The sequence below is a fragment of the Actinomadura sp. 9N215 genome, assembly GCF_044326345.1.
In the GTDB taxonomy this organism is placed as follows: Bacteria; Actinomycetota; Actinomycetes; order Streptosporangiales; family Streptosporangiaceae; genus Spirillospora.
The window spans coordinates 1-97,395 of sequence record NZ_JBIRBA010000039.1 but is presented as its reverse complement, the minus strand read 5'-3'; the positions used below and the strand labels follow the sequence as shown (position 1 = coordinate 97,395).

The following is a 97,395-nucleotide window of genomic DNA, read 5'->3' as shown; positions in this document are numbered from 1 at the left end:
CCGAACCCGGAAGTTAAGCCCTCCAGCGCCGATGGTACTGCACGGGAGACTGTGTGGGAGAGTAGGACACCGCCGGACACACACTATGGGGAAGGCCCCGCCGACAACGGCGGGGCCTTACTCATTTCTCCCGTAGGTCAGCCTTCCATCAGCGCTTTTGCGTAGTTGGAAAGCGACCGGTTGTATTGCGGAAGGTGACGTGACAGTGCGCCGAGCGCGAGCGATGCCGCCTCTCGGTTTCGTCCGAGGTCGGTGAGAGCGAGGGCCAGGAACGCGGTGACGGCGTCGTCGAGTTCATCGGAGGCCGCGTCGCGTTCCGCGGTGAGCATTGCGACGCTCTCTTCCGCCTGGCCGAGGTTGCGGAGGGTGCTGGCGAACTGGATCGTCGCCTGGCGCCGTCGTGATCCGGTGAGACCGGCGGCGAACGCCTTCCGGTAATGGGTGGCGGCTTCGGCTTCGTTGCCGATCGAGTCGTGCGCCGATGCCAGTTCGTAGTGGGCGATGGCGTCGCCGGGCGGGCGCTCGCCGGCCAGTTCCTCGACCTTCGTGAGGAAGGTCTCGGGCTCGTGGTCGTCGAAGGTGGCCCAGAGATCGGCGATCCGCCGTTCCCAGTCCGGCCCGGTGTTGATCATTGATCCAGGATAGGGCGGAGATGACGGCGTCCGGCCGTCCTCCGATCAGGCGTGGACGGGCGCTAGGTCGAGCCACAGTTCGGCCGGTCGGCGGATGATGGTGATGTCGTTCCACACGACCTCGTCCCGCGAATGGCTGAGCCGTGCTTCGGGGATTCGGCGCGTCAGCTGTTCCAGGACCACGCACAGTTCGAGGCGGGCGAGAGGTGCGCCGAGGCACACGTGGGGGCCTGTTCCGAAGGACAGGTGGGCGTTGCGCGGTCGCTGGAAGTCGAGCTGGTCGGGTGCGCCGAACTTGCCGGGGTCGCGGTTGGCGCGGTCGATGGCGGGGATCAGCAGGTCGCCTTCCCGGACGCGGACGCCGCCGAGGTCGGTGGCGCTGACCGCCCGGCGCGGCTGCGCGGAGTCGAAGATGGTGCCTGGAGTGGTGCGCAGCAGTTCTTCGACGGCACCGGGAATGCTGTCCGGATGACGGCCCAATAGCGTGTAAAGGGTCTCGCCGTCCTTGCCGGTCGTGGTCAGGAGGCGGAAGAGGAAACTGGAGATGGCCGCGGCGGTCGTCTCCCATCCGGCGATGACGAGGCCCGCGGCCAGCACCGCCGTGTCCTCCAGGCCGACCTGGCTCCGGACGGCATTCGCCGCGATCACGTCGAGCAGATTCCCGTCCGCAGAGTCCGTGTTCGGGTCGGCCATGAGCCGGGCTAGACGCGTCCCCATGTAGGCGCCCATTTCCCGGACCGCGCGCTCGTGGTCGGCGTCACGGTCGGGGCCGGTGGACAGGAACAGGTCTCCCCACGTCCTGAATTGCGGCAGGTCGTCCTCTGGAATTCCGAGAACGCCTCCTCCCATGACGCTGAGCGTGAGCGGCATGGCGAGACGGTCGTTGATCTCGACCGGTTCGCGGGCCGCGAGAAGTGCGTCGACGAGCCTGGTCGTGAGTTTCTCGACGGCCGGACGGTACCGTCCGATCCGCGCCGGGGCGAATGCGTTGCCGACCAGGTCGCGTTGGAGGCGGTGGTCATCGCCGTCCCGCGCGAGCATGCTGGGGGCGGTGCGCGGAAAGGGCGGAATGGCGTCGGCGTCGGCGCGTTGGAAAGTGCCCTGTTCTCGGAGTACGCGTGAGCATTCCGCATATCCGGTGACGAGGAATGCTTCCTGCCCCTCGGGGAGCACCACACGGGTCACGGGTGGCAGGCCCTCGTAGTGGGATGACAGGCTCAGCGGTTCATCGGGTGCGCGTCCGTCGGGCGGGACGTCCTGACGCGGGAACGGGAAACGCGGGCAGTCGGCAGGCTTCACGGCCGTCCTCGTGGGTCTCGATGGATCTCACCGCTCTGTTACCAAGGTCGATGGGCTCCGCGGGCCTGTCAACCGCGCCGATGCCGCCTACCTGCAAGATCGTTGTTAGGTGGGGGGCGCGATGATCGTGCACTGTGTGATGGGAGAGAATTGGACCGTTCGACTGTGGTCGAACCCGTGGCCGCGTCGGTGCCAACCCACACATCTTGCACCGGCGCGGCCGCGGTATTTTGGAACGTTCAGATGGTCGTCCTGCGGGTCTCGGGTTCTCGTGTGCCGGTGGTCTGCGGGGGCGGCGGCGCGGTGCGTCCGGCCAGGGCGAACAGCGCCAGCGCGGCGACGGCGCAGGCGGCGGCCGCGATCGGGAGCGTCCCGGAGCCGAGCGAGCCGAGCAGCCAGCCGCCGAGCCCCGCGCCCAGTGACGCGCCGAGGTAGACGGAGCTGCTGACGAGCGCCAGCGCCTGGGGACCGGCCTCGGGTCCGGCGAACGTCAGGGCGCGTGTCTGGACCGGCGGCGGAACCGCCCAGGCCGCCGCCGACCACAGGACCAGGGGAAGCACGAGCAGCGCCACGGGCGCCGGGCGCAGCGACCAGGCCAGCGCCAGCCCCGCCATGGCCGCGGTGAAGACGGCGACGGCCAGCGCGAACGTCCGTGCCGGGCCGATGCGGTCGACCAGGGTGCCGCTGAAGCGCGCCCCCGCGATGCCCGCGACACCGGCCAGCAGGAGCAGCAGGCCGAGGCCGGTCGGTTCCACGCCCGCGACGTCCGCCAGGAACGGGCCCAGGTACGTCTGGAACAGCAGGTTGCCCAGGACCGCGACGACGGCCGCGAGCAGCACGAACATCAGGGCGGGGCGCGCGAGTGGGCGGAGCCGTTCCGCCATCCCGGCGGCGGGCGGAGGAGCGACGTCCGGCAGCGCGGTGAGCAGGAAGGCCAGGGCCGCGACGCCGAGGAGGCCGTTCGCCACGAACGTCGCGTGCCAGCCGAACGCCGCGCCGATCCACGTTCCGGCCGGGACGCCGGCGACGACCGCGCCGGTCAGTCCCGCCATCACGGTGGCCAGGTCGCGGCCCTGCCGTCCGGGCGGGGCGAGCGCGGCCGTGACCGCGAACACCGTCGGGAGGACGACGGCGGCGGCGAGCGCGGCCAGCACCCGCAGCGCCATCAGCGCCGGGTAGGACGCGGCGAGCGGGACGGCGAGGTTCGCCGCGCAGAAGAGCAGCATCCCGCCGGCGAGCAGGCGGCGCCGCGGCCAGGACGCGGTGGCCACCGCCGCGACGGGCGCGACCACGGCGCAGATGACGGAGAAGACGGTCACGAGCTGTCCGGCCGCGGCCTCGGTGACCGAGAGGCCGCGCGCGATCGACGGGAGCACGCCCACGATCACGAAGTCGTCGGTCTGCAGGGTGAAGGCGGTCAGGGCGAGCGCGGCGAGCCGGAGCCCGCCCGAGGGGCGTCGGAGGATCGGCATGCCATTAAGGTAACACTCGTTTCCCTATAGGATGGACGTCCCCGGGACGAAGGAGACCCAGCCGTGGCCAGGCCGCGCGATCCGCACCGCCGCACCGAGATCCTCGACGCGGTCCTCGACCACCTCGCCGAGAACGGGATGTCAGGGCTGTCGATGCGTCCCATCGCGCAGGCGCTCGGGCAGAGCACGCGCGTCCTCACCCACCACTTCGCCGACAAGGACGACCTCCTCGCCGCGCTGCTGCAGCGCCTGGACGACGTCCAGCACGAGCAACTGCACGCCACCGAGGGCTGGGACGACACGGGGCGGGGGATCGGCGCCGTCGTCCGCGACTCCTGGCGCCGCCACCTCGCGCCCGAGAACATCGCGCACACCCGGCTCGTCCGCGAGATCGAGGGGCTCGCGGCGGCCGGGCGGCTCGGCGACCGGGTGCCGAAGTTCCTGACGCAGCGGGCCGAGTTCGTCGCCCGCGCGCTGGTCGCCCGCGGACTCGACCCCGCGCGGGCCCGCGTCAAGGCGACCTACCTCAACAGCGCCTACGCCGGGCTGCAGACCGACATCCTCACCACGGGCGACCGGGACCGGGTGGAGGCCGCGCTCGACGAACTGTGCACCCTCGCCGATTCCTGGACGGAGAACGCCGCCCATCCGGCCTGACGCCTCCCGGCACTGACCCTGAGGCGCCGCAGCGCTATGGACGCGCTCGACGAATGGATGGAGCTCGCTCGCCACCGATGATCATGGACGTCGTCGACTCCGAGCATCGCGAGCCGCCCGGTCGAGCCGGGCCGCCGTAGCGTCCACCTGCACGTGACCGACACGCGCGCGGAGTGCCCAGCCGTCCTGACCGGCGATGTCATCACCTGGCGGCGCGCCCACGGGAAGGCCGCCGTCGCCGTGCGCGGACCGGTGCCCGGCAGGTGACCGAGTCACCGCCCGTCCGCGGAAGACCTGCGCGAACGCCACACTGCCTGGATATGCCTCGCGTCCCCTGCCCCTAGGGGGCCGGTGTCTCGTAGACGAGGTCGCGGCCACGCTCGGCCACCTGCGCGAAGCCCAGGCTGCCGGCGGTGGCGAGCGACGCGGCGTTGCCGCGGTCGATGACCGCCCGCACCCGCGCGACGTCCGGCGCGGCGGCGGCGCGGCGCAGCAGCTCGCGGAGGATCGCCTTGCCATGCCCGCGCCGCCGGTAGGCGGGATCCACGGAGTAGCCGACCTCCACGGTGCCGGTGCCGTCCGGCGGCCCGTGGAAGCCCCCGTGGCCGACGGCCACGCCGCCGTCGACGGCCACGTGGATGCTCCAGGGCGCGCTGGCGGGGTCGGACGTCAGCTGGTCCAGGCGCAGCCGCCAGATGTGCCGCAGTTCGGGGCCGACGAAGTATCCGGGCAGGTCACGTCCAAGGAGGGACCCGGCGCCTTGCAGGTCGCCCCTCGCCAACGCCGCCAGGACGGGCGGCGGTAACGCAACGAGATCCACGACCACAGCATCCCGCATGGGCGCCGACGGAGATGCGGCGGCGGAGGCTCACGGTCTGCGGCGGCTGCGGAATTGCCAGGCTGTTGAATGTCGTGCGTAAGGCCCGCTGGCCGGAAGGGAGGAGGGTGGAGTGGGGCGGGGGGTGGTTTCGTCTGGGTTTGTTCTGAGTTTGCTGGGCGTCCGCTCCGGACGCCGTAGGCTGCTCGGATGGCTGAGAAGTTGTGGCAGATCGAGCCGTCCGGGCCGCTGCGCGGGGACGTCACCGTGCGGGGCGCCAAGAACGCGGTCAGCAAGCACATGGTCGCGGCGATGCTGGCGGACGGGCCGAGCACGATCGGCAACGCGCCGGACGTCGGCGAGGTCGGGATCACGGCGGGGATGCTGGAGCACGTCGGGACGGCGGTGGAGCGGTCCGACGGCGGCGTCACCGTCGTGCCGGGGCCGGTGTCGGACCCGAGCGTCGGGAAGGCGTTCACCGGGCTGAACCGCATCCCGATCCTGATGCTGGGGCCGCTGTTGCATCGGGCGGGCGAGGCGTTCGTGCCCCTGGTCGGGGGCGACCCGATCGGGCGGCGGCCGGTCGACTTCCACGTGGACGCGCTGCGGGCGTTCGGGGCCGAGGTGACGATCGAGTCCGACGGGATTCACGCGCGGGCATCCAGGCTGGTGGGGACGCGGGTCGAGCTGCCGTACCCGAGCGTCGGCGCCACCGAGACGGTGCTTCTGGCGGCCGTCCGGGCCGAGGGGAAGACCGTCATCCGGAACGCGGCGACCGAACCGGAGATCATCGAGCTGGCGCTGTTCCTGCAGCGGATGGGGGCCAGGATCTCGTTCGCGCCCGACCGGCGGATCGTGGTCGAGGGCGTCGAGCGGCTGACCGGGGCGCAGACGCGGCTCGCGGGCGACCGGATCGAGGCGTTCTCCTACCTGGTGGCGGGCCTGGTCACCCGGGGCGAGGTGCGGGTGCACGGCTGCCCGCAGGACCGGCTCGTCACGGCGATCACGACGCTGACCAGGATGGGCGCCGAGTTCGAGATCACCGACGAGTGGATCATGGCGTCGGCGCCGGACGGGCTCAGCCCCGCCGCCGTGCAGACCGACACGCACCCGGGCTTCGCGACGGACTGGCAGACGCCCCTGATGGTGCTGTTCACCCAGGCGGACGGAATGTCGGTGCTGCATGAGACCGTCTACGAGAACAGGCTGGCGTACGTTCCCGCGCTGCAGAGCATGGGCGCCGAAATCGAGGTCTATGACACGTGCCTGGGCGGTCCCGCCTGCCGGTATCACGACACGGCGGCGCTGCATTCGGCCGTGGTCCGCGGGGTCACCAAGCTGCGGGGCGGGGACGTGACCATGCCCGACATCCGGGCCGGGTTCTCGGCGGTGCTGGCGGCGGCGGTCGCGGAAGGCCCGTCGACGCTCCGGGGCGTCCACCACATCGAACGCGGCTACCACCGGCCGGTGGAGCAGTTCCGGGCCCTGGGCCTCGCGCTGCGCGCGGGTTAGCCGCCGGCCGGGGCCTTGACGGTCGCGGTGGTGTGCGGCCAGGTGAAGGTGAGGGCGGCGCCGATCGGGAGGTCGTGCCAGAGCGGGGCCAGTTCGTCGAGGCGGTTCACGATCCGGTCGACCGTGGGGGCGTCCTCGGGCGGGAGGGTCCTGCCGTCCGCCCAGTGGGGTGTGGCGGCGCCGGCGCGGCGGCGCCAGACGATGTCGCATATGCCCGCGTAGTACTCGGACGTGGCCATGTCGCCGCGGTCCGCCTTGCTGAGCGACGCTTCGCGCTTCTTCAGCCTGCGCTGCGCCCGGGCCCGTCGGCGCCGGTCGCCCGGGGTCTCGGTCGTCTCGGTGAACCCGCCGCCGCCCGCGGCGGCCCGTCCGAAGACGCCGGACGACAGCCCCAGCTCGGCCTCGGTCAGGTAGTGGACGAGGTCGTGCGGGATGTTCTCGTCGTATCCGGGCGCGGGCTCCATCCGGCGCGGGTGCCGGCCCGGCAGCGTGATCACGGTCGCGTACCGGCGCTGACCTGTGCGTTCGAAGGCGACCTCCATGCCGTCAGGCTAGGCCGGGCGATCCGTCCGGCGCATTCCCTTTTCCGGCGACTTTCCGGCGGCTTTCCGGCGGCGCCGCGCCGGGCGATGGCCGAAAGGTACAAGACGGCCGCGGAGGCGGCGGGCCACGCTGGAGACATGAACCTGAACAAGGCATCCGAATTCATGGCCATGCATGCGCGCACGCTCGACCGCCGGCGGTTCGAGCTGCTGACGGGCGAGGGCGACCGCGACGCGCTGCTGGCCGCCCTGAACGCCTACCGGAACCCCGACGGCGGCTACGGCCACGGCCTCGAACCCGACCTGCGGTCGCGGACGAGCCAGCCCGGCCCGGCGCTGCACGCGTTCGAGGTCTTCGCGGAACTCGCCCCGGACACGGCGCCGGAGGCGGTCGCGCTCTGCGACTGGCTGGAGTCGGTGACGCTGCCGGACGGCGGCCTGCCGTTCGGGCTGCACGTCCCCGATCCCGCCGGGTGCGCGCCGTTCTGGGCGGGCGCGGACCCGGAGACGTCCTCGCTGCAGATCACGGCGGTCGTCGCGGCGGTGGCGCAGCGCGTCGCCGGGCACGACAAGGCGGTCGCGGCGCATCCGTGGCTCGACCGCGCGACCCGCTTCTGCCTCGAAACCGTCCGGAGGAAGGACGAGGCGAAGACCGAACTGCATGCGCTGGAGCTCGCGTTCACGATGTGGCTGGCCGACGCCGTCGGCGACACCGAGGTCGTCGACCTGCTCGGCAGGCACATTCCGGAGGACGGGCTCGTCCACGTCCAGGGCGGCCTGGAGGACGAGATGATGCGGCCGCTCGACTTCGCGCCGTTCCCCGACCGCCGCGCCCGCGCGCTGTTCGACCCGGACGTCGTGGCCGCCGAGCTGCGGCGGCTCGACGGGCGGCAGCAGGACGACGGCGGATGGCGGGTCGACTTCGCCAGCTACTCGCCCGCCGCGGAGCTGGAATGGCGCGGGTACGCGACCGTCGGCGCCGTCGCGATCCTGACGCGCGCAACCGAGCCGCGATCGGATATGCATGAAGGGTGATCGATCCCTCCGCGCCCTTGCCGAAGTACGTGCAGCTCCGCACCATCCTGCTCGACATGATCGAAAGGGAGCGGCTGCCGGTGGACGCGCCCGTCCCGTCCGAACGCGAGCTGTGCCAGCGGTTCGGGGTGTCGCGGATGACCGTCCGGCAGGCCGTCGACCAGCTCGTCGCCGAGGACCGGCTCCGCCGCATCCACGGCAAGGGGACGTTCGTGACGCGTCCCAAGGTGCAGATGCCGAAGGAGCTGGTGTCCTTCACCGAGGACATGCGCGCCCGCGGGATGACGCCCGCGTGCCTCGACCTGGACGCCCGGACGATCATCGCGGACGCCCGCCTGGCCGGGCACCTCGGCGTCGCCCCCGGCACCGCCGTGCACGTGCTGGAGAGGCTGCGGCTGGCCGACGGCGAGCCGATGGCGGTGGAGCGCTCCCACATCCCGGCGGCGCTCGCGCCCGACCTGTTCGAGCGCCGCGCGCCCGAGGGCTCGCTGTTCGCCGTGCTGGAGCATGAGTTCGGGATCGTCATGGACGCGGGGGAGCAGATGATCGAGGCCGGTCCCGTCGAAGCCCGCCAGGCCGAGCTGCTGGAAATCGAGCCGGGTGCGACCGTGTTCCTCATGTGGCAGCGGACGTTCAGCCGCGGGGTGTGCGCCGAGGTCGCCTTCGCCACGTACCGCGCCGACCGGTACCGCATCCACCTCGGCCTGGAGACCCCGCGCCCCGCCGATCGGTCTGGAGACCCGCGCTCTGCCAACTCGTAGCCGTCGCGCCGCGCGCATCGGCCTGAAGACCCCGCCCCCCGGCCAACCCGAGGCCGCTGCGCCGCGCCGATCGGCCCTGAAGACCCGCGCCTTGCTAGCCCATAGCCGCCGCGCCGCGCCGATCGGTCTGGACACCGTGCCCCGCCAGCCCGTAGCCGCCGCGCCGATCGGCTTGAGGACCCGCGTCCTGCCAACCTGTGGCCGATCGTCGCGCCGGATCGGGCCGTGCCTTTCGCGGTGGGCGGGTGGTCGCGTGCGATCCTTGAGGCGCAGGCCACATCCACGCCGGGGGCGCCGGTGCGCGCCGGTCCCGGCCGACGGCAGCGGAGGGTCCCGATGGACAACGGTCCGGGCCACACGGCGCTCACCCCGCTCGCGTTCCTCAACCGGTCCGCGGAGGTGTTCCCCGGCAAGACGGCGTACGCGCACGGGGACCGCCGCGTCACGTACGCGGAGTTCGCCGCCGAGGCGACCCGGCTCGCGAACGCGCTGCGCGCCTCGGGGATCGGGCCGGGGGACAGGGTGGCGTACCTGGCGCCGAACGTCCCGGAGCTGCTGATCGCGCATTTCGGGGTGCCGCTCGCCGGGGCGGTGCTCGTCGCGATCAACACGCGGCTGGCGCCGGACGAGATCCGCTACATCCTCGGCCATTCGGGGGCGAAGGCGCTGGTCGTGGACGCGGGGCTGCATCCGTCGGTCGCGCCGCTCGCGGGCGGGCTGCCGGAGGTCGTCACGGTCCCGGCGGCCGGCGCGGAACCGGACCCGGCGGTCGGCGGCGTCGCGTACGCGGAGTTCCTGGCGCGCGGCTCGGACGACCCCCTGCCCTGGGACGTCGACGACGAGAACGCCGCCATCTCGATCAACTACACGTCCGGGACGACGGGACGTCCGAAGGGCGTCGTCTACACGCATCGCGGCGCGTATCTGAACGCGCTCGGCGAGGTGGTCCACTCGCGGCACACGTCCGGCAGCGTGTACCTGTGGACGTTGCCGATGTTCCACTGCAACGGCTGGTGCACGCCGTGGGCGCTCGCCGCGATCGGCGGAACGCAGGTGTGCCTGCGCGCCGTCGCCGCCGCGGAGGTGTGGCGGCTCATCGACGCCGAGGGCGTCACGCATCTCAACGGCGCGCCGACCGTCCTGGTGACGATCGCGAACGCGCCGGAGGCGCACCCGCTGGACCGTCCGCTGACCGTGACGACGGCGGGCGCCCCGCCCAGCCCGACGATCATCGCGCAGATGGAGGGGCTCGGCGCGGACATCGTGCACGTGTACGGCCTGACCGAGACCTACGGGCCGTACTCGGTGTGCGAGCCGCAGCCCGGCTGGCCGGGGCTGGCCGCGTCCGACCGGGCCCGGCTGCTGGCCCGGCAGGGCGTCGGCATGATCCAGACGGACGGTCTCCGCGTCGTCGACGACGACATGAACGACGTCCCGGCGGACGGCGAGACGCTCGGCGAGATCGTCATGCGCGGCAACAACGTCATGAAGGGCTACCACCGGGACGAGGAGGCCACCGCGAACGCGTTCCGCGGCGGCTGGTTCCACTCCGGCGACCTCGGCGTCCGCCACCCGGACGGCTACGTCGAGCTGCGTGACCGGTCCAAGGACATCATCGTCTCCGGCGGCGAGAACATCTCCACGGTGGAGGTGGAGCGCGCGATCGACTCGCATCCCGCGGTGCTGGAGGTCGCCGTCGTCGCGGTCCCGGACGAGAAGTGGGGCGAGCGCCCCAAGGCGTTCGTGGTGCTCCGCGACGGGCACGCCGCGACGGAGGCCGAGCTGGTCGGGCACGTCCGCGCGAGCCTCGCCCGGTTCAAGGCGCCCGACAGGGTGGAGTTCGTGGCCGGGCTGCCGAAGACGTCCACGGGGAAGATCCAGAAGTTCCAGCTCCGGGAGAAGGAGTGGGTGAGACGCGAGCGCCGGATCCTGTGAGGAGCGGCGGTTCCTGGGAAGTGTTCCCACGCGGTGTTTCCGGCGCGGAGCCGCGCCGGCCGTCGAGCCGAGAGGGGAGCGGGATGTCGCCCACCGGCGATCCGACAGGGGACGTGCTGATCGTGGGGGCGGGCCCGACCGGGCTCCTGCTGGCGGGCGACCTGGCCGCGGCCGGGATCGGCTGCACCGTGCTGGAACGGCGCGACGCGGAGACGAGCAACCTGACGCGGGCGTTCGCCGTCCACGCGCGGACGCTGGAGATGCTGGACGCGCGCGGTGTCGCAGACGACCTGGTCGCCACCGGCGAGCGCGTCGGCGCGGTGCGGGTGCTGGGGGCGACACGCCTCGACCTGTCACGGCTGCCGGGCCGGTTCCCGTACGTGCTGGTCACGCCGCAGTACGAGACGGAACGCGTGCTGCGGGAACGGGCCCTCGCCGCGGGCGCCGAGATCGTGCACGGGGCCGAGGCCGTCGGGCTCCGGCAGGACGCGGCGGGCGTCGACGTCGACGTGCGGACCTCCGACGGCGAGACGGGGACGCGCCGCGCGTCCTACGTCGTCGGGACGGACGGGGCCCGCAGCACCGTCCGGCGCGCGATCGGGCTGCCGTTCCCCGGGCACGCGGCCGTCCGGTCGGTGATGCTCGCCGACGTCCGGCTCAGGGACGCGCCCGGCGACGCCCTGACCGTCGACTCGTCCGGCGACGCGTTCGCGTTTCTGGCGCCGTTCGGGGACGGCTGGTACCGGGTGATCGCGTGGAACCGCCGCCACCAGGCGCCCGACTCCGAGCCCGTCGACATGGACGAGCTGCGCGAGGTCACGCGCCGCGTCCTCGGCACCGACCACGGCATGCACGACGCGCGCTGGACGTCCCGGTTCCACAGCGACGAGCGGCAGGTTCCGAAGTACCGGGTGGGCCGGGTGTTCCTCGCGGGCGACGCGGCGCACGTCCATTCCCCGGCGGGCGGGCAGGGCATGAACACCGGAATGCAGGACGCCGCGAACCTCGGCTGGAAGCTCGCCGCGGAACTGTGGGGCTGGGCGCCGTCGTGGCTGCTCGACAGCTACCACGAGGAGCGGCATCCCGTCGGGCGGCTCGTCGTGCGGGGCAGCGGCGCGGTGCTGCGGTCCGCGCTCGCCGAACCGCTGTGGCTGCGCAGGGCGCGCGGCGCGGGCGTGTGGGCGGCGACCCACGTCCGGCCGGTCGCGCGGCGGCTCGCGGGCGCCGTGTCCGGCATCGACGTCGCCTACCCGGCGCCGCGCGGCTCGCACCGCCTCGCCGGACGGCGCGCACCGGACGTCCCGCTGGCGGCCGACCCGGGCCGCCTGTACGGGCTGCTCGGCGACGGGTTGTTCGTGCTGGTCGTCGCGACGAACGACCCGGCGGTCACCTACCTGGCGACCAAGCGGTGGGCGGGCCGCGTGCACTACGTCCTGGCGGGACGGGCGACGCACACGACGGCGCTGGTCCGCCCGGACGGCTACATCGCGTGGGCGACGGACGAGACCGCACCCGACCGTCGCGTCGCCGCGATCAGCGACGCCCTGAACCAGTGGTGCGGGCAGCCCGCCGACCCGCACACGGCGGGGGCCGCTCATGTGGGTGACGGGCCCATCCACGAAGCGCAGCACCTCCCCGGCGACGAACAGACCCGGCCCGAGCGGGGGACTCGACCATGAACACTGAGACGGTGCCGAGCGGAGAAGATCGTGGCGGCGCTGGTCGTGGCGGCGCCCGCCAGAATGTCGCCCGCCAGAATGTCGCCCGCCAGAATGTCGCGCGCAAGCTGATCGCGTCGCATCTGGTGAGCGGTGAGATGACGCCCGGCGGCGAGATCGGGATCCGCGTCGACCAGACCCTCACCCAGGACGCGACCGGCACGATGGTCATGCTGGAGCTGGAGGCCCTCGACCTCGACCGCGTCCGGACGGACGTGTCCGTCCAGTACGTCGACCACAACCTGCTGCAGGCCGACGAGCGCAACATGGCCGACCACATCTTCCTGCGGTCCGCGTGCCGCCGGTACGGGCTGTGGTACTCCAGGCCGGGCAACGGCGTGTCGCATCCGACGCACATGCAGCGGTTCGGCGTGCCCGGCGCCAGCATGGTCGGCTCCGACTCCCACACCTGCGCGGCCGGGTCGCTCGGCATGCTCGCGATCGGCGTCGGCGGGCTCGAGGTCGCGATGGCGATGGCCGGGGAGCCGCTGTACGTGACGATGCCGGAGATCTGGGGCGTCCGGCTGACGGGCGAGCTGCCGCCGTGGCTGAGCGCCAAGGACGTGATCCTGGAGATGCTGCGGCGGCACGGCGTCCGCGGCGGCGTCAACCGGATCATCGAGTACCACGGCCCCGGCCTCGCGTCGCTGACCGCGATGGACCGGCACGTCATCGCGAACATGGGCGCCGAGCTGGGCGCGACGACGACGGTGTTCCCGTCCGACGAGCGCGTCCTTGAGTTCCTGCGCGGCGAGGACCGCGAGGACGACTTCACCGAGATCGTCGCCGACCCGGACGCGTCCTACGACGTCACCGGCGAGATCGACCTGGCGTCGCTGGAGCCGCTGATCGCCCGTCCGGGCTCGCCTGGCGACGTCGTCCCGGTGCGGGACGCGGCGGGCGAGGAAGTCCACCAGGTCGTCGTCGGGTCGTCGGCGAACCCGGGGCTGCGGGACTTCGCGTCCGTCGCGGCGATCGTCAGGGGCCGCCAGGTGCATCCGGCGGTGTCGCTGGACGTCAACCCGACGTCCCGGCAAATCCTCCTCGACCTGACCCGGATGGGCGCGGCGGCCGACCTCCTCCAGGCGGGCGCCCGCATCCACCAGGCGGGCTGCCTCGGCTGCATCGGCATGGGCCAGGCCCCGGCCGCCGGACGCAACAGCCTGCGGACGTTCCCGCGCAACTTCCCCGGACGGTCCGGCACCGCGGACGACCTCGTCTGGCTCTGCTCGCCGGAGACCGCCGCGGCCGCCGCGCTCACCGGCCGCATCACCGACCCGCGCGACCTCGACATGGAGCCGCCCGCCGTCCGGCTGCCGGGCAGGTCGAGCGTCAACCGGCGGATGCTCGAACCCCCGCCGCCGCGGGACGAGGCGCGCGGCGTCGCGCTCGACAAGGCGCCCAGCATCGGCGTCCTGCCCGACCTGGACCCGCTCCCGGACGAGCTGGAGATCCCCGTCGTCATCAAGGTCGGCGACGACGTGTCGACCGACGAGATCCTCCAGGCGGGCGCGCGGGCCCTGCCGTTCCGCAGCGACATCGCGCGGCTCGCCGACTTCGCGTTCACCCGGCTCGACGAGGGCTATCCCGGGCGGGCGCGGGAGGCCGGGCCGCACGCCGTCGTCGGCGGCCGCAACTACGGCCAGGGGTCCTCGCGCGAGCACGCCGCGATCGCGCCCCGCCACCTCGGGCTCCGGCTCGTCCTCGCCCGCGGGTACGCGCGCATCCACTGGCAGAACCTCGTCAACTTCGGGATACTGCCGCTCGAATTCGCCGACGAGGCCGACTACGACCGCGTCGAGCGGGGGGACGTGCTGCGCGTCGAGAACGTCCGGGACGCGCTGAAGTCCGGGACCGGGATCGACGTCCGCAACACGACCAGGGACGAGACGTACCGGACGCGGCACCGCCTGTCGCCGCGCCAGCGGGACCTCGTCGCCGCCGGCGGCCAGATCCCGCTGCTCCGCGAACGCTCGACCGGCCGGTAGCGGCGCCGGTCAGCGGCAGCGATCAGTAGCCGCATCGGCCCGGTAGCCGCATCGGCCGGTAGCGGCGGCGGTCAGTAGCGGCGTTCCTCGCGGCCGTAGCCGAGCTCCTCGGCCACGTCGGCGACGTTCTCGTACTCGCGCCTGGGCAGGGTCCGCAGCTCCTCGACCGCCGCGTCGGGCGCGCCGCCCTCGGCCGCGTGCCGGACAAGCTCGTTCGGGCGCGCCGGGTAGCGGACGCCGCTCAGCATCCGGGCGAGCGCGCTGCGGTCCTCGACGTCCCGCGCGCTCATCCCGGGCGGGGAGCCCTCGCGCTCGCCGGCGGACGGCGCGGTCGGGTCGGCCGGGTACTCGTCGGTGAACGGCTCGGTCTCCTTGAACTCCTCGGCGTGGGTGGGATGGCCGCCGCTGACCATGCCGTGGGTCTCGCGGCCGATCTCCTCGTCCAGCTTGGGGCCGTGCTTGTCGCTCTTGTCCGGCATCGTTCGTCCTCCCTGCGCGGCGCCGCGTCCGGTGTGGCCGGTTCCGGTGGACCGCGTCCGATGCGTGGGCGGGCCCGCGGCCACCGGACGGAACGTTCCCGGGCGGGCGTGCCCAAACATGCGGCCGCGCCCCGGGCGGGCGCCGCCCCTCAGGACTGCGACAGGCGCATCATCCGCAGCACGCGCCGGACCAGCGAGTCCGGCTCGTCCGCGGGCGCCGCGTCCGGCTCCGGCTCCGGCGCCTCGTCCGCGGCGGCGGGACGCGCGGCCTGCTCCGCCGGGTCGGCGGCCAGCTCGTAGGTGACCGGCAGCGACCGCAGCCCCCGCATGAGCGGGGACGAGCGCCACGGAAGCTGATCGGCGGGCAGCGCGAGCCGCAGCGCGGAGAGCCGCTCGAACAGCCGCTCCACCGCGATCGTGGTGATCGTGGTGGCGAGGTCGCGGCCGAGGCAGGCGTGCGGGCCCGCGCCCCACGCCAGGTGCGCGCGGGAGCTGTAGATCGAGTCGGGCGCGGACGTCCGGGTGAACGCCGGGTCCAGATGGGCGGCGGCGGGGGACACGATGACCGGGTCGCCGGCCGCGATCTGGAACCGGCCGACGCGCACGTCCGCCTTCGCCCACCGGAACGCCAGGTTGGCCATCGGCGGGTTGGCGGCCGACGCCCGGTTGATCGCCTCCTGGATCATCCCCGCGGACAGGCTGTCGCGGGCGCCGGTCTCGCCGATGAGGACCTCGGTGATCGTGTTGCAGATCAGCGTGCCGGTCACGTCGCCGACCAGTCCGGTCATCATCGCCATCTCGCGGGTCAGCTCGTCGGCGGTCAGGTCCGGCACGGCGGCCAGCATGTACGAGGGAAGGTCGGTGCCCGGGGACTTCACCCGCTCCGCGCACACGCCCGCGACCCGGGCGATCAGCCGGTCGGACGCCTCGTGCGCGTCCGGGCCCGCGTCCATCACCCGCCACAGGTCGATGATCAGCTCGTCGTCGCCGTCAGCGCCCTCGCCCAGCAGCCGCCCGATCACCATCAGCGGCAGCGGCCTGGCGTACTGCGCCGACAGGTCGGCCCAGCCGGTGCGGCCGCCGCTCTCCGCCAGCACGGTGATCAGCTCGTCGGCGTACCGGCGGACGGCGTTCTCCAGGATCTTCGCCTCCGTCCGTGAGCGGTCCTGGAACGGCCGCAGGCCCTCGCTCCAGGCGCCGCGGAGCCGGGTGGAGTCGGCGCCGTCGTGGAACCCCGAGTTGCCGGACTCGACGACGGGCAGCATCGGCCAGTCCGCCGGGACCGCGCCCTCCCGGTACGCGCGCCACGCGTCGAGGCGGCGGCTCCAGATCCCGCGGGCGTCGCGCAGGATGTCGAGGGTCTGCGAGTAGCCGATGACGAGCCACGCCGGCACGCCGAGCACGTCCACCGGGGCGACCGGCCCGTACTCCCCGCGGAGCCGCTCGTAGAAGACCGCGGGACGGGACTCGTAGTCGCGGTTCAGCAGCGGCTGGACGGCGAGCGCCTCCAGCGGCGGATGGCCGGGCTCTGCCTGCGGTTTCTGCGGATCCACGGGCACAAACCTTAGGAGAGATCATCTACCGCTGGTCGGTTTATGGCGGAATCTACCGAGATGATCTTCTCGGCGTGTACGGATGGCCACGTTCCGCTGGGTATGTGAGGCTAGGAGTGCCCCTAGAGAGCTGGAGGTCCGCATGACCGACTCGTCGGGAGAACCCGAGGACGGAGAGGACGACGTGAAGCGCAGGTTCCGGGAGGCCCTGGAACGCAAGCGCGGAGCGGCGGGCAAGAACGCCGGCGCCGCCGGCAGGGGCGGCTCGAAGGTGCGCGGCAAGCACGACCGTGCCGACCACCAGCGGCAGTTCCGCCGCAAGAGCGGCTGACCGGGAACCCGGAAGGCCGCCCGACCCAGATGGCCCCCGCGCGGCCGGCGCGGGGGTCGACCCATCTCCGGCCGGCGTGGGGGCGACCCGTCGCCGGCCGGCGTGGGCGCGACCCGTCTCCGGCCGGCGCGCCGTCCGGACGTGGGTTTCAGGTGCCGTACAGCTTCTTCGTGTAGTTCGCCTCGGAGTAGTAGCGCTCAAGCTCCTCGACGGTCTCGTCGGTGCGCTGGACGTCCTTGACGATGCGGGCGTGGGACGGCAGCGCGTCCGGCTCCCAGGTCTCCGGCCTCCACAGCTTCGAGCGCATGAGCGCCTTCGCGCAGTGGAAGAAGATCTGCTCGATCTCCACGACCAGGGCGAGCGCCGGACGATGCCCCTTGACGATCATCTCGTCGAAGAACGGCGCGTCCCGGACGAGCACGGCCCGGCCGTTGATCCGCAGCGTCTCGCCGCGTCCCGGGATCAGGAAGATCAGCCCGACGTGCGGGTTGCTCAGGACGTTCAGGAAGCCGTCCGCGCGGCGGTTGCCGGGACGGTCCGGCACGGCGATCGTCGTGTCGTCGACGACGTGGACGAACCCGGGCGGGTCGCCCTTGGGCGAGACGTCGCAGTTCCCGTCCGCGTCGCTGGTCGCGATGAGGCAGAACGGGGACCGGGCGAGCCAGTCCAGGTCCCGGGCGTGCAGCGCGCGGCGCTCCTTCTCGACCGCCCGCCGCATCGGCGCGCCGAGCAGCCCGCGCAGCTCCGCCGCGGACGTGATCGCAGTGAACCCGGAGGCGACCGTCATCGCCGCTCCTTCCGCCGAGGAAATCGGAAGATCAGCCTAACTCGGTAGCTTCCGGACGCCCGGTGCCGGGGACCGTCCAGGCAGGGGATCGATGGATCTTGACAGCTTTCTCGCCCTTTCCATCTAATGCAGAGGGCCCGCGGTCGCGGCGGCGCCGGGCGCGAGCCGTGCGGGCCCGGGGGCGGCCTCCGCCGGCTCGGCGATCTGGGCGATCTGGGCGATCTCGGCGGAACGAGGGCATCGATGAGCGGACGCACACCGGGCCGGCCGATGGTCATGGTCGCCGCCGCGATCGCGGGCGTCCTGCTGCTGACCGGCGTCGGCGCGTACGCGTTCGCCGAGATCGCCGGCTGCGCGTCCCAGGACCGCATCACCCTGGACGTCGCGGCGGCCCCGGAGATCGTGCCCGCGCTGGCCGCCGCCATCCGGCGGTTCGACGGCTCAACCGGCACGTGCGCGGGCGCCCGCCTGCGGGCCGCCGACCCGGCCGCCGTGAGCACCATGCTGTCCGGCCGCGGCGGCGGCGACCGGCCGGACGTCTGGATCCCCGACTCCACCCTCTGGACGGCCTTCTCCCGCCCCGCGGGGGCGCGCCCCTCGATCGCCGGCAGCCCGGTCGTCCTCGCGACGGCGGCCCCGGCGGAACCCACCTGGAACCTGCTGCTCGGACCGTCCGCCGCCACCGCCGGCGGACGGCCGGAGACGGGAGCCACCGGCCCGCGCCCCCAGGTCCCCGACCCCGCGCGCAACGCCGTCGGGCTGGCGGCGCTGCTCATGGCCGACCGCCTGCTCGCCGAGGACCCCGACGCCCCCGACGCCCCCGACGCCCCCGACGACCCCGACGACCCCGACGGCCAAGCGGTCTTCACCGGCCTCGTCCGCGCCATCAGGGAGACCACCACGCCGACCGTGGAAGAGGCGTTCGCCACCACCGGATCCGCCAGGGACGGGGCGGTCGTCGTCGCGTCCGAGCAGACGGTCCTCCTGCACAACCGCAAGGAGCCCGGCGTGCGCGCCTACGGCGCTGTCCCGAAGGAGGGCACGCTCGTCCTCGACTACCCGTTCATGACCGTCACCGGTGACGGCGGCCGCGCGGCCGCCGCGAAGCAGCTCGAACGCGAGTTCCGTGGCGAGCGGACCCGCACCGACCTAGGCAGGCAAGGGTTCCGCGTCGGCCGCCCGGCGCCGTCCTGGACGCCCGCCGCGGCCGACGTGCGCCGCATCGCCCAGTCCTACGCCAGGCTGTCGCTGCCGACCCGCCTGCTCGTGCTGTTCGACGTCTCCGGCTCGATGGGGACGGAGGTCTCGCCCGGCCTCGACCGGCTCCAGGCCACCGCGCACGTCGGGCAGACCGGGCTGCAGCTCCTCGCCGACGACAGCGAACTCGGCGTCTGGGAGTTCGCCGCCGACCTCCGCGGCTCCCAGGACTGGGCGGAACGCGTGCCGATCGCGCCGCTCGGCGCCCGCGTCGGGTCCGTCACGCAGCGGCAGCGCGTCCTGAGCGACCTCGGCGGCCTCCGGGTGACGGAGAGCGGCGACACCGCGCTGTTCGAGACGCTGCTCGCGGCGTTCCGGACGGTGAAGCTCACCTTCAGACCCGAGATGGTCAACACCGTCCTGGTCTTCACCGACGGCCGCAACGACCACCCGGGCGGGCCGAGCTTCGAGCGGACCCTCGCCGACCTCCGCGCCGAGTACGACGCGACACAGCCCGTCCAGGTCGTCCTGCAGGGCTTCGGCGACGACGTGGACGTGACGGAGCTGACGCGGCTCGCCGAGGCCACGCACGGGATCGTCCAGGTCGCGCGGACGCCGGCGGAGAGCAAGCGGCTGCTGCTGGAGGCCATGTCCAGGCGCGTCTGCACGCCGAACTGCTGACGGGCCGCTCCGCCGCAGGGCGCGCCGGTGACCGCGCCGTGGCGTCCCCTGTGAGCGCCAGGACACGGCCACCGGCCCGCCGCGCGGGCCTCCCGCCGAGGCGGGGCCCTGGGGAAGAACGCGGCGGTGCGATGGTGCTGACTCGCGTGCCTGCGAAAACTCATCGCCAGAGTGGTCGGCGGTGTGGCCGTGTGGCCGTGTGGCCGTGTGGCGGTGCGGCGGTGCGCGCGGTGGGTCAGGTGTGGTGCGCGTCGCGGTCGGCGGCCCGGCGCGCCTCCCGGGCGGCCTCGCGGGCCTCGCGCGCCGCCTCCTCCGCGCGGGCGCGGTTCTGCTCGGCGCGCTCCGCCCGGCGGGACGCCGCGTCCCGCTCGGCGACGGCCCGCTCCAGCTCGTGGCGGAGCCGTCCGACCGTCGCGGACGCGTCCTCGGCCTCGCGTTTCGCGGCGCCGGCCCGCTCCTCGCGCTCGGCCAGCCTCCGGTCGGCCTCCTCGGCCCGCTTGCGCAGCGTCTCCGCCCTGCGCGCCCGCGCGGCGCTCGTCCGCGTGACGTTCGACTTCGGCCGCTCGGGCCTCGCCTTCTCCTGTTCCTCTTTCTCTTTCTTCGGTGCCTTTTCTTCGGGTTCGGGCCTTGCCGGTTGCTCTCCGTCCCCCGGCGCCATGGGGAAGCCCGCCGGGACGAAGCCGCTGTGGCTGCGCGGCTGCGTCAGCCGTCCCTCGCGCACCTCGTCGGCGATGCCGGGGTCGACGGTGGCGGCCTGAAGCGTGTCCTCGACCTCGCGGCCCGCCTGCTCGCGGAGCGGGTTGCCCGCGTCCGACGCCAGCTCGCCCGCGGTGCGCACGAGCGACCCGACGAGCCGGGCCCGGCGCTGCTCCAGGTCGCCGAGCCCGCCGCCCTTGCCCCACGCCGCGCGCATCTCGGCGCCGACGTCCAGCAGCCGCTCCAGGTCGTCGGCGGCCCGGCGGGGGAGGAGGTTCACCGCCCAGGCCGACAGCGTCGGGCGCCGCAGCGCCCCGATCCGCTTGGCGAGCGGTCCGTCGCCCGCGGACTTCGCGTCCTGGGCCAGCCGCTTGCGCGTCGCGACGAAGTCGGCGGGCCGGACGCCGTAGAGCTCATCGGCCGCACTGGAGAAGTCCACGTCTGATCTCTACCCGCCTGGAGCCGGGATCGGCTATACTCGGCGACGAGTATTCGCGGACGAGGAGGGCGTGGTGGCCAAGCGGCGGAAGGTGGGCAACCTGCTCGGGCTCGCCGTGCTGTCGACGGTCTCGGTCAAGCCGATGCATCCGTACGAGATGGCGTCACTGATGCGCGCCCGCGGCAAAGACCGCGACATGGACATCAAGTGGGGCTCGCTCTACACCGTCGTGGGCAACCTTGAGAAGCACGGCTTCCTCGCCGTGGAGGGAAGCGCCCGCGAAGGGGCCCGCCCGGAGCGGACCGTCTACCGCATCACCGACGAGGGCCGCGACGAGCTCTCCGACTGGGTCAGGGAGCTGATCGCGGTGCCCGAGCGGGAGCGTCCCAGGTTCGAGGCCGGGCTCTCCGTCCTCGGGGCCCTCGGGCCCGACGAGACGGCCCGCCTGCTGGCCGAGCGGCTCGCCGCGCTGGAACGCGAGATCGCCGGCGTCCGCGCCGCGCTCGCGGCGGAGACCGAGGTCCCGCGCCTCTTCCTCATCGAGACCGAGTACGACCTCGCGATCCGGAGCGCGGAGGCCGACTGGGTGCGCGGATTCCTCGCCGAGATCGAGGACGGCTCGCTGCCCGGCCTCGACCTGTGGCGGACGTTCCACGAGACCGGGCGCGTCCCGCCGGAGATCGCCGAGCTGGCGGAGAGAGGAGCCCCGCAGAGGTAGCGACGGAGACAGCGACGAAGAAGCCCGGCAGCGGTGCGGCAACACCCCCGCCGGGCCCGAGAACCCACCACCGAGAAACCCGCGCGGAGCGGGTCCTGGCGGCGAGCACGCGACCCCAGCCTATCCAGGGACCCTCCGCGCAGCATGCCCGCGTTACGGAGGAGACCCATGGCGCATGCCGCCGACACAGCGCAGGCCGTCCACGCGGACGGCCTCGTCAAGACCTACCCCGGCGACGTCCGGGCCCTGGACGGGCTGTCCATCACCGTCGGCCGGGGCGAGATCCTCGGCCTGCTCGGGCCCAACGGGGCCGGCAAGTCCACCACCGTCAAGATCCTCACCACGCTGATCCGCCCGGACGCGGGCGCCGCGTCCGTGGCCGGGCACGACGTGCTGCGCCGCCCCGACCGGGTGCGGCGCGTCATCGGCGTCGTGTCGCAGAAGTCCGGCGCCGACCCCGAGGCGAACGGGCGCGACAACCTCGTCCTGCAAGGCCGCCTCTACGGGCTCGGGGGAGCGCGGGCGCGGCGGCGCGCCGCCGAGCTGCTCGCCCGGTTCGGATTGGAGGACGCGGCGTCCAGGCCGGTGAAGACCTACTCCGGCGGGATGCGGCGGCGGCTCGACGTCGCGCTCGGCCTCGTCCACCGGCCCCAGGTCCTGTTCCTGGACGAGCCCACCACCGGCCTCGACCCCGAGGCCCGCGCGTCGATGTGGGCCGAGATCGCCCGGCTCGCCGGGGACGACGCCCTCGCGATCCTGCTCACCACCCACTACCTGGACGAGGCCGACCGGCTCGCCCGGCGGCTGGCGATCGTCGACAGGGGCCGCGTCGTCGTCGAGGGGACGCCCGACGCGCTCAAGGGCGAGCTGCGCGGCGACGCCGTCCACGTGGAGTGGGCCGATCCGCCGCCGGGGCCGCTGGTCCGGGAGTCGCTCGGCCGGCTGCCCGGCGTGCGGGAGATCGTCCTCGACGGGCCGCGGCTCAGCGCCCGCGCCGACGACGGCGCCGCCGCAGTGCCGGCCGTCCTCGCCGCCCTCGACCAGGCCGGCGTCCCCGCGGCCGCGGCGACCGTCGCGCGGCCGTCCCTGGACGACGTCTACCTCCGCTACGCCGGACGCCGCTTCGCCCAAGCCGACATCGGGGCCGGCGCCGTCGATGACGCCGGGCCCGTCACCGCCGGAGGCGCCCGATGACCGCGCTGGTGACCGGAACCTGGTGGATGACGCACCGGCGGCTGTCCGCCCTGCTGCGCAACCCCGCCGTCCTCGTGATGACGCTGGTCCAGCCGATGATCTGGCTGTTCCTGTTCGGGGAGCTGTTCAAGAAGGTCGTCGAGCTGCCCGGGTTCGGAGCCGCCTCCTACCTGGACTACATCGTGCCCGGCGTCGTCGTCATGAACGCGGTGTCGCTGAACTCGTTCGCCGGGATGGCGACCATGGACGAGATCGAACGCGGCACGCTGAACCGCTTCCTCGTCACGCCCGTCCGGCGCAGCGCGATCGCGAACGCGGGCGTCATCGAGCAGGCGCTCGGCACCGCGTTCCAGTCGATCGTGATCGTCCTGCTGGGCTGGGCGACCGGGGCGCGCTACCCGGGCGGGCCAGCGGGCCTGGCCGTGCTCGTCGCCGCGTCCGTGCTGATCGGCGTCGTCCTCGCCGCGCTGTCGAACACGCTCGCGCTGCTCGTCCGCGACCGCAACACGATCATCGGCCTGAACGTGATGCTGCTGCTGCCGCTGACGTTCCTGTCGTCGGCGTTCATGGCCGAGGGCCTCATGCCGTCCTGGATCCGGCATGTGGCCGCCGGGAACCCGGTGAGCTGGGCGCTGGACACCGGACGCGCCGCCCTGTCCGACGACCCCGACTGGGGTTCGGCCGCCGTCCACGGCACCGCCCTCCTCGCCCTGACCGCCGCCACCGTCGCCCTGGCGATCTTCTCGTTCCGCAGCTACCAGAGATCCCAGTAACCGCCTGTTGATGCTTTGCCCGGGGGCGACCCGCAGCCCCCGATCAAGGCGGCTGATCCGTCTCCTTCGCCTGGCGGTCGGCCGGCGGGGTCAGCGGGAGTCGAGAAAGCGGTCCAGGACGCGGGTGCCGAAGGCCAGGGCGTCCAGGGGGACGCGTTCGTCCACGCCGTGGAACATGCTCAGGTAGTCGAGGCCCGGGTCGAGGAGGAGGGGGGCGAAGCCGAAGCTCTTGATGCCGATGCGGTTGAACGACTTGGCGTCGGTGCCGCCCGCCATCACGTAGGGGACGGGACGGGCGAGCGGGTCCTCGGCGCGGAGCGCGCCCGCGAGGGCGGCGAAGGTGGGGCCCGCCGGGTCCGCGGCCGGGGCCTCCTCGTGGTTGATGAACTCGCGGGTGACCTTCGGGCCGAGGAGCCGGTCGATCGTGGCCAGGAACTCCTCGCCCGTGCCGGGCAGGTAGCGCCCGTCGACCTGCGCGGACGCCGTGCCCGGCACGACGTTGATCTTGTAGCCGGCGTCCAGCCGGGTCGGGTTGGCGGAGTTGCGGATCGTCCCGGCGAACAGGCGGCCGACGCCGCCGAGGCGCGCGGCCTCGGTGTCGAGGCGGTCGTGGTCGATGCTCGTGCCGAGCGCGTCCGCGAGGCCGTCCAGCAGTGCGTGGACGCCCGGGGTCAGGCGGACGGGCCATTCGTGCGCGGCGATCCGGGACACCGCGTGCGCGATCTCGGCCACCGCGTTGTCGGGCGCCGGTTTGGACCCGTGCCCGGCGGTGCCGCGCGCCGTCAGCCGCATCCACATCGTCCCGCGCTCACCCGTCGCAATGGGATAAATCCGAATCCCCGCAGCCCCCCCGCCGAGCCCGGCGCCCTCGCCGAGCCCGCCGTCCCCGCCGAGCCCGCCGAGCTCGGCGTTCCCGGCGTTCCCGGCGTTCCCGCCGAGCCCGGCGTCCCCGGCGAGCCTGGCGTTCCCGCCGAGCCCGGCGTTCCCGCCGAGCCCGGTGCCCTCGCCGAGCCCGGCGCCCTCGCCGAGCCCGCCGAGCTCGGCGTTCCTGCCGTCCCCGCCGAACCCGGCGTCCCTGGCGTCCCCGCCGAGCTCGGCGTTCCTGGCGTTCCCGCCGAGCCCGGCGTTCCCGCCGGGCGCGGGTGCGCTCTCGCCGAGTCTCGCCGCCGCCTCGCCGCCTGCTGTCGTGGCCCTGCCGGACTCGCTTGGTGCGCCGCTCGATCTGGCCGCGGTGCTGCCGGATCCGCTTGCGGCGGCGGCGAGATCGGTGAAGGTGACGCTGTAGCCGCCGGACTCGCTGATCGCCTCGGCGCAGCCGTCGAAGAACGCGCGGTGCTCGCGCGCCACGTACCGGGAGCCGTAGTCGCCGGTGCACTCCTCGTCGGCCAGGAACGCCAGCACCAGGTCGCCGCGGGTGCGCCGCCCCTCGCGGAGCCGCCGCCGGACGGTCGCGAGCGTCATCGCGAGGCTGCCCTTCATGTCGACCGCGCCGCGTCCCCACACGCATCCGTCGCGCACCTCGCCCGAGAACGGCGGGACGGTCCACTCGGACGCGTCGGCCGGCACCACGTCGAGGTGCCCGTGGATCAGGAACGCGGGATGGGACGGGTCGGTGCCGGGGATGCGCGCCAGCACGCTCGCCCGGCCCGGCACGGACTCGACGATCACCGGGTCCGCGCCGACCTCGTCCAGCAGGGCGGCGACGTACTCGGCGGCGGGCCGCTCCGGATGGGCCACGCCCTCGCCCCGGTTCGTGGTGTCGAAGCGAATGAGATCGGCACAGATCACCGCCGCCTCAGCCCCCGCCTGAGCCGCCGCCTCGGCCCTCGCCTCGCCCCCCGCCTCGGCCGCCGCGCCGGCCCCCGCATCGGCCGCCGCCTCGCCCCTCGCTTCGGCTGCGGCGGACCTCGCTTCGGTCGCTGCTTCAGCCCTCGCTCCGGCTGCTGCCTCGGCCCTCGCTCCGGCTGCTGCGTCGGTTGCTGCGTCGGCCCCCGCATCGGCCCCCGCATCGGCTGTCGCCTTAGCCCCTGGAATGGCCTCTGCTCCAGTCGCCGCGTTGGTCAGGGGGGTGGGGTTTGGTGGGGTGGGGTTCGGGGTTGTCGCCGTCGGGTTGGCGGGCCGCGTTTCGGCGGTCGGATCCTTGTGCACCTTTGCCCCCAGAGTTCTCTTTCGTAACAAGGCTTCATTTTCTTTCGCCGCTGACCAGTGTCAATGAATGATCAAGAACGTCTCGATCCGGTTTCGACTCGGTCAGCGGCGTACCCAAACGGTCACCGCGAGTACGACGCTGCCAGCAATCTAGGTGCGGCGGGGCGGTCGAGCACCTGCCGCGCGCCGGGAGCGACAGGGCCGAGGAGGAGCATGACCAGTCAGAGGGGTGCCGGCCGGGGTGTCCGACTGAGGGTCGCGGGGCTCGCCGCGGTGGCGCTCGCCGCGTCGCTCGGCCTGTCCGCCTGCGGCGGCGACGACGCGGGGGCGAGCGACGGCACGTTCACCGCGGGCCACTCCGAGCCCGACCACCTGGTGCCCGCCAACACCACGAGCAGCTACGCCTTCGACGTGATCAGCGAGCTGTTCGACAACCTGATGACGCTCGACAGGGCCGGCAAGGCCGTCCCGCTGGCGGCCGAGTCCGTGACGTCCGACGACCAGAAGGTCTGGACGATCAAGGTGAAGCCGGGCCAGAAGTTCCACAACGGCGAGCCGCTGACCGCGCAGAGCTTCGCCGACGCGTGGAACAACGCCTCGTACGGGCCCAACGCCATGGCCGCCAACGAGTACTTCTCGTACATCAAGGGCCACAAGGAGCTGAACCCCGAGGACGAGAACGCCAAGCCGGAGACCGACACTCTGTCCGGCGTCGAGGTCGCCGACCAGAGCACGCTGAAGGTCACGCTGACCGACCCGTTCAGCCAGTTCCCGCAGCTGCTCACCTACCCGGCGTACGCGCCGATGCCGAAGGCCGGGCTGAAGGACCTCAAGGCGTTCGACGATCATCCGATAGGCAACGGCCCGTACAAGATGGACGGCACCTGGGAACGCAACAAGCAGATCAAGCTGGTCGCGTTCGCCGGCTACACGGGGCCGCGCAAGCCGCAGAACAAGGGCGTGACCTGGAAGAGCTACTCCAGCGCCGACACGGCGTACACCGACCTGCGGGCGGGGCGGATCGACGTGCTGCAGACGATCCCGTCCGCGAAGGTGCCGGAGGCGAAGCGGCTGCTCCGCGACCGGTTCCTGCCCCGCAAGATGGGCACGATCGACTACCTCGGCTTCCCGCTGTGGGACAAGCGGTTCGCGAGCGCCGACCTGCGCCGGGCCATCTCGATGTCCATCGACCGGCAGGGCATCAACAAGGCCGTCTACAACGGCGACTACATTCCCGCCGACTCGCTGCTCCCGGCCATCATCGAGGGGCACCGGCCGAACGCGTGCGGCGAATTGTGCACCTACAACCCGTCCAAGGCCAGGGACCTGTTCGGCAAGGCAGGCGGGTTCAAGGGGACGCTCGAACTGTACTTCTCCAACGCGCAGCCGACGTACGCGCAGTGGATGCGGATCGTGGCGAACTCCCTGCGCGAGAACCTCGGCATCCAGGACATCCAGTTCCGGCAGGTGCCCGCGTCCGACTACTTCTCCATGCTGCGCGAGCGCAAGGAGAAGGGCCCGTACCGGCAGAACTGGGAGGCCGACTATCCGAGCGCCCAGAACTACCTGGAGAACATGTGGACGTCCGCCAACAACCGCATGGGCTGGACGAACAAGGAGTTCGACGACCTCATCGCCAAGGCGAACCGGACGGCCGACCCGCGGGAGGGGATCGGGTTCTACAACCGGGCGGAGGACATCGCCATCCGCGAGATGCCGATGATCCCGCTGTGGACGTGGGCGGGCCAGGGCGGACGCTCCCAGAACGTCGACGACGTGACGATCACCCCGTACTCGACGGGCCTGGTCGCGCACGAAGTGACGGTGAAGTAGCCGACGATGTGGCAGTACGCCGTCCGGCGGCTCCTGCAGGCGGTCCCGGTCTTCATCGGCACCACGCTGCTGATCTACGCGATGGTGTTCGCGCTGCCCGGAGACCCGATCCAGGCGCTCGCCGGGGACAAGCCCGTCCCGGAGAACGTCCTGCAGACGCTCCGGGACAGGTACAACCTGAACGACCCGCTGCTGGTGCAGTACGCGAAGTACATGTGGGGGCTCGTCCAGGGCGACCTCGGCGAGAACTACACGGGCCAGAGCGTGTCGGAGATGCTCAGCGGCCGCTGGACGGTGACCGCGCAGCTCGCGATCACCGCCTGGGTCTTCGAGCTGCTGATGGGGATCGTGCTCGGGGTGTGGGCGGGCCTGCGGCGCGGGAAGCTCGCCGACACGCTCGTCCTCGGCGGGACGACGCTGGTGATCGCGGTTCCGGTGTTCGTCATCGGCTACGTCGCGCAGCTCCTGTTCGGCCTGCACTGGCAGATCTTCCCGACCGCGGGGACGGACGACGGCTGGCCGACGAGCTACCTGCTGCCCGGCATCGTCCTCGGGTCGCTGGGCCTGTCGTACGTGGCGCGGCTGACGCGGACGAGCCTGGCGGAGAACCTGCGGGCCGACTACGTCCGCACCGCCCACGCCAAGGGGCTGTCGCGGGCGCGGGTCGTCGGGCGGCACGCGCTGCGCAACTCGCTGATCCCGGTGGTGACGTATCTCGGCGTCGACTTCGGGAACCTGATGGGCGGCGCGATCGTGACGGAGGGGATCTTCAACCTGCCGGGCATCGGGCAGCAGGTGTTCCAGTCGATCCAGCTCAAGGAGGGGCCCGTCGTGGTCGGCGCCGTCACCGTGCTGGTGCTGATCTTCCTGCTGGTCAACGTGGTCGTGGACCTGCTGTACGGGGTCCTCGACCCGCGGATCCGGTATGAGTGAGCATTTTTCGTCCGGACTGTCCGCGCGGCGCGTCCCGTGCGGGCCCGCCGAGGACGAAAAGTGTTCAGTGGAGGCGGCATGACGATCAAGGAGGCGGACGCCGGGGCCGGGGCGGCGGCGGTCGCCACCGCGGGCGGCGAGATCGGCCGGGCGTCGCTGTGGGACGACGCGTGGCGCGACCTGCGGCGGCGCTGGATCTTCTGGGGCTCGGCCGCCGTCCTCGCGGTGGTCGCGGTGATGGCCGCGCTGCCGAGGCTGTTCACCGCCACGGACGCCAACGAGGGCTGCGACCCGAACCGGGCCAAGCTCGGCCCGTCCGGCAGGCACTGGTTCGGCACCGACCTCGCGGGCTGCGACTACTACGCGCACGTCGTGCACGGCGCCCGCCCGACGCTGCTGATCGGCGTCGCCGTGACGCTGTTCGCGCTGCTGATCGCGGTGCTGTTCGGGATGCTCGCCGGCTACTACGGCGGCCTCGTCGACGCCCTCATCGCGCGGCTCACCGACGTGTTCTTCGGGCTGCCGTTCGTGCTCGGCGCCACGGTCATCCTCGTCGCGTTCCCCGGGCACGGGGTGTGGGCGATGACGCTGGTGCTGGTGCTGCTCGGCTGGACGACGATGATCCGCATCATGCGGGGGCAGGTCATCTCCGTCCGCGACGCCGACTACGTGCAGGCGGCGCGGCTGCTCGGCGCGTCCGACCGGCGGATCATGGCCAGGCACATCCTGCCGAACGCGATCGCCCCGGTGATCGTGGTCGCCACCCTCAACGTCGGGCACGTGATCGTCGGGGAGGCGACGCTGGACTTCCTCGGCGTCGGCCTGCAGTACCCGGAGGTGTCGTGGGGGCTGCAGCTCGGCCAGGCGAAGGACTCCTTCCTCGACCACCCGCACCTGCTGATCTTCCCCGCGGCGTTCCTGTCGGCGACGGTGCTGAGCTTCCTGCTGCTCGGCGACGCCGTCCGCGACGCCCTCGACCCGAAGCTGCGGTGACGCCCATGGATGACGCCCCTGAACGGGATGACGCTGAGACGGGAGGACGCATGACGGCCGAGCCGAAGAAGGGCGACCTCGTCCCGGCGCCGCGCCCGGACGCGCCGCTCCTCCAGGTGGACGACCTGCACGTGAGTTTCCGCGTGCGGGGCCAGGACGTCCGCGCCGTGAACGGCCTGTCGTACACGCTCGCGGAGGGGGAGACCGTCGCGATCCTCGGCGAGTCCGGGTCGGGCAAGAGCGTCGCGGCGCAGGCCGTGATGGGCATCCTCGACATGCCGCCCGCGCGCATCGACCGCGGCTCGGTGCGGCTGCGCGGCACGGAGCTGCTCGGCCTGCCGGACCGGCGCCGCCGCGAGTACCGCGCCGAGCGCATCTCGATGATCTTCCAGGACGCGCTGACGGCGCTGAACCCGGTGTTCACCGTCGGCGACCAGCTCCGCGAGATGTTCCGGGTGCACCGCGGCCTCGGCCGGAAGGCGTCCAGGGACCGGGCGGTCGAGCTGATGGAGCGGGTGCGGATCCCGCTCGCCGCGCGCCGGCTCGGCGACTACCCGCACCAGTTCTCCGGCGGCATGCGCCAGCGCATCATGATCGCGATGGCGCTGGCGCTGGCGCCGGACGTGCTGATCGCCGACGAGCCGACCACCGCGCTCGACGTGACCGTCCAGGCGCAGATCATGCGGCTGCTCGCCGGGCTCCAGGACGAGCTGAACATGGGCATGGTGCTGATCACCCACGATCTCGGCGTGGTCGCGGGCGTCGCGGACCGGATCGTCGTCATGTACGCGGGGGCGGTCGCCGAGCAGGCGCCCGCCCGCGACCTGTACGCGCGGCCCGCGCACCCGTACACGCGCGGGCTGCTGGCGTCGGTGCCGCGGCTCGACCGGCGCGGGGACGCGCTCGTCCCGATCAAGGGGGCGCCGCCGGATCCGGCCGCGCTGCCGTCCGGCTGCCCGTTCCATCCGCGCTGCCCGCGCGCCGAGGCGGTCTGCGCGGCGGAGCGGCCGCCGCTCGTCGCCGTCGCGCCGGGCCACGACGCCGCCTGCCACTTCGCCGAGGAGGTCCACGGTGCCGGACAAGCCGACCAGGGCTGACACCGCCGATCCCGAGGCGCCGATCCTTCAGGTGCAGGGCCTCGTCAAGCACTACCCGCTGACCCGCGGCGTCGTGATCAAGCGGATGGTCGGGCGGATCAAGGCCGTGGACGGCGTCGACCTGGAGCTGCGCCGCGGCGAGACGCTCGGCGTCGTCGGCGAGTCCGGCTGCGGGAAGTCGACCCTCGCCAAGCTGCTGCTCGCCGCCGAGCGTCCCACGGCCGGGACGGTCCGCTTCGAGGGGCGCGACATCTTCGCGATGCCGAGGCCCGAGCTGCGGGCGCTGCGCCGCCGCGTCCAGATGGTGCTGCAGGACCCGTACTCGTCCCTGAACCCCCGCATGACCGTCGGCGACATCGTCGGCGAGCCGTTCGCCGTCCACCCGGAGGTCGCGCCGAAGGGGGAGCGGCGGGCGCGCGTCCAGGAGCTGCTGGAGCTGGTCGGGCTCGACCCCGGCCACGTCAACCGGTACCCGCACCAGTTCTCCGGCGGGCAGCGGCAGCGCGTCGGGATCGCCCGCGCGCTCGCGCTGCGGCCCGACGTCGTCGTGTGCGACGAGCCGGTGTCGGCTTTGGACGTGTCGGTGCAGGCGCAGGTGATGAACCTGCTCGCCGAGCTGCAGCGGGAGCTGGGCCTGGCGTACGTGTTCATCGCGCACGACCTGGCCGCCGTCCGGCACATCTCCGACCGCGTCGCCGTCATGTACCTCGGCAAGATCGTCGAGACCGGCGACGGGACGCAGATCTACGAGCACCCCACCCACCCGTACACGCAGGCGCTGCTGTCGGCCGTCCCCGTCCCGGACCCGGACGCGCCCGGCTGGGCGGACCGTCCTCCAGCCCCCGCCCGCCGCCATTCAACGGACGAGCTCCGCTCGACAGACCGGATCCGGCTGGAGGGGGAGCCGCCGTCGCCGCTGGACCCGCCGTCCGGCTGCCGGTTCCGGACGCGCTGCTGGAAGGCGCAGGACAGGTGCGCGCACGAGGAACCGGCCCTGGAGGAGCGGGCGGACTCCGGCCACCCCAGCGCCTGCCACTTCGCCGCGGAAGAGGCCCTCACGGAGCAAACCTGACGTTTCGGCGGCCCCCGGAAACGGCTTCCGTAGGGTGGAGGCCATGGCACGCAAGGGCAGGCACGGTCCCCGCGCGAACCTGTACGCCATCGACGGCGGCGAGGCCGAACTGCTGCGCGACGCCGACCGCGACGGCGGCTGGATGCTGCTCGTCGGCGGCGTGCCCCAGTCCTACGTGGACCTGTCCGACCCCACCTACCTCGACTTCGAGTACATGCGGCTGATGGGCGACGTCGTCGACTCCCTCGGCGTGGACGGGCAGGCGTTCGACGCCGTCCACATCGGCGGCGCGGGCTGCACGCTGCCGCGCTACATCGCCGCGACGCGTCCCGGGTCCCGGCAGGTCGTGCTGGAGCCGGACGCGGGGCTCGTGGGGCTCGTCCGCGAGCAGCTGCCCGTGAAGGGCGTCCCGGGCCTGCGGATCCGGATCACCGACGGCCGCACCGGCGTCGCCGCGCTCGCCGACGAGGCCGACGACCTCGTCGTGATGGACGCGTTCGCCGAGGCGTCGATGCCGCCGGAGCTCGCGACCCGCGAGTTCGTGCTGGACGCGGCGCGGGTGCTGCGGCCCGGCGGCGTCTACATGGCCAACGTCGCGGACGGGTTCCGGCTGCCGTTCGTCCGCCGGGTCGCCGCCACCGTCCGGTCGGTGTTCCGGCACACGCTGCTGATGGGCGACCCGGGCGTGCTGCGCGGCCGCCGCTTCGGCAACCTCATCGTGGCCGGGTCGCGGGAGCCGCTCCCGGTGGCGGAGCTGACGCGCCGCGCGGCGGGCGGCGTCGTCCGGGCGCGGCTGCTGGACGGCGGCGACCTCGCCGCGTTCTGCGCCGGGGCCGCGCCGCTGCGCGACGGCGAGGAGATCGTCGCGCCCGTCCCGCCGCCGCAGGTCTTCGGGAAGCCCTGAACCGCGGTCCGAGCGCCCGAGAAAGGACGATCCGAGCGCCTGAAAGGACGAGCGCTTGAAATGGACGAGCGCTTGAAAGGACGATCCGGGCGCCCGGGAGGGAGATGGGACGGGCCTGGGCGGGAAGGGAGCCGGGGAGGGAAGGGAGCGAGCCATGATCCTCGTGACCGGCGCGAGCGGGACGCTCGGCCGCCCGCTGACCAGGCTGCTCGCCGAGGCGGGCGCGGACGTGCACGGGCTGAGCCGCCGCACCAGGGCGCCGGAGGACGGCGTGACCTGGCACAAGGGCGACCTGCGGACAGGTGAGGGCCTCGACGCGGCGCTCGCCGGCGCCGAGACGGTCGTGCACTGCGCCAGCGAGCCGCTGCGCATGAAGCGGGACCTGCCCGCCGCGCGGCTGCTCATCGACGCGGCCCGCCGGCAGGGCGCGCCGCATCTGATCTACATCTCGATCGTCGGGGTCGACAAGATCCCCTACCGGTACTACATGACCAAGTACGCCGTGGAGAGGCTCATCGAGGGGTCCGGGCTGCCGTACACGATCCTGCGGACCACGCAGTTCCACACGCTTCCGTACATGGCCCTGGACGCCGTCACCAAGGTGCCCGGCGTCATCGCGCTGCCGAAGGGCCTGCGCGACCAGCCGATCGACGTCGGGGAGGTCGCGGAGCGGCTCGCCGAGCTGGCGCTGGCCGGCGGCCCCGCGCGGCGCGTCGACGACATGGGCGGCCCGGAGGTGCTCACGGCGGAGGAGATGGCGCGGGCCTACCTGAAGGCCCGCGGGCTGCGGCGGCCCGTCCGCGTGCCGCTGCCGCTGCCCGGACGGGCCGGACGCGGATTCCGGGAGGGGCACCACCTGGCGCCCGGCCACGCGGTCGGGCGCCGGACCTGGCAGGAGTTCCTGGACGAGCGCCACCCCCGCCCCTGACGCGGCGCACGCCACCGGCGCCACGATCACCTACCGTCCCGTATGGGCCGCACGCACCCCCGCCATGTCCCATAATCGAGCGATGGAGTCGTCCACCCGAATTCTTATTCTCGGCATGGATTCGTCGGGTCGAATACTCCAGTTCGACCGCAACGCCGCGGCCGTCCTGTCCCCGAACGGGGCGCCCCCCGATGGGAACAGCCTGCTCGGCGCCCATCTGGACGAGGTGATCGCCGGCGCGCGCAAGCCGCTGATCGAGGCGCTGAAGGCCGGCCGGGAGCGCACCGCCATGCTCGCCATGGACACGCCGGGCGGCGGGACGCTCGACGCGGTCGTGACCGTCCACCCCATGAACGGCGGCACGCCCGACCGCGCCGCCCCAGACGGGGACGACGGCGAAGGGGACGGTGAAGCGGGCGGCCGCGTCGTGCCCCACATCGCCGCGCTCGCCGTCATCAAGGTGCCGGTGCCGCTCGCCGACCGGTTCGTCGACCCCGCCGTCATCCGCCGGGCCCTGCTGGACGACGCGCTCCCGCGGATCGGCTCCACGCTCGACCTGGAAATGCTCGCGCGCGGCCTGATGGACGTGCTCGTCCCGCATTTCTGCAATTCCGGCGGCCTGCTCCTGCTGGAGAGCCACCTGGACGCCGACGAGCCGCCGGACGGCCCCGACGGCCCGCAGATGCGCCGGATGGCCATCGGCTTCGACGACGACGACCCTGCATGGGACGCGACGTTCCCCACCGGCGAGTCCCTCGTCTTCCCGTCCGGCACCCCGTACACGCAGTGCATCGCGTCGGGGGAGCCCGTGCTGCGCTCCCTCGGCGGCGAGGGAGCGGCCGAGATCGCCGCGGCCTGGCGCCGCCCGCCGGTCGGTGAGCTGCTCAAGGGCGCGTCGATGCTGCTGCTGCCGATCGCGTCGGCGGCGGGCGTCCTCGGGTTCTTCGTCTGCACCCGGACGGTCGCGCACCGCCCGTTCGACGCCTACGACGTCGAGATCGGGATGGAGTTCGCCAACCGGGCGTCCATCTTCATCGAGAGCGCCCGGCAGTACTCGCGGGAACGCGCCACCGCGCTGACGCTCCAGCGCAGCCTGCTGCCGACCGGGCTGTCGGCGCCGTCGCCGGTCGAGGTGCACCACCGGTACCTGCCGGGCAGCCGCCTCATCGAGGTCGGCGGCGACTGGTACGAGTCGATCGCGCTGCCCGGCGCACGGGTCGCGCTGGTCGTCGGGGACGTGGCCGGGCACGGCGTGAAGGCCGCCGTCACCATGGGACGGCTCCGCACCGCCATCCACACGCTCGCCGGGCTCGAACTGCCGCCCGCCGAGGCCCTGGAGCGCCTCGACTCGCTGATGCGGACGCTCGGCGAGCGCGAACCCCACTTCGCCACCTGCGCCTACGTCGTCTACGACGCGGTCAGCGGGCGCTGCGAGGTCGCCAGCGCCGGGCACCTGCCGCCGCTGCTCGTCCCGCCCGGCGCCGATCCCGAGTACCTGCCGGTGCCGCCCGCGCCGCCGCTCGGCGTCGGCGGCGACGGCCCGATCGTGAGCCGCGAGTTCACCGTCGAGGACGGGACGCTCCTGTTCCTCTACACCGACGGCCTGGTCGAGAACCGGGCCCGCGACATCGACGACGGCCTCGCCCGCCTGCGCGCCACGTTCTCGGGCGGCGCCGCCGCCCGCCCCCTGGACGACCTCTGCCAGGCCGCCCTCGACGGCATCTACGACGACCAGCACCGCGACGACATCGCCATGCTCATCGCCCGCCTCGCGCGCATCCCGGACGACCGGCACGCCACCTGGGAGCTGCCCGCCGAGCCCGCCGCCGTCCGCCGGGCGCGCGGCCTCATCCGCGACCGGCTCGCCCGCTGGGACCTGGACGACCTCGCCCACTCCACGATGCTGCTGGCGTCCGAGCTGGTCACGAACGCGATCCGGCACGCGGGCGGGCGGATCAGGCTGCGGCTGGTGCGGGAGGGCGGCCTGGTCGTCGAGGTCTTCGACTCCGCCGACGGCCGGCCCCGCATCCGGCACCGCGACGACGACAGCGACATGATCGAGTCGGGCCGGGGCCTGCACGTCGTCGGGCGGCTCGCGCAGCGCTGGGGCGTCCGCCGCACCGCCGACGGCAAGGTCGTCTGGTGCGAGCAGGACCTCCCCTGAACCCCGAGCGGGACCTCCCCTGACCGCCCGCCGGGCGGGCCGGAGATCAGCGCAGGACTGAGATGTGCACGTGGTCGTGGTGGTTCTGCGTGATGGAGCCGCGGTCCGCCATGGGGCGCCAGCCGCCGCCGCGCACGTTCCAGATCCGCTGCCGCCAGATCACGTAGGAGATCCCGAGCCGCCGCGCGTGGGCGACGGCGTACGCGGCGACCTGGTCGCCGTGCCGCAGCGCGCCCTGGCTCGGCATGCGGCCGCCGGTGCTCTCCATGAAGTCGCAGGCCCGCCCGACGGCGTGGTCCTGCGGGTCGCCGGTGGAGCGGTGGCACCCGATCGCGGGGAACGGCCCGAACATCCCCGCGATCTCCAGCAGCACGGTGCGCATCGTGGGCGTCATCATGTTGCCGGTGATCGGGGACACGCCGCCCGTGACGCCGTCCGGCCGCCCGGTGACCCGCGGGCCGTCGTCGCCCTTCGCGGGCGGGCGGGTCCGCTGCGGCGCCAGCGTCGCCACCTTCGTCCCGCGCGGGAGGATCTTCTTCAGCCGCGCAGCCAGCTTCGCGGTGTCGGCCTTCGGCGCGCTGATGATCAGGGCGTTGCCGTCCGGCATGCCGAGCGCGCGGGCCTGCGCGCGGGACACGACCGCGTCGATGTCGCCGATGCCCATCGACGCGTACGCGCCAACGCGGACCCGTCCGGGCTCGGTGCTGCGGCCCGCCTCGACGACCGAGCCCAGCGGCAGCGACCCGCCGCGGCCCTCCTCGAACGAGACCGCCAGGCCGCCGGACGCGATCGTCTGCCACAGCTGGTCGGACTCGGCGGTCGGCCGGGGCGCGAACGCCCGGAACCGCGACGGGTCCACGCCGAGCAGGCCCATGCGGCGCCCGCCGACCTTGGCCCGGGCCGCGTCCACGACCGTGATCCCCGCGACGCCCTTGAGGGCCTTCGCGCGCTCGACCGCCTCCGGCGGCAGCGACGACGCCCCGGCGACCAGCAGGTGCGGCGTGTAGCGGCGGGTCAGCGGCGCGACGACCGGGGCCTGCGGGGCGGCGCCCCGGTCCACGGACACCAGGTCGTCGGCGCGGGCCGCCGGCCGATCGCCCAGCTGGCCGGACGCGACCAGGACGACGTCCGCGGCCAGCGTGCACACGATGCCCACGCTGATGGCCACGGCGACGCCCGCGGACAGCGCCCTTCCGCTCCGTCGCATCCCGCCCTCGATCCTCGATCCCGTTCGCGGTCCCGTTCGCGGTCTCCCGCCGCATCGTAGGCGAGCCCGGACGGTCCCGGCGTCAGGGCCCGTCGCGGCGGACGACGACCAGCGCGACGTCGTCCTCCCGGTGGCCGAACTCGGCGATGACGCGGTCGCCGAACCGTTCGAGCTGGTCGTCCACGTCGGCGGCGATGAGCCGCAGCCGCTCCAGGTTGTCGGCCAGCGGGATGCCGCGGTCCTCGATCAGCCCGTCGGTGACGAGGACGACGGCGCCGCCGGGCGGCACCTCCGTCGTCTCGACCGCCACCCCGCTCAGGTCGCGCGCCCCGCGCGGGAAGCCGAGGAGCACGCCGCCGCCGTCGCAGTAGCGGGCGCCGCCGCCGGAGATGTGCAGCGGCGGGATGTGACCGGCGCACGCGACCTGCGCGGCGCCGCTCAGCGGGTCGAGCGTCATCAGGCACATGGTGGCCGTCTGGTCGTCGTGGTAGCGCTCCATCACGTCGTTCAGCAGCCGCAGGATCGTGACGGAGTCGTGGCCCTCGGCGGCGAAGGCCCGCAGCGCGTGCCGGATCTCCGCCATGACCGTCGCGGCGTGCAGCGAATGGCCCTGCACGTCGCCGATGGCGACCAGCACCCGGTCGCCGCGGTCGAGGACCTCGTAGAAGTCGCCGCCGACCTCCGCCTGGTCGCTGGCCGGCTCGTACCGGACGGCCAGCGACCAGCCAGGCACGGACGGCAGCGACGCCGGGAGCAGGCTGTGCTGGAGGGTGAGCGACGTCGTGTGCTCCTCGGTGTAGGACCGCAGCGCCTCCATCGCGAGCGCCACCGCCTGCCCGAGCTGGCGCAGCAGGTTGACGTCGTCCTCCGACCTGGCCCCGCTGCCGGCGAGCGCGATGCCGATGGGCGGGCGGCCGTACTTGAACCGCGACACCGCCAGCGTGACGTCGTTCCCCGCGACGCTGTCCGGCAGCAGTTCGAGCCACTCGGCCAGCGGCACCAGCGTGACCTCGGTGCCGGTGTCGCCGCCCAGCCTGGCCATCTCGGCCATCCGCGCGGGCGCGTCCGGCGGGCAGTCGCGGCGCCACGGCCCGATGCCGAGCTCGACGGTCCGCCGGACGCGGCCGTCCGGCGGCAGGACGAACACCGAGGCCGGCGTTCCGAAGATCGTGAAGGCGCCGCGGGCGGCGACCGCCGCCAGGTCGTCGAACGAGGCGGCCGCGTTGATCGCCAGGGACGTGCGGGTCAGCTCGGCCATCCGGGCGGCCATCCGCTCGGCGCGGCGGCGGGCCTGGTAGTAGCGCAGCACCGCCTCCACCGTGGCGAGGAACTCGCCCGGGTCGATCGGGTCGATCATGTACGCGTCGGCGCCGCGGCGCAGGCCCTGGGTGCGGTCGGCGACGTTCACGGCCTGCGCCGAGATGTGGATGACCGGCAGCGACCTGGTGTCCGGCGCGGCCTTGATCCGCTCGCAGACCTCGATGCCGCTCATGTCCGGGAGCCTGACGTCCAGCACCACCAGGTCGACGGTCTGCTCGGTGAGCCGGACCCAGGTCTCCGCCGCCGACGCGGCCTCCACCACCGTGTGGCCGGCGCGCCGCAGCCAGCTGCCGATGATGTACCGCTTGGTGTCGTTGTCGTCGACCACCAGCGTCGTGGTCACGGCCGTCGCCCCCCGCCGCCCTCGGTGTCGCCCGGCTCGTCCGCTCTGCCGTTCGGGGTGCGCGCGGCGTCGCGTGCCAGGCGCACCGCCTCGGCGAGCGTCTCCGGGGCGATCCGGTCCTTGCCGAGCACCGCGCCGGCGCGCCGCAGCCGCGGGTCGGCGTGCCCGCCCTGTCCCCGGGCGGTCACGTCCGACGAGGTGACCAGCACCACCGGCACCCCGCGCGGCAGCCGGGCGAGGACGTCGTACCCGTCCATGCCCGGCATCCGCAGGTCGAGCAGGACGACGTCGGGCGGGTCGGCCGCGGCGGCGTCCAGGGCGGCGCGGCCGCCGGAGACCTCGGTGACCCGCCCGGCGGCCTCCTCCACCAGGCCCCGCAGGACGCGCCGGGTCGCGGCGTCGTCGTCCGCGATCAGCACGTGGCCGAGGCCGAGCGCCGTCAGGCTCTCGTACGGCGGCAGCCGCAGCGTCACCGTCGTGCCCTCGCCGACGGCGCTGTCCAGGAAAAGGTCGCCGCCGAGCGCCCGGGCGAGGCGCAGCGCGTAGGGCAGGCCGAGGCCCGTCCCGCCCGCCTCGCTGCCGGGCACGCGGTAGAACTCCTCGAAGAGCCGCGGCTGGTCGGCGGGCGCGATGCCCGGGCCGGTGTCGGACACGGCGAACTCGACGCGCCCGGGCGCCGTCCGGGCCGAGACCCGGACCCCGCCCTCCGCGGTGAACTTCAGCCCGTTGCTCACCAGGTTCCGCAGGATGCGGGTGAGCATCTCCGCGTCGGTGACGACGACGGGCGGCGCGCCGGCCGCGTCCACGGTGAGCGTCAGCCCGGCCTGCTCCGCCATCGGGCTCATCAGCTCGGACAACTCGTCCAGCAGCGCCGGGACGCGCACCGGATTGCGGAGGGGCTCCAGCCTGCCGCGCTCGGCCTTGGCCATGTCCAGCAGCTCGTTCACCAGCGCGAGCATGGTGCCGCCGGTGTCGCCGATCAGGGTGATCTGCTGGCGCTGCTCGGCGGTGAGGGGATCGGCGGCGGGGTCGAGCAGCAGCCGGACGAGCCCGATGACGCCGTTCACCGGGGTGCGCAGCTCGTGGCTGACCGTGGCCCAGAACCGGTTCTTGACCTCGCCCGCCTCCTGCAGCTGGTCGGACTTCTCCTCCAGCTCCGCGTACAGCGCCACGACGCCGCGGTTGGTCTCCTCCAGCTCCTCGGAGATCTCGTTGTAGAGGGCCATCACGCCCTCGTTCGTCGCCTCCAGCTCGGCGTTGAGGGCCCGCAGCTCCTCCTGCTGCCGCTGGAGGTCCGCCAGCGCCGCGATCAGCTCGGCGTTCTGCGTCCGCAGCTCCTCCAGCGCCGGGACGGGCCTGAGCCGCGCGAGCCGGTCGCGCAGGCGGCGCAGCTCCGCGTCGCCCAGCGGCTCGGCGCCAGGCGGCAGGTCCTTGCGGAGCCGGACGCGGACGCCCTCCTCGGTGGCCTCCCGCTCGACCAGGGACAGCAGCCGCGAGATCGCGGCCTCGCACTCGGCCGCGCCGTCCATGCCGTCCCGGGGGACCAGGTCCAGCTCGATCAGCAGGCCGGGGCGCTCTTCTGCAGGGGGACGACCCCCCGCACCCCCCGGAACCGATCGGTGCCCGCGGTCGAGGCCGAACGCCACCGACACCCGGTCCGAGCACGCGTACAGCGTCCGCCCGGCCTCGCTGAGCGCGGTGGCGACGCGGACCTGGTCCTGGTAGGGCAGGCCGACCTCGGCGGCGACCCGCCGGCCCACCTGCCGGACGGCGAAGACGCCCTCCTCGTCGGTGATCTCGATCGTGAGCAGCGCGGCGACCGCGTCCCCGGTCATGCGGGCGCCCCCCAGCCGGAGGTCGTCACCGCGAGCACGGACCGGTCGTCGTGGCGCAGCCCCGCGTCGCGCAGCACGGTCGCCGCGATCAGCAGCGCGTCGCGGCCGAGCAGCCCCGGCTGGCCGGCGAGCCGCCAGCGGCCGGTCAGGCCGTCCGAGTGGAGCACCACCACCGCGCCCCGCGGCAGGTCGTAGGCCTGCTCCCGGATCCGCTCCGCGTGCGCGCCGACGATCCCCGGGACGGACACCATGCCGTGCCTGCGGTCCGGCCCGACGATCCACGCCGCCACGTTCCCGATCCCGGCGAACCGCACCCGCCCGGCCGCCGGCTCGACGGCGGCGACCGCGACCGCGCCGCCCCGGGTGGACTCCAACCCCCGGTGGACGCGCCGCAGCACGTCCGCGGGACGCGACGGCGACGGCGCCTCGTGCACGGCCCTGACCGCGGCCCACGCCGCCCGCGCGGCCAGCGGGCCGTGCCCGAGGCCGTCGCAGAGCATCGCGTAGACGGCGCCGTCCACCAGCCGGGCCGTGTAGGCGTCGCCGCACTCGTCCTCGCCGTCGATCGGCACGGTGAGCCCCGCGATCGGCGGCGGCGCCCCGGCGTCCGTGCCCGGGGCCGATATGCCCGAGGCGGACGAGCCCGGCGGCTGGAACCGCGCGTACGACACGGTGCCGATCCGCGGCCGCGAATACAGGCCGCTGCGGTCGGCCAGCCGCTCGATCGAGCCGAGCCCGAGGCCGAGCGTGCCGCTGGTCGAGTAGCCGTCCGTCCGGGACACCGGCACGTCGGCGATGCCGGGCCCGCGGTCGAGGCAGACGAACTCCAGCGCGGCGCCGCCGCCGTCCCGGACGATGCGCAGCAGCATCTCGCCCTGCAGCGCGTGCGCGGCGAGGTTCGTGGCCGCCTCGGTCGCCGCGAGCTGGACCTGGCCGAGCCGCTCCCCGCCGAACCCGAGCCGCTCGGCGAGCGCGGTGATCCGCCGCCGCACGCCCGCCGCGGCGCTGCGCTCCTCCACCCGCACCCGCAGCGACTCACCCGCGAGCGGGCTCGTGGTCCAGCCGCCGTTCAGCGGGTCCATTTGGCCACCGTCACCGTGGTGCCCCTGCCCACCTCGCTCCGCAGGCCGAACTCGTCGCTGAGCCGGCGCGCCCCGGAAAGGCCGAGGCCGAGGCCCGCTCCGCTCGTCCAGCCCTCGCTGAGCGCCCGCTCCACGTCCGCGATGCCCGGGCCCTCGTCGGTGAACACGATCCGCACGCCCCGCCGGCCCCGGTCGCCGGTGGCCTGCTCCACGCGCATCGTGCCGCCACCGCCGTGCGCGTAGGTGTTGCGCGCCAGCTCGCTCGCCGCGGTGACGATCTTGGTCTGGTCGACCAGCGACAGCCCGGCCGCCGCCGCGGCCGCCCGCACCAGCTGCCGGACGCGGACCACGTCGTCGTTCGACGCGATGGGCACCTCCTCCCCGGGCGGCGGCTCGTCACCGGGCGGCTCCGCGCCGGGCGTGTCGTCGCCGGGCGCCGGGCCGCCGGGCGGGGTCGTCATGGGGCGTCCGCCACGGCGGCGCCGGCGCCGTCCCGGCCCGGGGTCGCGGGCACGGCCGTCGGCAGCGCCGCGGTCGGCGGTTCGGCGCCGAGCAGCCGCATGCCCTCCTCCAGGTCCAGCGCGGTGCGCACGCCGCCCAGCGACAGCCCGAGCTCGACCAGCGTGATCGCCACCGCCGGGCGCATCCCGACGACCACCGTCTCGGCGTCCATGAGCCGCGACATGGCGGCGATGGTGGCGAACATGCGGCCGATGAAGGAGTCGACGATGTCCACCGCGGTGATGTCGATGATCACGCCGTGCGCGCCGGTGGCGACGATCCGCTCCGCGAGGTCCTCCTGCAGCGCCAGCACGGTCTGGTCCTGGAGGTCGACCTGGATCGACACGAGCAGGACGTCCCCGATCTTGAGAATCGGCACCCGTTCCATCAGACCTCCAGGCCCGTGTGGGGAGTCGTCCCCCCACGAGAAGCGGCGCCGTTCCAGGCGGCGTCGGGGGGCGTCCCCGCGGGGGAGGCCGGGCCGCCGACCACGCGCAGGCCGCTGCGTTCGAGCACGTAGGCCAGCGCGTCGGCCAGGCTCGCCTTGGTGACGATGTCGCCGAACTCGATGCCGAGCGTCACGATCGTCTGCGCGATCTGCGGCCGGATCCCCGAGATGACGCACTGCGTGCCCATCAGCCGGGCCGCCATCACGGCCTTCATCAGATGCTGCGCGACCTCGGTGTCCACGGCGGGCACCCCGGTGATGTCGATCACCGCGAACCGGGAGCCGGTGTCCACGAGCGTCCGCAGCAGGGTCTCCATGACGACCTGCGTGCGGGCCGAGTCCAGCGTGCCGACGAGCGGGACCCCGAGGACCCCGTCCCACACCTTCACCACGGGCGTCGACAGTTCGAGGAGCTGCTCGGCCTGGTCCGCGATGACCTGCTCGCGGGCGGACGCGTACGTCTCGAACGTCGCCAGCCCGAGCTCGTCCACGAAGGACGAGAAGTCGATCAGCTCGCTGTAGGCCCGCTGGCCCCGGGTCCTGCGGACCTGCTCGTAGAGCGACTGCTTCAGCGCGAAGACGCCGATGGCCGTCTCGGTCGGGCTGAACCCGTGCCTGGCCCGGCCGCGGGAGATCTCCGCCAGCGCCGCCCGCAGCTCGCCCCCGGCGGTGTCGTCGTCGCCGAAGGCGCGTTCGACCAGCCCGTACACCTCGGTCAGCTCGGACCTGATCTCGCCCTCGGTGAGCCGGCCGCGGACACGCTCGCCCACCAGCTCGATCCACCGGTTCAGCACCGGTTCCCGCCAGGAGCGCAGGAGCTCCGCGATGCTCTTCTCGTCCGAGCCGTCGGTCATGGCGCGCTCCCATCCCTGCCCCGGGTCCCGGACGGCGGTCGCGCGGGTCACTCAGGGCGTCGGTCCCGGTCGCGCCACCCGGTGCTCACCCGCCCCACCGTAACCGCCGAATCGGCGCGGGCCACCGCGGATGACCTGGACGTTTACGGAGGATGACCGCTTTTTGGCATTGCTGCCCCGCCGGGTTTTCGGCGTCAATCCCACCAGAAGGACCAGTTGGTCTTGCCGCGGATCTCCTCGGCGTAGCCGGCGAGGGTGCCCGGGCCCTGGAAGAGGATGTCGGGGCAGAACGTCCAGTGCTCGGCCGCGACGTGGACGGCGTGCCGCGTCGTGACCGGCGGCGCGGCGACGCTGAGCTCCAGCGTGTTGAACCCCAGCGCGACGACGCGGGCGCCGAAGCGCTCCTCCCAGCCGCGCAGGACGGCGGAGAGCGGCGCCGTCCACTCGTTGTGGTTGAGGGCGCCCTGCCAGCCGACGGCGGCCAGCGTGTCGGCGCCGCGCTCCACCGCGACCAGGCCCAGCGAGAGGCCGCGGGGGGCGAGCGCGCGGGCGTACCGGTCGGCCATGGCGTCCGGGTCGTCGACGGGGACGCCGGGCGCGGCGAGGCCGGGGCAGTGCCGTCCGAAGGGGGCCAGGTCGTCGTGGTCCTCCTCGGCGGCCAGCTCGGCCCAGTCCGACCACACCTCGGACATGAACGCCTGCGGGACGTAGCCGTCGATCTCCGCCACCGGCTCGGGGGCGATCTGGCCCGACGCCCACGGCTGGTCGGTCTCGTCCATCAGGAGGGGCCAGAGACCGGACCCGGCGTGCTCCGCGCGGAGCCTGCCCCACAGCTCCCCGCGGACGGGCTCGTCGCTCAGCCAGAACGCGGGGCGCACGAGCGGGTGCCGCTGCGGGTACCCGGGGTCGGGCCAGACCAGGTCCCCTTCGGGCAGCGGCGCCGACAGCGTCCGCTCCGCGTCGCCGTCCCGCGGCGGGCGCGGGTCGAACAGCCGCGGCAGATCGCCCGGCAGCCGCCGGACCTCGACATCATCCATTTCACGCCGTTCCGGTACAGAGCATTGCCAACAGGATCTTGGCAATGGTCGATGGTAACGGCGGCCGGGCCGCTCGGTGCCGGGCTCCTCAGTTTTCGCTTCGGCCGCGGAGCAGATAGTCGAGCACGACGGCGACGACGCCGACGCCCGTGACCGAGCTGACGACGATCGCGAGCCAGGCGTCGCCGAGGACCACGTTCGAGATGACGTTGACGGCGATGAGGATGGCGACCAGCGTCCAGCGGGTGGAGTTGCTCATGGTCTTCGCCTTTCGGGAGGGAGGGTGCGGGTGCGGGTCAGGAGAGGGCGGGTCAGGAGAGGGCGGGGGACGTGCGGCGCCGCAGGACTGCCCGCGCCGGCAGCAGGATCGCGGCCGTGCCGGACCCGGCCACGGCCGCGATGATCACCGCGGACGTCAGCGGGGAGACGGCGGGCAGCGGCAGCCCGGTGACCGCCGTGGCGAACACCGGCAGCGTCACCGCCGCGATGAGGGCCCCGGCCGCGATGCCGGTGCCGAGGACGATCGCCGCCTCCAGGCGCAGCATGCGCAGCACCTGTCCGCGGGTGGCGCCGACCAGCCGCAGCAGCGCGAACTCGCGCCGCCGCGCCGCCGTCGCCAGCGCCAGCGTCGTGACGAGGCCGATGAGGATGAACCCGGTGATCGCGGCGACGACCACGAGGCTGATGAAGCCCTGGAGGCGGATCTCCCGCGACAGGCTCGCGCCGAACGCGTCGGGGGAGATCACGCTCGCTCCCGGGTAGGCGGCGGTGACGCCCCGCAGGTCGGCGGTCGCGCCGCGGACGAGGACGTGGTCGTCGAGGGGCGAGGACGAGTGCGCCGCCACCAGGTCGCGGGGGAGCTGCACGTCGCCGAACCCGAGGCCCCGCTCGTACACGGCGGCCACCCGGGCGTCGACCTTCGTCCCGTCGCCGAGCCACAGCGTCGCCGTGGAGCCGACGCGGAGACCGCCCGCCACGTCCCGGCTCAGCGCGACGGCTGCGCCCCGCGCGTCGCCGCCGCGCACGTCGGCGAGGCGGCCGGACGACACCGTCGGGTCCATGGTGGCGGCGGCGTCCGCGCCGATCCCGCGGGCGTTCAGCGACCGCAGGTTCGGCTCGCCGAGCTCCTTGACCGCCATGATCACGGTGGTGCGCTTGACGGGTGTCGCGGCGGTCACGCCGGGCGTGCGGCGCGCCGCCTCGGCGACGCCCTGCGGGAGGCCCGGGCCGGCGGCCACGACGACCTGGTCGGCGCGGTCGCCGGCGTCCGCCTGCGCCCGGGTCGCGTGCGCGACCGTGGACGACGCGAACAGCTGGACGCCCGCGAACGCCACCGCCAACGCGACCGGCGTGATGAGCGACCCGGCGCGGAGGGCGGCGGCGCCCGCGGCGTGCTGCGCCATCCGCCCGGTCACCGGCGACACGGCCCGGGCCGCGCGGCCCAGCACCCGGTTGCCGGCCCGGGCCACCAGCGGCCCCAGCAGCGCCATCGCGACGATCAGCGCCATGACCAGGCCGCCGACCGACGCGGCGGCGGTGGGGCCGCTCGCCGTGACGGAGAACCCCAGCGCGTTCAGGCCCAGGATGAGGAACGCCACCCCGGCGATGAGGCGCCAGCGGGGCAGCCGAGCGGGCTCGACGGCCGCCTCGCCGAGCGCCTCCACCGGACGGATCCGCGACACCCGCAGCGACGCGAGGAACGCGGTGACGAGGGCGGTTAGCAGCGTCATGGCGAACGCGGCCAGGACCGGTAGCGGGCCGAGCGACAGGCCGAACCCGTCCGGCAGGACGCCCTTGCGCACCATCGCGGCGTGCATCCCCGCGCCGAGCCCCAGCGACAGCACGCCGCCCGCGAGCGCGGCCGGCGCGCCGACCTTCGCCAGCTCGCGGACGAGCCCGGCCCGGACCTGCCCCGGCGTCGCGCCGACCGCGCGGAGCAGCGCGAACTCGCGCGCCCGCTCCCGCACAGACAGGACGATCAGCCCGCCGACGACCACCAGCGCCGTCATGATCGCGATCCCGCCGAAGGAGGCGGCGATCTCCACGATGTCGGGACGGGCCGCGGCGACGGCCAGGTTCTCGGCGTCGCCGCGCTTCGCGCCCGTGGCGACGGTCAGGCCCGGCGCGGCGGCGCGGAGGGCGTCCTCGTCGAGGTCCTTCCCGCCGAGCACCGCCAGCGCGTCGGCCTGGCCGGGATGCCCGTACAGGGACGCCGCCGTCGCCGCCGTGAAGAACGCCGCGCCCGGGCCGTCCGCGACGAGGCCCGCGACCCGGTACGGGCGCGGCGCCCCGTTCACCTGCAACCGGACCGTCGCGCCCGGCCGGACGCCCGCGTCCCGGGTCAGTACGACCTCGTCCGCGGCCCGCGGGGCCCGGCCCGCGCTCAACGCGTACGGACGGAGCCCGGCCGACTCCCAGCCGTGCCCCGTCACCGCCCGCACCGAGGCCCCCGAAGACGCCGACGACCCCGAGGACAGGGCGACCGGGAACGACACGTCCGCGACCACGCCCCGGACGCCGTGCACGCCCCGCAGCCGCTCGGCGGCGGAGACCGGCACCCGGGCGCGCTCGGTCAGCGGACGGCTCTGCTCCTCCGAGTCGCCCCCGAGCAGCTTCACCCGCTGCTCGACGCTCTGCGGCCCCGTCACGACGGCCGCCGCCGCGCCGAACCGCTCGACCGGCGCGTGCGCCCGCAGCGCCGACTCCAGCAGCACCCCGCACGCGCCCACCAGCGCGGCCGCGAACGCCAGCGCCGCGAAGATCCCGACGAACGCGCCCCGTCCCGTGCCCTTGCCCTTGCCCGCCCTCACAGCGACTCCCAGCGGCCCATGACGGCGGAGACCGTGGGGGCGACCAGCTCGTCCACGATGCGGCCCCGGCTGAGGAACACGACGGAGTCGGCCCACGCGGCGGCCATCGGGTCGTGCGTGACCAGCACCACCGTCTGGCCGGTCAGGTCGGCCGCGTCGCGCAGCATCCGGAGCACGTCGCGGGACGAGCGCGGGTCCAGCGCCCCGGTCGGCTCGTCCGCGAACACGACCTCGGGACGGGTGATCAGCGCGCGGGCCACGGCGGCGCGCTGCTGCTGCCCGCCCGACAGCTCCGACGGACGGTGCCGCAGCCGGTCGCCCAGCCCCACCCGCCGGACGACGTCGTCCAGCCAGCCCGGGTCGGCGTCCACGCCGCCGAGCCGCAGCGGAAGCGTGATGTTCTGCTCGACGTCCATGGACGGGATCAGGTTGAACGCCTGGAAGACGAACCCGATCCGCTCGCGGCGCAGCAGCGTCCGCTTCGTCTCGCTGAGCCGCCCGAGGTCGGTGCCGCCGACCCGGACGGTCCCGCCGCTCGGCCGGTCCAGCCCCGACGCGCAGTGCAGGAACGTGCTCTTGCCCGACCCGGACGGCCCCATCACCGCCGTGAACGAGCCGCGCGGGAACGTCCGCGTGACGCCGTCCAGTGCCCGGACCTCGCCGTAGGTCCTGGTGACCGCCTCAAGACCCACCGCCTCCACGTCCACCGCCCCGGCGGTCGCCTCGGCCGTCATCGTCGTCATGGTTCCCTCCGGTCGGATGCCGCGTCTCACCTGGTCGAACCTAGGTTTCGGAGGGGGCCTGGCACATGGGCGCACGCTCCCGAATCGGTGGTGTAGCGGGCTACACCACCGGCCTGGGTGCGCGCCCGGATGCGCGGGGCGGCGGCGTCCCATAACGTGAGCGGCGAGGCGACATGACCAGCGACATCAGCGGATACTTCAAGCGCAGCGCGCGGGCGACCGCACAGCTGACCGGCGCGCTGCGCACCGCCCTGCCCGCGTTGCTGGGGCTCTTCCCGCTGGTGGTCTTCCTCGTGCTGAGCGTCCTCGTGCTGCCGTGGCTGCCGACGGCGGTGCGGCCGCTGCGCGCGCTCGCGAACGCCGAGCGGCGCCGCGCCGGCCGGGTCCTCGGCCGCGAGATCCCCGCGCCGTACGGGCCGATGCGCGGGGACGGCGCGGGCGAGGCGCACCGCCTCGTCCGGTCGCCGGACACCTGGCGGGACGTCGCCTGGATGGTCGCGCACGGCTTGACGGGCCTGCAGGCGGCCATGATCGGGGTGCTGATCTGGCCGGCGATCCCGTACACACTGTCGCTGCCGCTGTGGTGGTGGGCCGCGCCCGACGGGTCCACGTCGGCGTTCATCGTCCTGGACAGCTGGCCGAAGGCGCTGACGATGCCGTTCGTCCAGGGCGTCTTCGACCTCCTCATCCTGCTGTGGCTGGTGCCGCGGCTCGCGCGCTGGCAGGCCAGGCTCGCCGAGGCGCTGCTCAGCCCCACCCGCCGCCGCAGCCTCGCCGAACGGGTCGAGGAGCTCACCGAGACCCGCGCGGAGGCGCTGGAGGCGCACGGCGCCGAGCTCCGCCGCATCGAGCGCGACCTGCACGACGGGACGCAGGCGCAGCTCGTCGCCGCCGCGCTGCGCCTCGGCCTCGCCGACCGCCGCTTCGCCGCCGACCCGGACGCGGCCCACGCGCTGTTCCTTGAGGCCAGGGAGGGCGTCGAGGAGGCCCTCACCCAGCTGCGGACGGTGATCCGCGGCATCTATCCGCCGATCCTGTCCGACCGGGGCCTCGCCGGGGCGCTCCGCGCGCTCGCCGCCGCCGGTCCGATCCCCATTGAGCTGGACCTCGACGCGGACGGCGCGGCGGGCCCCCGGGCGCCCGCCGCCGCCGAGGCCGCCGCCTACTTCGTCGTCGCCGAGGCGCTGACCAACATCGCCAAGCACAGCGGCGCCCGGCACGGCTGGGTCACGGTCCGCCGCGAACCCGCCCGGCTGACGATCACCGTGCGGGATGATGGCAAGGGCGGCGCCGACCCCGACCGCGGCAGCGGCCTCGCCGGGATCCGCCGCCGGGTGGCGGCGCTCGACGGCGCCACCCGCATCGACAGCCCCGACGGGGGAGGGACGACGCTCGAGGTGGACCTGCCGTGCGGATCGTGATCGCCGAGGACAACGTGCTCCTCCGCGAGGGCCTCGTCATGCTGCTCACCTCGGACGGTCACGAGGTCGTCGCCGTCGCGGGCAGCGGCCCCGACGTGCTGCCCGCGCTGCTGGAGCACCGTCCGGACGCCGCCGTCCTCGACGTCCGGCTGCCGCCCGGGTTCCGCGACGAGGGGCTGCGCGCCGCCGTCGAGGCCCGCAAGCGGCTGCCCGGGCTGCCCGTCCTCGTGCTGTCCCAGTACGTCGAGGAGACCTACGCGGCGGAGCTGCTCGCGGGCGGCGCCGGAGGTGTCGGCTACCTGCTCAAGGACCGCGTGAGCCGCGTTGACGAGTTCCTGGACGCGCTGGAGCGCGTCGCCGCCGGGGGCACCGCCCTCGACCCCGAGGTCGTCTCGCAGCTGATGACGTCCCGGCACGACCCGCTCCAGGCGCTGACGCCCCGCGAGCGCGAGGTCCTCGGCCTGATGGCGCAGGGCCTCGACAACGCCACCATCGCCGCCACACTGGTGATCACCGAGCGGTCCGTCAGCAAGCACATCGGCGCCGTGTTCGCCAAGCTCGGCCTGCCGCCCAGCGACAGCGGCCACCGGCGCGTCCTCGCCGTCCTGGCCTACCTGAACTCATGAGCGGCCCTGAACTGATGAGCGGCCTGGGTTCATGAGGGTCCGGCGGGCCGTCCGCGCCCTGCTGCTGGACGGCGACGCGCTGATCCTGCTGCGCCGCACGCGCCCGAACCGCCCCGTCTACTGGACGACCCCCGGCGGCAAGATCGAACCCGGCGACGCGACGCCCGAGGCGGCCCTGCGCCGCGAGCTGGACGAGGAGCTCGGCGCCACCGCCGGGCCCGTCCGCCAGGTCTTCGCCTGCGGCGAGCAGAGCCCTGACCTGTACCGCCTCAACACCTTCTACGTGTGCCGCCTGGCCACGATGGACCTGTCCCGGCGGCACGGCCCGGAGTTCGACGATCCCGCCAAGGGCCGCTACGACGTCGACCTCGTCCCCTGCGCGCCCGCCGCCCTGGCCTCCATCGAGCTCATCCCGGAGCTGCTCGCGGCCTACCTCCACGACCACGCCGCCGACCTGTCCACGCTCGTCCCTGACGCCGAGCCCTCGTCCGGCGGTTAGGGGCGGGAGGTCAGCCCGTCCAGGAGGTAGTCCAGTCCCTGCGTGAACGCGGTGTCCCATTCGCCGCCCCGCAGATGGCCGTGTTCGGCGAGAGCCGGGTACAGGTCACGGTTGCGGACGAGATGCTCCGCCGCCTTCCGCGTCGCGGGCTCGCCGTCGTCCTGGACGCCGATCTGCATGAGCGCCGATCCGATGACGTAGTTGGCGATCGCGTACGCCGCGCCCGCCAGGCGCGGGCCGGTCACGCCCGTGGCGGCCAAGGCGGCGTACAGGAAGTCGGTGCGGGCCAGGACGTTGGGACCGAGCAGCGGCCGCCCGCCGAGTACGGACGCCGACCAGGGATGGTCGAGCATCGCGCGCCGCCAGCCGGACGTCAGCGCGACCACGTCGGCCCGCCAATCCGCGCGTGCGCCGGGTGCCCGGCCGGGGATCGGGACGTCGCCGAAGACGGCGTCGAGGGCCAGTTCCAGCACGTCGTCCTTCGTCTCGACGTGCCAGTACAGGGTCGTGGAGCCGGTGTCCAGGCGCTCGGCGAGCCGCCGCATCGTCAGCCGCCCGGCGCCCTCCTCGTCCAGCAGCGCGACGGCCTCGGCGACGATCCGCTCGCGGGTCAGGGGCGGCGCTCCCCGGCGCGGACGGTCATTCCGCAGCCACACGCTCTCGGTCATGCGCCCCAGGCTAGTACATTGAACGAGAACCAGATCAGCGATCCAGTTACTCGAACAGCGTACGAGAAGCGAGGCGTCATGGGGCATATCGAGGTGAGCGGCCTGACCTACGCGCCGCCCGACGGCCGGCCCCTGCTGGACGACGTCTCGTTCCGCGTCGGGGCCGGGACGAAGGCGGCGCTCGTCGGCCCGAACGGCGGCGGCAAGACCACGCTGCTGCGGCTGATCGCGGGAGACCTCCCGCCGTCGGACGGCGTCGTGACGAGTTCCGGCGGCCTGGGCGTGATGCGCCAGTTCATCGGCGACGTCCGCGACGGCCGCACCGTCCACGACCTGCTGCTGTCGGTGGCGCCCGGCCGCGTCCGGGACGCGGCACGCGAACTGGCCAAGGCGGAGGCGGCACTGGACGAGAGCGAGCGAACCCAGCTGGCCTACGCCCAGGCCATCACCGACTACACGGACGCGGGCGGCTACGACATCGAGGTCGTCTGGGACACCTGCGCGACGGCCGCGCTGGGCCTGCGCTTCGACGAGGCGAAGGCCCGGCCGGTGACGACGCTGTCGGGCGGCGAGCAGAAACGCCTCGTCCTGGAGGCGCTCCTGCGCGGCCCGGACGAGGTCCTCCTCCTCGACGAGCCCGACAATTACCTGGACGTCCCCGCCAAGGAATGGCTCGCCGAGCAGATCCGAGGCACGGGCAAGACCGTCCTGCTCGTCTCCCACGACCGGCAATTGCTCGCGGACACCGCCGACCGGATCGTCACGGTGGAATCACGCGACGTCTGGGTGCACGGCGGCGGATTCGCGGGCTACGCGCAGGCCCGCCGCGACCGCACCGAACGCCTTCACGAACTGCGCCGCCGCTGGGACGACGAACACGCGCGGCTCAGACGACTCGTCCACACGTTGCGCCAGCGCGCGACCAACAATGACGCGGTCGCGTCCTCCTATCAGGCCGCTCGCACCCGGTTGCAGCGCTTCGAGGAAGCGGGTCCGCCGCAGAGCGCCCCCAAGGAGCAGAACGTGCGGATGCGGCTGCGCGGCGGCCGCACCGGCAAACGTGCCCTCATCTGTGAATCGCTCGAACTGACCGGCCTGACGCGCCCTTTCGACTTCGAGGTCTGGTACGGCGAGCGCGTCGCCGTTCTCGGCCCGAACGGCTCCGGCAAGTCGACCTTCCTGCGCCTGCTCGCCTCGGGCCCCGACGACGGTGCCGACGACGGCATTCCGCATTCCGGCGCCCACCGGTTGGGGGCGCGGGTCGTCCCGGGCCATTTCGTCCAGACGCACGCGCGCCCCGACCTGCAAGGCCGCACCCCCGCGCGGATCCTGATGGCGGAGAACGCGCTGACCCGCAACGACGCCATGGCGGCGCTCGCCCGCTACGAACTGGCGCCCGCAGGCTCCCGCCCCTTCGAGACCCTCTCGGGAGGTCAGCAGGCCCGGCTGCAAATCCTCCTGCTGGAACTGTCGGGCGCGACCCTGCTGCTCCTCGACGAACCGACCGACAACCTGGATCTGGCCAGCGCCGAGGCATTGCAGGAGGGCCTGGCGTCCTATTCGGGAACCGTCCTCGCGGTGACCCACGATCGCTGGTTCGCCGCCGATTTCGACCGCTACCTCGTCTTCGCCGCGGACGGCGAAGTCCACGAGTCGGACACCCCGCGCTGGTAAGCCGTCATGGCCGGATTGTGATACCGGCCGGAAGGAACGGTATTTGATCGTCCCGCCTCGGCGGTGGAGGCTGGGCCTGGACGCGAGGGGGACGATGTGGGCGACTGGCCGGGCAGCGAGCTGAGCGACGAGGAACTCGACGTCGCCTACAACGTGCGGAGAAAGGCCGGGACGGAATTGCTGGAACGGCATCTGGCCCGCTACCGGGCCGAGTCCGAGCGGGCCGTCACCGGCCTCCCCGGGCATCCCGGCGTGGTCTACGACGAGGCGAGCGGCGAGCGCCTGGACGTCTGGGGCGTGGACGGCAACGGCCTGAGGCCCGTCTTCATCTACTTCCACGGCGGCTATTGGTTCGCGTTGTCGCGCGAAGAGTCGTCCTTCATGGCGCGGATGCTCCACGAGCAGGGCATCGCGACCGTCGTGCCCGACTACACGCTCGCCCCGAAGGCGACGCTGGAGGAGATCGTCCGCCAGGCGCGGGCGGCGGTCGCGTGGGTGCACCGGCACGGGCGCGAGCACGGGCTCGACCCGCGGCGGATCGTGGTCGGCGGCAGCTCGGCGGGCGGTCATCTGACGGGGATGACGATGGTCGGCGGCTGGCAGGAGCGCTTCGGGCTCCCCGACGACGTCGTCACCGCCGCGATGCCGATCAGCGGGCTGTTCGACATCCGCCCGGTCACCCGCATCTACGTGAACGAGTACGTGCGGCTGGACGAGGAGCGGGCCGCGGCGCTGAGCCCCGCCCTGCTGCCCGCGGACCGTCGGTGCCCCGCCGTGTTCGCGGTGGCGGAGAACGACGGCGACGGCTTCCTGGCGCAGACCCGCCGGTTCCACCCCAAGTGGGACGCCGGCGACCTGATCGTCGTCCCCGGCCGCGACCATTTCGACGTTGTCCTGGACCTGGGCGACGCGGAGTCCAGGCTCGGCGCGGCGCTCGTCGACCTCGTCCGCTCCGTGTGACCGGGCCTGATCACACGGGTCAAGCCTCGGTGGCGGTGATCTCGGCGGCCTCGGCGCGGAGGTGGTCGAGCATCAGCCGGGCGGACGGCGTCGGGGCGCGGTGCGCGGGGAGCGTGACGCCCACCTGGCGCCGGACGGCCTCCAGCGGCACGGGCAGCGGCGCGATGTCGGCGTCGGTCCTGGCGACGAGCTCGGGCAGCGCGGCGATCATGTCGGTGTCGCGGACGAGCGTCCGGACGGTCAGCACGGACGTGCATTCGACCAGGTTCCCCGGCGGCACGAGCCCTTCCCCGCGGAAGACCTGCTCCAGTTCGGCGCGCAGCGCCGTCTGCTCCAGCGGCAGCACCCACGGATAGTCGAGCAGGTCGGCGAGGCGGAGGTCCCGCCGGGCGCGGGCCGGGTGGCCGCGGCGCGCGACGAGGCGGACGGGCTCGCCGTAGAGGGTGATCTGGCGGAGCCCGCGCAGGTCGCCGATCGGGTTGAGGCGGCCGAGGATCAGGTCGATCTCCCCGTCGAGCAGCCGCGGGACCTGGGCGTCGAACGTGGCCTCCTGGACGATCACCGTGATGCCGGGCCGGTCGGCCTTCAGCGCGGCGATCGCGCGGGGGAGCAGCACGTTGGACCCGGCGAGGAGCGTTCCGATGGTGACGGTGCCGACCTGGCCGTCGGCGAGGCCGGTGATGCGCTCGCCCGCGCGGCGCAGCTCGGCGAGGACGGCGCGGGCGTGCTCGGTGAACGCGTCCCCGAACATCGTCGGCGTCACGCCGCGCGGGCCGCGGGTGAACAGCTCCACGCCGAGGATGTTCTCGACCTCGCGGAGGCTGCGGGTCACGGCGGGCTGCGCGAGGTGGAGGTGCTCGGCGGCCCGCAGGACGCTGCCCTGGTCGGCGATGGCGACGACGAGGACCAGGTGGCGGAGCTTCAGCCGTCCGTTGAGCAGGTCGATCGCGCGCATACCACCGACTACTATCACAGTTTCGTCATAGCTCGACGGTCAATTGGTATTTGGCGGGCATAGCTTCGCGGGTAGAGGATCGAGTCATCGAGCCATCGCGGGAGGAACGGATGAAGGCTGAGCACTACGTCGGCGGCGTCTTTCGCTCGGACGGCCCGGCCTTCCCCCTCATCGCGCCCGTGGACGGCACGGAACTCGGCTCCGTCCCCGAAGCCACGCGGGAGGTCGTCGACGACGCCGTCACCGCCGCCCGGGCGGCGCTCCAAGGCCCGTGGGGGTCGACGGGCGTCGAGGAGCGGGCGGCCGCGCTGCGGTCCGTGGCCGACGGGATCGAGGCGCGCTTCGACGAGTTCGCCGACGCGGAGATCGCCGACACCGGCAGGCCCCGCGAGTTCGCCAGGACCGTCGACGTCCCGCGCGCGATCGGCAACTTCCGCGCCTACGCCGACCTGCTGTACGGGCGTCCCGAACGTGCCTACACCACGCCGATCCCGGGCTGGAGCACAGGAACGGGCGAGGCCCTCAACTACACCGTCCGCCGCCCGCTCGGCGTCGTGGCGATCATCTCCCCCTGGAACCTGCCGCTGCTGCTGTCCACCTGGAAGATCGCCCCCGCGCTCGCGTGCGGCAACGCGGTCGTGCTGAAGCCGTCGGAGGAGACGCCGTCCACCGCGACGCTGCTCGCCCGCGTGATCGACGACGCCGGGCTCCCGGACGGCGCGTTCAACCTCGTGCACGGGCACGGCCCGGCCGCGGCGGGGGAGTTCCTCACCGGGCATCCGGGCGTGGACGCGATCGCGTTCACCGGCGAGTCCGCCACCGGCGCCGCGATCATGCGCAACGCCGCCGACCACGTCACCCCGATCTCGTTCGAGCTGGGCGGCAAGAACCCGGCGCTCGTGTTCGCCGACGCCGACCTCGACGCCGCCGTCGACGGGACGGTCCGCTCCTCCTTCACCCACTCCGGGCAGATCTGCCTGTGCACCGAGCGCGTCTACGTCGAGCGCCCGGTCTTCGACGAGTTCGTCACCCGGCTCGGTGAGCGGGCGGAGGCCCTGACCGGCTACGGCCCCATGATCTCCGCGGACCACCGCGAGAAGGTCCTGTCGTACTACCGGCTCGCCCGCGACGAGGGCGCCACGGTCGTCGCGGGCGGCGGCGCGCCCGCCTTCGGCGACGAGCGGGACGGCGGCTTCCACGTCGAGCCGACCGTCCTGACCGGCCTGCCGGAGACGGCCCGCGCCGTCCGCGAGGAGATCTTCGGACCGGTCTGCCACGTCGCGCCGTTCGACACCGAGGACGAGGCGCTCCGGCTCGCCAACGACAGCCCCTACGGCCTCGCCTCCACGGTCTGGACGCGGGACCTCTCGCGGGCGCACCGGGTCGCGCCGCGCGTCGAGACCGGGGTCGTCTGGGTGAACTGCTGGAACCTGCGCGACCTGCGCACCCCGTTCGGCGGCGTCAAGGCGTCGGGGATCGGGCGGGAGGGGGGAGAGTACTCCTTGGACTTCTTCTCCGAGCCCGTGAACGTGTGCATCCAGATCTGAGAGCGAGCCCGTGACGACCACGAACATCGACGCCGCCGCCGAGCGGCTCCGCGGCGCCCACGCGTCCGGAACGCCGTGCGCGCCCGTCCGCGACCTGATCACGACGGCGGACGACGCCTACGCCGTCCAGGACCGGCTGACCGGGCGCTGGCTGGCCGAGGGACGCCGCCTCGCCGGACGCAAGATCGGCCTGACGTCGCGGGCCGTCCAGGAGCAGCTCGGCGTCGACAGCCCCGACTTCGGGATGCTGTTCGCCGACATGGCCGTCCCGGACGGCGAGGAGATCCCCGCGGGCGCCGTGCTCCAGCCGCGGGCGGAGGCCGAGGTCGCGCTCGTGCTGGAGCACGACCTGGTGCACGAGCGGCACACGGCCGCGGACGTGATCCGCGCGACCGCGTTCGCGCTGCCCGCCATCGAGGTCGTCGGCAGCCGCGTCCGCGACTGGGACATCACGCTCGCCGACACGGTCGCCGACAACGCCTCGTCCGGCATGTACGTGCTGGGCAACCGTCCCGTCCCGCTCAAGGACGTCGACCTGCGCCTGTGCGGGATGGCGATGGAGCGCCGCGGCGAGCAGGTCTCGACCGGCAACGGCGCCGCCTGCCTCGGCCATCCGCTGAACGCGGCGCTGTGGCTCGCCGACGTGCTCGTCCGCGTCGGGCGCCCGCTGCGCGCGGGCGACACCGTGCTGACCGGCGCGCTCGGCCCGGTCGTCCCTGCCGCCCCCGGCGACGTCTTCGAGGCCCGCATCGAGGGTGTTGGAGACGTCCGTGTCGCCTTCGGCAAGGAGGAGGGCTGATGGTGGACGTCGAGCTGCTCGCGGAACGGCTGGACAAGGCCGCCCGGGACGTCCTTCCCGTCGCGAAGCTCACCGAGCGGACGCCGTTCGACGTGGCGACCGCCTACGCGGTGCAGCGCGCCGGGATCGAGCGGCGACGCCGCCGCGGCGAGCGCCTCGCCGGGGTGAAGATGGGCTTCACCAGCCGCGCGAAGATGGCGCAGATGGGCGTGGACGACGTCATCTGGGGCCTGCTCACCGACACGATGCTCGCCGAGTCGTCCGTGGACGTGTCGAAGCTCATCCATCCGCGGGTCGAACCGGAGATCGCGTATCTGATCGGCCGGGAGGTCCGCTCGGCCGCCGAGGTCGAGACGGCCGTGACGGGCGTCGCGGTCGGGTTCGAGGTCCTCGACTCCCGCTACCGCGACTTCAAGTTCACCCTTCCCGACGTCATCGCCGACAACGCGTCCGCCGCCCGCTTCGGCTTCGGGGCCTGGCACCCGCCCCGCGACGTGTCGAACGTGGGCCTGCTCATGGAGATCGACGGGCGTCCCGTCCAGGCGGGCAGCTCCGCGGCGATCCTCGGCGACCCGGCGCGGGCGCTGCGCGCGGCCGCCCGGCTCGCGCTCGGCGCCGGGCTGGCGCTGGAACCCGGCTGGATCGTCCTCGCGGGCGCCGCGACGGCCGCCGTCCCGCTGCCGAAGGACGCGCACGTCCGCGTCACCGGCGCAGGCCTCGGCAGCGTGGAGCTGACGACATGACGGGCCCGGGCGACGACGCGATCCTCGTCGCGGGCAAGGCGGCGCCGCGCGGGCGGTTCCCGCACGTGAAGCGGGCCGGCGACCTGGTGTTCGTGTCCGGCACGAGCTCCCGCCGCCCGGACGGGACGTTCGCCGGGGCGAGCGCCGACGCGATGGGTGTCACCGACCTCGACGTCCGGGCGCAGACCCGCGCCGTCATCGAGAACGTCCGCGACCTGCTCAGGGCCGCGGGCGGCGACCTGCCCGATCTCGTGAACGTCACCGCCTACCTGGTGAGCATGAACGACTTCGGCGGGTACAACGAGGTCTACGCCGAGTTCTTCGACGAGACCGGCCCCGCGCGCACGACCGTCGCGGTGCACCAGCTCCCGCACCCGCACCTGCTCATCGAGATGGCCTGCGTCGCGCACATCCCCGCAGACCGCATTACCAGCAAGGAGGCCGGAGCATGACCCTGCCGCAGCTGTCGTTCGGACGGCCGTTCAACTTCGACGCGTGGATCGACGAGCACCGCGACCTGCTGAAGCCGCCGGTCGGCAACGTCCAGGTGTTCGACGACGCGGGCCTGATCATCATGGTGGTCGGCGGCCCCAACCAGCGCACCGACTTCCACGACGACCCGAAGGAGGAGTTCTTCTACCAGCTCAAGGGCAACATGGTGCTGCGCGTCATGGAGGAGGAGGGCCGCCCGCCGGCCGACCTGCAGATCAACGAGGGCGACGTGTTCCTGCTGCCGCCGCACGTCCGGCACTCGCCGCAGCGGCCCGAGACGGGGTCGATCGGCCTCGTCGTGGAGATCCCGCGGCCGGAGGGCCAGCGGGAGGCGTTCGAGTGGTACTGCACCGAGTGCCACCACCTCGTGCACCGCGCCGAGCTGCAGGTCCGGTCGATCGTCGACGACCTGCCGCCCACGTTCCAGCGCTTCTACGACGGCGACCGCAAGTGCCCGAACTGCGGCGCCGTCCACCCGGGCAAGACGTGGCCGCAGACGATGACCCCGGCCACCGCGCCCCGGGCCTGACGGGGGTCCCCGTGACGGTCATCGACGTCCACACGCACGTCTTCCCGCGGATCACCCGCCGGGAGGGCGGGGTCCTCGCCGACGCCGGGCAGCCGTGGCTGCGCGTCGACGGCGACGGCGCGGGCATGATGATGAGCGGGGACGACGAGTTCCGGCCCGTCGGCGACTCGCTCTGGGACGCGGCCCGCAGGCTCGCCGATATGGACGCCGCGGGCGTCGACGTCCAGGCCGTCTCGTCCACCCCGCTGATGTTCGGCTACGACGCCGAGCCGCGCCGCGCCGCCGACTGGTGCGACCTGGTGAACGACCGCATCCTCGCCTTCTGCGCCGACGCGCCGGGCCGGCTGCTGCCGCTGTGCCAGGTCCCGCTGCAGGACCCGGCGCTCGCCTGCGACGTCGCGACGCGCGCCGCGGCGGCCGGGCACCGGGGCGTCCACATCGGCAACCACGTCGGCGACCGCAACCTCGACGACGAGGGCATCACCGCGTTCCTCGCCCACTGCGCCGGGCTCGGCCTGCCCGTGCTGGCGCACCCGTGGGACATGTTCGGCGCCGACCGGATGCGCGGCCACATGCTCCCGTGGCTGTGCGGGATGCCCGCGGAGACGCAGCTCAGCATCCTCGGGCTGATGCTGTCCGGCGCGTTCGAGCGGATCCCGCCGTCGCTGCGGCTGTGCTTCTGCCACGGCGGCGGCAGTTTCGCGTTCCTGCTCGGACGCGCCGACAACGCCTGGCACCGGCGCGACATCGTCCGCGCCGCCTCCCCGCGCCCGCCGTCGGAGTACGTCGACCGCTTCTTCGTCGATTCGGCCGTCTTCGACCCGCGCGCGCTCCGACTCCTCGTGGACGTGATGGGCCCCGAGCGCGTGATGCTCGGCTCCGACTACCCGTTCCCGCTGGGGGAGCTGGAGCCCGGCGCGACGATCCGCGCCTGCCCCGGCCTGGACGACGCCGAATGCGCCCTCCTCCTCGGCGGCAACGCACAGGAATTCTTCGCCCCCGCCCCAGCCCCTGCCTCCGCTGCCGCCGTCGAAGAGCTGGTGACGACCGAAGGAAGCGCCCCGTGAGCACTGAGGAGGAGGCGCGGCGGCTCGACGAGAGCGACCCGCTGCCCACGCTGCGCGGAGAGTTCCTCGTCCCGCCCGCCCCCGGCGGTCCCTACGGCGAGGCGGCGTACTTCGCCGGGAACTCCCTCGGCCTCCAGCCGAAGACCGTCGCGGAACGGCTCCGCGAGGAACTGGACGACTGGGCGCGCTTCGCCGTCGAGGCCCACACGCAGGGCCGCCGCCCCTGGGTGGACTACCACGAACTGGCCCGCGAGCCCGCCGCCCGCCTCGTCGGTGCCAGGCCCCACGAGGTCGTCGCGATGAACTCGCTGACCGTCAACCTGCACCTGATGATGGCGAGCTTCTACCGCCCCGCCGGTGCGCGCACCCGCATCGTCATCGAGGACTCGGCGTTCCCATCCGACTCGTACGCGGTCGCCAGCCAGGCCGTCCACCACGGCCTCGACCCGGCCGCGACGGTCGTGCGACTCCGACCGCGTCCCGGCGAGGAGAACCTGCGCACCGAGGACGTCCTCGGCTACCTCGAACGCGAGGGCCGCACGGTCGCGCTGCTGATGCTCGGCGGCGTCAACTACCTGACCGGCCAGCTCATGGACATGCCCGCGATCACCAAGGCGGGCCGGGCCGCCGGCGCCGCCGTCGGCTGGGACCTCGCGCACGCCGCCGGGAACGTCCCGCTGCGCCTGCACGACTGGGACGTCGACTTCGCCGCCTGGTGCACCTACAAGTACCTCAACAGCGGGCCGGGCGCGGTCGCCGGATGCTTCGTCCACGAGCGGCACGTCCGGGACGCGTCCGTGCCGAGGTTGTCGGGGTGGTGGGGCACCGACCCGTCCGTCCGGTTCCGGATGGAGCCGGACATCGCGCCGCCCGCGTCCGCCGACGCCTGGCAGCTGTCCAACCCGCCGATCCTGGCGCTGGCGCCCGTCCTCGCGTCCCTGGAGATCTTCGACCGCGTCGGCATGGACGCCCTGCGCGCCAAGAGCGAGCGCCTGACCGCCTATCTGGCGTCCCGGCTCGCCCCCATCGGCGGCCTGGAGATCATCACCCCGCCCGACCCCGCCGCACGCGGCGCCCAGCTCTCCCTCCGCGTGGACGACGCGGGCGCGCTCGTCCGGCGCCTGGCCGAAACGCATGGCGTGATCGCCGACGCCCGCGAACCCGACGTCGTCCGGCTGGCCCCCGTCCCGCTGTACTGCACCTTCCACGACTGCCACCGCGCCGCCGAAGCGCTCCGCGACACGGCGTGATCCCTACGGCCGCGCCCGAGGCTCGACGCCGAAGGCGGACAGCAAGGCGGCGATGAAGTCCTCACCCTCGCCGGGGGCGGCGTCGACCCGGCGCAGCGCCGCCGTGCCCAGGTAGGCCGCGTACATCGCGCTCGCGTCGTACCGGGCCCGGTCGGCGGGACGCCCCAGTTCCGCGAAGGCGGCCTCGATGATCGCCAGCCGCCGCCGGGTGACCCGCTCCGCCACCGGCCGGACGACCGGGTCGCCCGACTCGGTCAGCAGCCGCAGCGCCAGGTCCGCGCCCTCGACCGCCGCGTACGCCTGCCGGACCAGCACCCGCAGCCGCTCGGCCGGGTCGGCGATGGCCGCCAACCCCGGAAGCACCGCGTCGGTCTGACGCCGCTCCCACCGCTCCAGAGCCGCCTCCAGCAACGCGCGCCTGTCGGCGAACAGCCAGTAGAAGCTGGATTTGGAGGCGCCCAGCCGGGCCGCGACCGGCTCGACGGCCACCGCCGCCGGGCCGCCCTCGGCGAGCATCGCCAGGGCGGCCTCGGCCCAGTCCTCACGGGTGAGACGGGCGGTCCGTGGCATGGGTCACCTCCGCTGGACAGCGTTCTGGACGGTTCCGTACATTACCATTCTGTACGGCACCGTCCACAAGGGAGATCGCCATGGACCGGCTCATCGACCGGCTGCTGCCCGCCTACGACTTCCGCGTCCGCTACACCCGGCGGATCGCCGCCGAACCCGAACAGGTCTGGACGGCCCTGCACACGGTCACCCACGCCGAACTCCCGGTGACCCGGCTGCTCATGGCCGTCCGCCACGCCGGCAGGAACCGTCTCAGCGGCCCGATCCTGGAAGCCATCCCCATGCCCCTCCTGGGCGAGCAAGAGGCCCGCGAGGCCGTCGCCGGAAAAGTGGCCAAGTTCTGGCGCCCGCGCCCCGTGCCCGGCCCGGACTCGACCACGACACCGGAGGGCTTCGCCGCCTTCGCCGAGCCGGGCTGGGCCAAGGCGGCGATGAGCTTCCAGCTCTCCCCGCTGCCCGGCGGACGCACCCTGCTGGCCGCCGAAACCCGTATCCACGCCACCGACGCCGCCGCCCGCCGCGCCTTCGCCCCCTACTGGCTGCTCATCCGCGCCGGAGGCGCGGGCTTCATCCGCCTCGAAATGCTCCGCGCCATCGCCCGCCGCGCCGAACGATCCGAACGAACCACCCGGCTCGGATCCGGCTAGCGCACCGCGGCTTCGGTGGTGGACTCGGCAGCCGCGGCCTTGGCCGCCGCGCCGCCGCGCGGGCGGAGGGCGCCGGCGGAGAGGGTCATGACCGCGACCACGCAGGTGATCATGGCGAAGGCGGCGGGATAGGAGAGGGCTCCGGCCGTCCAGCCGGTGACGGCGGGCGCGGTCAGGCCGGACAGGTAGGTGATCGTCGCGACGCCCGCGACGCCCTCGCCCGGGGTCGAGCCGGTGTCGGCGGCGGCCGCGAAGACCAGCGGCAGGACCGTCGCGACGCCGACGCCGAGCAGCGCGAACCCGGCCATGGCGGGCAGCGGGGCCCGGGAGACGACGACCAGGACGCCGCCGAGCACCGCGACCGAGCCCCCGTACCGGACGACCCGCGGCGCGCTGAACCGCCGGACGAGGCGGTCCCCGGCGAGCCGCGTGCCCGCCATGCACGACATGAAGAGCGTGTAGCTGGCGGCGGCGAGGCCGGGGCCGGAGTCCGCGACCTCGGTGAGGTACACGGCGGACCAGTCGGCGCTCGCGCCCTCGGCGAACGTGCCGCAGAACCCGACGAGGCCGATGGCGAGGACGGCGCGGGTCGGCAGCGCGAAGCGGCGCGGCGCCTGGACGCCCTCGGACGGCCGGTCAGCGAGCAGCCCGCGTCCGGCCACGGCGCCCACGGCGAGCAGCACGGCCGCGACCAGGCCGAGGTGCAGCCGGGCGTCCACCCGGGCGTGCGCGGCGAGGACGCCGGCGCCGCCGGCGGCGAGGCTGCCGAGGCACCACAGGCCGTGCAGCCCGGAGATGACCGGCCGCCGCAGGTGCCGCTCCACGGCGACCCCGTGGGCGTTCATGACGATGTCGCACATCCCGGCCGCCGCGCCGTACAGCAGCATGGCCGCGAACAGCCAGGCGGGGGCGGGCGCGAGCGCGGGCAGCGCGAGGACGGCGCTCCACGCCAGCACCAGGATGCGGATGGCCCGCCGCTCGCCGATCCGGTGCGCGATGCGGCTCGCGGTCGGCATGGCGGTGAAGGCGCCGATGGACGGGCACAGCAGCGCGAGGCCGAGCACGGTCGGGGAGAGGTCGAGCCTGTCCTGGATCCAGGGGATGCGGGTGGCGAGGGTCCCGGCCACGGCCCCGTGGACGGCGAACACGATGCCGATGGCACGGTGCTGAGGGTTCATGGTTCCAGAAACTAACAGGCAGGCTTCCTGATGAAAAGCGAAAACAGGCAGGAACCCTGATTATTATGGGGAGCGTGAAGACCGCAGACCCGACGATGGCGCGGGCGATCAACGACCGGCTCGCGCTCGACCTGCTGCTTGAGCGGGGTCCGCTGACCGCGCCGCAGCTGCGCACGCTGACCGGGCTGTCCCGGCCGACCGTGTCCGACCTGATCGAACGGCTCCGCGCGGGCGGGCTGATCGAGGTGGCGGGAGAGACAGGCGCCGACCGGCGCGGCCCGAACGCGCGCCTCTACGGGCTCGTGGCCGGACGCGCGCACGTGGCCGGGGTGAACCTGCGCCGGGACGCCGTCCATGTGGGCGTCGCCGACATCGCGGGGAACGAGGGCGGCGTCGTGTCGCGTCCGCTGCCCGAGGCGCCGGATCTGGTCGCGCTCATCGCCGAGGCGGTCGCGGAGGCCGCGGGCGGGCGGGTCCCGCACACGGTGGTGCTCGGCACGCCAGGGCTGATCCATCCGCGCACCGGGCTCGCCTCCGACAGCGGCGTGCCCGGCTGGCGTCCCGACCTCGGCCCCGCGCTGGCGGACCGGCTCGGCACGCGGGTGACGCTGGAGAACGAGGTCAACCTGTCCGGCATCGCCGAGCACCGGACGGGCGCCGCCGCCGGACGCGACGACTTCGCCCTGCTGTGGATGGCCGACGGGGTCGGCGCCGCGGTCTTCCTGGACGGACGCCTCCGCCGCGGCGCGTCCGGCGGAGCGGGCGAGGTCGGCCTGCTCAAGTTCGGCGGCATGGACTTCTGCGACCTCATGGACGCCGAGCGCGACCTCGGCCCCGAGGCGTTCGCGGACCGGATCGTCCAGGGGGTGTTCGCGCTGGTCGCCGTCCTGGACCCGGGCCTCGTCATCCTCGGCGGCGAGCTGGGCCGCGTGGGCGGCGACCGGCTGGCCGGGCTTGTCGCGGAACGGCTCGGGCGGATGTCCCCGGCGTCCACCGAGGTGCGGGCCAGCGGCGTCGAGGGCGACACGGTCCTGCGCGGCGCGGTGCTGACCGCCCTCGACCTGGCCCGCGACGACGTCTTCCGCTGACGTCCTCCGCTGACGTGGTCCGCTAGCCCTCCGCTAGCCCTCCGCCTGCCCGGCCTCGTCCGCCTTGGGGAGGCGCTCGCCGGTGCGGAGCCGGTCCAGGCCGAGCCAGATGAACTCCACGGCCATCTGCTCGGCGCGCTCGCGCGGCGTGTCGGGGTGCTCCAGCCACCACGAGACCATCGACAGCATCGACCCGTACATCAGCGGGACGAGCAGCCGCGCCCGCCGCTCGTTCACCTCCAGCGCGGCCCGCGACAGCTTCGGGTCGGCGCGGCGGCGGCGCAGCAGCAGGTCGGCGAACGCGGCGCCGAGCCGGTCGCGGAGCTCGCGCAGCCCGAGCCCGGCCCCTGACCTGTCGAGGGGCTCGTCGAGGGGCTTGTCGAGATGCCGCACGACGAGGGCCCACGCGTCCGGCTCCTCGGTGGCGTAGTCGAACAGGACCCGGATCATGGCGCGGATGCCGTCCGCCGAGCCGTGCGCGGCGAGCACCGCCGCGTTGAGCCGTCCGGTCAGCTCGGCGACGATCGCCTCGGTGACCTCGGTGAACAGCTCCTCCTTCGACGTGAAGTGCTGGTACAGCAGCGCCTTGGACACCTGCGCCGCCGCCGCGACGTGCTCCATCTGCGTCAGGTGGTAGCCGCGCCCGCCGAACTCCGCCAGCGCCACCCGGAGGAGCTGCTCGCGGCGCCGGGCCTGCGGCATCCGCCGCCTGCCCGCGCCCGCCCCGTCCGCCGTCATGCGCCGACGTACCTGCCCAGCTCGGCGCGGGCCACCGACCGGACGTGGACCTCGTCGGGGCCGTCCGCGAGGCGCAGCGTCCGCAGGCCCGCCCACATGGCCGCGAGCGGGGTGTCGCCGCTGACGCCCGCGCCGCCGTGCATCTGGATCGCCTTGTCGACGACGTCCAGCGCCATGCGCGGCACGACCACCTTGATCGCCGCGACCTCGGACCTGGCGGCCTGGACACCGTGCTCGTCGATCAGCCAGGCGGTCTTCAGCGTGAGGAGCCGGGCCTGCTCGATCGCCATCCTGGACTCGGCGATCCGCTCCCGCACGACGCCCTGCCTGGCGAGCGGCCCCCCGAACGCCTCGCGCGACACCGCGCGCTCGCACATCAGCTCCAGCGCCCGCTCCGCCACGCCGACCGCGCGCATGCAGTGGTGGACGCGGCCGGGCCCGAGCCGGGCCTGCGCGATGGCGAACCCGCCGCCCTCCTCGCCGACGAGGTTCTCCACCGGGACGCGGACGTCGGTGAACGTGATCTCGCAGTGGCCGTGCTGGTCCTGGTAGCCGAACACGGGCAGCGGCCGGACGACCTCCACGCCCGGCGTGTCCATCGGCACCAGCACCATCGACTGCTGCCGGTACGGGTGCCCGCCCGGATCCGTCTTGCCCATCACGATCATGATCGTGCAGCGCGGGTCGGCGGTGCCGGTGATCCACCATTTCCGGCCGTTGATGACGTAGTGGTCGCCGTCGCGCTCGACGCGGGTGGAGATGTTGGTGGCGTCGGAGCTGGCGACGTCCGGCTCGGTCATCGCGAACGCGCTGCGGATCTCGCCGTCCAGCAGCGGCGCGAGCCAGCGCTCCTTCTGCGCGGGCGTGCCGAACAGGTGCAGGACCTCCATGTTGCCGGTGTCGGGCGCCGCGCAGTTGGTGGCCTCGGGCGCCAGTTCGGGGGAGCGGCCGAGGATCTCGGCCAGCGAGGCGTAGTCGGTCACGGACAACCCGTGCGCCGGGTCCCGGCTGGCCGGCAGGAACAGGTTCCACAGGCCGCGCTTACGCGCCTCGGCCTTGAGGTCCTCGACGACCCGCGGGACGTGGTGCTCGCGGCCCGCCGCGCGCAGCTCCGCCCGCTGGGCCGCGTAGACGGGCTCGGCCGGGTAGACGTGGGCGTCCATGAAGTCCTGGAGGCGGTCGAGGTGCTCCCGGGCCCGCCCGCTCAAACCGAAGTCCATTCCGTTAGGGTAACTGACGAGTCAGTTACTTCATGAGGGAGTCCCCATGGCGGGGTTCGACGGGTCCGGGAAGGTCGCCCTGATCACCGGCGGGTCCAACGGCATCGGGGCGGCGGTGGCGCGGCGGCTCGCCCGGGAGGGCGCCCGGGTCGTCCTCGCCGACGTCGACGCGGCGGCCGGCGCGGCGCTCGCCGAGGAGCTGGACGGCGCGTTCGTCCCCTGCGACGTGCGCGAACCCGGCGACAGCGAGGCCGCGGTCGCCGCCGCCGTCGGCCGCTTCGGCGGGCTGGACGTCGCGTTCCTCAACGCCGGCGTCGCGGGCGGCGGGGGAGTCGGCGACGACTTCGACCTCGCCGCGTACCGGCGCGCCATGGGCGTCAACCTCGACGGCGTCGTGTTCGGCGCGCACGCCGCGCTGCCCGCGATCCGCGCCCGCGGCGGCGGCGACATCGTCGCGACCGCCAGCATGGCCGCGCTCACCGCGACGCCGTTCGACCCCGTCTACGGCGCGAACAAGGCGGCCGTGGTCGGACTCGTCCGCGCGCTCGGCCCCGCGTTCGCCGGCGAGGGCGTCCGGGTGAACGCGCTGTGCCCGTCGTTCGCCGACACCGGCATCCTCGTCCCGCTCAAGGGGCATCTCCAGGAGACCGGGTTCCCGATCCTGGACGTGGACGACGTCGTCGACGCGTTCATGCGGATCCTGGACGCGGACGGCACCGGCGAAGCCTGGTACGTCGTGCCGGGCCGCCCGCCGGAGCCGTTCAGGTTCCGCGGCGTCCCCGGCCCCCGCTGAACACAGACCACGGCAGGAGGACCATGCGCGCGATACAGATCACCGAGTTCGGCGGGCCCGAGGTCCTGGACGTCACCGAGCTGCCCGACCCGTCGGCGGGACCCGGGCACCTGCTCATCGACGTCTCGCGGGCGGGCGTCAACTACGCCGACACCCACCAGGCCGAGAACAGCTACGTGTCGCCGTCCACCCTGCCGATGGTGCCGGGCGGCGAGGTCGTCGGCACCACGGGGGACGGCCCAGCGAACAGGAGACGCGTCGTCGCGCTCGTCGGCACCGGCGGCTACGCGGAGAAGGCCGTCGCGTCCGAGGCGCTGGCGTGGGACGTCCCGGACGCCGTCGACGACGTCACCGCCCTCGGCATGATCGTCCAGGGGGCGTCGGCGTGGCTGCTGCTGCGCCGCAGCGTCCACCTGGAGCCGGGCGAGTCGGTCGTCGTGCACGCCGCCGCGGGCGGGGTCGGGACGATCGCCGTCCAGCTCGCCAAGGCCTGGGGCGCCGGACGCGTCATCGCCACCGCCTCGTCCGAGGCCAAGCGCGGCCTCGCCCTCGAACTCGGCGCCGACGCCGCGGTCGACGCGAACGAGCCCGACCTCACCGCCGCGCTGATCGACGCCAACGGCGGGCGGCGCGTCGACGCCGTCCTGGAGATGACGGGCGGGACGGTCACCGACCAGAGCCTGCGCGCCCTCGCGCCGTTCGGGCGGCTCGCCTTCTACGGGATGGCGTCGCGGACGGAGCCGTCGCCCGTCCGTCCCGCCGCGCTGATGGCGCACTCCACGACGATCGCGGGCATGTGGCTGGCGCACGTCTTCCAGCTCCCCGGCGACGTCATGCGCACCGCGCTGGACGACCTGTTCGGCCTCGCCGCCGACGGCCGCCTCCGCGTCGTCGCGGGCGGTGAGTACGGGCTCACCGAGGCCAGGCGGGCCCACGAGGACCTGCGCGCCCGCCGCACGTCCGGCAAGCTCGTCCTCGACCCGTCCCGCTGACCGCCGAGCGCCCGGGACGGGGTCAGCCGACGAGGCCGTTCTCGTAGGCGTAGACGACGGCCTGAGTGCGGTCGCGCAGCGCAAGCTTGGTCAGCACATGCCCGACATGCGTCTTGACCGTCTGCTCGGCCAGCACCAGCTCCCCGGCGATCTCGGCGTTGGACAGCCCGCGCGCGATGAGGCGCAGCACGTCCAGCTCCCGCGGCGTCAGCGCCGCCGTCGCCTTCGGGCTCGGCCGCTGGTGGCGGCGCCGCCGCGCGAAGTCGCCGATCAGCCGCCGCGTGATCGACGGGGCGAGCAGCGCGTCGCCGCCCGCCACCACCCGCACGCCGTTCACCAGGTCGGCGGCGGACGCGTCCTTCAGCAGGAACCCGCTCGCGCCGGAGCCGAGCGCCTCGTACACGTACTCGTCCAGGTCGAACGTCGTGAGGACGAGGACCTTCGGCCGCGCCCCGGCGGGGTCGGCGTCCGGGTCGGGCTCGCCGACCAGCTCGGCGGTGGCGGCGAGGCCGTCCATCTCCGGCATCCGGATGTCCATGACGATCACGTCCGGGTCGAGCCGGCGGGCCATCTCCACCGCCTCGCGGCCGTTGCCCGCCTGCCCGATCACCTCGATCCCCGGGTCGGAGGACAGCAGCGCCGCGAGCCCGTCGCGGATCATCACCTGGTCGTCGGCGATCAGCACCCGAATGGTCACGGCCCCAACCCTACGGGCCCTTTAGATCAATCCGTGTCCCCGTAGGGCAACTCGGCGACGACCGACCAGCCGGCCTCGGCGCGCGGGCCCGCGTCGAAGCGGCCGTCGAGCATCGTCACACGCTCGCGCATCCCGACCAGGCCGTGCCCGCCGCCCTGCGACTCCGCCGGCGTGCTGCGCGGCCCGTCGTCGACGACCGACACCGTCAGCGCCTCCGCGCCGTACTTGATCTCGACATGGACCTGCGCGCCCGGCGCGTACCGGGACGCGTTGCTCAGCGACTCCTGGACGATCCGGTACGCCGACAGGTCCACGCCGGCGTCCAGCGGCCGCGGCATCCCGACGACGACCGTCGCCACCGACAGCCCGGAATGGCGGGCCGCGGCGACCAGCTCGTCCAGCCGGTCCAGGCCGGGCTGCGGGGCCCGCTCGGCGCCCTCGTCGTCGGACCGCAGCAGCCCCACGACGCGGCGGGTCTCGGTCAGCGCCTCGCGCGCCGCGTCCCGCACCACCCCGAACGTCTGCTTCGCCGCGTCCGGCAGGTCGGGGATCTTGAACGGCGCGGCCTCCGCCTGCATCGCGATCACCGACATGTGGTGCGCCACCACGTCGTGCAGCTCGCGGGCGATGCGGGCGCGCTCCTCCAGCACCGCCTGCCGGGCGAGGTCCTGCCGGTGCTGCTCCTCCCGTCTGCGCAGCTCCTCCACGGCCGAGTGCCGCCCGCCGACCGCGTCGCCGAACGTCAGCGCCACGGCCACGATCCCGGCGAGGATCATCCCGAACCAGCCGGGCATCCCGAACACCACGGCGGGCACCAGCACCCCGGCGATCGTGACCGTGCCGACCCCGACGGTCGTCTGCCGGTCGGCGCCGACCCCGGTGAAGAACAGGATGACGATCAGCGCCAGGATCGCGGTGACCGGCCACGGCATGAAGCCCGTCCCGTGGCGGACGAACACCGTCAGCAGCAGCCCGGCCGCCGCGACCCGCCACGCGGCGAGCGGCCACCGCGCCGCGAAGATCAGCGGAGTCGCCTGCAGCACGCCGAGCGGCCAGGCGAGCCCGGGCTTGACGTGGTACTCCACGATCGCGATCGCGATGGACCCGGCGGTGAAGCCGATCGTCATCGCCAGCAGGAGCGCCAGGATCGGGATGCGCAGCGACAGGTTCCCGGGCAGCAGTGTGACGGCCGGGTCGTCGCGTCCGGGCACGAGCGCGGCGCGGACGCCGGCGATCAGCCGCGGCCTGGCCCCGTGCGCGCCGTGTTCTAGATCGTTCATTTGACGTCGAGCCTAGAACGACCTGCGCGGGAACGGCCTGCCCCGGTGGAGGGAGATGCGACCCGCCTCCCTGGTATCAGGCGTCCGCCGCCGTCCGGCGCGCCCCGGCGGGTGATCTTGCGATGATCGCCGGGGCGACGGAGACTGCGGGAATGAGCGACCTCAGCCATCCGATCTTCGCCCGGCTCTATCCGCGCCTCGACGCCGGGTGCGCCAAGGCGGGCGGCGACGCGCACCGCGCCGAGCTGCTCGCGGGCGCGTCCGGCCGCGTGCTGGAGGTGGGCGCCGGATACGGGGCCAACTTCGCGCACTACCCGCCCGAGGTCACCGAGGTCGTCGCCGTCGAGCCCGAGCCGCGGCTGCGCGCGCGGGCCGCCCGCTCCGCCGCCGGCGCGCCCGTCCCCGTCACCGTGCGGCCCGGCGTCGCCGAGGCCCTCGACGCGGACGACGCCTCCTTCGACGTGGCGGTGGCCTCCCTCGTGCTGTGCTCGGTGCGCGATCCCGTCCGCGCGCTCGCCGAGCTGCGGCGCGTCCTCAAGCCGGGCGGGGAGCTGCGCTACTACGAGCACGTCCGCGGCCGGACGCCGGGGAAGGTGCGGTTCCAGCGCTACGCCGACGTGGTGTGGCCGTTCCTCGCCGCCGGCTGCCGCCTGACCCGCCCGACGGACGAGTGGATCGCCCGCTCGGGCTTCACCGTACGGGAGGAGCGGCACTTCGAGTTCCCGGCGTCCAGCCGGGCGAACCCGGCGTCGCCGCACGTCCTCGGGATCGCCGTCCGCGACTAAGGTCCGCTTCCGGGGGAAGATCAGCCCCCATGACGACACCGGACGGCGGACCGAGACCCGCGGACGACCCGCGGGCGACTGGGCGCCCGCCGGACGGGCGGGGGCCGGACGCGCCGTCCCACTCCGTCGCCACCGCCGTGCTCCTCGCGGGCGCCGCCGCCCTCGGCGGATTCCTGTTCGGCTACGACTCCTCGGTGATCAACGGGACGGTCGACGCGCTCAAGGAGACGTTCGGCCTTGGCGGCTTCGCCGTCGGGTTCGTCGTGTCGGCCGCGCTGCTCGGCTGCGCCGCGGGCGCCTGGTTCGCCGGGCCGCTCAGCGACCGGGTCGGCCGGGTCCGGGTGATGCACCTCGCCGCCCTGCTGTTCGTGCTCAGCTCGCTCGGCTCCGCGCTGGCGGTCAACCCGGTCGACCTGACGTTCTGGCGCCTGGTCGGCGGCGTCGCCATCGGCGCGGCGTCCGTCATCGCGCCCGCCTACATCGCCGAGATCGCGCCCGCCGCGCTGCGCGGACGGCTCGGCTCGCTCCAGCAGATGGCGATCGTCCTCGGCATCTTCGCGGCGCTCGTCGTCGACTACGTCATCGCCCAGGTGTCCGACGGCGGCGCGACCGGAACGTTCCCCTGGGGCGGCGGCGCGTGGCGGTGGATGTTCGCCAGCGCCATGGTCCCGGCCGTGCTGTGGGGCCTCATCGCCACGATGATCCCCGAGTCGCCCCGGTACCTGGTGAAGAAGCACGAGGTGGCGCGCGCCCGGCAGGTCCTCGCCCGGGTGATGGGGCACGGCGACGTGGACGCCAAGATCGGCGACATCGAGCGGTCGATCGCCAGCGACCGGCCCGTCCGCCTGGGCGACCTGCGCGGCCGCAGGCTCGGGCTGCTGCCGATCGTCTGGGTGGGCGTCCTGCTGTCGGTGTTCCAGCAGTTCGTCGGCATCAACGTGATCTTCTACTACTCGTCGTCGCTGTGGCAGGCCGTCGGGTTCTCCGAGGACGACGCCATGCTCACCTCGGTGATCAACTCGCTGGTCAACGTCGTGTTCACGCTGGTCGCGATCGCGCTCGTCGACCGGGTCGGGCGGCGGCCGCTGCTGCTCGGCGGCGCCGCCGGAATGGCCGTCTCGCTCGGCCTGCTGACGATCTGCTTCGCCACCGCCCCGGTCGTGGACGGCGATCCCCGCCTCGGCGACCTAGCCGGGCCCGTCGCGCTGGTCGCCGCCAACGTCTTCGTCGCCTCGTTCGCCGCGACGTGGGGCCCGGTGGTCTGGGTGATGCTGGGGGAGATGTTCAACAATTTCATCCGCGCGTCCGCCCTCGCCGTCGCCGCGGCGGCGCAGTGGCTCGCCAACTGGGTGATCACCACGACGTTCCCCGGCATCTCCGGGTTCTCCCTCGGCCTGGCGTACGGCGTCTACACGGTGGCGTCCGTCCTGGCGCTGGTGTTCGTGATCCGCGCCGTCCCCGAGACCAAGGGACGCGAGCTGGAGGACATGGACGACCTCGCCGCCCCCCGAGCCAGCACCTGAGCCCGCGCTTTTACGGCCGTGCGCCGCCTCGCCCCCATCGGTTACGCTGAATCCATGCCGCACGTGTTCGAGACGACGACGCCGGGTCACTCCCGGCGCGACGGCGGCATGTCCTGACATTGCACGCGGTGGGGCCCCGGGAGCGATCCCGGGGCCCTTCGCATTTCAGGGGCTGCGCCTTCCAGGGCCGCTGACCGGGACCGCCTCGGCGCCCTCCGGCACGAGAGGAGCCGAAGATGAATCCGGACGCGTCCGGGAGCCACCCCGAGTGGATACCATCGGAACCCGCTGATCCCGGCCCATCACCACGAGGAGAATCCGTGTCCGAGCTGCGCATCACCGTCGACGGCGGCGAGCGGGCGGTGCCGGCGGGCACCACCGCGGGCCAGGCGCTGGACGCCGACGGCCGCACCGTGATCGCGGCCCGGGTCGACGGCGAGCTGCGCGACCTCGCGTCCCAGCTGCGCGACGGCGACGCGGTCGAGCCCGTCGAGATCGGCTCCGCCGACGGACGGGCGATCATGCGGCACTCCGCCGCGCACGTCATGGCGCAGGCCGTCCAGGAGCTGTTCCCGGAGGCGAAGCTCGGCATCGGCCCGCCCGTGGAGAACGGCTTCTACTACGACTTCGACGTCGCCGAGCCGTTCACCCCCGACGACCTCAAGCGCGTCGAGAAGCGGATGCGCGAGATCGTCAAGCAGGGGCAGCGGTTCGCCCGCCGTCCCGTCTCCGACGACGACGCCCGCGCCGAGCTGGCCGCCGAGCCCTACAAGCTGGAGCTCATCGGCCTCAAGGGCTCCGGCGGCTCGGACGACGCCATAGGGGACGCGGCCGAGGGCGCGAACGTCGAGGTCGGCGGCGGCGAGCTGACCATCTACGACAACCTCGACGCCAAGTCCGGCGAGCTGCGCTGGAAGGACCTGTGCCGCGGCCCGCACCTGCCGTCCACCCGGGTGATCCCCGCGTTCAAGCTGATGCGGTCCGGCGGCGCGTACTGGCGCGGCAGCGAGAAGAACCCGCAGCTCCAGCGGATCTACGGCACCGCGTGGGAGTCCAGGGAGAAGCAGGACGAGTACCTGAGGTTCCTGGAGGAGGCCGAGAAGCGCGACCACCGCAGGCTCGGCGCCGAGCTCGACCTGTTCTCCTTCCCGCCCGAGATCGGCAGCGGCCTCGCCGTGTTCCACCCGAAGGGCGGCGTCGTCCGCCGCGTCATGGAGGACTACTCCCGCAGGCGGCACGAGCAGAGCGGCTACGAGTTCGTCAACACCCCGCACATCACCAAGGGCGACCTGTTCGAGACCTCGGGCCACCTCGGCTGGTACAAGGACGACATGTTCCCGCCCATGGAGGTCGACGGCGGCGACTACTACCTCAAGCCGATGAACTGCCCCATGCACAACCTGATCTTCCGGGCGCGCGGCCGGTCCTACCGGGAGCTGCCGCTGCGGCTGTTCGAGTTCGGGTCGGTGTACCGGTTCGAGAAGTCCGGCGTCGTGCACGGCCTCACCCGCGTCCGCGGCATGACCCAGGACGACGCGCACATCTACTGCACCAAGGAGCAGATGGGCGACGAGCTGAAGGACCTGCTCGCCTTCGTCCTCGACCTGCTGCGCGACTACGGGCTGAGTGAGTTCTACCTGGAGCTGTCCACCCGCGACGACTCGCCGAAGTTCATCGGGGACGCCGCCGACTGGGAGGAGGCCACCGAGGCGCTCCGCAGGTCGGCCGAGGAGTCCGGCCTCGACCTCGTCGACGACCCGGGCGGCGCCGCGTTCTACGGCCCGAAGATCTCCGTGCAGGCCAAGGACGCCATCGGCCGCACCTGGCAGCTGTCCACCATCCAGGTCGACTTCAACCAGCCCAAGCGGTTCGGCCTGGAGTACCAGGCGGCGGACGGCACCCGGCAGCAGCCCGTCATGATCCACCGGGCGCTGTTCGGGTCGATCGAGCGGTTCTTCGGCGTGCTGCTGGAGCACTACGCGGGCGCGATGCCGCCGTGGCTCGCGCCGGTGCAGGCCGTCGGCATCCCGATCGGCGACGACCACGTCCCGCACCTGGACGGGGTCGCCGCCGCGCTGCGCGAGCGCGGGATCCGGGTCGAGGTGGACGCCTCGTCCGACCGGATGCAGAAGAAGATCCGCAACGCGCAGAAGCAGAAGATCCCGTACATGCTGCTGGCGGGCGACGACGACGTGGCCAAGGACGCGGTGTCGTTCCGGTACCGCAACGGCGAGCAGAAGAACGGCGTCCCCATCGCCGAGGCGGTCGACGAGATCGTCAAGGCGGTCGAGGCGCGCGTCCAGATCTGACGGCGCGCGTGCTGACGGGACGGCGGACGAGACCCGGGCGGCCGGTGCGGCGGCCCGGGTCCCGCTGGTCCCGGTCCCGCTGGGTCCGGGTCGGCGGCTACGGCGGCGCCGTGCTGCTGGCGGCGGCCGCGCTCGTGGTGCTCCTCATGCCCCTGATGGACGACGGCGAGCGCGACGCCGGTGCCGCCGGGGCGCGGGGCTCGGCGGATCCGTCCGCCGCGCCGACCGGCGGGCAGCCGGGCGGCCCCGGCGGAAGCGACCTGCCCGCCGGGCCGGCGCGCCCGGCGCCGCCGCAGGACCGCGGCGGCGGGCCGTACCCGGGCGAGCAGGGCGGCGGGCCGCGGATCCCCGAGCAGAACGGGTCGGCCGAGGCGACCTGGTGCCCGCGGGGCACGGCGTACTACCGGGCCGTCCGCGACGGGGTCGACGTCGTCGTCGCCGTCTCCGCCAGCGGGGCGATCCGGGCCGAGATGTCCCTGGACGGGGGGCGGGCGCCCGCGTCCCAGCAGACGACCGTCCGGGGCGGCGGGCCGCACACGTTCCACTTCACGGGGGTCGCGCCGCGGCTCGTCCAGCGCGTCAAGGTCACGACGGTGTCGGTCGGCGTCGCGATGCAGACCTGCTACGCCCGCGCCGCCGCCTGACCGCCGTGCGCGGCCTGCCCGTGGGACGCGGCCTGACCGCCCGGTGCGGCCTGACCGCCCGGTGCGGGCTGTGCGCCGGGCGCGGGCTGGGCGTCCGGTACCTGGACGTCCTGCACCGACACGTTGACCGCCGTGATCCGCATCCCCAGCATCAGGCCCGCGACCCGCGCCACGTTCGCCTTCACCATCCTGGCGACGTCCTTGATGACGGCGCCGTACTCGACCGCGATGGCGACGTCGAGGGTGACCTCGTCCGCGCCCTCGTCGAGGTCGACGCGCACGCCCGCCCGCGCCCGCGCGCCGCCCGGGGCGTCGGGCCCGCCCCCCGCGCCGCCGGGGCGCGGGACGAGCGCGGCGACCCCGCTGACCTCCAGCGCCGCCAGCGCGGCGATCTTCCCGATGACGCCGTTCTCGATCGTGACGCGGCCGTCCACCCCGGTGGTGATGTCGCCCGGCGAGCCCTGCAGGGTCATCGGCAGCGCGTTCGCGCCCGACGTCACGGCCGGGCCCGCCGCGGCGGGCGGCGCGGGGAGCGGCGTCCCCGGCGGCGGCACCGTGCCGCCGCGCACCGCCGGACCGGGGAAGAACGGCCTGGCACCGGGCTCAGGCCGCGGCTCGCCACTACCGGTGAAGCCCTTGTCGAGCCCGGTCATGATCGCTCCCTGGGGTTCGGTGGAGTGACCATGGTGGCGGAGGGACCCGCGCGGCGTCACGCACGGATGCGATCGCGGGCGCGTCCTCCGCGCGCTCCCGCCGGGGATCCCGGCTACTGCCTCCCGGCCGCGGCTCTCTATGCTGCTGGTCAGGCCGTGAACAAAAGGAGACCGCCGCCTTGAGCGCAGAGAACGAGCCTGGGCCCCGCTTCGAGGAGGAGCGGGGCGGCGCGGGCGAGCCCGACAGATTCCAGCGGCTGTGGACCCCGCACCGGATGGCCTACATCAAGGGCGAGAACAAGCCGACGGGGGCGGGCTCGGGCGACGGCTGCCCGTTCTGCGAGATCCCGAAGCTGCCCGACGAGGAGGGCCTCGTCGTGGCCCGCGGCGCGTCGGTGTACACGGTGCTGAACCTCTACCCGTACAACTCCGGGCACCTCATGGTCGTCCCGTACCGGCACGTCGCCGACTACGCCGACCTGGACCAGCCCGAGTACACCGAGCTCGCCCTGTTCACGCGGCAGGCCCTCACGGCGCTGCGCAAGGCCAGCGGCGCGCAGGGCTTCAACGTCGGCATGAACCTGGGCCTCGTCGCGGGCGCGGGCATCGCGGCGCACCTGCACCAGCACGTCGTCCCGCGCTGGGGCGGCGACACCAACTTCATGCCGGTCGTCGGGCACACCAAGGTCCTGCCGCAGCTGCTGCGCGACACCCGGCAGATGCTCGCCGACGCCTGGCCCGCCTCATGAGCCCCCTCAGGCGGCGCGACCGGCCGGTGCTGGTGTACGACGGCGACTGCGGCTTCTGCACGTCCTCGGCGCGGTTCCTGGAGCGGCACGTGCCCGTCCGGGCCGAGGTCGTCCCGTTCCAGTTCGCCGACCTGGACGACCTCGGCACGACGGTCGAGCGGGCCGAGCACGAGGTGCTGTGGGTCGACCGGCTGGGCCGGGTCAGCGGCGGCGCGGACGCCGTCGGACGCCTGCTCACCGAGGCCGGCGGCGCCTGGCGGGCGCTCGGCGTCGCCATCCGGATCGCTCCGGTGAGCTGGGCCGCGCACGCCGCCTACCGGCTCGTCGCGGTCAACCGGCACCGCATGCCCGGCGGGACGGCCGCGTGCAGGCTCCCGGCGGCGGAGCGTCCCGGCGCCGGTCAGGAGGGGAGGGGCTCGCGCTGACCGGTGGCGGGCGTCTCGTCCGCCGTCCGGCCGCGCAGCCGCTCGGGCAGCAGCCCGGTGAGCCGCTCCAGGGGCAGGAACGCCGCCAGCCAGATCGCGTGCGGAAGGAAGTGGATCGTCATCAGCGCGTAGGTGACGGCGTGGAAGCCCGCGAAGAACAGCACCATCAGGTACAGCGGCCGCCCGCGCAGGAACAGGATCACGGGGGACGTCGCCTCCGCGACGAACATGATCCACTGGCTGGCCTTCAGCAGCGCCGAGTGGTCGATGAGGCTGCGCCCGAACGGCGTCCCGCGGCGGCTCAGCGCCCACTGGACGGTGTTGCCGTTCGGCCACGCCGGGAACCCGCCGATGCGCACCTTGGCCCACGCCGACAGGAAGTAGGCCGCCACGACGCCGATCTGGACGCAGCGCACCGACCACGCGGACGCCTCGCAGCTCCGCGTGTCGCCGACCCGCGCGCGCCCGACGCTCGGCAGGACGAACAGCGCCACGACGAGCGCCAGATGGTCGTGGTCGACCTTGCCGTACGACATGCTGATCGTGACCCACCACAGGTAGCCGCACGCGGCGACGTACCCGGACGCCCGCGGCAGGACCCGGCCGGTCGCCGCGACGAACCCGGCCGCGATCGTCACCACCAGCAGCGTGTACATGGACCACGGCGTGGGCGCGGGCAGGTGCAGCAGCCGCCCGGCCAGGACGGGCTGGTACAGGTCCGCGGGCAGCCGCGCGTGCGCCAGCGAGCTGCTGGTCAGCAGCAGCATGTCGAACGGCAGGAACACGTAGCCGATGATCCGCAGCCACGCGACGCGGGCCCGCGGCACCGGCCCGAACCACCAGCGGTCCCACGCGGTGCGGGCGGGGGCGTCCGCGGGCGCCCCGGCCTCGCCCTGGACGGGACGCGGCGCCTCCGGTGTCGCCGCCGCGGTCACCGCACGTCCCAGACGACGCGGTCCCGCTTCGTGACCGACACGACCTTGCCGCGCTTCAACGTCTTGATCTCCTGCACGACGTACACCCTGGTCAGCCTCGGGTCGCCGGGATGCAGCCTGCGCTGCCCTTCGGCGATCCCCTGGAGCAGGGACGGATCGCGGACGATCCGGCTCATCTGCCCCTCGATCTCGGCGCGCTTCATGCCCGTCCCGACCGCGTCCATGGACAGCTTCACGCGCCGGCCCGCCGCGGTGTCGGCCTCCAGCCAGAACGAGTTGATCGTGCCGCCGTCGTCCTTCACCGCGAACGCGAACTGCGTCATCGGCCCGAGCGGGAAGGCGTCGTTGTCCCCGTAGGCGCTGGTGTAGAGGAGCGTCCCGACGACGGACGCGGCGACGACGGACCGCCAGAGCCTCGCGGACGCGCCGAGGCGGTGGGCCGGGATGTGCATCACCCCACCCTAGAGCCGCCGTGCCGTCCCGGTACGAAGATCGCTTTGTCTCCCGCCCCGTTGCCCCGCGGGGCGGGCCCGCCCGCCGCGGGAGACGTCGCGGCCTGCCGCAGCTGCGACACGGTGACGAACTCGAAGCCCCGCTCCCGCAGGCCGCGGATCATGGCGGGCAGCTCCTGGACGGCGACCTTCCGGCTCGGCGCGCCGACGTCGTGGGCGAGGACGATGGCGCCGGGCGCGGCGTTGTCGACGACGGAGTCCACCAGCTTGGACGGACGGTCGTCGAACCGCCGGTCCTGCACCAGCAGCGACCACAGCGCGATGTCGTAGCGGTGCTCGGCGGCGACGTGCAGGGTCGTCCCGCCGAGCCGCCCCCACGGCGGGCGCAGCAGCGTCGGCGTCCGGCCGGTGACCTTCTCGATCGCCTCGTGCGTCCGGTGGATGGACTCGTAGGCGCTCTTGTGGCTCATCCTCGACAGGTCGTCGTGCCGCCAGGTGTGGTTGCCGACCTCGTGCCGGTCGAACCGCCCGCGGACCAGTTCGGCGTTGCGGACGAGCCGGCTCCCGACGACGAAGAACGTCGCGGGCACCTTCTCGGCGTCGAGCGCGTCGAGGGCCTGCGGCGTCCACCGCTCCATCGGGCCGTCGTCGAAGGTGAGCGCGACGAGGCGGCGCTTGGTGTCGACCGACCAGAACACGTCGACCTGGCAGCCCGGCGGCCGCCAGGACTCCACCGACGCGGCCGAGGCCGGGACGGGCCTGTCCTTCCACGCCTGCTCGGTGACGACGCCGGCGCCGCCCGCCAGCAGGCCCCCGGCCGCGAGCCCCAGGCTCTTGACGAAGCGGCGCCGGCCGGGCCCCTGGCGCCGCTGTTCTTCCCCCGCGTTTTCCATCGCGGATTAAGCGTTACACGGCGATTCGCGAAGATCATCGCCCCGGCGGCCGACCTTGTCTCAACCTCTGGGATGAGAGGCGGGTGACGAAAGGATGAACTCCAGCGCGGAGCGCCCCGCGCGGCCTACTCGTCCGGTGTACCCCGGCGTACTGGGGCGGTGTACGCGCCCGGTGTGCCGTGTGGGGCGGCCCGGTCGGACCGGGCCGCCCCACCCGTGCCCGGACGGTCAGCCGTCGTTGGACTCGGCGACCTTCTCGGCCAGATGCGACGGGAGCGGCTCGTAGCGCAGGAACGTCCGGCTGAACGTCCCGGTGCCCTGCGACATCGACCGCAGGTCGATCGCGTACCGGACGATCTCCAGCTGCGGCACCTCCGCCTTGATCATCGTGCGGCCGCCCGGCACCGCCTGGGAGCCGAGCACCCGGCCGCGCCGCGACGACAGGTCGGACATGATCGGGCCGACGTAGTCGTCGGCGATGAGCACGTCCACCTCGTCGACCGGCTCCAGCAGCAGGATCGGCACCTGGCTCGCCGCGTCCTTGAGCGCGAGCGCCCCGGCGGCCTGGAACGCCATGTCCGACGAGTCGACCGAGTGGGCCTTGCCGTCGCGCAGCGTGACCTTGACGTCGACCAGCGGATACCCGGCGGACACGCCGCGCGTCATCTGCTGCCTGAGGCCCTTCTCGACCGACGGGATGAACTGCCGGGGGATCACCCCGCCGACGATCTTGTCGACGAACTCGAACCCCTCACCGGACGGCAGCGGCTCCACGTCGATGTGGCAGATGCCGTACTGGCCGTGCCCGCCGCTCTGCTTGACGTGCCGGCCGAGGCCCTTGGCGGCCCCGCCGAACGTCTCCCGCAGCGGGACGCGCAGCTCGACCCGCTCGACCTCGACGCCGTACCGGGACCTGAGCCGGTCGATCAGCACGTCGGCGTGGGCCTCGCCCATGCACCACAGCACGAGCTGCCGCGTCTCGGAGTTGTTCTCCAGCCGGAGCGTGGGGTCCTCGGCGACGAGGCGGCCGAGCGCCTGGCTGAGCTTGTCCTCGTCGGCCTTGGATTTCGCCCGGATCGCCACCGGCAGCAGCGGGTCGGGCATCGACCACGGGGCCATGACCACGGGGGAGCCCGGGTCGGAGAGCGTGTCGCCCGACTCCGCGCGGGTGAGCTTCGCGACCGCGCAGATGTCGCCCGCGATGCAGGACGAGACCGTCCGCTGCGCCTTGCCGATCGGGGACGTCAGCGCGCCGACGCGCTCGTCGACGTCGTGGTCCTCGTGGCCGCGGTCCTCCATGCCGTGCCCGGACACGTGCACGGTCGTGTCGGGGCGCAGCGTCCCGGAGAACACCCGGACCAGCGAGATCCGCCCCACGTACGGGTCGGACGTCGTCTTGATCACCTCGGCGATCAGCGGCCCGTCCGGGTCGCAGGAGACCTCCTTCGGCGGGCCGCCGCGCACCGGGGTCACGGAGGGGATGCCGTGTTCGAGGGGGGACGGGAACGCCTGGGTGATGATCTCCAGCAGCTCCAGCATGCCGACGACCGGGCCCGGATGGTCGCCGTGCGGCACCGACGTCGCGAGGACGGGGTAGAAGCTGCCGCGCGCCACCGCGGTCTCCAGGTCCTCGATGAGCGCCTTGACGTCGATGTCCTCGCCGGACAGGTACCGGTCCATGAGGGACTCGTCCTCGCTCTCCTGGATGATCCCCTCGATCAGCGTCGCGCGCTGCTCGGAGATCTGGTCCAGGTACTCCGGGTCGGGGTCGCACTCGGTGCGCTTCCCGGTGGAGTAGTCGAGGCACCGCTGGGTCAGGAGCCCGATGAGGCCCTTCAGCCCGTCCCCGTTGCTCACCGGGAAGTACAGCGGCGCGACGCCCTCGCCGAAGACGTCCTGGCAGGTCATGACCACGTCGTCGAAGTCGCCGCGCTGCTGGTCGATCTTGGTGACGACGACCGCGCGGGGCATCCCGACGGCTGCGCACTCCTCCCACAGCATCCGGCTGAGGCCGTCGATGCCGTCCACCGCCGAGATCACGAACAGCGCCGCGTCGGCGGCGCGCAGCCCGGCCCGCAGGTCGCCGACGAAGTCGGCGTAGCCGGGGGTGTCGATGAGATTGATCTTGATTCCGCCGTGCTCGAACGGGGCGAGCGCGAGGTTCACCGAGCGCTGCTGGCGCACCTCGACCTCGTCGTAGTCGCTGACGGTCGTGCCGTCCTCGACCTTCCCCGCCCGCTGCAGCGTGCCCGTGGCGGCGAGCAGCGCCTCCACGAGCGTCGTCTTCCCGGCCCCTGAATGGCCGACCAGCGCGACATTGCGCACCTTGTCGCACCCGCCGGCCTCCGGTGCCCTGCCGGGGGCTCCCGGGTGGCCTCCCTTGTCCGCCATGACTACCTCCTCGGACGGGTCCGCCGTGTCGCGCACGTGCGGGGCCCGCGTGCGGTTGGGGCCCAGGCCCTCGCGGGGGGCCCGGCCCTGACGTCCGAGTGCGGCGTCCGACCTCGTCCAACGTGCGTGACCGACGTCACACCCGTACCACCACCTTTTCCCGTGACGCGCGGGACCACAAGGGGTGAAGGGCAATCAACCGTGATCTGTCCGCGGCGTGGCGGCCCAAACCCGGCCCTGACCACCGGTGCGTGCCCGCAGCACTACGATGGGCGCGCTGCGGCGGGCGGCCCCGCAGGCCGGACGGCGGGCGCCCCGGAGACCATCAGAACGGACGGCGATGCTCAACAAGATCAGGCCCGGACTGGAACGCGCACTCACGCCCGTCGGCCACGCGGTCGCGCGGATCGGGCCGTCGCCGAACGCCATCACCGTCGTCGGGACGCTCGGCGTCGCCGCCGGCGCGCTCGTCCTGTTCCCGCGCGGCGAGTTCTTCTGGGGCACGATGGTCATCACCGCGTTCGTGCTGTTCGACATGCTGGACGGCGCCGTCGCCCGCGTCACCGGCAAGATCTCCAAGTTCGGCGCGTTCCTCGACTCCACGATGGACCGGGTCGCCGACGCCGCGATCTTCTCCGGGCTGATGATCGGGCTGTACCGGGACGGGCAGGAGACCCTCGCCTGGGTCGCGCTGTACTGCCTGGTCTCCGGGGCCGTGGTGTCCTACGCCAAGGCCCGCGCTGAGGGGCTCGGCTACACCTGCAACGTCGGCATCGCCGAGCGCGCCGAGCGGCTCATCGTCGCGCTGGTCGCCGCCGGGTTCGACGGGCTGGGCGTGCCGTTCATCCTCGCGATCGCGCTGTGGGCGCTCGCCGCGCTGAGCACCGTCACGATCGGGCAGCGGTTCGCGACGGTCTACGTCCAGGCCAGGGACGCCGCCGCCCAGCCCGGCGGTCACCCCGGGGGTTCGCAGGCGGACGACGCGGCCGCGCCGGAGCCCAGACCGTGAACGCCCCCCGCCCGCGGGGACGCGCCGCGGACCTGCGGGACCCCGCCCGCCACTCGCTCCGCGACGAGGTGACCGAAGCCGCCTACGCGTTCGGCTGGACGGTCGTCCGGAAGATGCCCGAGGGCGCCGCCCGGTTCGCGTTCACCGCGCTCGCCGACCGCACCTGGCACCGCTACGGCGCGGGCGTCCGGCAGCTGGAGAAGAACCTGTGCCGCGTCCTCGGCAAGGACGCCGTCGACGACGAGGTCCGCGTCCTCAGCAAGCAGGTGCTGCGCTCGTACTTCCGCTACTGGCTCGAGGTGTTCCGGCTGCCCGAGTACGACCGGGCGCGGATCCTCGGCCGGATGCGGATCACCGGCGAGAAGAAGATCTTCAACAACCTCGACGCGGGCCGCGGCGTCATCCTCGCCCTGCCGCACATGGGCAACTACGAGCACGCCGGGGCGTGGCTCGTCCACTGCGGGTACCCGTTCACCACCGTCGCCGAGCGGCTCAGGCCCGAGTCGCTGTTCGACCGGTTCGTCGAGTTCCGGGAGGGGCTCGGCATGGAGGTCCTCGCGCACCAGGGCGCGTCCGCGTTCGGCCGCATGGCCCAGCGGCTCCGCGCCGGGAGGCCGGTGTGCCTCGTCGTCGACCGCGACCTGACCGAGAGCGGCATCGACGTCCGGTTCTTCGGCGCCACCGCCCGGATGCCCGCCGTTCCGGCCGCGCTCGCCGTCCAGACGGGCGCCGCGCTCATTCCCGTGACACTCTGGTACGAGGGCGAGTACTGGGCGGCGCGCGTCCACGAGGAGATCCCGGTACCGGGCGAGGGCGGCAGACAGGAGAAGATCCAGGCCATGACCCAGGAGCTCGCACTGGCCTTCGAGGAGGGCATCGCCGCCCACCCCGAAGACTGGCACATGCTGCAGAAAGTCTGGGTCGAAGACCTGGCGGACGGGGCTCGATGAGAGTCGGCACGCGATGAGAGTCGGCACGCGGTGAAGGTCGGGATCGTCTGCCCGTACACGTGGAACGTGCCGGGCGGCGTCCAGCAGCACATCGGCGACCTCGCCGAGGCGCTGATCGCGCTCGGCCACGACGTGTCGGTGATCACGCCCGCCGACGACGACGCGCGGCTCCCGGCGCACGTGGTGTCGGCCGGGCGGGCCGTCCCCGTCCCCTACAACGGCTCGGTGGCGCGGCTGGCGTTCGGATTCCTGTCGGCGGGCCGCGTCCGGCGCTGGATCCACGAGGGCGGCTTCGACGTGCTGCACGTCCACGAGCCCGCGGCGCCGTCGCTGGGCCTGCTCGCCTGCTGGGCGGCGGACGGCCCGATCGTCGGCACCTTCCACGCCTCGTTCGTCAAGTCGCGGGCGCTGTCGGTCATGTCGCCGATCCTGGGCAGCGCGCTGGAGAAGATCACCGGCCGGATCGCCGTGTCCGAGGCCGCCCGCACCAGCCTCGTCGACCACCTCGGCGGCGACGCCGTGCTGATCCCGAACGGCGTCGCGACCGAGCGGTACGCGATGGCGGACCCGCTGCCCGGCTGGCCCGGCCGCGTCGCGCCGGCCGGTTCCGCGCCGCGCGCGTCCGGCGACGGCGGGGCCCTCGGCTTCCTCGGCCGGATGGACGAGCCCCGCAAGGGCCTGGACGTCCTCCTGCGCGCCTTCGAGATCCTCGGACGGCGGCGTCCGGGCCTGCGGCTGCTGCTCGCCGGTCCGGGCGACGCCGACGATGTGGTGGCCCGCGTCTCGCCGGAGCTGCGCGGCCGGGTCGTCGTCCTCGGGATGGTCAGCGAGGACGACAAGGTCCGCGCCTACCACTCGGTGGACGTGTTCGTCGCGCCGAACCTCGGCGGCGAGAGCTTCGGCATCGTCCTGGCCGAGGCCATGTCGGCGGGCGCGCCCATTCTGGCCAGCGACATCGAGGCGTTCGACCGGGTGCTGCTCGGCGGCCGCGCCGGGGCGCTGTTCCCGGCCGGCGACCACGAGGCCCTCGCGGCCGCCGCCGGGGAGCTCCTCGACGACCCCGCCCGGCGCAAGCAGCTGTCGGCCGAGGCCCGCGCCGCCGTGCGCGCCTACGACTGGTCGTCCGTGGCCCGGGACGTCCTGCGGGTGTACGAGACGGTCGACCTCAGCGGCGTCGGCGTCGTCGAGTCCGGACTCGGCGCCTAGGCGGCCGCGGATGTCCTACGACTGGCTCATCGACGTCCTGTTCTGGTTCGCCGTCGCGTTCCTCGTCGCGGTGTACGTGTCGTGGCGCGCCACCCGGCTCGACCGGCTGCACGTCCGCGTCGAGACCGCCCGGGCCGCGCTGGACGCCGCGCTGGTCAGGCGGGCCGCCGCCGCGCTGGAGCTGGCCGCGTCCCGGCTGCTCGACCCGGCCGCCAGCCTGGTGCTCGCCACCGCCGCGCACGAGGCCCGCACCGCCGACGCCGACAACCGCGAGTTCGCCGAGAGCGACCTTTCGCGGGCGCTGCGCGCCGTCGTCGACCAGCCCGAGTTCGTCGGCACCCTCACCGCGCAGGGCGCCGGAGAGGCGGTGCTGGACGAGCTGTCCTCGTCCGCCGCGAAGGTCGCCTACGCGCGCCGCTTCTACAACGACGCCGTCGCCCAGGCCAGGATCGCGCGCCGCAAGCCGCTCATCCGGATCCTGCCGCTCGCGGGCCGCGCCCCGCTCCCGGACTTCTTCGAGATCGACGACGACCCACCTGGTATCTGAGCGCACGGGCCGCCCGGTATTTGAGCGCGCGGGCCCCGGATGGCCGTACGGCTGGCGGGGGCCGGACGCATTCGTCGCGTTCGCTACCCTCTGGCAGACCGTCCGAAGGAGGGGCCACATCGTGCGATTCGTTTGGGACACCGCCGTCCGGCGCGGGACGGCCGCGTGCCTCGGCGTCCTCGTCCTCGGCGCCGCCCTGCCGGCCTGCTCGGACCCGGACGGCGGCCCGGAGTCGGCGCCGCCGCCGCGCAGCACCGGCGAGCCGGGGGAGAGCGGGACGCCCGCGCCCGCGACGCACCCGTTCACCGGCGGCACGAAGGGCCTGACCGGCCCCGTCCTCGCCGTCAAGATCGAGAACACCTCGCCGGCGTTCCCGCAGAGCGGGGTGTCGGCCGCCGACATCGTGTACGTCGAGCAGGTCGAGGGCGGCGAGACGCGGCTGATGGCGGTGTACTCGTCCAGGCTGCCGGGGCGGGTCGGGCCCGTCCGCAGCGCGCGCATCTCCGACCTGCACCTCCTGCCGCAGTTCGGGCGGCCCGCGTTCGCGTTCTCCGGCGTCCAGAGCAAGATGAAGAAGTACGTCCGCAGGTCGCCCGCCTACGACGTCTCGCAGGAGAAGGCGGGCGGCGCGTACTTCAGGTCGGGCGCCAAGCCCATCCCCTACAACCTGTACGCCGACCCGAAGGCCCTGCTGAAGCGGGCGCCGAAGGCCACGCCGCCGCGCGACGTCGGCTTCCGCTTCGGGGACGCCCCGGCGGCGGGCGGCAAGCCGGTCAAGTCGTTCACCGCCAGGTGGCCGTCGGCGAACATGGGGTTCACCTGGTCGGCCAAGCAGAAGCGGTGGCTCGCCAGCTGGGGCGGGCGCCCCGACCGCGCCGCCGAGGGCGGCCGGCTCGGCGGGCGGACGATCGTCGTCCAGTACGCCAGGACCACCCGGTCGAAGTTCCACGACTTCCTGGGCAGTTACACGCCGCTGATCGACACCACCGGCGCCGGACGGGCCCTCGTGCTGCGCGACGGCAAGGCGTACAAGGCCAAGTGGAACCGCCCGTCCGAGGACAAGGGCACCACGTTCACCACCGCGGCCGGCGAGCCGATGAACTTCGCGCCGGGACAGGTCTGGGTGGTCCTCGTCAACGACGGCAAGCCCTACACCCCCTAGGGCCTACACCTCGTAAGTGAACGCCCAGGAGGCCCTGACACTCTGCCGGGTCCGGGAGTCGCACGAGCAGGCAATATCATGGAAGGTGACTTATCGGCCGTCATGTAAGGAATGCCCGTGTCCACTTCCACTCCCGTCCCTGAGAACACCGCACCGGCGACGGGGACCGCCCGCGTCAAGCGCGGCATGGCGGAGATGCTCAAGGGCGGCGTGATCATGGACGTCGTCACGCCCGAGCAGGCGAAGATCGCCGAAGACGCGGGCGCGGTCGCCGTCATGGCCCTGGAGCGGGTGCCCGCCGACATCCGCGCCGAGGGCGGCATCTCCCGGATGAGCGACCCCGACATGATCGACGGGATCATCGCCGCGGTGTCCGTCCCGGTGATGGCCAAGGCCCGCATCGGCCACTTCGTCGAGGCCCGGGTGCTGCAGGCGCTCGGCGTCGACTACGTCGACGAGTCCGAGGTGCTCACGCCCGCCGACTACGACAACCACATCGACAAGTGGGCGTTCACCGTCCCGTTCGTGTGCGGCGCCACCAGCCTCGGCGAGGCGCTGCGGCGCATCACCGAGGGCGCGGCGATGATCCGCTCCAAGGGCGAGGCCGGCACCGGCGACGTCTCCAACGCCACCACCCACATGCGCAAGATCAGGCAGGAGATCCGGCGCCTGCAGAACCTCCCCGAGGACGAGCTGTTCGTCGCCGCGAAGGAGCTCCAGGCCCCGTACGAGCTGGTCAAGGAGGTCGCGGAGGCCGGGAAGCTGCCCGTCGTGCTGTTCACCGCCGGCGGCATCGCCACCCCCGCCGACGCCGCCATGATGATGCAGCTCGGCGCCGAGGGCGTCTTCGTCGGCTCCGGGATCTTCAAGTCCGGCAACCCGGCGCAGCGCGCCGAGGCGATCGTGAAGGCCACCACCTTCCACGACGATCCGGGCGTCATCGCCAAGGTGTCCCGCGGCCTCGGCGAGGCCATGGTCGGCATCAGCGCCGCCACCCTCGGCGACGACCAGAAGTTCGCAGGCCGCGGCTGGTGACCGGCGTGACCGGCGAGGGGCGCGAATAAAGGCGGGCCCCCACTCCACAGCGCGCCCTTACAGGGTTTACGCTGGCGGCGCGGCCGGTCACAGAGGCATTTCCCGGGGGGCCGGGGGCATCCCCCCGGAGGAGAACGCCTCCTCAGGCGGCGTCCGGCCGCGGGAAGGACGAGCATGGCTTGGTCGGTCGCGCTGGCGTGCGCGAGCGCGGGTGAACCCACCGAGGTGTTCCGGCCGGGCCTGGTGCCCGATCCGGACGCCGCCGCGGAGATCGCCCGCGGCCTCTACCCGGCGGACACCCTCATGGAGACCGGTGACACCGTCCTGGACTTCGCGCTCTGGCCGTACGAGGACGAGCTCTTCGTCGGCGCGTTCGAGCGGGCGCTGCTGCTGTGCGACCGGCGGCTGTTCTGCCTCGACGACGACGCCCGCCGCATCGCCGACACCGCCGCCGCGGCCCTGCCAGGCTCGCACTGCGGGGTCCTCGTCCTGCACACCGTCATCCGCGGCTGCTGGTTCCGCTGGTACGAGTCCGGGAAGCTGCGCCGCGACGTGTTCGTCACCGCCGAGGACGGCGTCGTCGTCGACCTGGGCGAGCGGCTCCCCGCCGAGCGGCCGTTCTGGCGGGCCATCGACGCGGGCGCGCCTGACGTCCCGCTGCCGTTCGACCCGGAGGAGTTCGGGCTCGCGCTCGCCGAGGCGCACATGTTCGGCCGCGGCATCGCCGACCGCGGCAAGGACGGCTTCCTGCCGCTGGAGCTCCCGCTCCGCCGCTTCAAACACGCCTGACCCGCGCGCCGTCCCGCGCCCGCCGCGCCCCCGCGCCCGCCCCCGCGGCCCCGCCGCCGGGAAGACGCGCCAGGTCGCGCGGCGTTGTACGGGACGTCCAAGTTTTGGTCGACCCCCCGGAAGGCTCTCTGTGACTGCTGTGCCGACGATCGGTGTCCTCGCCCTGCAAGGCGACGTGCGCGAGCACGCGCGCGCGCTGGAGGCGGCAGGGGCGCGCACCCTCGACGTGCGGCGCCCCGAGGAGCTGGACCAGGTGGACGGCCTCGTCCTGCCCGGCGGGGAGTCCACCACGATGTGGCGGCTGGCGCGCTCGTTCGACCTGCTCGAACCGCTGCGCAAGCGGATCGAGGCCGGCCTGCCCGTCTACGGCTCCTGCGCCGGGATGATCATGCTGGCGGACCGGATCCGGGACGGCGTCGCGGGCCAGGAGACCGCGGGCGGGATCGACATGACCGTGCGCCGCAACGCCTTCGGACGCCAGGTCGACTCGTTCGAGTCCGACGTCGTCCTGACCGGAATGGGGGACGTCCCGTACCACGCCGTCTTCATCCGCGCCCCCTGGGTGGAGTCCGTCGGGGACGCCGTGGAGGTGCTCGGACGCACGGCGCCCGTGCCGGAGGGGGGCCCGAACGCCGGTAGGATCGTCGCCGTCCGCCAGGGGCGCCTCATGGCGACCGCGTTCCACCCGGAGTTGACAGGCGATTTCCGCGTGCACCACTACTTCGCCGATCTGGTGCGCCGGACGACAGCGGAGGAGTGACAGAATGTCCGGCCATTCCAAATGGGCGACCACCAAGCACAAGAAGGCGGCCCTCGACGCCAAACGGGGCAAGCTCTTCGCCAAGCTCATCAAGAACATCGAGGTGGCGGCCCGGACCGGCGGCGGCGATCCCGACGCCAACCCGACCCTCTACGACGCCATCTACAAGGCGAAGAAGAACTCCGTCCCCAACGACAACATCGAGCGCGCCCGCAAGCGCGGCGCCGGTGAAGAGGCCGGCGGCGCCGACTGGCAGAACATCACCTACGAGGGCTACGCGCCCGGCGGCGTCGCCATCCTGATCGAGTGCCTGACCGACAACCGCAACCGGGCCGCCTCCGAGGTCCGCGTCGCGCTCACCCGCAACGGCGGCTCGCTCGCCGACCCGGGCTCGGTCTCGTACATGTTCACCCGCAAGGGCGTCGTGATCGTCCCCAAGTCGGGCACCAGCGAGGACGACGTGATGATGGCCGTCCTGGACGCCGGCGCCGAAGAGGTCAACGAGCTCGACGAGGAGAACTTCGAGGTCGTCAGCGAGGCCGGCGACCTGGTCGCGGTCCGCACCGCCCTGGTGGACGCCGGGATCGACTACGAGTCGGCGGAGAGCAAGTTCCTGCCGAGCGTCACCGTCCCCCTCGACGAGGACAACGCCAAGAAGGTCTTCCGCCTCCTCGACGCCCTTGAGGACTCCGACGACGTCCAGGACGTCTACGCCAACTTCGACGTCCCGGACGAGGTGCTCGCCACCCTGGACTAGCCGGCCGCCGTCGGCAGGGTGGCATACGGTCTGGATCATGGAGATTCGTGCCCTGCGTCCGGCGGAGGCGCCCGCCGTCCGCGACATCCTGTCCCGCGCCTTCGGGCCCACGCCGGACGACGCGTGGGAACGGCGCGCCGTGTCGGTACTGCCGTCGGTGGAGGCCGGGCGGGTGTTCGCCGCCTTCGACGGCGGCGAGATCGTCGCCACCGGCGCCCTGTACGACATGACCCAGTGGTGGCACGGGCGGGCCGTGTCCATGGCGGGCGTGAGCGGGATCACCGTCGCGCCGGAGGAGCGCGGCCGGGGCCTCGGCCGGCGGCTGATGACCGACCTCCTGGAGCGCTGCGTGGGGTTCGGGCACCCGCTGGCGCTGCTGTACCCGGCCACCACGGCCCTCTACCGGTCGGTGGGCTGGGAGCACGCGGGCGCGCAGCACCACGTCGAGATCCACACCGAGGCGCTGCGCCGGGTCGCGGCCGAGCGGGTCCCCGTCCGCAGGGCGGGCCCGGACGACGCCGCCGAGGCGGCCGCCGTCGTCGGGCGGGTCCACGAGGCGTCCCTGGACTGCGGCCCCGTCGGGGTGCCCGAGGCCTGGTGGCGGCGGACGCTCGGGAACCGCGACGAGTACTGCTACCTGGCCGAGGACGGTTTCCTCTCCTACCGGTGGGCGGACGGCAACGCCGGGATGGAGGTGACCCGGCTCGTGGCGTCCTCGGAGCCGACGCTGCGGGCGCTGTGGGGCATCGTCGGCTCGGGCTCGACGACCGCGAAGACCGTCCGCGCGTGCGTCGCGCCGTACGACCCGGCGCTGTGGCTGCTCCGCGAGCGGGAGTGGGAGACGGTCCGCCGCAGCCAGTGGATGCTGCGGCTGGTGGACGCGCCCGCCGCGATCGAGGCGCGCGGCTACCCGTCCGGCGTCTCCGCCGCGGCCCACCTCCTCGTCGACGACGCGCAGCTGCCCGCGAACTCCGGGCACTGGCGGCTGGAGATCAAGGACGGCGAGGGACGGCTGGAGCGCTCGCCCGCGCCGCGGGGAGGCGACGCGGACGCCGTCCGGGTCGGCGCGCGGGGCCTCGCGGCGCTGTACGCCGGCGTCCCGGTCGCGACGCTGCGCCGCACCGGGCTGCTGGAGGGCGGGAACGCGGACGCGCTGTCCGCCGCGTTCGCCGCCGCCCCGTTCACCCTCGACTTCTTCTAAGTCCCGGCGCAAGCCTTACTTCCAAGGACACTCGGCTTCTGGGACACGCCCCGACGCACGTGAACGGTGCCATGCTGACTTGATAGCGTGATCGGCCGAACAGATGATCGAAGGAGTGGCCGTGCGGGTGATGGGGGTGGACCCCGGGCTCACCCGGTGCGGGGTGGGGGTCGTCGAAGGCGTCCCGGGCAAGCGGCTCCACCTGGTGCACGTGTCCGTCGTGCGGACCGACCCCGACGACGACATCGCCCAGCGCCTGCTGGGCATCGAGACGGGCATCGAGGCGCTCATGGACGAGCTGCGCCCGGACGCCGTCGCCGTCGAGCGCGTGTTCTCCCAGCACAACGTCCGCACCGTGATGGGCACCGCGCAGGCCGCCGGGGTCGCGCTCCTGGTGGCGGCCCGCCGCGGCCTGCCCGTCGCGCTGCACACCCCGAGCGAGGCCAAGGCCGCCGTCACCGGGAACGGCCGCGCCGACAAGGCGCAGGTGACCAGGATGGTGACCCGGCTGCTGTCCCTGGACGCGCCGCCCAAGCCGGCGGACGCCGCGGACGCCCTCGCGCTCGCCATCTGCCACGTCTGGCGCGGCGGAGCCCAGCGGCGCCTCGCGCACGCCCAGCGGTCGCGGATCGAGGAGGCCGCGCGGGCCGAGCGGCAACGCCTCGCCGCCAGGAACAGCGCCGCCCAGACCAACGCCGTCCAGACCAACGCCGCCCAGACCGGCACCGCCAGGACTAGAGGAGGAACCAGCGAATGATCGCCTTCGTCAGCGGCCGGGTGGCCGCCGCCGGGCCCGACGGGGCGGTGATCGACGTGCACGGCGTCGGACTTTCGGTGCAGTGCACGCCCACCACGCTCGCCGGTCTTCGGGTCGGCGACCACGCGAAGGTGCCGACGTCGCTGGTCGTCCGGGAGGACTCCCTCACCCTGTTCGGGTTCGCCGACGACGACGAGCGCGCCGTCTTCGAGCTGCTCCAGACCGCCAGCGGAGTCGGGCCGCGGCTCGCGCTGGCGATGCTCGCCGTGCACACCCCGAACGCGCTGCGCCGCGCGATGGCCACCGAGGACGTGACCACGCTCACCCAGGTGCCCGGCATCGGGAAGAAGGGCGCGCAGCGCATCGTCCTGGAACTGAAGGACCGCCTCGGCGGCCCGGTCGGGGACGGCGGCGCCGACGTCCGCGCGCCCGCCCGCGCCGAGCCGTGGCGCGAGCAGGTCCAGCTGGGCCTGATCAACCTCGGCTGGTCCGCCAAGGACGCCGACGCCGCCGTGTCCGCCGTCGCCGCCGACCTCGACGGCGCCGAGACGCCCCCGGTCGCGACCCTCCTGAAGTCGGCCCTGAAGAAGCTGAGCAAATGACGAGCGGCAGCGAGCCGGGGCCTGCGGGGGGCCGCCTCCCGCAGGGAATAGGGAGCGAATCCGAGCGGCTGGTGTCGGCGGACGCGGACGGGCCCGAGGAGCAGGTGATCGAGGCCGCGCTGCGGCCCAAGAAACTCGACGACTTCATCGGGCAGGAACGCGTCCGCGAGCAGCTCTCGCTCGTGCTGCAGAGCGCGCTGCGGCGCGGCCGGACGCCCGACCACGTGCTGCTGTCGGGCGGTCCAGGCCTCGGCAAGACCACCCTCGCCATGATCATCGCGGCGGAGCTCGGGCAGCCGCTGCGGATCTCGTCCGGGCCCGCCATCGAGCGGGCCGGCGACCTCGCGGCGGTGCTGTCGACGCTCGCCGAGGGCGAGGTGCTGTTCCTGGACGAGATCCACCGCCTGGCCCGCCCCGCCGAGGAGATGCTCTACATGGCGATGGAGGACTTCCGCGTCGACGTCGTCGTCGGCAAGGGCCCGGGCGCCACCGCCATCCCCCTGGACATCGCGCCGTTCACGCTGGTCGGCGCCACCACCCGGGCGGGCATGCTGCCCGGGCCGCTGCGCGACCGGTTCGGGTTCGTCGCGCACATGGACTTCTACGAGCCCGCCGAGCTGGAGATCATCGTCCGGCGGTCGGCGCGGCTGCTGGACGTCGAGATCAGCGACGACGGCGCCGCCGAGGTCGCCGGACGCTCCCGCGGCACCCCCCGCATCGCCAACCGGCTGCTGCGCCGAGTCCGCGACTACGCCGAGGTCCGCGGCGACGGGACGGTCTCCAGGGAATCCGCGCGGACGGCGCTGTCGTTGTACGAGGTGGACGAACGGGGCCTCGACCGGCTCGACCGTGCCGTGCTCGGATCGCTGCTGCGCAAGTTCGGCGGCGGCCCGGTCGGACTGTCGACGCTGGCCGTGGCCGTCGGGGAGGAGCCGGAGACCGTGGAAGTGGTCGCGGAGCCGTTCCTCGTCCGGCAGGGCCTGCTGGCCAGGACGCCGCGCGGACGGGTCGCCACGGGCGCCGCCGCATGGGCGCACCTCGGGCTGACCCCGCCGCCCACGGCGCCCATGGCCGGGACGCTGTTCGATCTCGCCGAGGACCGGGACGAGAGGCCCGATCAGCCCGAATAGTGATCATTCGGGTAACGGGTTGGGAACTTCCCGGCGTCGTCGATCGTCGCGTCGTTGCCGGGGTCTGGCGTACTCTCTAGACTCCGGGACTTGGTTCACCGTCTCCAGCCGGCGGTCCCGTGGACGTGACCGGTCCGGTCACAAGGCTCCGGTCACAAGGCTGGGCAAACGACATCGGAAGGATGCCCCTGTCATGGGCAGCGAACTCATTCTCGCGGCGGACTCGGGCGGTAGCGGGGCCTTCAACCTGCTTCTGCTCCTCGCCGTTCCCCTGGTCTTCTACTTCCTGCTGATCAGGCCGCAGAGCAGGCGCCGCAAGCAGCAGATGGAGATGCAGAACGCCATGACGCCCGGCGCCCGGGTGCTGACGACCAGCGGAATGCGCGCGACGGTCGTCGAGGTCGACGACGACGGCGTCGTCCTCGAGATCGCCGACGGCGTCGAGGTGCGGTTCGTCCGGCAGGCGGTCATGCAGGTCCTCAAGGACGACGAGCCCGAAGAGCTCGACGACGAGCATGACGAGCTCGACGAGGACGGGGACGAGGACGGCGACCGCGTCGACCTCTCCAAGGACGCCGACGCCGACGCCGCCGAGGACGACGCCGCCGAGGACGTCCGGGCGGAGGCCGACGGGGCGGACGACGAGGACGAGGACGAGGACGCGGAGTCCAGGCCCAAGGGGAGGGCCAAGGTCAAGGCGGCGGACAAGCCGTCCGCGTGATCCTCCTCCGGTGACGAACCTAGACGGGAAGTAAGACGACAAGTGGCTCCGCCCAGTAACGCTCCCAAGCCCGGGCGCACGCTTCTCGCGCTCTTCGCGACCATGGTGGTCCTGGCCGGCGTCGCCGTCTGGCAGGGCCAGACGACGCCCAAGCTGGGGCTGGACCTCGCCGGCGGCACGACGGTGACGCTCACCGCCAAGACGTCTAGCGGCAAGAACCCGCCCTCGCAGCAGATGGACCAGGCCGTCAAGATCATGACCAAGCGGGTCAACGGTCTCGGGGTGTCCGACGCGGAGGTCGCCAAACAGGGCAGCAACAACATCGTGGTGAACGTGCCCGGGGAGGGGCAGAGCCGGGTCGTCAGCCTGATCGGCACGACGGCGAAGCTCCAGTTCCGCCAGGTGTTCGCCGTCGCCGACGGCAAGCCGACGAGCGCGACGCCGGCGCCGTCCACGAGCCCGACCGGCAAGGCGAAGGAGAAGGACGGCAAGAGCCCGTCGCCGTCCGCGTCGCCGTCCGGGAGCGCGTCGCCGTCCGCGAGCGCGTCGGCCACGCCGCGCGGCAAGGCGCTGTCCGGGGCGCTGACGGCCCCGACGCCGACTCCGTCCGGTTCGGCGAGCCCGCCCGCGTCGCCGTCCCCGACGTCGCCGCTGGTCCCGCCGACCGGCCAGCCGCCGGGACCCGAGCAGACCTACGCGGGCGTCACCGACAAGGCCGTCATCACGCAGTTCGAGGCGCTCAACTGCTACACCGACAACCGGCGCGCCCCCGGCTCGAACGACCCGAAGCGCAAGTTCGTCGCCGCCTGCGACCAGGACGAGGAGAACGGCCAGGTCGCCAAGTACATCCTCGGGCCCGTCCGGGTGCTGGGCGAGAACGTCGACGGCGCCAACGCGATGCCGCCGAACTCCCAGCAGGGCCAGGCCAGCTGGTCGGTCTCGCTGGACTTCGACGGCAAGGGCGGCCGCCAGTTCGGCGAGGTCACCACCGACGCCTACGGCGCCTACCAGCAGAACCCGAACTCCCCGCAGGCGCAGGTCGCGATCGTCCTGGACGGCCAGGTCGTCTCCGCGCCCAGCATCCGGGAGGGCGCGATCACCGGCGGCACCGCCAGCATCGACGGCCCGCCCGACAGCTTCGACCAGCGGTACGCCACCGACCTTGCGAACGTGCTGAAGTACGGGGCGCTGCCGCTGGAGTTCACGCAGAGCTCCATCGACGAGGTGTCGTCCACGCTGGGCTCCGACCAGCTGACCGGCGGCCTCATCGCGGGCGCGATCGGGCTCGGCCTCGTCGTGCTCTACTGCATGTTCTACTACCGGGGCCTCGGCCTGGTCGCGGTGTCCAGCCTGATCGTGGCGTCCGCCATCACCTACCTGGCGGTCGTGATCCTCGGTGAGGGGATGGGCTTCCGGCTCTCGCTGCCGCACATCATCGGCCTGATCGTCTCCATCGGCATCACCGCCGACTCGTTCATCGTCTACTTCGAACGGCTGCGGGACGAGCTGAGGGCCGGCCGCAGGCTCCGCCCGTCGGTGGAGACCGCCTGGAAGCGCGCGCGCCGCACCATCCTGGTCGCCGACGCGGTGACGTTCCTCGCCGCGCTGGTGCTGTACTTCCTCGCGGTCGGCGGTGTCGCCGGGTTCGCGTTCGCGATGGGCCTGACGACGCTCATCGACATCGTCGTCGTGTTCTTCTTCACCAAGCCGCTGGTCGCGCTGCTGTCCCGGACGACCTTCTACGGCCGCGGCCATCCGATGTCCGGGCTCGACCCGCGCAAGTTGCACCGCGCGCCGCAGAAGCCGTCCGCCGCCACCGCCGGCACGAGCCAGGAGGCCTGACCCATGGGACTGCGTAGCGCCACTTCGCGGATCTATCGGGGCGAGATCAGCGCGGACATCGTCGGCCGGCCGAGGATCTGGGCGACGATCTCGGGGCTGCTGCTGGTGCTGTCCCTCGCGGGGCTGCTCGTCCAGGGCCTCAACTTCGGCGTCGAGTTCAAGGGCGGGTCCGTCTTCACGTTCAAGTCGAGCGCCTCGATCGAGGAGGTGCGCGGCGCCGTCGCCGGCGGCGGCGCCCACCAGGTGATCGTGCAGAAGGCCGGCGGCGACTGGCGGGTCACGACCGAGAGCCTGACCTCGGCGCACGTCACCGAGATCAAGTCGCACGTCAGCCAGGAGCTGGACGTCCCCGCCGACAAGATCAGCACGCAGGTGGTCGGCGCGTCCTGGGGCGGTGAGATCCAGGAGAAGGCGTGGCAGGCGCTGGTCGTCTTCATGATCTTGATCATCGCCTATCTGTCGGTGGCGTTCGAATGGCGGATGGCGGTCGCCGCCGTCGTCGCGCTGGTCCACGACCTGGTCATCACGGCGGGCATCTACGCCTGGTCCGGGTTCGAGGTCACGCCGGCGACCCTGCTGGGCTTCCTGACGATCCTCGGCTACTCGCTGTACGACGCGGTCGTCGTCTTCGACATGATCAAGGAAGTCACGAAACCGCTCAGCGCGACCTCCAAGACCACCTACAGCGAGGCGGCGAACCAGGCGCTCAGCAGCACGCTGGTCCGCTCCCTGAACACCTCGCTCGTGGCGATCCTGCCGGTCGGCGCGATCCTGTTCATCGGCACCACGCTGTTCGGCGCCGGGACGCTGAAGGACCTGTCGCTCGCGCTGTTCGTCGGAATGATCGTCGGTACGTACTCGTCGATCTGCGTGGCGACGCCGCTGCTCGTCCAGTTCAAGGAGCGGGAGCCGAAGTACAAGCAGATCCGCGCGAACATCGCCCGGCGCGAGCAGAGCTCGAAGCGGCAGGCCAAGACCGCCAAGGTGAAGGCCGCGACGGCCGGCGGGCCCGGCGACGCCCCGGAGGACGAGCCGTCCGGTGGGTCGTCCGGCGAGGGGCCGGATGAGCAGTCCGACATCCGGAGCACCGTCACCGTGAAGAAGGTGGTGCAGACGGGGCCGAGGCAGCAGCCCAAGCGCGGCACCCGGCAGAAGCGCCGCGGCGGCGGCAGCGGAAGCGGAAGCGGCGGCAAGTAGCAGCGCCGCGGCATCGAGTAGCGCCGCGGCGGGAAACGGCCGCGGCGAGTACGACGTACCGGGCCGTGCC

Annotated in this window: 92 protein-coding genes and 1 rRNA gene; 59 read left to right on the top strand and 34 right to left on the bottom strand. The window is 73.5% G+C overall.

Annotation, left to right across the window (positions count from 1 at the left end):
• Positions 1–78, top strand: a 5S ribosomal RNA gene (rrf, locus tag ACH34T_RS40790); the annotation flags it as partial.
• A gap of 59 nt (positions 79–137) precedes the next feature.
• Here rrf and ACH34T_RS40785 read toward each other — a convergent pair.
• The 3 genes from ACH34T_RS40785 to ACH34T_RS40775 form a co-directional block, all read right to left on the bottom strand.
• A complete protein-coding gene (locus ACH34T_RS40785; RefSeq protein WP_396026377.1) occupies positions 138–632 on the bottom strand; it encodes a tetratricopeptide repeat protein in 495 nt (164 codons plus the stop codon).
• Between the two features lie 45 nt (positions 633–677).
• Positions 678–1,931 (bottom strand): cytochrome P450, encoded by a 1,254-nt coding sequence (locus ACH34T_RS40780; RefSeq protein WP_396026376.1) that lies wholly within the window; start codon positions 1,929–1,931, stop codon positions 678–680.
• Positions 1,932–2,170: 239 nt separating this feature from the next.
• Positions 2,171–3,403, bottom strand: a complete 1,233-nt coding sequence (locus ACH34T_RS40775; RefSeq protein ID WP_396026375.1) for an MFS transporter — start codon at positions 3,401–3,403, stop codon at positions 2,171–2,173.
• Between the two features lie 63 nt (positions 3,404–3,466).
• On the opposite strand from ACH34T_RS40775, the gene ACH34T_RS40770 reads away from it, so the two are divergent.
• Positions 3,467–4,060, top strand: coding sequence for a TetR/AcrR family transcriptional regulator (locus tag ACH34T_RS40770; protein ID WP_396026374.1), 594 nt, complete (start codon positions 3,467–3,469; stop codon positions 4,058–4,060).
• A gap of 340 nt (positions 4,061–4,400) precedes the next feature.
• On the opposite strand, the gene ACH34T_RS40765 is transcribed toward ACH34T_RS40770, so the two are convergent.
• Positions 4,401–4,880, bottom strand: a complete 480-nt coding sequence (locus ACH34T_RS40765; protein WP_396026373.1) for a GNAT family N-acetyltransferase — start codon at positions 4,878–4,880, stop codon at positions 4,401–4,403.
• Positions 4,881–5,087: 207 nt separating this feature from the next.
• Here ACH34T_RS40765 and murA point away from each other — a divergent pair, with 207 nt between their 5' ends.
• Positions 5,088–6,389 (top strand): UDP-N-acetylglucosamine 1-carboxyvinyltransferase, encoded by a 1,302-nt coding sequence (gene murA, locus ACH34T_RS40760; protein WP_396026372.1) that lies wholly within the window; start codon positions 5,088–5,090, stop codon positions 6,387–6,389.
• Here the strand turns inward: murA and ACH34T_RS40755 are convergent.
• Positions 6,386–6,931: a hypothetical protein gene (locus ACH34T_RS40755; protein ID WP_396026371.1), complete on the bottom strand. Its 546-nt coding sequence runs from the start codon at positions 6,929–6,931 to the stop codon at positions 6,386–6,388. The two genes, murA and ACH34T_RS40755, sit on opposite strands and share 4 nt — an antisense overlap.
• Positions 6,932–7,069: 138 nt before the next feature.
• Between ACH34T_RS40755 and ACH34T_RS40750 the strand changes: the two genes are divergently transcribed.
• From ACH34T_RS40750 to ACH34T_RS40730, 5 genes are all read left to right on the top strand, one after another.
• Positions 7,070–7,966: a hypothetical protein gene (locus ACH34T_RS40750; RefSeq protein WP_396026370.1), complete on the top strand. Its 897-nt coding sequence runs from the start codon at positions 7,070–7,072 to the stop codon at positions 7,964–7,966.
• On the top strand, positions 7,963–8,727 hold the full coding sequence (locus tag ACH34T_RS40745) for a GntR family transcriptional regulator (RefSeq protein ID WP_396026369.1): 765 nt from the start codon (positions 7,963–7,965) through the stop codon (positions 8,725–8,727). The genes ACH34T_RS40750 and ACH34T_RS40745 overlap by 4 nt, the downstream gene beginning before the upstream one ends.
• A gap of 336 nt (positions 8,728–9,063) precedes the next feature.
• Positions 9,064–10,662: an acyl--CoA ligase family protein gene (locus ACH34T_RS40740; RefSeq protein WP_396026368.1), complete on the top strand. Its 1,599-nt coding sequence runs from the start codon at positions 9,064–9,066 to the stop codon at positions 10,660–10,662.
• Positions 10,663–10,745: 83 nt separating this feature from the next.
• Positions 10,746–12,341, top strand: coding sequence for an FAD-dependent monooxygenase (locus ACH34T_RS40735; protein ID WP_396026367.1), 1,596 nt, complete (start codon positions 10,746–10,748; stop codon positions 12,339–12,341).
• On the top strand, positions 12,338–14,368 hold the full coding sequence (locus tag ACH34T_RS40730; protein ID WP_396026366.1) for an aconitate hydratase: 2,031 nt from the start codon (positions 12,338–12,340) through the stop codon (positions 14,366–14,368). The genes ACH34T_RS40735 and ACH34T_RS40730 overlap by 4 nt, the downstream gene beginning before the upstream one ends.
• A 71-nt stretch (positions 14,369–14,439) precedes the next feature.
• Here the strand turns inward: ACH34T_RS40730 and ACH34T_RS40725 are convergent, their stop codons facing one another.
• Entirely contained in the window at positions 14,440–14,847 is a 408-nt protein-coding gene (locus tag ACH34T_RS40725; protein ID WP_396026365.1) for a DUF2795 domain-containing protein, read from the bottom strand.
• 149 nt (positions 14,848–14,996) lie between these two features.
• On the bottom strand, positions 14,997–16,400 hold the full coding sequence (locus ACH34T_RS40720; protein ID WP_396026364.1) for a cytochrome: 1,404 nt from the start codon (positions 16,398–16,400) through the stop codon (positions 14,997–14,999).
• Positions 16,401–16,542: 142 nt separating this feature from the next.
• Here ACH34T_RS40720 and ACH34T_RS40715 point away from each other — a divergent pair, with 142 nt between their 5' ends.
• Positions 16,543–16,731, top strand: a complete 189-nt coding sequence (locus ACH34T_RS40715; RefSeq protein WP_396026363.1) for a DUF5302 domain-containing protein — start codon at positions 16,543–16,545, stop codon at positions 16,729–16,731.
• Between the two features lie 148 nt (positions 16,732–16,879).
• On the opposite strand, the gene ACH34T_RS40710 is transcribed toward ACH34T_RS40715, so the two are convergent.
• Entirely contained in the window at positions 16,880–17,518 is a 639-nt protein-coding gene (locus tag ACH34T_RS40710) for a pyridoxamine 5'-phosphate oxidase family protein (RefSeq protein ID WP_396026362.1), read from the bottom strand.
• Between the two features lie 243 nt (positions 17,519–17,761).
• On the opposite strand from ACH34T_RS40710, the gene ACH34T_RS40705 reads away from it, so the two are divergent.
• A complete protein-coding gene (locus ACH34T_RS40705; RefSeq protein ID WP_396026361.1) occupies positions 17,762–19,396 on the top strand; it encodes a substrate-binding domain-containing protein in 1,635 nt (544 codons plus the stop codon).
• 235 nt (positions 19,397–19,631) lie between these two features.
• On the opposite strand, the gene ACH34T_RS40700 is transcribed toward ACH34T_RS40705, so the two are convergent.
• On the bottom strand, positions 19,632–20,531 hold the full coding sequence (locus tag ACH34T_RS40700; RefSeq protein WP_396026360.1) for a hypothetical protein: 900 nt from the start codon (positions 20,529–20,531) through the stop codon (positions 19,632–19,634).
• Between the two features lie 73 nt (positions 20,532–20,604).
• Here ACH34T_RS40700 and ACH34T_RS40695 point away from each other — a divergent pair, with 73 nt between their 5' ends.
• The 3 genes from ACH34T_RS40695 to ACH34T_RS40685 all read left to right on the top strand — a co-directional run bounded on the left by ACH34T_RS40695 (position 20,605) and on the right by ACH34T_RS40685 (position 23,216).
• Positions 20,605–21,249 carry a PadR family transcriptional regulator gene (locus ACH34T_RS40695; RefSeq protein ID WP_396026359.1) on the top strand — a complete coding sequence of 215 codons (645 nt, stop codon included), beginning with the start codon at positions 20,605–20,607 and terminating at the stop codon, positions 21,247–21,249.
• 168 nt (positions 21,250–21,417) lie between these two features.
• On the top strand, positions 21,418–22,443 hold the full coding sequence (locus ACH34T_RS40690; RefSeq protein ID WP_396026358.1) for an ATP-binding cassette domain-containing protein: 1,026 nt from the start codon (positions 21,418–21,420) through the stop codon (positions 22,441–22,443).
• Entirely contained in the window at positions 22,440–23,216 is a 777-nt protein-coding gene (locus ACH34T_RS40685) for an ABC transporter permease (RefSeq protein WP_396026357.1), read from the top strand. The genes ACH34T_RS40690 and ACH34T_RS40685 overlap by 4 nt, the downstream gene beginning before the upstream one ends.
• A gap of 90 nt (positions 23,217–23,306) precedes the next feature.
• Here ACH34T_RS40685 and ACH34T_RS40680 read toward each other — a convergent pair whose 3' ends face one another.
• Positions 23,307–25,004, bottom strand: coding sequence for a M20/M25/M40 family metallo-hydrolase (locus ACH34T_RS40680; RefSeq protein ID WP_396026356.1), 1,698 nt, complete (start codon positions 25,002–25,004; stop codon positions 23,307–23,309).
• Positions 25,005–25,577: 573 nt separating this feature from the next.
• Between ACH34T_RS40680 and ACH34T_RS40675 the strand changes: the two genes are divergently transcribed.
• The 8 genes from ACH34T_RS40675 to ACH34T_RS40640 all read left to right on the top strand — a co-directional run bounded on the left by ACH34T_RS40675 (position 25,578) and on the right by ACH34T_RS40640 (position 35,288).
• Positions 25,578–27,197 (top strand): ABC transporter substrate-binding protein, encoded by a 1,620-nt coding sequence (locus ACH34T_RS40675; protein ID WP_396026355.1) that lies wholly within the window; start codon positions 25,578–25,580, stop codon positions 27,195–27,197.
• A 6-nt stretch (positions 27,198–27,203) separates the two neighbouring features.
• Positions 27,204–28,130: an ABC transporter permease gene (locus tag ACH34T_RS40670; RefSeq protein WP_396026354.1), complete on the top strand. Its 927-nt coding sequence runs from the start codon at positions 27,204–27,206 to the stop codon at positions 28,128–28,130.
• A gap of 78 nt (positions 28,131–28,208) precedes the next feature.
• Positions 28,209–29,123, top strand: coding sequence for an ABC transporter permease (locus ACH34T_RS40665; protein ID WP_396026353.1), 915 nt, complete (start codon positions 28,209–28,211; stop codon positions 29,121–29,123).
• A gap of 50 nt (positions 29,124–29,173) precedes the next feature.
• Complete coding sequence (locus ACH34T_RS40660; protein WP_396026352.1) at positions 29,174–30,220, top strand: ABC transporter ATP-binding protein; 1,047 nt, start codon at positions 29,174–29,176, stop codon at positions 30,218–30,220.
• The gene (locus ACH34T_RS40655; RefSeq protein WP_396026351.1) at positions 30,195–31,292 is read left to right on the top strand and encodes an ABC transporter ATP-binding protein; all 1,098 of its coding nucleotides are present in this window, start codon (positions 30,195–30,197) and stop codon (positions 31,290–31,292) included. The genes ACH34T_RS40660 and ACH34T_RS40655 overlap by 26 nt, the downstream gene beginning before the upstream one ends.
• A gap of 43 nt (positions 31,293–31,335) precedes the next feature.
• Complete coding sequence (locus ACH34T_RS40650; protein ID WP_396026350.1) at positions 31,336–32,196, top strand: spermidine synthase; 861 nt, start codon at positions 31,336–31,338, stop codon at positions 32,194–32,196.
• 154 nt (positions 32,197–32,350) lie between these two features.
• Positions 32,351–33,124, top strand: coding sequence for an SDR family oxidoreductase (locus ACH34T_RS40645; RefSeq protein ID WP_396026349.1), 774 nt, complete (start codon positions 32,351–32,353; stop codon positions 33,122–33,124).
• An 82-nt stretch (positions 33,125–33,206) separates the two neighbouring features.
• Positions 33,207–35,288, top strand: coding sequence for a SpoIIE family protein phosphatase (locus tag ACH34T_RS40640; protein WP_396026348.1), 2,082 nt, complete (start codon positions 33,207–33,209; stop codon positions 35,286–35,288).
• Between the two features lie 46 nt (positions 35,289–35,334).
• On the opposite strand, the gene ACH34T_RS40635 is transcribed toward ACH34T_RS40640, so the two are convergent.
• The 11 genes from ACH34T_RS40635 to ACH34T_RS40585 form a co-directional block, all read right to left on the bottom strand.
• A complete protein-coding gene (locus tag ACH34T_RS40635; protein ID WP_396026347.1) occupies positions 35,335–36,495 on the bottom strand; it encodes a hypothetical protein in 1,161 nt (386 codons plus the stop codon).
• Positions 36,496–36,577: 82 nt separating this feature from the next.
• On the bottom strand, positions 36,578–38,158 hold the full coding sequence (locus ACH34T_RS40630) for a SpoIIE family protein phosphatase (RefSeq protein WP_396026346.1): 1,581 nt from the start codon (positions 38,156–38,158) through the stop codon (positions 36,578–36,580).
• A complete protein-coding gene (locus ACH34T_RS40625; protein WP_396026345.1) occupies positions 38,155–39,993 on the bottom strand; it encodes a hybrid sensor histidine kinase/response regulator in 1,839 nt (612 codons plus the stop codon). Before ACH34T_RS40625 ends, ACH34T_RS40630 begins: the two co-directional genes overlap by 4 nt.
• Complete coding sequence (locus ACH34T_RS40620) at positions 39,990–41,075, bottom strand: ATP-binding protein (RefSeq protein ID WP_396026344.1); 1,086 nt, start codon at positions 41,073–41,075, stop codon at positions 39,990–39,992. The genes ACH34T_RS40625 and ACH34T_RS40620 overlap by 4 nt, the downstream gene beginning before the upstream one ends.
• A complete protein-coding gene (locus ACH34T_RS40615) occupies positions 41,063–41,536 on the bottom strand; it encodes an ATP-binding protein (RefSeq protein WP_396026343.1) in 474 nt (157 codons plus the stop codon). Before ACH34T_RS40615 ends, ACH34T_RS40620 begins: the two co-directional genes overlap by 13 nt.
• Positions 41,533–41,964, bottom strand: coding sequence for an STAS domain-containing protein (locus tag ACH34T_RS40610; RefSeq protein ID WP_396026342.1), 432 nt, complete (start codon positions 41,962–41,964; stop codon positions 41,533–41,535). The genes ACH34T_RS40615 and ACH34T_RS40610 overlap by 4 nt, the downstream gene beginning before the upstream one ends.
• Positions 41,964–42,878, bottom strand: coding sequence for an STAS domain-containing protein (locus tag ACH34T_RS40605; protein ID WP_396026341.1), 915 nt, complete (start codon positions 42,876–42,878; stop codon positions 41,964–41,966). Before ACH34T_RS40605 ends, ACH34T_RS40610 begins: the two co-directional genes overlap by 1 nt.
• Positions 42,879–43,072: 194 nt before the next feature.
• Positions 43,073–43,915 carry a DUF4253 domain-containing protein gene (locus ACH34T_RS40600; RefSeq protein WP_396026340.1) on the bottom strand — a complete coding sequence of 281 codons (843 nt, stop codon included), beginning with the start codon at positions 43,913–43,915 and terminating at the stop codon, positions 43,073–43,075.
• A gap of 88 nt (positions 43,916–44,003) precedes the next feature.
• On the bottom strand, positions 44,004–44,174 hold the full coding sequence (locus tag ACH34T_RS40595) for a hypothetical protein (protein ID WP_396026339.1): 171 nt from the start codon (positions 44,172–44,174) through the stop codon (positions 44,004–44,006).
• Positions 44,175–44,226: 52 nt separating this feature from the next.
• Positions 44,227–46,725: an FtsX-like permease family protein gene (locus ACH34T_RS40590; protein WP_396026338.1), complete on the bottom strand. Its 2,499-nt coding sequence runs from the start codon at positions 46,723–46,725 to the stop codon at positions 44,227–44,229.
• On the bottom strand, positions 46,722–47,468 hold the full coding sequence (locus ACH34T_RS40585) for an ABC transporter ATP-binding protein (protein WP_396026337.1): 747 nt from the start codon (positions 47,466–47,468) through the stop codon (positions 46,722–46,724). Before ACH34T_RS40585 ends, ACH34T_RS40590 begins: the two co-directional genes overlap by 4 nt.
• A 173-nt stretch (positions 47,469–47,641) precedes the next feature.
• Here ACH34T_RS40585 and ACH34T_RS40580 point away from each other — a divergent pair, with 173 nt between their 5' ends.
• From ACH34T_RS40580 to ACH34T_RS40570, 3 genes are read left to right on the top strand one after another with little or no spacing between them, the layout of a single operon-like run.
• Positions 47,642–48,889, top strand: a complete 1,248-nt coding sequence (locus ACH34T_RS40580; RefSeq protein WP_396026336.1) for a sensor histidine kinase — start codon at positions 47,642–47,644, stop codon at positions 48,887–48,889.
• Complete coding sequence (locus ACH34T_RS40575; protein WP_396026335.1) at positions 48,877–49,515, top strand: response regulator transcription factor; 639 nt, start codon at positions 48,877–48,879, stop codon at positions 49,513–49,515. Before ACH34T_RS40580 ends, ACH34T_RS40575 begins: the two co-directional genes overlap by 13 nt.
• A 31-nt stretch (positions 49,516–49,546) precedes the next feature.
• Entirely contained in the window at positions 49,547–50,014 is a 468-nt protein-coding gene (locus tag ACH34T_RS40570) for an NUDIX domain-containing protein (protein WP_396026334.1), read from the top strand.
• On the opposite strand, the gene ACH34T_RS40565 is transcribed toward ACH34T_RS40570, so the two are convergent.
• Positions 50,011–50,682, bottom strand: a complete 672-nt coding sequence (locus ACH34T_RS40565) for a TetR/AcrR family transcriptional regulator (RefSeq protein ID WP_396026333.1) — start codon at positions 50,680–50,682, stop codon at positions 50,011–50,013. The genes ACH34T_RS40570 and ACH34T_RS40565 overlap by 4 nt on opposite strands.
• A gap of 78 nt (positions 50,683–50,760) precedes the next feature.
• Between ACH34T_RS40565 and ACH34T_RS40560 the strand changes: the two genes are divergently transcribed.
• Positions 50,761–52,356 carry an ABC-F family ATP-binding cassette domain-containing protein gene (locus ACH34T_RS40560; RefSeq protein WP_396026332.1) on the top strand — a complete coding sequence of 532 codons (1,596 nt, stop codon included), beginning with the start codon at positions 50,761–50,763 and terminating at the stop codon, positions 52,354–52,356.
• 96 nt (positions 52,357–52,452) lie between these two features.
• Entirely contained in the window at positions 52,453–53,316 is an 864-nt protein-coding gene (locus ACH34T_RS40555; protein WP_396026331.1) for an alpha/beta hydrolase, read from the top strand.
• Positions 53,317–53,335: 19 nt separating this feature from the next.
• On the opposite strand, the gene ACH34T_RS40550 is transcribed toward ACH34T_RS40555, so the two are convergent.
• Positions 53,336–54,271 carry a LysR substrate-binding domain-containing protein gene (locus ACH34T_RS40550; protein ID WP_396026330.1) on the bottom strand — a complete coding sequence of 312 codons (936 nt, stop codon included), beginning with the start codon at positions 54,269–54,271 and terminating at the stop codon, positions 53,336–53,338.
• 110 nt (positions 54,272–54,381) lie between these two features.
• On the opposite strand from ACH34T_RS40550, the gene ACH34T_RS40545 reads away from it, so the two are divergent.
• The 7 genes from ACH34T_RS40545 to kynU are packed head-to-tail and all read left to right on the top strand — an operon-like array spanning position 54,382 to position 60,698.
• Positions 54,382–55,818 carry a 2-hydroxymuconic semialdehyde dehydrogenase gene (locus tag ACH34T_RS40545; protein ID WP_396026329.1) on the top strand — a complete coding sequence of 479 codons (1,437 nt, stop codon included), beginning with the start codon at positions 54,382–54,384 and terminating at the stop codon, positions 55,816–55,818.
• 10 nt (positions 55,819–55,828) lie between these two features.
• Complete coding sequence (locus tag ACH34T_RS40540) at positions 55,829–56,617, top strand: 2-keto-4-pentenoate hydratase (protein WP_396026328.1); 789 nt, start codon at positions 55,829–55,831, stop codon at positions 56,615–56,617.
• On the top strand, positions 56,617–57,360 hold the full coding sequence (locus ACH34T_RS40535) for a 2-keto-4-pentenoate hydratase (RefSeq protein ID WP_396026327.1): 744 nt from the start codon (positions 56,617–56,619) through the stop codon (positions 57,358–57,360). The genes ACH34T_RS40540 and ACH34T_RS40535 overlap by 1 nt, the downstream gene beginning before the upstream one ends.
• Positions 57,357–57,812, top strand: coding sequence for a RidA family protein (locus tag ACH34T_RS40530; protein WP_396026326.1), 456 nt, complete (start codon positions 57,357–57,359; stop codon positions 57,810–57,812). Before ACH34T_RS40535 ends, ACH34T_RS40530 begins: the two co-directional genes overlap by 4 nt.
• Positions 57,809–58,381, top strand: a complete 573-nt coding sequence (locus tag ACH34T_RS40525; protein WP_396026325.1) for a 3-hydroxyanthranilate 3,4-dioxygenase — start codon at positions 57,809–57,811, stop codon at positions 58,379–58,381. Before ACH34T_RS40530 ends, ACH34T_RS40525 begins: the two co-directional genes overlap by 4 nt.
• A gap of 11 nt (positions 58,382–58,392) precedes the next feature.
• A complete protein-coding gene (locus ACH34T_RS40520; protein ID WP_396026324.1) occupies positions 58,393–59,448 on the top strand; it encodes an amidohydrolase family protein in 1,056 nt (351 codons plus the stop codon).
• Positions 59,445–60,698 (top strand): kynureninase, encoded by a 1,254-nt coding sequence (gene kynU / locus ACH34T_RS40515; RefSeq protein ID WP_396026323.1) that lies wholly within the window; start codon positions 59,445–59,447, stop codon positions 60,696–60,698. The genes ACH34T_RS40520 and kynU overlap by 4 nt, the downstream gene beginning before the upstream one ends.
• A gap of 3 nt (positions 60,699–60,701) precedes the next feature.
• Here the strand turns inward: kynU and ACH34T_RS40510 are convergent, their stop codons facing one another.
• Positions 60,702–61,268, bottom strand: a complete 567-nt coding sequence (locus tag ACH34T_RS40510) for a TetR/AcrR family transcriptional regulator (RefSeq protein ID WP_396026322.1) — start codon at positions 61,266–61,268, stop codon at positions 60,702–60,704.
• Positions 61,269–61,348: 80 nt separating this feature from the next.
• On the opposite strand from ACH34T_RS40510, the gene ACH34T_RS40505 reads away from it, so the two are divergent.
• A complete protein-coding gene (locus ACH34T_RS40505) occupies positions 61,349–61,915 on the top strand; it encodes a hypothetical protein (protein WP_396026321.1) in 567 nt (188 codons plus the stop codon).
• Here the strand turns inward: ACH34T_RS40505 and ACH34T_RS40500 are convergent.
• Positions 61,912–63,093 (bottom strand): MFS transporter, encoded by a 1,182-nt coding sequence (locus ACH34T_RS40500; RefSeq protein ID WP_396026320.1) that lies wholly within the window; start codon positions 63,091–63,093, stop codon positions 61,912–61,914. The two genes, ACH34T_RS40505 and ACH34T_RS40500, sit on opposite strands and share 4 nt — an antisense overlap.
• A 74-nt stretch (positions 63,094–63,167) precedes the next feature.
• Between ACH34T_RS40500 and ACH34T_RS40495 the strand changes: the two genes are divergently transcribed.
• Positions 63,168–64,181: an ROK family transcriptional regulator gene (locus ACH34T_RS40495; RefSeq protein WP_396026319.1), complete on the top strand. Its 1,014-nt coding sequence runs from the start codon at positions 63,168–63,170 to the stop codon at positions 64,179–64,181.
• Between the two features lie 33 nt (positions 64,182–64,214).
• On the opposite strand, the gene ACH34T_RS40490 is transcribed toward ACH34T_RS40495, so the two are convergent.
• Together ACH34T_RS40490 and ACH34T_RS40485 are read right to left on the bottom strand one after the other, a co-directional pair.
• Positions 64,215–64,919, bottom strand: coding sequence for a TetR/AcrR family transcriptional regulator (locus tag ACH34T_RS40490; RefSeq protein ID WP_396026318.1), 705 nt, complete (start codon positions 64,917–64,919; stop codon positions 64,215–64,217).
• The gene (locus ACH34T_RS40485) at positions 64,916–66,139 is read right to left on the bottom strand and encodes an acyl-CoA dehydrogenase family protein (RefSeq protein WP_396026317.1); all 1,224 of its coding nucleotides are present in this window, start codon (positions 66,137–66,139) and stop codon (positions 64,916–64,918) included. Before ACH34T_RS40485 ends, ACH34T_RS40490 begins: the two co-directional genes overlap by 4 nt.
• Before the next feature lie 46 nt (positions 66,140–66,185).
• Here ACH34T_RS40485 and ACH34T_RS40480 point away from each other — a divergent pair, with 46 nt between their 5' ends.
• Complete coding sequence (locus tag ACH34T_RS40480; RefSeq protein WP_396026316.1) at positions 66,186–66,932, top strand: SDR family oxidoreductase; 747 nt, start codon at positions 66,186–66,188, stop codon at positions 66,930–66,932.
• A 23-nt stretch (positions 66,933–66,955) separates the two neighbouring features.
• Positions 66,956–67,924 carry a zinc-binding alcohol dehydrogenase family protein gene (locus tag ACH34T_RS40475; RefSeq protein ID WP_396026315.1) on the top strand — a complete coding sequence of 323 codons (969 nt, stop codon included), beginning with the start codon at positions 66,956–66,958 and terminating at the stop codon, positions 67,922–67,924.
• A 22-nt stretch (positions 67,925–67,946) separates the two neighbouring features.
• Here ACH34T_RS40475 and ACH34T_RS40470 read toward each other — a convergent pair whose 3' ends face one another.
• Together ACH34T_RS40470 and ACH34T_RS40465 are read right to left on the bottom strand one after the other, a co-directional pair.
• A complete protein-coding gene (locus ACH34T_RS40470; protein WP_396026314.1) occupies positions 67,947–68,621 on the bottom strand; it encodes a response regulator in 675 nt (224 codons plus the stop codon).
• Between the two features lie 26 nt (positions 68,622–68,647).
• Entirely contained in the window at positions 68,648–69,901 is a 1,254-nt protein-coding gene (locus tag ACH34T_RS40465; RefSeq protein WP_396026313.1) for a histidine kinase, read from the bottom strand.
• A 152-nt stretch (positions 69,902–70,053) separates the two neighbouring features.
• Here ACH34T_RS40465 and ACH34T_RS40460 point away from each other — a divergent pair, with 152 nt between their 5' ends.
• The 4 genes from ACH34T_RS40460 (at position 70,054) to ACH34T_RS40445 (ending at position 75,162) form a co-directional block, all read left to right on the top strand.
• Positions 70,054–70,686, top strand: a complete 633-nt coding sequence (locus ACH34T_RS40460) for a class I SAM-dependent methyltransferase (protein ID WP_396026312.1) — start codon at positions 70,054–70,056, stop codon at positions 70,684–70,686.
• A gap of 29 nt (positions 70,687–70,715) precedes the next feature.
• Complete coding sequence (locus tag ACH34T_RS40455; RefSeq protein ID WP_396026311.1) at positions 70,716–72,209, top strand: sugar porter family MFS transporter; 1,494 nt, start codon at positions 70,716–70,718, stop codon at positions 72,207–72,209.
• Positions 72,210–72,529: 320 nt separating this feature from the next.
• Positions 72,530–74,518: a threonine--tRNA ligase gene (thrS, locus tag ACH34T_RS40450; protein WP_396026310.1), complete on the top strand. Its 1,989-nt coding sequence runs from the start codon at positions 72,530–72,532 to the stop codon at positions 74,516–74,518.
• A gap of 8 nt (positions 74,519–74,526) precedes the next feature.
• Positions 74,527–75,162: a hypothetical protein gene (locus ACH34T_RS40445; protein ID WP_396026309.1), complete on the top strand. Its 636-nt coding sequence runs from the start codon at positions 74,527–74,529 to the stop codon at positions 75,160–75,162.
• On the opposite strand, the gene ACH34T_RS40440 is transcribed toward ACH34T_RS40445, so the two are convergent.
• The gene (locus tag ACH34T_RS40440; protein ID WP_396026308.1) at positions 75,141–75,815 is read right to left on the bottom strand and encodes an Asp23/Gls24 family envelope stress response protein; all 675 of its coding nucleotides are present in this window, start codon (positions 75,813–75,815) and stop codon (positions 75,141–75,143) included. The genes ACH34T_RS40445 and ACH34T_RS40440 overlap by 22 nt on opposite strands.
• 179 nt (positions 75,816–75,994) lie before the next feature.
• Between ACH34T_RS40440 and ACH34T_RS40435 the strand changes: the two genes are divergently transcribed.
• Both ACH34T_RS40435 and ACH34T_RS40430 read left to right on the top strand, forming a co-directional pair.
• The gene (locus tag ACH34T_RS40435; protein WP_396026307.1) at positions 75,995–76,564 is read left to right on the top strand and encodes an HIT family protein; all 570 of its coding nucleotides are present in this window, start codon (positions 75,995–75,997) and stop codon (positions 76,562–76,564) included.
• Positions 76,561–76,989, top strand: a complete 429-nt coding sequence (locus ACH34T_RS40430; protein ID WP_396026306.1) for a thiol-disulfide oxidoreductase DCC family protein — start codon at positions 76,561–76,563, stop codon at positions 76,987–76,989. The genes ACH34T_RS40435 and ACH34T_RS40430 overlap by 4 nt, the downstream gene beginning before the upstream one ends.
• On the opposite strand, the gene ACH34T_RS40425 is transcribed toward ACH34T_RS40430, so the two are convergent.
• The 4 genes from ACH34T_RS40425 to ACH34T_RS40410 all read right to left on the bottom strand — a co-directional run bounded on the left by ACH34T_RS40425 (position 76,965) and on the right by ACH34T_RS40410 (position 81,660).
• Complete coding sequence (locus ACH34T_RS40425) at positions 76,965–77,924, bottom strand: hypothetical protein (RefSeq protein WP_396026305.1); 960 nt, start codon at positions 77,922–77,924, stop codon at positions 76,965–76,967. The two genes, ACH34T_RS40430 and ACH34T_RS40425, sit on opposite strands and share 25 nt — an antisense overlap.
• Positions 77,921–78,376, bottom strand: a complete 456-nt coding sequence (locus ACH34T_RS40420) for a hypothetical protein (RefSeq protein WP_396026304.1) — start codon at positions 78,374–78,376, stop codon at positions 77,921–77,923. Before ACH34T_RS40420 ends, ACH34T_RS40425 begins: the two co-directional genes overlap by 4 nt.
• Positions 78,376–79,269 (bottom strand): polysaccharide deacetylase family protein, encoded by an 894-nt coding sequence (locus tag ACH34T_RS40415; RefSeq protein ID WP_396026303.1) that lies wholly within the window; start codon positions 79,267–79,269, stop codon positions 78,376–78,378. The genes ACH34T_RS40420 and ACH34T_RS40415 overlap by 1 nt, the downstream gene beginning before the upstream one ends.
• A 228-nt stretch (positions 79,270–79,497) precedes the next feature.
• The gene (locus ACH34T_RS40410) at positions 79,498–81,660 is read right to left on the bottom strand and encodes an elongation factor G-like protein EF-G2 (RefSeq protein ID WP_396026302.1); all 2,163 of its coding nucleotides are present in this window, start codon (positions 81,658–81,660) and stop codon (positions 79,498–79,500) included.
• Between the two features lie 340 nt (positions 81,661–82,000).
• Between ACH34T_RS40410 and pgsA the strand changes: the two genes are divergently transcribed.
• From pgsA to secF, 16 genes are all read left to right on the top strand, one after another.
• Positions 82,001–82,669: a phosphatidylinositol phosphate synthase gene (pgsA, locus tag ACH34T_RS40405; protein ID WP_396026301.1), complete on the top strand. Its 669-nt coding sequence runs from the start codon at positions 82,001–82,003 to the stop codon at positions 82,667–82,669.
• Positions 82,666–83,619: a phosphatidylinositol mannoside acyltransferase gene (locus ACH34T_RS40400; protein ID WP_396026300.1), complete on the top strand. Its 954-nt coding sequence runs from the start codon at positions 82,666–82,668 to the stop codon at positions 83,617–83,619. Before pgsA ends, ACH34T_RS40400 begins: the two co-directional genes overlap by 4 nt.
• Before the next feature lie 30 nt (positions 83,620–83,649).
• Entirely contained in the window at positions 83,650–84,825 is a 1,176-nt protein-coding gene (locus ACH34T_RS40395; protein ID WP_396026299.1) for a glycosyltransferase family 4 protein, read from the top strand.
• A 10-nt stretch (positions 84,826–84,835) separates the two neighbouring features.
• The gene (locus ACH34T_RS40390; RefSeq protein WP_396026298.1) at positions 84,836–85,372 is read left to right on the top strand and encodes a hypothetical protein; all 537 of its coding nucleotides are present in this window, start codon (positions 84,836–84,838) and stop codon (positions 85,370–85,372) included.
• Between the two features lie 121 nt (positions 85,373–85,493).
• A complete protein-coding gene (locus tag ACH34T_RS40385) occupies positions 85,494–86,534 on the top strand; it encodes a DUF3048 domain-containing protein (RefSeq protein WP_396026297.1) in 1,041 nt (346 codons plus the stop codon).
• Positions 86,535–86,645: 111 nt separating this feature from the next.
• Positions 86,646–87,569 (top strand): pyridoxal 5'-phosphate synthase lyase subunit PdxS, encoded by a 924-nt coding sequence (gene pdxS / locus ACH34T_RS40380; RefSeq protein WP_396026296.1) that lies wholly within the window; start codon positions 86,646–86,648, stop codon positions 87,567–87,569.
• Positions 87,570–87,743: 174 nt separating this feature from the next.
• A complete protein-coding gene (locus tag ACH34T_RS40375; RefSeq protein WP_396026295.1) occupies positions 87,744–88,358 on the top strand; it encodes a DUF6928 family protein in 615 nt (204 codons plus the stop codon).
• A gap of 130 nt (positions 88,359–88,488) precedes the next feature.
• Positions 88,489–89,118 (top strand): pyridoxal 5'-phosphate synthase glutaminase subunit PdxT, encoded by a 630-nt coding sequence (pdxT, locus tag ACH34T_RS40370; RefSeq protein WP_396026294.1) that lies wholly within the window; start codon positions 88,489–88,491, stop codon positions 89,116–89,118.
• 4 nt (positions 89,119–89,122) lie between these two features.
• Positions 89,123–89,875 carry a YebC/PmpR family DNA-binding transcriptional regulator gene (locus ACH34T_RS40365; protein WP_396026293.1) on the top strand — a complete coding sequence of 251 codons (753 nt, stop codon included), beginning with the start codon at positions 89,123–89,125 and terminating at the stop codon, positions 89,873–89,875.
• 37 nt (positions 89,876–89,912) lie between these two features.
• Positions 89,913–91,076 carry an enhanced intracellular survival protein Eis gene (eis, locus tag ACH34T_RS40360; RefSeq protein WP_396026292.1) on the top strand — a complete coding sequence of 388 codons (1,164 nt, stop codon included), beginning with the start codon at positions 89,913–89,915 and terminating at the stop codon, positions 91,074–91,076.
• 121 nt (positions 91,077–91,197) lie between these two features.
• Positions 91,198–91,833: a crossover junction endodeoxyribonuclease RuvC gene (gene ruvC, locus ACH34T_RS40355; protein ID WP_396026291.1), complete on the top strand. Its 636-nt coding sequence runs from the start codon at positions 91,198–91,200 to the stop codon at positions 91,831–91,833.
• Complete coding sequence (gene ruvA, locus ACH34T_RS40350; protein ID WP_396026290.1) at positions 91,830–92,435, top strand: Holliday junction branch migration protein RuvA; 606 nt, start codon at positions 91,830–91,832, stop codon at positions 92,433–92,435. Before ruvC ends, ruvA begins: the two co-directional genes overlap by 4 nt.
• Positions 92,432–93,565, top strand: a complete 1,134-nt coding sequence (gene ruvB / locus ACH34T_RS40345) for a Holliday junction branch migration DNA helicase RuvB (RefSeq protein ID WP_396026289.1) — start codon at positions 92,432–92,434, stop codon at positions 93,563–93,565. The genes ruvA and ruvB overlap by 4 nt, the downstream gene beginning before the upstream one ends.
• Positions 93,566–93,758: 193 nt before the next feature.
• The gene (yajC, locus tag ACH34T_RS40340; RefSeq protein WP_396026288.1) at positions 93,759–94,286 is read left to right on the top strand and encodes a preprotein translocase subunit YajC; all 528 of its coding nucleotides are present in this window, start codon (positions 93,759–93,761) and stop codon (positions 94,284–94,286) included.
• Between the two features lie 42 nt (positions 94,287–94,328).
• Positions 94,329–96,128, top strand: coding sequence for a protein translocase subunit SecD (secD, locus tag ACH34T_RS40335; RefSeq protein WP_396026287.1), 1,800 nt, complete (start codon positions 94,329–94,331; stop codon positions 96,126–96,128).
• A gap of 3 nt (positions 96,129–96,131) precedes the next feature.
• Positions 96,132–97,325, top strand: a complete 1,194-nt coding sequence (secF, locus tag ACH34T_RS40330) for a protein translocase subunit SecF (protein WP_396026286.1) — start codon at positions 96,132–96,134, stop codon at positions 97,323–97,325.
• The last annotated feature ends 70 nt before the right edge of the window (positions 97,326–97,395 follow it).

What these genes read in the sequence shown, in the direction of transcription:
- ACH34T_RS40785 (WP_396026377.1), bottom strand. Translation starts at nt 632, where the DNA reads ATGATCAACACCGGGCCGGACTGGGAACGGCGGATCGCCGATCTCTGG.
- ACH34T_RS40775 (WP_396026375.1), bottom strand. Translation starts at nt 3,403, where the DNA reads ATGCCGATCCTCCGACGCCCCTCGGGCGGGCTCCGGCTCGCCGCGCTC.
- murA (WP_396026372.1), top strand. Translation starts at nt 5,088, where the DNA reads ATGGCTGAGAAGTTGTGGCAGATCGAGCCGTCCGGGCCGCTGCGCGGG.
- ACH34T_RS40755 (WP_396026371.1), bottom strand. Translation starts at nt 6,931, where the DNA reads ATGGAGGTCGCCTTCGAACGCACAGGTCAGCGCCGGTACGCGACCGTG.
- ACH34T_RS40750 (WP_396026370.1), top strand. Translation starts at nt 7,070, where the DNA reads ATGAACCTGAACAAGGCATCCGAATTCATGGCCATGCATGCGCGCACG.
- ACH34T_RS40740 (WP_396026368.1), top strand. Translation starts at nt 9,064, where the DNA reads ATGGACAACGGTCCGGGCCACACGGCGCTCACCCCGCTCGCGTTCCTC.
- ACH34T_RS40735 (WP_396026367.1), top strand. Translation starts at nt 10,746, where the DNA reads ATGTCGCCCACCGGCGATCCGACAGGGGACGTGCTGATCGTGGGGGCG.
- ACH34T_RS40730 (WP_396026366.1), top strand. Translation starts at nt 12,338, where the DNA reads ATGAACACTGAGACGGTGCCGAGCGGAGAAGATCGTGGCGGCGCTGGT.
- ACH34T_RS40725 (WP_396026365.1), bottom strand. Translation starts at nt 14,847, where the DNA reads ATGCCGGACAAGAGCGACAAGCACGGCCCCAAGCTGGACGAGGAGATC.
- ACH34T_RS40715 (WP_396026363.1), top strand. Translation starts at nt 16,543, where the DNA reads ATGACCGACTCGTCGGGAGAACCCGAGGACGGAGAGGACGACGTGAAG.
- ACH34T_RS40710 (WP_396026362.1), bottom strand. Translation starts at nt 17,518, where the DNA reads ATGACGGTCGCCTCCGGGTTCACTGCGATCACGTCCGCGGCGGAGCTG.
- ACH34T_RS40705 (WP_396026361.1), top strand. Translation starts at nt 17,762, where the DNA reads ATGAGCGGACGCACACCGGGCCGGCCGATGGTCATGGTCGCCGCCGCG.
- ACH34T_RS40690 (WP_396026358.1), top strand. Translation starts at nt 21,418, where the DNA reads ATGGCGCATGCCGCCGACACAGCGCAGGCCGTCCACGCGGACGGCCTC.
- ACH34T_RS40685 (WP_396026357.1), top strand. Translation starts at nt 22,440, where the DNA reads ATGACCGCGCTGGTGACCGGAACCTGGTGGATGACGCACCGGCGGCTG.
- ACH34T_RS40675 (WP_396026355.1), top strand. Translation starts at nt 25,578, where the DNA reads ATGACCAGTCAGAGGGGTGCCGGCCGGGGTGTCCGACTGAGGGTCGCG.
- ACH34T_RS40670 (WP_396026354.1), top strand. Translation starts at nt 27,204, where the DNA reads ATGTGGCAGTACGCCGTCCGGCGGCTCCTGCAGGCGGTCCCGGTCTTC.
- ACH34T_RS40665 (WP_396026353.1), top strand. Translation starts at nt 28,209, where the DNA reads ATGACGATCAAGGAGGCGGACGCCGGGGCCGGGGCGGCGGCGGTCGCC.
- ACH34T_RS40660 (WP_396026352.1), top strand. Translation starts at nt 29,174, where the DNA reads ATGACGGCCGAGCCGAAGAAGGGCGACCTCGTCCCGGCGCCGCGCCCG.
- ACH34T_RS40650 (WP_396026350.1), top strand. Translation starts at nt 31,336, where the DNA reads ATGGCACGCAAGGGCAGGCACGGTCCCCGCGCGAACCTGTACGCCATC.
- ACH34T_RS40645 (WP_396026349.1), top strand. Translation starts at nt 32,351, where the DNA reads ATGATCCTCGTGACCGGCGCGAGCGGGACGCTCGGCCGCCCGCTGACC.
- ACH34T_RS40640 (WP_396026348.1), top strand. Translation starts at nt 33,207, where the DNA reads ATGGAGTCGTCCACCCGAATTCTTATTCTCGGCATGGATTCGTCGGGT.
- ACH34T_RS40635 (WP_396026347.1), bottom strand. Translation starts at nt 36,495, where the DNA reads ATGCGACGGAGCGGAAGGGCGCTGTCCGCGGGCGTCGCCGTGGCCATC.
- ACH34T_RS40625 (WP_396026345.1), bottom strand. Translation starts at nt 39,993, where the DNA reads ATGACCGGGGACGCGGTCGCCGCGCTGCTCACGATCGAGATCACCGAC.
- ACH34T_RS40620 (WP_396026344.1), bottom strand. Translation starts at nt 41,075, where the DNA reads ATGGACCCGCTGAACGGCGGCTGGACCACGAGCCCGCTCGCGGGTGAG.
- ACH34T_RS40615 (WP_396026343.1), bottom strand. Translation starts at nt 41,536, where the DNA reads ATGACGACCCCGCCCGGCGGCCCGGCGCCCGGCGACGACACGCCCGGC.
- ACH34T_RS40610 (WP_396026342.1), bottom strand. Translation starts at nt 41,964, where the DNA reads ATGGAACGGGTGCCGATTCTCAAGATCGGGGACGTCCTGCTCGTGTCG.
- ACH34T_RS40605 (WP_396026341.1), bottom strand. Translation starts at nt 42,878, where the DNA reads ATGACCGACGGCTCGGACGAGAAGAGCATCGCGGAGCTCCTGCGCTCC.
- ACH34T_RS40600 (WP_396026340.1), bottom strand. Translation starts at nt 43,915, where the DNA reads ATGGATGATGTCGAGGTCCGGCGGCTGCCGGGCGATCTGCCGCGGCTG.
- ACH34T_RS40595 (WP_396026339.1), bottom strand. Translation starts at nt 44,174, where the DNA reads ATGAGCAACTCCACCCGCTGGACGCTGGTCGCCATCCTCATCGCCGTC.
- ACH34T_RS40585 (WP_396026337.1), bottom strand. Translation starts at nt 47,468, where the DNA reads ATGACGACGATGACGGCCGAGGCGACCGCCGGGGCGGTGGACGTGGAG.
- ACH34T_RS40580 (WP_396026336.1), top strand. Translation starts at nt 47,642, where the DNA reads ATGACCAGCGACATCAGCGGATACTTCAAGCGCAGCGCGCGGGCGACC.
- ACH34T_RS40570 (WP_396026334.1), top strand. Translation starts at nt 49,547, where the DNA reads ATGAGGGTCCGGCGGGCCGTCCGCGCCCTGCTGCTGGACGGCGACGCG.
- ACH34T_RS40565 (WP_396026333.1), bottom strand. Translation starts at nt 50,682, where the DNA reads ATGACCGAGAGCGTGTGGCTGCGGAATGACCGTCCGCGCCGGGGAGCG.
- ACH34T_RS40560 (WP_396026332.1), top strand. Translation starts at nt 50,761, where the DNA reads ATGGGGCATATCGAGGTGAGCGGCCTGACCTACGCGCCGCCCGACGGC.
- ACH34T_RS40550 (WP_396026330.1), bottom strand. Translation starts at nt 54,271, where the DNA reads ATGCGCGCGATCGACCTGCTCAACGGACGGCTGAAGCTCCGCCACCTG.
- ACH34T_RS40545 (WP_396026329.1), top strand. Translation starts at nt 54,382, where the DNA reads ATGAAGGCTGAGCACTACGTCGGCGGCGTCTTTCGCTCGGACGGCCCG.
- ACH34T_RS40535 (WP_396026327.1), top strand. Translation starts at nt 56,617, where the DNA reads ATGGTGGACGTCGAGCTGCTCGCGGAACGGCTGGACAAGGCCGCCCGG.
- ACH34T_RS40530 (WP_396026326.1), top strand. Translation starts at nt 57,357, where the DNA reads ATGACGGGCCCGGGCGACGACGCGATCCTCGTCGCGGGCAAGGCGGCG.
- ACH34T_RS40525 (WP_396026325.1), top strand. Translation starts at nt 57,809, where the DNA reads ATGACCCTGCCGCAGCTGTCGTTCGGACGGCCGTTCAACTTCGACGCG.
- ACH34T_RS40510 (WP_396026322.1), bottom strand. Translation starts at nt 61,268, where the DNA reads ATGCCACGGACCGCCCGTCTCACCCGTGAGGACTGGGCCGAGGCCGCC.
- ACH34T_RS40505 (WP_396026321.1), top strand. Translation starts at nt 61,349, where the DNA reads ATGGACCGGCTCATCGACCGGCTGCTGCCCGCCTACGACTTCCGCGTC.
- ACH34T_RS40500 (WP_396026320.1), bottom strand. Translation starts at nt 63,093, where the DNA reads ATGAACCCTCAGCACCGTGCCATCGGCATCGTGTTCGCCGTCCACGGG.
- ACH34T_RS40490 (WP_396026318.1), bottom strand. Translation starts at nt 64,919, where the DNA reads ATGACGGCGGACGGGGCGGGCGCGGGCAGGCGGCGGATGCCGCAGGCC.
- ACH34T_RS40485 (WP_396026317.1), bottom strand. Translation starts at nt 66,139, where the DNA reads ATGGACTTCGGTTTGAGCGGGCGGGCCCGGGAGCACCTCGACCGCCTC.
- ACH34T_RS40480 (WP_396026316.1), top strand. Translation starts at nt 66,186, where the DNA reads ATGGCGGGGTTCGACGGGTCCGGGAAGGTCGCCCTGATCACCGGCGGG.
- ACH34T_RS40475 (WP_396026315.1), top strand. Translation starts at nt 66,956, where the DNA reads ATGCGCGCGATACAGATCACCGAGTTCGGCGGGCCCGAGGTCCTGGAC.
- ACH34T_RS40465 (WP_396026313.1), bottom strand. Translation starts at nt 69,901, where the DNA reads ATGAACGATCTAGAACACGGCGCGCACGGGGCCAGGCCGCGGCTGATC.
- ACH34T_RS40460 (WP_396026312.1), top strand. Translation starts at nt 70,054, where the DNA reads ATGAGCGACCTCAGCCATCCGATCTTCGCCCGGCTCTATCCGCGCCTC.
- ACH34T_RS40455 (WP_396026311.1), top strand. Translation starts at nt 70,716, where the DNA reads ATGACGACACCGGACGGCGGACCGAGACCCGCGGACGACCCGCGGGCG.
- ACH34T_RS40440 (WP_396026308.1), bottom strand. Translation starts at nt 75,815, where the DNA reads ATGACCGGGCTCGACAAGGGCTTCACCGGTAGTGGCGAGCCGCGGCCT.
- ACH34T_RS40430 (WP_396026306.1), top strand. Translation starts at nt 76,561, where the DNA reads ATGAGCCCCCTCAGGCGGCGCGACCGGCCGGTGCTGGTGTACGACGGC.
- ACH34T_RS40420 (WP_396026304.1), bottom strand. Translation starts at nt 78,376, where the DNA reads ATGCACATCCCGGCCCACCGCCTCGGCGCGTCCGCGAGGCTCTGGCGG.
- ACH34T_RS40415 (WP_396026303.1), bottom strand. Translation starts at nt 79,269, where the DNA reads ATGGAAAACGCGGGGGAAGAACAGCGGCGCCAGGGGCCCGGCCGGCGC.
- ACH34T_RS40410 (WP_396026302.1), bottom strand. Translation starts at nt 81,660, where the DNA reads ATGGCGGACAAGGGAGGCCACCCGGGAGCCCCCGGCAGGGCACCGGAG.
- pgsA (WP_396026301.1), top strand. Translation starts at nt 82,001, where the DNA reads ATGCTCAACAAGATCAGGCCCGGACTGGAACGCGCACTCACGCCCGTC.
- ACH34T_RS40390 (WP_396026298.1), top strand. Translation starts at nt 84,836, where the DNA reads ATGTCCTACGACTGGCTCATCGACGTCCTGTTCTGGTTCGCCGTCGCG.
- pdxS (WP_396026296.1), top strand. Translation starts at nt 86,646, where the DNA reads ATGCCCGTGTCCACTTCCACTCCCGTCCCTGAGAACACCGCACCGGCG.
- ACH34T_RS40375 (WP_396026295.1), top strand. Translation starts at nt 87,744, where the DNA reads ATGGCTTGGTCGGTCGCGCTGGCGTGCGCGAGCGCGGGTGAACCCACC.
- ACH34T_RS40365 (WP_396026293.1), top strand. Translation starts at nt 89,123, where the DNA reads ATGTCCGGCCATTCCAAATGGGCGACCACCAAGCACAAGAAGGCGGCC.
- eis (WP_396026292.1), top strand. Translation starts at nt 89,913, where the DNA reads ATGGAGATTCGTGCCCTGCGTCCGGCGGAGGCGCCCGCCGTCCGCGAC.
- ruvA (WP_396026290.1), top strand. Translation starts at nt 91,830, where the DNA reads ATGATCGCCTTCGTCAGCGGCCGGGTGGCCGCCGCCGGGCCCGACGGG.
- ruvB (WP_396026289.1), top strand. Translation starts at nt 92,432, where the DNA reads ATGACGAGCGGCAGCGAGCCGGGGCCTGCGGGGGGCCGCCTCCCGCAG.
- yajC (WP_396026288.1), top strand. Translation starts at nt 93,759, where the DNA reads ATGGGCAGCGAACTCATTCTCGCGGCGGACTCGGGCGGTAGCGGGGCC.
- secF (WP_396026286.1), top strand. Translation starts at nt 96,132, where the DNA reads ATGGGACTGCGTAGCGCCACTTCGCGGATCTATCGGGGCGAGATCAGC.